A 112,112-nucleotide genomic window follows, 5' to 3' on the forward strand; every position below is an offset into this window, starting at 1 on the left:
CCAGCTTCTGCAGCGCGATGGACAGCTTCTGTTCCTGGCCTTTGCTGGCGGCCTCGATCGCCAGGCCGAACATCGGCTTCGGGAACGCTACCGGCGCCAAATGGATATGGTCCTCATCGTGGCTGTCGTGCAGCACCGCATCGAAGTGCAGGTCCTCGACCTTGGCCACGGCGGCGATGTCGCCGGGGATGGCCTGGTCGACTTCCACATGGTCCTTGCCCTTGAGCTTGAACAGATGGCCGACCTTGAACGGCTTCTTGCCGTCGTCGACGAACAGCTGCGTGTCCTTCTTCAGCGTGCCCTGGTAGACGCGGAAGATGCCCAGCTTGCCGACGAAGGGATCGTTGACGATCTTGAAGACATCGGCGATGACGTGCGCGCGCGGATCCGGCACGGCCTCTATCGGCTGTGGGCCGCTGCCGTTGGATTTCACGAACGGCGGCGGGTTGGCTTCGGCCGGGTTGGGGAACAAGCGTTCGGCCACGTCCAGCAGTTCCTTCACTCCCGCGCCGGTCCGCGCGGAGGCGAAGCACACCGGGACCAGGTGGCCTTCGCGCAGGCACTGCTCGAAGGCATCGTGCAGCTCCTCGCCGGACAGGCCGCCTTCACCCAGGTCCAGGTAGTGCTCCATCACCGTCTCGTTGATTTCGACCACCTGGTCGATGATCTTCTGGTGCCAGTCCGCAACCGCGCCCAGATCGGACTCGCCCGTGGATTGCCAGAAGCAGTCGACCACCGTCTTGCCGCCCTGTGCGGGCAGGTTGAGTGGCAGGACTTCGGACCCGAACTCCTCGCGCAGCGCCGCCAGTACGCCAGCCGCATCGGCACCTTCGTGGTCGATCTTGTTGATGACGATGGCGCGGCACAGGTTGCGTTCGCGCGCGCGTTCCATCAGCCGGCGGGTGCCGTGCGCGATGCCGGTATCGGCATCGACGACGATCAGCGCGGTGTCCACCGCGGAGAACGCCGACAGCGCGGGGCCGCGGAATTCCGGATAGCCCGGGGTGTCGATCAGGTTGACGTGCATGCCGCCGTGGTCGGTGCTGGCGATGGCGGTGTCGATGGAATGGCCGCGGGTCTTCTCGATCGGATCGTGGTCCGAGACGGTGGTGCCGCGTTCGATGGTGCCTGCCACCTGGAGGGCGCCGCCGGCATGCAGCAGGGCTTCGAACAAGGTTGTTTTGCCGGCGCCGGGGTGGCCCGCCAGGGCCACGTTGCGGATCTGTTGTGTGCTGTACGACATGAGGCCGTTCCTCCCGGAGGTTGGGGTCGAAGGGCCGTCATGGCTGTCCGGGCTGAGCGCATCCCGTGAGCGTGGCGCTCGGCGGGCGGTCATGGCGGACGGCCAGCATCGGCATGGGGCCGGGCGGGGTCAAGCCGCACTGCGGTACATGCCGTGAACGCCCGGAGGTGTACCCTGCGCTCCCCTGACCACGATGGAGCACGACCATGGCTTTGAAGCGTTATGCGGATGCGGTGTGGAGCGGCGACCTGCAATCCGGCAAGGGCAGCCTGAGCACGCCGCAGAGCGGCCTGTTCGAGGGACAGAACTACTCTTTCAAGACGCGCTTCGGCGACGAGAAGGGCACCAATCCGGAAGAGCTGCTGGCGGTGGCGCATGCCGGCTGCTTCACCATGGCGCTCTCCGCCGTGCTGGGCAAGGCGGGTTTCACGCCGGACAAGCTGCAGACACGCGCCGAAGCCACGATGGAACCCGGCATGGATCCGGGCCCGACCGTTACCGGGATCAAGCTGACCGTGTCGGCGAGCGTGCCGGGCATCAGCGCCGCGCAGTTCGAGGAGATCGCCCAACAGGCGAAGGCCGGCTGCGTGATCTCGCGCGCGCTGTCGGTGCCGGTGTCGCTGGAGGCGACGCTGCTTTGACGGCAGTCCGGGCCGCGCTGCTGGTGCATGGCGCCGGTGGCGGCGGCTGGGAATGGAATGTGTGGCGCGGCGTGTTCGAGTCGGCGGGTATCGCCGTCGCCGCGCCCGATCTGCAACCGGTGGTCGCGGGACTTGCGGCCACCGGGTTCGACGATTATCTACAGCAGGCGCGCGCTGCGCTGTTGGCGTTGCCGCGGCCGCGCGTCGTGGTCGGAGCGAGCCTGGGCGGCCTACTGGCGCTCCATGTCGCCGATGAAGCGGATGCGGTCGTACTGGTGAATCCGCTGCCGCCCGTGCCGTGGCATTCGGACCTGATCTCCCGCGCTTGGCCGGATATCGTCCCGTGGCATCGTCAAGCGCGCCTCGGCGGTACGCGGCGTGCGCTGCCGGATACCGACGAGGCGACGACCCTGTTCGCCTTCCGCCACTGGCGAGATGAATCCGGTGCGGTGCTGCGTCATGCCTATGGGGGCGTAGCGGCCGCGCGGCCTGCATGTCCGGTGCTGTTCGTGCTGTCGCACGCGGATGACGACGTCATGCCGGCGATTCCGTCGGCGATGGCGGCTGCCTGGGACGCTTGCGTGCTGCAAACGGTTTCTCCGTCCCATGTCGGGCCGCTGCTGGACCGGCACGCGGCCGGGATCGCCTCGCAAGCTGTCGAATGGTTAAACCGCGCGGTTCAGGCCGGTTGAGTTCAGCCCGATTTCACCCGGCCGGGACGAGCATGCGTCCACGCCACTCCGGCGTGGGGGAGTACCCGACATGAAGCGTCTTTCCGCCGCCGTGATGGCCGCAGGCCTGCTGGTCGCCGGTGTTACCTCCGCGCAGACCTCGCGGCAGTACGGCACGTCCGACCGCTACGGCGATGAACCCTATTCCGATTATGCGCGCGTGGTGCGTGTCGACCCCATCATCGATGGCGGTTACCGCGACGCGCGAAGCACGACGTCCCAACGGTGCTACTACCGCGATGCCGACGACGTGTACGCCCGCGACGTCTATGGCAACGACCCGTACGGCAATCGTGGCTACGGCGACGTGTACGACAACGGTGATTACCGCGATGTCTACGGACAGGATCGCTACGGCGAGCGCCGTGTGTCCAACGGCAGCACGGAAACCGGCCGCACCGTGGCCACGGTCATCGGCGGTATCGCGGGTGCGGTATTGGGCAGCAAGGTCGGCGACGGCAGTGGGCGCTACGTTGGCACGGCGGTCGGTTCGATGGTCGGCGGCATGGCCGGAAGGTCCATCTACGAGAACTCCCAACGCAATCGCCAGGTGCAGCGCGGGCAGGTACGCGTCTGCGATCCCGAACCCGTGAACGACAGCCGCTACGGGGGTGACTATTACGGCGACGGCCGCGTGTCCGGCTACGACGTGACCTATGAGTATGGCGGCCGTACCTATCGCACGCGTACCGGCTACCACCCCGGCGACCGCATGCGCGTGCGCGTGGACGTGCGACCCGAGTGATCCCCGCCTTGCGCGGGAGCCCGGGGCGGTAGGCAGGGGATTGCCGCGAAAGGGGCCGCAAGGCCCCTTTTTTGCGGGCGTTGCCGTGGCGCGCGCCACCGCGCATAGTCCCGCGCTGGATCACCACGGGAGTGCGGCATGCGGCGTCTGGCATGGGGAATGGGCGGGTTGTTGGCCTGTGCGTGTGTTGCGCAGGCACAGGTACAGGTGGTGACGGCCGCACGCGTGCATACGTCCGATCCCTCGCGACCGGTCGCGGAAGCGATGGCGTGGGACGCCCAGGGACGCATCCTGGCCGTGGGCGACACGCGCGGGCTGCTTGCGCGCTATCCCGGCGCCAAGCGCATCGACGCCACTGGCAAGACGGTGATCCCCGGCCTGATCGATGCACACGGCCATGTGATGGGGCTGGGGTATGCGCTGATGCGCGCGGACCTGGTCGATGCGCAGGACAAGGCCGAGGTTGTCGCGCGACTGCGTGAGTTCGAGAAGCAGCTGCCGCCGAACGCCTGGCTGCTGGGTGGAGGCTGGGACCAGAACGATTGGCCAGGAAAGACCTTCCCGACCGCCGCGGATCTCGATGCGGCCTTCCCTGACCGCCCGGTCTGGCTCGAGCGCGTGGACGGCCATGCGGGCTGGGCCAACAGTGCGGCGTTGCGTGCGGTCGCGTCGAACGCGACGCGTTCTATGGACGGCGAATGGCAGCCCGAAGGCGGCCGCATCGAGCGTGTCGACGGCAAGGCGAGCGGTGTGTTCGTCGATGCGGCGATGGCGCTGGTCAATGCGGTGGTGCCTGCGCCGGATGCGGCGTATCGCCGGCAGGCGTTGGAGAAAGCCACGCAGGCCGCGGTGCGCAACGGCCTGACCGGCGTGCACGACATGGGCGTGTCCCGTGAGGACCTGGCGCTGATGAGGCAGTTCGCCGACGAGGGACGCCTGCCGCTGCGCATCGATGCCTATGCCGACGGTGATGGTGCTGCGCTGGGTGATCTGTGCGCGACAGGTCCGTACCACCACGCGGGTGGGCGGCTGCAGATGACCGGCGTGAAGCTGTATGCCGATGGTGCGCTAGGCAGCCGCGGCGCCGCGCTGCTGGAAGACTACAGCGACGATCCCGGCAACCGTGGCTTGCTGGTGACGGAACCCGCCGCACTGGAGTCGGCGATGCGCAAGGCACGCGATTGCAAGGTGCAGGTGGCGACGCACGCGATCGGCGACCGTGGCAACCGGCTGGTGCTGGATGCCTACCAGCGCGTCCTGGGCGATGCGGCGAAGACCGATCATCGTTGGCGCATCGAACACGCGCAGGTGATGGCGCCGGAGGAGTTCCCGCGCTTCGCTGCGCTGGGCATCGTTGCTTCGATGCAGCCGACGCATGCCACCTCGGACATGCCGTGGGCGCAGGACCGGTTGGGCCCGGTACGCATCACCGGCGCCTATGCCTGGCAGCGCCTGCAGGAGAGTGGCGTGAAGCTGGCGTTGGGTTCGGATTTTCCGGTGGAATCGGTCGACCCGCGACGCGGCCTGCATGCGGCGGTGACGCGCAAGGATGGCAAGGATCACCCCCGCGGCGGCTGGATGCCCGACCAGCGGCTCAGTGCCGCCGAGGCGCTGCGCGGATTCACTGCGGATGCCGCATGGGCCGGCCACGATGAGAGCGAGGTAGGCCGACTCGCACCAGGTTTGCGCGCCGATTTCGTTATCCTCGACGAGGACCCGCTGGCGATCCCGGGCGAGCAGCTCGACGACCTGCACGTGCGCTCGACATGGGTGGATGGCAAGGCGGTCTACGAGGCGGAGTAGCGGTCGCCTCCTGTAGGAGCGACGTCAGTCGCGACCGCAGCCTTTGATAGTAAGGAGCCCCCGATGTGTGCAGGTGGCTGCACATATCACGCTGTACTTCCGCCTCACGTTTTCCGGTCGCGACTGACGTCGCTCCTACAGTAAAAGCGCATGTCACCAGTCGATCTGGCCGGTGACGATCGTCCGCACATGACCGCCGGACCAGACATCGCCGGCGTCGTCGACGCGCAGTTGCAGGCGCGCGTCATAACCGACTTCGCGCCCCTGGCTGACGATGTAGCGGCCATCGCGACCGGGCAGCGCATCGCGTGACGCTAGCCAGGCCGCCAGCGTCGCGTTGGCGGCGCCGGAGGCCGCATCTTCGAACGCAGCCGGCGCACCGACGAAGGCGCGCACGGCGAGGTCATACGGTTGGCCTGGGGTGCGGGCATAGGCGCAGACGCCCATGCTTTCGGTGGCACGGGCGAGGGAGCCTATGGCGTCCCAGTCCGGCGCGGCGCCGCGCAGCGTGGCTTCGTCGCGCACTTCGGCCAGCCACCAGCGGCGACCGCCATCGACGAGGGCGGGCGGCAGATCGCCGGCCGGGAGGTTCGCGAGCGCCGCGCGCAGGCCTTCATCGTTCGAAGGATCGCCCACCTTCACCACCTGCGCGCGCGGCGTGCGCACGGCGATGGTGCGGGTGGCGCCCTCGTCGTCCACCCGCAATGGCAGTACGCCAACCGCACCTTCCTGCATCAGTACGCCGTCGACGGGTGAGGCAAGGCCGGCATCGAGCACGACATGCGCGGTGCCGACACTGGGGTGGCCGGCGAACGGGACTTCGCGGCGAGGACTGAACATGCGCACGGCATAACTCGCGCCCGGTTGCGTGGGCGCGAACACGAAGGTGGTTTCCGGCAGACGCGTCCAGCGGGCGATGGCCTGCATGGCGTCGTCATCCAGGCCGGCGGCGTCGAGCACGACGGCCAGCGGGTTGCCGGCGCCGGGGCGGTCGGCGAATACGTCCAGCTGGACGTAGCGGCGGAGGGTCATGGGGGTGTTGTCGCGTGGGGGCCGCGCAGCTTACCAAGTCGCCCGGCCGTCGATGATTCCCTGGACGTGACCGCCGATCCAGACCTCACCGTCCGCATCGACCTGCAGGGCGACGCGGCCATCGCGGCCCAGTTCGCGCCCTTGGCTGGCGATATAGCGTCCGTCATGGCCGGGAAGTGCGTCGGCCGCGTCCAGCGCTGCGGCAATGCAGGCGTTGACGCTGCCCGTGACCGGATCTTCCGGGATGTTGTCTGCCGGGCAGAACGCGCGTACGGCGAGATCGTGGTCGGCGCCGGCAGGCGTGCGGCCGAACACGGCCAGACCGACGGCGGCCGTCGCCTGTGTCAATGCGGCAATCGCCGCCAGATCGGGCGCCAGGCCACGCACCGCGGCATCGTCTTCCAGTTCCATCAGCCACCACGACGGCCCGTTGTTCCATAGCGCCGCCTGCAAGCCTGCTGTCGGCAGGGAGGCGAGGACGGCCCGCAAGGCCTGTGGCGGTGGCTCGATCCCGACAGGCCGGGCACGGGGCGCACGCAGCGTAATCATCCGTTGCGGGCCTGTGCCGACCACCCGCACCGGCAACCGTCCTGCGGCGCATTCCTGCACCAGCCTGTCCGTGTCGCTGACCAGTCCGGTCTCCAGCGAGACCCAGGCTGCCCCGACACTGGGGTGGCCGGCGAACGGCAGTTCCTGCCGCGGAGTGAAGATGCGGATGCGGTAGCTGGCGTCCAGCGTGGTCGGCGGCAGGAAATAGACGGTTTCGGACAGGTTGGTCCAGGCGGCGAACGCCTGCATGCGCATGCTGTCCCAATCGGCGGCATCCAGCACCACGCCCAGCGGGTTGCCGGCACCGGGACGGTCGGCGAAGACGTCGACCACCAGATAGCGATAGGAGCTTCGTTGCATGCGGTACGGTCCGGTCGGGCCCGGAAGCTTGGGCTAGAATCGACGGTTCACGCCCGAAGGGTTCGGGCATCCCACCCCATTCTATCCATGCCCTCTGCCACCCCTGCGTCTGATCGTTGGATCGTCCTCAAGTTCGGCGGCACCTCGGTGTCGCGCCGCCACCGCTGGAACACGATCGGTACGCTGGCGAAAAAACGCGCGGACGAGAACGGCGCCCGCATCCTCGTGGTGGTGTCGGCCCTGTCCGGCGTGACCAACGAACTGACGGCCATCGCCGATGGTGCGGCGGACAGTGCGGAACGGGTGGCGAAGTTGGAACAGCGCCACCGCGAGTTCCTCGCCGAACTGGAGCTCGACGCCGACGCGGTGCTGGGCGAACGCCTCGCCGCATTGCGCAACCTGCTGAACGATCCGCGTGCTGCCAGTCGCACGCTCGACTGGCAGGCCGAGGTGCTGGGGCAGGGCGAACTGCTGTCGTCCACGGTGGGTGTCGCCTACCTGCGCGCGCAGGGGCTGGACTTCGGCTGGGTCGACGCGCGCCACTGGCTGCAGGCCAACTTCCTGCCCAACCAGAGCCCGTGGGCGCAGCGGCTGTCGGTGTCGTGCAACACCGCACCCGACCAGGACTGGCGCCGCGCCTTTGCCGGCCAGCCGGCGGCGATGCTGCTGACGCAGGGCTTCATCTCACGTCATGCCGATGGCGGCACCGCCATCCTCGGTCGCGGCGGCTCGGACACCTCGGCGGCGTACTTCGGTGCCCTGCTGGGTGCGCAGCGCGTGGAAATCTGGACGGACGTCCCCGGCATGTTCAGCGCCAATCCGCGCGAGGTGCCGGATGCGCGCCTGCTGACGCGCCTGGACTACTACGAAGCGCAGGAAATCGCGACCACCGGGGCCAAGGTGCTGCATCCGCGCTCGATCAAGCCCTGTCGCGACGCCGGCGTGGCGATGGCGATCCTGGATACCGAGCGTCCGGAGTTGCCGGGCACGACGATCGACGGCAATGCCGTGACCGTGCCCGGCGTGAAGGCGGTCAGCCGCCGCAACGGCATCGTGCTGGTGTCGATGGAAGGCATCGGCATGTGGCAGCAGGTCGGCTTCCTGGCCGATGTGTTCGCGCGCTTCAAGAAGCACGGGTTGTCGGTGGACCTGATCGGTTCGTCGGAGACCAACGTCACCGTGTCGCTGGACCCCAGCGAGAACCTGGTCAACACGGACGTGCTGGCCGCGCTGTCGGCGGACCTGGCGGAAATCTGTCGCGTCAAGGTCATTGCGCCATGCACGGCCATCACCCTGGTCGGCCGCGGCATGCGTTCGCTGCTGCACAAACTGTCCGACGTCTGGGCGATGTTCGGCCGCGAACGCGTGCACCTGATCTCGCAGTCGTCGAACGACCTCAATCTGACCTTCGTCATCGACGAGGCCGACGCCGATGGCATGCTGCCGCTGCTGCACGAAGCCCTGATCGAAAGCGGCGCGATGCCGGCCGACGAGGCCAGCGTGTTCGGGCCCAGCTGGCGCGAGATCAACGGCGCCGTGCGCCAGCGTGGCGTGCGCTGGTGGAGCCTGCCGGCCGCCCGCGAAAAGCTGCTGTCGCTGGCGCAGGGCGATACGCCGCGCTATGCCTACAACCTGGATGTCGTCCGCGCTCGCGCACGTGCGCTCGCCGCGATCGGTGCCGTCGACCGGCGCTTCTTCGCCATCAAGGCCAACTCGCATCCGGCCATCCTGCGCACGCTGGTGGAGGAAGGCTTCGGGCTGGAGTGCGTGTCGCAGGGCGAACTGGAACGCGTATTCGAGATCGCGCCGTCGCTGCCGATGGAGCGCGTGCTGTTCACCCCGAGCTTCGCGCCGCGCGCGGAGTACGCCTTTGCACTGGAGCGCGGCATCAACGTCACGCTCGACAACGTGGAAGCGCTGCAGCAGTGGCCGGAGGTGTTCCGCGGACGCCGGCTGTGGCTGCGCGTGGACCTGGGTCGCGGCGACGGCCACCACGACAAGGTCAAGACGGGCGGCAAGACCTCGAAGTTCGGCCTGCCGTTGGCCAAGCTGGACGAATTCCTGGCGGCGGCGCGTGCGATCGACGCACGCATCACCGGCCTGCACGCCCACCTGGGCAGCGGCGTGGAAAGCGCGCAGCACTGGAACCAGATCGCCGACGAACTCGGTGGGCTGGCCGACCAGATCGGCACCATCGAGACCATCGACATCGGCGGTGGCCTGCCGATTCCCTACGCCGAGGGCGACGAGCCGTTCGACCTGGCGGCGTGGGGCGAAGGCCTCGCCGCGATCAAGGCGGCCTATCCGGCCTACCAACTGGTGATCGAGCCTGGCCGTTATCTGGTCGCGGAGTCGGGCGTGCTACTGGCGCACGTCACGCAAGTCGTCGAGAAGCTCGGCATCCGTCGTGTCGGCAGCGATGCCGGCATGCACACGCTCATCCGTCCGGCGCTGTACGACGCGTGGCACGACGTGGCCAACCTGTCGCGCCTGGACGACACCGAACAGGAGCCGTTCGATGTGGTCGGCCCGATCTGCGAGTCGAGCGACATCTTCGGAAAGCGCCGCAAGCTTGCCTCGGCGACGGCGGAAGGCGATGTGCTGCTGTTCTCCGATGCTGGCGCCTATGGTTACGTGATGGCCAGCCACTACAACCTGCGCGGTCTGCCCGGCGAAGACGTCATCGAAGGCGTCGGCAGCGATGCGGCGGGCTGACGCGATACTTGTTCTTCACCGTATTGCCTGCCAAAGACGGTGGGCCGCTTCTTCCTTGGATCACGCATGACGACGTTCGACAAATCCAGCATCCGTACCTTCCGTTTTGTCCGCTGTTCCTTCGAGGCGGACAGCGGCGTGGCGAGGCTGGTCTACGCCTTCGACGATGGCCCGGAGCTGACCGAGACGGTGACCATCCCGGGCGCGCCGTTCACGCTGGACGCTGCGCGCGCCCAGGCCGTCGAACAGGCGGTGCGGCTGCTGCACCTGATCACCGGCGTCAGCTACTACAAGGCGGCGGTGCCGAACGAGATCCGCATCGACGGCTATGCCATCGATGCGGCGACGGCGGTGCTGATGGAGCAGGTATACGTGCATGGACTTGGCGAGTTCGCCTACCGCAACGGGCTGAGCCTGCACGGTCGTGTCCGCTTCCCGGTCGGCGCCCCGGCGCAACCGGCTGCGCCCGCCGCGGGACTGGGCGAGCATGCGCTGGTCGCCATCGGTGGTGGCAAGGATTCGCTGGTCAGCATCGAGGCGCTGCGTGGCGCCGGCATCGACCAGACGGTGACCTGGATCGGCGGTTCGCAGCTGATCGCCGCCTGCGCGGCGCGTACCGGTCTGCCAACGCTCAACATCGGCCGCGCGCTGGCGCCGGAACTGTTCGAGTACAACCGCCAGGGCGCATGGAACGGGCATATCCCGGTCACCGCGATCAACTCGGCGATCATGGTGCTGGCCGCGCTGCTGCACGGCGTGGACCAGGTGGTGTTCTCCAACGAGCGTTCGGCCAGCTACGGCAGCATGATCCCGGGCACAGGCGAGGTGAACCACCAATGGTCGAAGGGGTGGGCGTTCGAGCAGGCGTTCGGCGAGTTCGTGCAATCGCATGTCGCAGCCGATCTGCACTACTACTCGCTGCTGCGCCCGTTGTCGGAACTGGCGGTAGCGCGGCAGTTTGCACGCACCGACCACTACGACGCGCATTTCTCCAGTTGCAACCGCAACTTCCATCTGCTCGGCGAACGCCCGACCAACCGCTGGTGCGGCGTGTGCCCGAAGTGCCATTTCGTGTTCCTCGCGCTGGCGCCGTTCATGCCAAAGCCGCGCCTGGTCGGCATCTTCGGCCGCAACCTGCTGGATGACGCCAACCAGACGGGCGGTTTCGACGCGCTGCTGGAGTACCAGGACCACAAGCCGTTCGAATGCGTCGGCGAAGGCCAGGAGTCGCGTGCGGCGATGGCGACGCTGGGCGACCGCCCGGAATGGCGCGAGGACACGATCGTCGCGCGCTTCAATCGCGAGATCCGCCCGCAGCTCGATGCCGCAGAACTGGCCGTGGCGCCGCTGCTGGAGATCGGTGGCGAGCATCGCGTCCCCGCTGCGCTGTGGGAGCGCCTGCGTGCGAATTTCTCAGCTTGAGGGCAGGCGGGTCGCGCTGTGGGGCTGGGGCCGTGAAGGCCGCGCCGCGCATCAGGCGATCCGCGGGCGGCTGCCGACGCTGCCGCTGACGCTGTTCTGCAGCGACGCGGAAGCGATCGAGGCAGCCGCACTCGGCGACGTATCCCTGCACATCGAAACGCAGGCGACGGCCGAGCGGCTGTCGACGTTTGATGTCGTCATCAAGTCGCCGGGCATCAGTCCCAATAGCACGGCAGCGCTGTCGGCTGCAGCGTCGGGTACGCGCTTCATCGGCGGTACCAGCCTGTGGTTCGCCGAACAAGCGGACGACGACGGCCTCGTCCCGCATACGTTCTGCGTCACCGGCACCAAGGGGAAGAGCACCACGACGTCGCTGCTGGCGCATCTGCTGCGCGCCTCTGGACGTCGCACCGCGCTGGTCGGCAACATCGGCCTCCCGTTGCTGGAAGTGCTGGATCCTGTGCCTGCACCCGATGCATGGGCCATCGAACTGTCGAGCTACCAGACCGGCGATGTCGCTGCGAGCGGCGCGCGTCCCGACGTGGCCGTCGTGCTGAACCTGTTTCCGGAACACCTGGACTGGCATGGCAGCGAAGCGCGTTACATCGAGGACAAGCTGAAGCTGGTCACCGACGCGCACCCCCGCATTGCGGTGCTGAATGCGGCCGATCCGCGCCTGGCGGCGCTGGACCTGCCGCACAGCGACGTGCGCTGGTTCAATCGCAAAGACGGCTGGCACCTGCGCGAGGACGACCTGTATCGCGGCGATGTCTTCGTCATAGATACGCGACCGCTGCCACTGCCGGGACGCCACAACCGCGGCAACCTGTGCGCCGTACTGACGGCGCTGGAAGCGGCCGGCATCGATGCGCTGCCTTGGGCCGCGCACGCGCACTCCTTCCGTCCGCTGCCCAACCGTCTGCAGACGATGGGCACGCGCGACGGCATCACCTGGGTCAACGACTCGATCAGCACCACCCCGCATGCGACGCTGGCGGCGCTGGAGTGCTTCGACGGCCACCGCATCGCGTTGCTCGTCGGTGGACACGACCGTGGCGTGGACTGGTCCGATTTCGCGAACCACATGCGTGATCGGGCACCGCACGCCATCATCACAATGGGGGCCAACGGTCCCCGCATCCACGACCTGCTGGCACCGTTGGCGGCCGAGGGTGGTTTCATGCTGCTGAGCGCGCAGACGCTGCCGGAGGCCGCCGCCGCCGCTCGTGCGTCGTTGGATGGCGATGGCGTCGTCCTGCTGTCGCCCGGTGCGCCGAGCTTCGGCCAGTATCGCGACTACGTGGCGCGGGGCCGGCATTTCGCCGAGCTGGCCGGTTTCAATCCGGATGACATCACCGCGATTCCGGGTCTGGGCATCGCCTGACAACGGGAGCGGTCGACGCCGCCGCACGCGTTCGGTCTTACACTCGGCAGGTCCCCCACGAGGAACCTGCCATGCGCCATCGCCTGTTGCTGCCCTGCCTGCTGTCCCTGCTGTGGTCGCCGGCGCTGCTCGCGGCGCCCGTCGCCAAGCCGGTCGAATGGAAGATCGGGGGCGACACGTTCTCCGGATATCTCGTCTACGACGACAGCGTGAGTACTCCGCGCCCGGGCTTGGTGATGGTCCCCAACTGGAAGGGCGCGAACGAATCCGCCATCGAGAAGGCGCACCTCGTCGCGGGCGACGACTACGTGGTGCTGGTCGCCGACGTCTACGGCAAGGGCATCCGTCCGAAGACCGACGCCGAGGCCGGTCCGGTCGCGACGGCGATGCGTGTCGATCGCCCGAAGCTGCGCGCGCGCGTTCAGAAGGCGGTCGAGGTGCTGAAGCAGCAGCCGGCCACGCTGGTGGATCGCGCGCGCATCGGCGCATTCGGCTACTGCTTTGGCGGCAGCACGGTGCTGGAACTGGTGCGTGCCGGCGACACGCTCGCTGGCGTGGTCAGCCTGCACGGCGGCCTGGCGACCGACCTGCCGGCGACGGTGCCGGTGAAGACGCCGGTGCTGGTGCTCAACGGTGGCGACGACACTTACGTGTCGGGCGCAGAGATCACCGCGTTCCAGGACGAGATGCGCAAGGCCGGGGCCGACTGGCAGTTCGTCAATTTCAGCGGGGCTGCGCACTGCTTCGCCGAATCCGACGCGCAGAACCCGCCCGGCTGCGTCTACCACGAGCGCTCCGCCAGGCGCGCCTACCGGATGATGGCGGATTTCTTCGAAGAGATCTTCGCGAAGTGACGCGCGACGCGGGTCAGTGCCCGCGTTCCACCGCGTAGCGCGCCAGGCCGCGCAAGGCGGCCAGGGCATCGGATTCGGGCAGGCCGTCGAGGGCCTGTTCGGCCAGCGTGGCGTAGTGGTGCGCACGTTCGCGGCTGTAGTCCAGCCCACCGGTGGCGCGGATCGCGGCCAGCACCTCGGGCATGGCGGCGGCATCGCCTTCCTGCACGATGGTGCGCAGGCGGTCTGCGACAGCCGCATCGGAATGGCGGATGGCGTGGATCAGCGGCAGCGTCGCCTTGCCTTCGGCCAGATCGTCGCCCAGGTTCTTGCCCAGCGCCTCGGCGTCGGCCGTGTAATCGAGCACGTCGTCGGCGATCTGGAAGGCGTAGCCAAGCGCCATACCGTAGTCGTAGAGCTTCTGCGGGACATTGCCGGTCGCGCCCGACGCCATGGCGCCCAGCTGCGTGCCGGCGGCGAACAGGACGGCCGTCTTGCGCTCGATCACGCGCAGGTAGGCGGCTTCATCGGTGTCCGGGTTGTGGACGTGCAGCAACTGCAGCACCTCGCCTTCGGCGATGCGGTTGGTGGTGTCGGCCAGCAGACGCATCACGTCCATACGGTCCAGTTCCACCATCAGCTGGAAGCTGCGCGAATACAGGAAGTCGCCGACCAGCACGCTGGGTGCGTTGCCCCACAGCGCATTGGCCGTGCTGCGGCCGCGGCGCAGGTCGGACTCATCCACCACGTCGTCGTGCAGCAGGGTGGAGGTATGGATGAACTCGATGATCGCCGCCAGCTGGTGATGGTCCGGCGTGGTGGGGCCGCAGGCCTGGCCGGCCAGCACCACCAGCATGGGCCGCAGGCGCTTGCCACCCGCCGAAATGATGTGGTCGGCGATCTGGTTGATCAGCACTACGTCCGATGCCAGCCGCGCCCGGATCAGGGCATCGACGGCGGCCATGTCGGCTTGGGCGAGCGATTGGATGCCGGACAGGGCCAGGGCGGGGCGGGGCGATTCGACGACGGACATAGGACGATGGGCCGGGAAGTCGCGGAATTATAGGCGTCCGCGTGCGGTAATGCCCTATATGAGAGGTGGCGAAAGGCCGATGGCCGGGGTCCGGCGGGTATACTTCACTGGTCTTTGCCCGCGCTCGGTGGGCATCCCTGAACGGATATCGATATGGCCCGCGGCATCAACAAAGTCATCCTGGTCGGCAACCTCGGCAACGACCCCGAAACCCGCTACACGCAGGGCGGCATGGCGATCACGCGGATCAGCCTGGCGACCACCAGCGTGCGCAAGGACAAGGACGGCAACCAGCAGGAACGCACCGAATGGCACCGCGTGGTGTTCTTCGGCAAGCTCGGCGAGATCGCCGGCGAGTACCTGCGCAAGGGCAGCTCGGTGTACGTCGAGGGCTCGATCCGCTACGACAAGTACACCGGCCAGGACGGGCAGGAGAAGTACTCCACCGACATCATCGCCGACGAGATGCAGATGCTCGGTGGCCGCGAAGGCGGCAGCGGCGGGTCCGGTGGTGGCGACCGTCCGGCGCGTGCGCCGCGGCAGGATTACGGCAACCAGGGTGGTGGCGGCGGCCAGCGCCGTTCCGCGCCGGCACCGGCTTCGCAGCCCGCGCCGATGGACGACTTCGCGGATGACGACATCCCGTTCTGATCGCGCCACGCCCGGTCGATGCGACAGCGATAACACTTCGATTTGAATTCAAGGAGCAGTACATGCCGACGTGGCTTGTCACCGGCGGCGCCGGTTTCATTGGAGGGAACTTTGTCCTTCGCGCCGTCGCGCAGGGCGTCAGGGTGATCAACCTGGATGCGCTGACATACGCGGGCAATCTGGATACGCTGGCGTCCATACAAGACAACCCGTTGCACGTGTTCGCGCACGGTGACATCGGTGATCGCGATCTGGTCGCCCGGCTGCTCGTGGAACATCAGCCCGACGCGGTGGTCAACTTCGCGGCGGAAAGCCATGTCGATCGTTCCATCGACGGTCCCGGCGCGTTCATTCAGACCAACGTGGTCGGCACGCTGGGCCTGCTGGAATCGGCGCGCGATTACTGGAAGGCGTTGGAAGGCGAACGGCGAGAGCGCTTCCGCTTCCTGCACGTCTCCACCGACGAGGTCTACGGATCCCTCGGCGACACCGGAAAGTTCACCGAAACGACGCCCTACGCCCCCAATTCGCCGTACTCGGCATCGAAGGCGGCGTCCGACCACCTGGTTCGCGCATTCCACCATACGTACGGATTGCCGGTCCTGACGACGAATTGCTCGAACAATTACGGCCCGTACCATTTTCCCGAGAAGTTGATCCCGCTGATCATCGCACGTGCGCTTGCCGGCGAACCGTTGCCGGTGTACGGGGATGGCAAGAACGTCCGCGATTGGTTGTTCGTCGGCGACCATTGCAGTGCGATCCGCACGGTCCTCGAGAAGGGGCGTGTGGGCGAAACCTACAACGTCGGAGGCAACGCCGAGAAACAGAACATCGAGGTAGTGCACACGGTTTGCGCGCTGCTTGATGCGCGTGCTCCGCGCGAGGACGGTCAGCCGCGCAGCAGCCAGATCACCTTCGTTGCCGACCGGCCCGGACATGATCGCCGTTACGCGATCGACGCATCCAAGCTGCGTGACGAGCTGGGCTGGGAACCGGCGTATACCTTCGAGCAGGGCATCGGCGAGACCGTCGACTGGTACCTGTCCAACCAGGACTGGGTGAAGCGCGTCCTTGATGGCAGTTACCGTCTGGAACGCATCGGTACCGCCGCTTAAGGACGCAGGAAGATCATGAAGACGCGCAAGGGCATCATTCTCGCCGGCGGTTCCGGCACCCGCCTCTATCCGCTGACGCAGGCCATCAGCAAGCAATTGCTGCCGGTCTACGACAAGCCGATGATCTACTACCCGCTCAGCGTGCTGATGTTGGCAGGCATCCGCGAAGTACTGGTGATCAATACGCCCCACGAACAGGCGCTATTCCAGGCGCTGCTTGGCGATGGATCCCAGTGGGGTATGGATATCCAGTATGCCGTGCAGCCCAGCCCGGATGGATTGGCGCAGGCCTACCTGATCGGCCGCGACTTCGTGGCGGGGAAGCCAAGTTGCCTGGTGCTCGGCGACAACATCTTTTACGGGCACGGGTTCACCGACATGCTACGGCAGGCGGATGCACGGGCCGAGGGTGCAACCGTATTCGGATACTGGGTCAACGACCCGGAACGTTATGGCGTGGCGGAGTTCGACGGAGATGGGCGGGTGATCGGTATCGAGGAGAAGCCGATGGCTCCGCGCTCCAACTACGCGGTGACGGGCCTGTATTTCTACGATGGACAGGCGAGCGACTACGCTGCCTCGCTGAAACCTTCGCCGCGTGGAGAACTGGAGATCACCGATCTCAATCGGCTATACCTCGACGCGGGGAACCTGCACCTGCAGCCCTTGGGTCGCGGCCATGCGTGGCTCGATACCGGGACGCATCAATCGCTGCTCGAGGCATCGAACTTCATCGAAACGATCGAAGCTCGACAAGGATTGCGGGTCTGCTGTCCCGAAGAGATCGCTTTCGGCAACGGGTGGATCGATGCGGCCCAGGTGGAGCGGCTGGCGGCTCCGCTGGCCAAGAACGGATATGGGCAGTATCTGCTGTCCCTAGCTGCACGTGGAGTCGTCAAATGAAGATTGTTGAGACCAAGTTGCCCGGCTGCGTGGTCATCGAGCCGGCGGTGTTCGGCGATGAGCGCGGTTTTTTCTTCGAAACCTGGAACGCCGATCGTTTTGGCGAACGCGGATTGCCCACGAAGTTCGTCCAGAGCAACGTGTCGTCGTCGTCCCGCGGCGTGCTGCGTGGCCTGCACTACCAGTGGCCGAACCCACAGGGCAAGCTGGTCAGCGTGCTCGAAGGCGAGGTCTATGACGTGGCGGTCGACATCCGTCGGGGCTCCCCCACGTTCGGTCAGTGGGAGGCCGTGATGCTGAGCGCGGAGAACAAGCGCCAGTTCTGGATCCCGGAAGGCTTCGCGCACGGTTTCGCCGTGGTGTCCGAGCGCGCGGTGTTCAGTTACCTGTGCACCGCCGTGTACGACAAGGCGGCGGATGCCGGCGTGCGCTGGGACGACCCGGCGATCGGCGTCGACTGGCCGATCAGTGGTCCCCAACTGTCGGCGAAGGACGAGGCTGCTCCATTGCTGGCCGACATCGCGCCGGAGCGTCTGCCGACGTTCGCGCCATGACCATCCTGTTGCTGGGCGGGAATGGCCAGGTGGGCCACGAACTGCGGCGCAGCCTGGCTCCCTTGGGAAACATCGTGGCGACCACGCGCTCCGGTGAGCTGCCCGATGGCGGACGCTGCGAGATCGCCGACTTCGATCGCCCGGACACGCTTGCCGACCTGGTGCAGCGGATTGCACCCGTCGCCGTGGTCAATGCGGCTGCCTACACGGCCGTGGACAAGGCCCAAGACGACGAAGCGGCCGCTTTCCGTGCCAATGCGGAGGCGCCGGCGGTGCTGGCGCGCGCCTGTGCGGAGCGTGGTATCCCGTTCGTCCATTACTCGACGGACTACGTGTTCGACGGGCAAGGCACCCACCCTTATCGCGAAGACCAGGCGACGGCGCCGCTGGGCGTCTATGGCGCCAGCAAGCTCGCTGGTGAGCACGCCGTCCGCCAGGCGGGCGACGGGCACCTGATCCTGCGCACGGCCTGGGTCTACGGCGGACGCGGCCATAACTTCCTGCGGACGATGCTGCGGCTCGGTGCCGAACGGGATGAACTGCGCGTCGTCGCGGATCAGCGTGGGACGCCGACGCCGGCCTGCCTGATCGCCGATGTCACCGCGGCGCTGCTGAAGGATGGTGCCGCACCGCGAGGCACCTACCACCTGACGGCCGGCGGCGAGACCAGCTGGCACGGCTTCGCGACGGCCATCCTGGACGGAGCGGCCGAACGCGGGTTGATTGCGCGGGTACCTCGCGTCGAGCCGATCACGACATCCGATTTTCCGACGCGCGCGACAAGGCCGGCTTACTCGCGCCTGGATGTGGCGAAACTGGAAGCCGTACTGGGTCGACCAATGCCGGATTGGCGGGATGGCCTCGCCGTGGTCCTCGATACGCTGGCCAAGGACAGGGCGGCATAACCTCATACCCTTCTCCCATGGCTGGATTGCGTGACCGCCACGTCGCCGCTATCGTCCCGCACCAAGGGAAGCCATCAGGGGAAGGACATGTTGCAGGGGATCAAATGGGGGCTGGCCGCCTGTCTGGCGCTGGCCAGCGGCATCGCGTCGGCGCAGGTGGATGTGAATGCCTTCGTCCGCAAGGATCAGTTCGAAGATATCAAGCTGTCGCCGAACGGCGAGTACCTGGCCGCCACGGTGCCTCTGGAAGACAGCACGGCGCTGGCGATTACCAGCCGTGCAGAAACCAAGATGCTCGCCACGTTCAGCATGGGCAAGAATACCTATGTCGACGATTTCTGGTGGGTGAGTCCGGACCGCGTGGTGATTGCGGTCGCGGAGAAGTTCGGCCAGCTCGATCGCCCCGTTCCCACTGGTGAACTCTACGCGATCAGCGCGAATGGAGGGAAACCGACGATCCTGGTGGGCTACCGCATCGGGACGCAGCAGGTCGGTTCGAACATCCAGCAGAAGAAGTCCGAGCAGGTGTCCGCCGAGCTCATCGATTCGCTGCCCGGCGACGACAAGAACGTGCTGGTGGCGATCTGGCCGTGGGCGGACGAGCCGTACACGCGTGCGGAGCGCATGGATGTATTCACGGGACGTCGCAGTCCTGTCGCGCGCGCGCCCGTGCGGCGTGCGCACTTCACGACGGACAATGCCAGTGCGGTCAGGTTCGCGCTTGGGGCCGGGGGCGACAACGTCAGCAAGCTGTTCCATCGCGCGCGCGATGGCGACGAATGGAAGCTGGTGAACGATGAGGCCGTCACGGGTCGCATCGAGGCGCCCTTGGGATTCGCCGAGGACAACCGCATCGCCTATCTGCAGGTCGAGCAATCGCAGGGCCCGGATACGGTGGTGGCCTACGACACGGTCTCGGGTGAGCGCAAGGAAGTTTTCCGGAATGCCAACGTCGATCCGGGAACGGTGATCTATTCCAATGGCGTGCGTGACGTGCCGTTGGGCGTGTTCCTCGCCGATGGCAAGTGGAGCACTGCGTTCTTCGATTCCAAGGCGCCCGAAGCGCATCTCTACCGGAGTCTGGAAGCAGCTTTCGCCGGGCAGCGGGTACGCATTACTTCCAGCACCGACGACGGCAGACTCGTGCTCGTCAGCGTCAGTTCGGATCGCAACCCGGGTGAGTTCTACATCTTCGACACGCAGGCCAAAAAAGCCGAATTCCTACTGGCGCGCCGGCAGTGGCTCGACTCGGAAAAGATGGCCGACATGCATCCCATCCGCCTGAAGTCGCGTGACGGCGTCGACCTGCACGGCTATCTCACGGTGCCGCGCGGCGTCAGCGGAAAGGCGCCGATGATCGTGGTGCCGCATGGCGGCCCATTCGGCGTACGCGACTACTGGGCTTTCGAGGAGGAGACGCAGATGTTGGCGAGCGCCGGCTACAGCGTCCTGCAGATCAATTTCCGTGGTTCCGGGGGTTACGGCCGTCGCTTCCATCAGGCGGGTGCCCAACAGTGGGGCGGCGCGATGCAGGACGACGTGACCGATGCGACCCGATGGGCCATCTCGGAAGGCCATGCCGATCCTGCGCGGATCTGCATCTACGGAGCCAGCTACGGGGCGTACGCGGCGCTGATGGGCGTTGCAAAGGAGCCGGCGCTCTACAAGTGCTCTGCTGGCTACGTGGGTCTGTACGACCTGCCCATGGTGTTCCAGCGCGGCGATATCCAGGAGACCATGTCGGGCGAGACCTTCCTGCGCGACTGGTACGGCGACAAGGCGAAACTTGCGGCCGTGTCGCCCACGAACCTCGCCGGCCAGATCAAGGTTCCGGTGTTCCTGGCGGCAGGCGGCGAAGACAAGCGCACGCCGATCCAGCACACCGAACTGATGGAGCGCCGTCTCAAGGCGGCGGGTGTGCCGGTCGAAACGCTGTACTACAAGACCGAAGGCCATGGCTTCTACAAGCCGGAGCATCAGAAGGAGTACTACACACGGCTGCTCGCCTTCTTCAATCGGCATCTCGGCGGAGCGACAGCGAAGTAGTCCTGACTCCGTTCCCTGTCAACCAACGGCGCCCTCGGGCGCCGTTGCTTTTCAAACGCTTCGCATCATCCGCTTCAACACCGGAGACACGATCAGCGCGACCGCGCCGCAGCCCAGGCCGATCCACATCATCAGCCAGAACAGATCGGCATAGCCCGCCGCGGCCTGGGCGAGATCCCAGGCCTCGCCCTCGGGAACGTCCAGCGCAGCCAGCTTGCCGAACTGCGCGGCCAGCGTTTCCGAGAACGCGGTGGCAAGCAGCCACATGCCCATCATCAGGCCGACCACGCGCGGTACCGACAGTTCGGTGACCGCGGCCAGGCTGACGGGCGCGAGGCACATCTCACCGATTTCCAGCAGCAGGTAGGCCAGCACCAGCCACCATACGCTCGCCATCACGCCGGTCTCGCCGACCTGCTGCGCGGCCAGCGCGAGCGGTACGAACGACAGGCCACCGAAGACGAGGCCCAGCGCGCCCTTCAGCGGTTTGGACGGGTCGTGTCCGTAGCGGCCCAGCGTGGCCCACAGCCAGGCGAAAACCGGTGCCAGCACCACCAGGAACAGTGCGCCGAGATAGGTCAGCGACCCGGCCGTCTGCGGCAGGACGACGGAATCGCGCAGTACCAGCAGGACCATCAGCGCCGCCGTCGCCAGGAAGATCGCGCGCGGGAGCCGCGGGCTGGCGCGGCGTTCGCCGGTGCGCACGGCGACGACGAACGCGACCGGCATCGCCAGCAGTCCCCACGTCGACCATGGCGCGGTGCCCACGAACAGTCCGAGGTTCGCCAGAAGATCGTCCGACCACACCAGCACGCCCGGCGCATGCACCAGCGACGGAAACAGGTCCTTGGTCAACAGACGGTCGGTGAACATCACCCACGAGCCGTAGGTCTGCTCGTACAGGGTGAAGAACACCAGGCACATGAAGATCATCGCCATCAACGCGAGCATCTGCCGCCGTTGCGGCGCGGTGCACTGCGTAGTGACGAACCAGGTGAACCAGCCGAGCACCAGCAACAGCACGACCAGCATCAGCACCAGGGCGAGCGACAGCTCGCCGCCCAGTGCGAATGCGCCGTTCGCCGCCGCCCACATCAACCACGCCAGGGGCAGCACGCCGAGTCCCGCGCCGAGATAGATCATCCATTCGCGCCTCACGCCCAGCACGGATGCACGCAGTGCTGCCGGCGCAGGCGGTTCGGCATGCCCCTGCAGGTAGCGCTGCCCCCACAGGAACATCGCCAGGCCCAGCAGCATGCCGATGCCGGCGGCGCCGAAGCCGTACTTCCAGCCCAGCGTTTCGCCCAGGTAGCCGCACACCAGCGACGCCAGCAGTGCGCCGAGGTTGATGCCGGCGTAGAACAGGCTGAAACCGCCATCGCGGCGCGGATCGCCGACGGGATACAGGCGGCCGACGATGCCGGTGATGTTGGGCTTCAGGAAGCCCACGCCCATGACGATCAGCGCCAACGACAGGTACATGGTGCGCAGCGCGTCTTCGTCGCGCGTCACCACGCCACCGTCCGATACGGCTGCCACGCCTTCCAATGCCATGCCGGCATGGCCCGCGACCAGCAGCAGGCCGCCGAACACCACTGCCTTGCGCATGCCCAGCCAGCGGTCGGCCAGCAGGCCGCCGATCACGGGGATGCAGTAGACTAGGCCACCGTAGGCACCGATCAGGTCGTAGCCGGCGCCGTCGGCGAACAGGTGGTACTTGGTCAGGTAGAGCAGCAGCAGCGCCTTCATCCCGTAGAAGGAGAAGCGCTCCCACATCTCGGTGAAGAAGCAGACGTAGACGCCCTTGGGATGGCCCAGGAAGTCGTCGCGACCGGTGGCCGCGGGGGCAGGGTGGCTCAAGGAGCGCTCCGGCTTCGGAAAACCCGGCGAGTATAGGCGGCGCACTCGCCGACGCGGCTGGACTTGCCGGACGGCGAACGCTAGCGTGTCCGCCTTCTGCCATTCGGGAACGCGCCATGAGCTCGCCGGGGACTCCGCAACTTACCTTCCGCGCCGTCGTGCTGGCCATCGTGCTCGCCGTGGTGCTGTCCGCCGCCAATGCCTACCTGGGCCTGTTCGCCGGCCTGACCGTGGCCACCGCCATCCCGGCGGCCGTCGTCTCGATGGGCGTGCTGCGCCTGCTGGGTGGCGGCACGATCCTGGAGAACAACATCGTTCAGACCGGTGCCTCCGCCGGTTCGTCGATCGCGGCGGGCGTGATCTTCACCATTCCCGCGCTGATCATTCTGGGCTACTGGCAGGACTTCCAGTATTCGTGGGTGCTGGCCATCGCCGGCCTCGGCGGCCTGCTGGGCGTGCTGTTCTCGGTGCCGCTGCGCCGCTCGATGATCGTTGAAGAGCCGCTGCCGTTCCCCGAAGGCAAGGCTGCGGCCGAAGTGCTGAAGGCCGGCGAGAATCCCGGTCCCGGCCTTAAGATCCTGGCGTTCTCCGCCGCCATCGGCGCGGTGTTGAAGGTCGCCGCGCACAGCGGCATGCGCCTGATCCCTGATACCGCCGCCGGTGCAGGCTTCTTCGGCAAGTACCTCGGCTACCTGGGCACCAACCTGTCGCCGGCGCTGCTGGGCGTGGGCTACATCGTCGGCCTGAACATCGGCATCGTGGTGCTGTCCGGCAGCATTCTGTCGTGGCATATCGCCATTCCGCTGTACCACATGTTCTTCATGGGGACCGATCCGGCGCTGGCGCAGAGCATCGCCGGTGCGGGTGCGGAAGACGTGGCCGGCGCCATCTGGTCCGCCAAGATCCGCTACCTCGGCGTCGGCGCGATGCTGATCGGCGGCGTGTGGACGCTGTTCTCGCTGCGCAAGTCGCTGCTGTCCGGCGTCAAGAGCGGCATCGCCGCCGCGCGTGCCGGTTCGGGCGGCGCGGACGTCGCCGAAACCGACCGCGACCTGCCGATGAAGTGGATGCTGGTGGCGCTCGTCATCTTCGTACTGCCGTTGCTGCTGCTGTACCAAGCGATCGTCGGCATGTGGCATGTCAGCATTCCGATGGCGATCATCATGATCGTCGCCGGCTTCCTGTTCGTGTCGGTGTCGGCGTATCTCGCCGGCCTGGTCGGTTCGTCGAACAACCCGGTGTCGGGCATCACCATCGCGACCATCCTGTTCGCGTCGGTCGTACTGCTGCTGTTGCTGGGCGAAAGCGGCCGCACGGCGGTCGGCGCCGGTGGCGCGCCGCTGGGTGCGGTGGCCGCGATCATGATCGGTGCGGTGGTGTGCTGCGCGGCGGCGGTGGGCGGCGACAACCTGCAGGATCTCAAGGCGGGATACATCGTCGGCGCGACGCCGTGGAAGCAGCAGTTGATGCTGGGCATCGGCGCGTTCTCCTGCGCGCTGATCATGGCGCCGGTGTTGAACATCCTGTCCGAGGCCTACGGCATCGGCGCACCGACGGCCGAGCATCCGAATCCGTTGTCCGCGCCGCAGGCCACGCTGATGGCGTCGGTCGCCAAGGGCCTGTTCGGCGGTGAATTGCCGTGGGGCATCATCGGCATCGGTGCGGTGATCGGCGCCGTCATCATCGCCATCGACGAGGCGCTGAAGGCCAAGGGCAGCAGCTTCCGCGTGCCGGTGCTGGCCGCCGCCATCGGCATCTACCTGCCGCTGGAACTGATGGTGCCGATCTTCCTCGGCGGCCTGTTGGCCTACCTGGTGGAGAAGCGCCACGGCATGGTGGGTACCAAGGACGAGGAAGCACGCGATCGCATCCACCGCCCGGGCACCTTGTTCGCTGCGGGTCTGATCACCGGCGAGGCGCTGATGGGCATCGCCGTCGGCGTCGCCATCTACGCCACCAAGGACCGCGACGTGCTGGTGCTGCCGGAGGCGTTCCAGCAGGGCGAGATCGTCGGTCTGGTGATCCTGGCCATCGTCGGCTGGCTGCTCTACCGCACCGGCGCCAAGTCGAAGGCGCTGGGCGAGGTCGAACCCGGCCCGAAGTGAGATGACACACGGCGCAAAGGCGTGACCTGACGCCTTTGCGCCGCGGCGCGCTTAGCGCCTACCATCGGGGTTTCCCTGTTGCCGGAGCCCCGGATGAAGCTGAAATCCGCCCTGTTGCCCCTCTGCCTGCTGGCGGCGCTGCCGTCGCTGGCCGCCGCCCGCGGCCTGGACGTGCGCGACCTGCAGAAGCTGGACCGCGTCTCGTCGCCCACCCTGTCGCCGGATGGCAGCACCGTGGTGTTCGCCAAGCGTGTCGTCGACGCCGATGTGGTGAAGGCCAGCAGCAGCCTGTGGATCCGCAACCTGCTGACCCGCGATATGGCGCCGCCGAAGCGGCTGACCCCGGAAGGCTGGAGCGTCAACTCGCCGTCGTTCTCGCCGGACGGCAGGACGGTCTACTTCCTCAGCGCCAAATCCGGCACGCAGCAGCTCTATGCGCTGCCGACCACCGGTGGCACGCCGCGCCAGCTGACCGACTTCGCACTGGACGTGGCCAGCTACAAGCTTTCGCCCGATGGCACCCGTGTGCTGTTCAGCACCGACACCTTCGCCGACTGCAAGGCCGACTTCGCCTGTACGAAGAGGAGGCTCGACGACACCGCCGCAAAGAAGAGCACCGGCGTGGTCTACGACGGCCTGTTCGTGCGCCACTGGGATACCTGGGCCGATGGCCGCCGCAGCCGCCTGTTCGTGGCTGCGCTGCCGGCAGCCAAGGCGAAGCCGGTCGCCACCGCGACGTCGCTGACCGACAGCCTGGATGGCGATGCGCCGTCCAAGCCGTTCGGCGGTGCCGACGAGTACACCTGGTCGCCGGATGGCGCCTCGGTCGTGGCCGCGGTCCGCGTGGCCGGCAAGGGCGAAGCGTGGTCGACCAACTTCGACCTGTACAGGATCGCCGCCGATGGCAGCAGCGCACCGGTCAACCTGACCGCGTCGAATCCGGCTTGGGATACCGGCCCGGTATTCAGTGCCGACGGCAAGACGCTGTTCTACCGCGCGATGAAGCGCCCCGGTTTCGAAGCCGACCGCTACGGCCTGATGGCGATGGACCTGGACAACGGGAAAATCCGCGAGATCGCACCCACCTGGGATCGCAGCGCCGACAGCATCGTGCTGTCGGAGGACGGCGAAAGGATCTACACCACCGCGCAGGACACGGGCGAACATCCGCTGTTCTCGGTGGATATCCAGAGCGGCGAGGCACGCAAGATCGTCGGAGACGGTAGCGTGTCGGCGTTCGACGTGGTCGGACGGACGCTGGTGCTGTCGCGTAGTTCATTGAAGTCCGGCGACGTGATCTATGCCACCAGCGACGACGTCGGGGCGACGTTGCGCGCCATCACGCCGAGCGCGGGGGAGACGCTGAAGGACGTATCGTTCGGTGACTTCGAGCAGTTCACCTTCAAGGGCTGGAACAACCAGACCGTGCACGGCTACGTGGTCAAGCCGCACGACTACGTGGAAGGCCAGAAATACCCGGTCGCGTTCCTGATCCATGGCGGTCCGCAGGGCAGCTTCGGCAACGGCTGGAGCTACCGCTGGAATCCGCAGACCTACGCCGGCCAGGGCTATGCGGTGGTGATGATCGATTTCCACGGCTCCACCGGTTACGGCCAGGCCTTCACCGACGCGATCAGCCAGCACTGGGGCGACCGTCCGCTGGAAGACCTGCAGAAGGGCTGGGCGGCCGCGCAGAAGCAGTACGCCTTCCTCGACGGCAACAAGGCCTGCGCGCTGGGCGCCAGCTATGGCGGCTTCATGGTCAACTGGATCGCTGGCAACTGGAACGAGCCGTGGAAGTGCCTGGTCAACCACGACGGCGTGTTCGATACGCGTTCGATGGGTTACGTGACCGAGGAGCTGTGGTTCACCGAATGGGAGAACGGCGGCACGCCGTTCGACGCGCCGAAGAACTACGAGAAGTTCAACCCGGTCAACCACGTCGCCAACTGGCGCGTGCCGATGCTGGTGGTGCAGGGCGAGAAGGACTACCGCGTGCCGGTGGACCAGGGCCTGTCCACGTTCACCGCGCTGCAGCGCAAGGGCATCGAGTCGAAGCTGCTGTACTTCCCCGACGAAAACCACTGGGTGCTGAAGCCGCAGAACAGCATCCTGTGGCACGACACCGTCAACGCCTGGCTGAAGCAGCACATCGGCCGCTGAGGCCTGCACCGAAGGGCCGGTCACGCCGGCCCTTTTCTTTGACTGAAGGAGTACGCCGCCGATGGCGATCGAAGCCACCGAACCGTCCACCGCGCTGATCCAGAACGACATCGTCCTGTTCGGCCTCATCGCCGGCACGCTCGGCCTGATCTTCTGGCTGTCCAGTGGTCCGACGCCGTTCTGGAAGAAGTTCTTCACTTGGGTGCCGGCGCTGCTGTTGTGCTACTTCATCCCTGCGTTCTACAACACGGTCGGCCTGATCGATGGCGCGAACAACAGCCTCTACAACCCGGTCGCGAGTCGCGTCCTGCTTCCGGCCGCCCTGGTGCTGCTCACGCTGTCGGTCGACCTGAAAGGCATCCTGAAGCTCGGTCCCAAACTGCTGTTCGTGTTCTGCGCGGGCACGCTGGGCATCGTGTTGGGCGCCATCGTGTCGTTCCAGTTGATGGAATGGATCCACCCGCAGGCCGTGGCGGGCGATACCTGGAAGGGCATGGCGGCGCTGTCGGGCAGCTGGATCGGCGGTGGCGCCAACATGGTCGCCATCCGCGAGGTGTACGCCGTCGACGCTACCCTGTTCGGCCAGTTCGCCGTCGTCGACGTGGCCGTTGCCAGCGCGTGGATGGCCACGCTGCTGTTCCTGGCCAACCGTGCGCCGCAGATCGATGCGCGCAGTGGCGCCGATACGCGGGCGCTCGACGAAATGAAGGAACGTATCGCGGCGTTCGAGGCGGCGAATGCGCGCATTCCCACCCTGTCCGACCTGATGGTGATCATCGGCCTGGCGTTCGGCATCGTGGGGCTGGCGCACGCCGTCGCCACGCCATTAGCGGCCTGGTTTGGCGCCAACGTGGCGAACGCGGCGCAATTCAGCCTCGACTCGTCCTTTGTCTGGGTGGTCGTGCTGTCCACACTGGCGGGGCTTGGGCTGAGCTTCACGCGCGCGCGCAGGCTGGAAAGCGCGGGCGCCTCCAAACTGGGCACGGTGTTCCTGTACTTCCTGATTGCCTGCATCGGCATGCAGATGGACTTCATGAAGCTTGCCAGTCGCCCCGAACTGCTGGCCATCGGGGTGATCTGGATGCTGGTCCATATCCTGGTGATCTGGGCGGCGGCGAAGCTGGTGAAAGCGCCGCTGTTCTACTTCGCGGTCGGTTCGCAGGGCAACATCGGCGCGGCCGCGTCGGCGCCGGTGGTGGCCGCCGCGTTCCATCCCAGCCTGGCGCCGGTCGGCGTACTGCTGGGAACCGTGGGATACGCCACCGGTACCGTGATCGCTTATGGCCTGGGGCAGGTACTGCGGTTGATGGCTGGCCAGTAAGTCCGTGCGACTCCGTCCGGCGGCGCGCCGCGCGTCGCCGGACGTCCATTCCCGCGGCGAACCTGTGGGAATGCTTTCGTGGCTGACTCCGTTGCCCCTTCCACCGCGCTGATCCAGAACGACATCGTCGTGTTCGGCCTCATTGCCGCCACGCTCGGCGTCGTCTTCTGGACGTCGTCTCGCGAGACCGGGTTCTTCAAGAAGTTCTACACCTATGTGCCGGCGCTGTTGCTGTGCTACTTCATTCCCGGCATCTACAACAGCCTCGACTGGATCGACGGCGGCGCCAGCAAACTGTACAACCCGGTCGCCAGTCGCGTGCTGCTGCCCGCCGCGCTGGTACTGCTGACGTTGACCATCGACCTGAAGGGTGTGCTGAAGCTGGGGCCGAAGCTGCTGGCGATGTATGCCGGGGCCTCGATCAGCATCATGATTGGTGCATGGGTAGCCTTCTGGCTGATGGGCTTCATCCATCCGGAAACCGTGGCCGGCGACACCTGGGGCGGCATGGCGGCACTGGCGGGCAGCTGGATCGGCGGCGGCGCCAACATGCTGGCGATGAAGGAAGTTTTCGCCGTCGACGAAACCACGTTCGGACAGTTCGTCGTCGTCGATGTCAGCGTGGGTTACGTGTGGATGGCCGTGCTGATCTTCCTGGCGAACCGCGCGCAGGCGATCGACGCGCGCACCGGCGCGGACACACGGGCGATCGAGGACCTCAAGGAACGTCTGGCCAACTACCAGAAGCAGCATGAGCGCATCGCGACGCTGCCGGACCTGATGGTGATCCTCGGCATCGCCTTCGGCACGGTGGGCCTGTCGCATGCGATCGCAGGACCGGCGTCGTCGTGGTTCGCACAGAACGTGTCGTGGGCAAAGCAGGTCAGCCTGCACGAGCCCTTCGTCTGGGTCGTCGTGCTGTCGACGTTCGTCGGCCTCGGCCTGAGCTTGACGCGCGCGCGTACGCTCGATGGGGCCGGCGCGTCGAAGATCGGCGCGCTGTTCCTGTACATCCTGATCGCCTGCATCGGCATGCAGATGGACATCGGTTCGCTGGCCGACAAGCCCTGGTTGCTGGCGCTGGGCCTGATCTGGATCCTCGTGCACATCGTGCTGCTGGGGTTACTGGCCAAGCTGCTGCGCGTGCCGTTCTTCTACTTCGCGATGGGTTCGCAGAGCAATATCGGCGGCCCGGCCTCGGCACCGGTGGTGGCGACCGTGTTCCATCCTTCGCTGGCACCGGTGGGCGCGTTGCTCGGCGCGCTGGGTTACGCGACGGGTACCGTTGCGGCGTACATCGTCGGCGTGGTGCTGCGCGGGATGGCAGGGCAGGGCTGACGAAGGAAACCCTGTAGGAGCGACGTGAGTCGCGACCGGAAGCATCAACGTCGCGACTCACGTCGCTCCTACAGAAGATCCAGAATGAAAAAGGGCGAAGCCATCGGCTTCGCCCTTTTTGTTTCTTCCGGATCCCGCTGATCTAGCAGCAGCGGAACCCGCTCTTGCCACCGAACCGGGCCTCCTGCCGCTCGCGGAAGAAGGTCTTGTAGTCCATCGGTTCGCGATCGGGATGCTTCTCCAGGATGTGCCGGACATAGTTGTCGTAGTCCGGCACACCGCAGCAGAGCCGCGCGGTCTGCACCAGCCTCCGCCACACACGTTTGTGCGTGGCGAAGTGCGAGAGCGGGACGAGTGCGGTGCCCATGGCCTTACAGCCAGACCTTCTGCTGCTCTTCGGTCAGCGCCACGTACGGTGTCTCGCGATCGGTGCGTTCGCTGCTGGCACGGGCCTTCAGGATCGCCTTGACCGCGTACAGCAGCACGCTGAACACCACGAACAGGAACAGCACGGTCAGCGCGGTGTTGACGTAGCTGTTGATCACGACCTGGTGCATCTGGCTCATGCTCTTCGCCGCGCCAAGCAGCTGGCCATCGGCGATCGAGGCCTGGTACTTCTTGGCTTGCGCCACGAAGCCCACCGCCGGGTTGCTGTCGAAGATCTTGATCAGGCCCGCATAGGTGGTGCAGATCAGCAGCCACGCGGCCGGCGCCATGGTCACCCAGGCATACCGGTCGCGCTTCATCTTGAACAGCACCACCGTGCACAGCATCAGCGCGATGCCCGCGAGCATCTGGTTGGCGATGCCGAACAGCGGCCACAACGTATTGATGCCGCCCAGCGGATCCACCACGCCCTGGTACAGGAAGTACCCCCACAGCGCGACGCAGCCGGCCGTGCCGACCACGTTGGCGCCCCAGGAATCGGTCTTGCGCAGCACCGGTACGAAGTTGCCCAGCAGGTCCTGCAGCATGAAGCGACCGGCACGGGTACCCGCGTCGACGGCGGTCAGGATGAAGAGCGCCTCGAACAGGATGGCGAAGTGGTACCAGAAGGCCATCATCGCGTCGCCGCTGCCGGGCAGGGCGTCGTGCAGGATGACCGCGATGCCGACCGCCAGCGTCGGGGCACCGCCCGCACGCGAGATGATCGTGGCTTCACCGATCTGCTGGGCCTTCAGTTCAAGCGCCTCGGGTGTGATGACGAAGCCCATCTGGCTGACTGCCGCGGCTGCGCTGTGCACATCCGTGCCGAGGACGGCCGCCGGGCTGTTCATCGCGAAATAGATGCCGGGATCGAGCACCGAGGCCGCGACCAGCGCCATGATGGCGACGAACGATTCCATCAGCATGCCGCCGTAGCCGATGTAACGGGCGTGGGTTTCGTTGGCCAGCAGCTTCGGGCTGGTGCCCGAGCTGATCAGCGCGTGGAAGCCCGACACCGCACCGCAGGCGATGGTGATGAAGAGGAACGGGAACAGGCCGCCCTTCCAGACCGGGCCGTCGCCGGTGCTGGCGAACTCGGTGAACGCCGGCATCTTCAACGTGGTCACTTCCGGGCTGGCGATGAAGATGCCGATGGCCAGGGCCACGATCACGCCGATCTTGAGGAAGGTCGACAGGTAGTCGCGCGGCGCCAGCAGCAGCCACACCGGCAGGACCGCGGCGACGAAGCCGTAGCCGATCAGCATCCAGGTGATCTGCGTACCGGTGAAGGTGAACGCCGGGCCCCAGGTGGGGTGCGCGCCGACCTTGCCGCCGAACCAGATCGCCAGCAGCAGCAGGATGATGCCGACCACCGAGATCTCGCCGATCTTGCCGGGGCGGATGTAGCGCATGTAGATGCCCATGAAGATCGCGATGGGCATCGTGGCGATCACCGTGAACATGCCCCACGGGCTTTCCGCCAGCGCCTTCACCACGATCATCGCCAGTACCGCCAGGATGATGATCATGATCAGGAACGCACCGAACAGCGCGATGGTGCCGGCCACCTGGCCCATTTCCTCGCGGACGAGGTCACCGAGCGAGCGGCCGTTGCGGCGGCTGGAGATGAACAGGACCATGAAGTCCTGCACCGCGCCGGCCAGCACCACGCCGGCGATCAGCCAGAGCATGCCGGGCAGGTAGCCCATCTGCGCGGCCAGCACGGGGCCGACCAGTGGACCGGCGCCGGCGATGGCCGCGAAGTGGTGGCCGAACAGCACGTGCTTGTTGGTGGGCACGTAGTCCAGGCCATCGTTGTTGATGTGCGCAGGCGTGGCCCGCGTCGGGTCCAGCCCGAGCACGTTCTTGGCGATGTACAGGCTGTAGTAGCGGTAGGCGACCAGGTAGATGCAGACCGCCGCCACGACGATCCACAGCGCACTGATCTGCTCGCCTTGGCGCAGAGCGACGACGCCCAGGCAGGCCGCGCCGAGCAGCGCGAGCGCCGCCCAGCCGATCTTGGAAAAACCATTCATTCGGAAACCCTCCAGCAGGTCCCCACAAGGGTCACCCCATGCGGGAAAGCGGTCAATCCGTAATGTCGGATTCAGGCTTCGACTTTGGTCGCAGTCCGCTGGCGTAGGGGCGTCAGAGCCAGCGCGAGCGCTTGAACAGCCGGTAGAGGCCGTAACAGGCCAATGCCACACCGCCGATCAGCAGCGGGTAGGCGAAGCGGCCTTCCAGTTCCGGCATGTGCTTGAAGTTCATGCCATACCAGCTGGTGATGAGGGTCGGCGCGGCGAGCAGGGCGGCCCAGGCGCCGAGCCGCTTGACGATCTCGCCCTGCGCCAGCGTCACCAGCGACAGGTTGACGCTCAGCGCGGTGGTCAGCATCTCGCGCAGGGTGTCGGTGTATTCGTTGACGCGCAGCACGTGGTCCTGCACGTCGCGGAAGTACAACCGCACTTCCTCGGGAATCAGCGTGCTCTGCGAGCGCGTCAGTTGCGCGAGCACGTCCTGCAGCGGCGCGACCGCCAGACGCATCTGGGTCAGCTCGCGCTTCAGCTCGTACAGTTTCACCACCGTCACCCGGCGATAGGTGTCGGCGAAGATGTCCTTCTCCAGCGCATCCAGCGTCTGCTTGAACTGATCGATGATCGGACGGTAGTTGTCGACGATGTAGTCGAGCACCGCATACAGCCCGTACGACGGTCCGAGCGCGAGCAGATCGGGTTCACGCTGCACGCGCTCGCGCACGGGTGCGTACGACAGCGACGCGCCGTGGCGCACCGTCACCAGGTAGCGCGGCCCGAGGAAGGCGTGGGTCTCGCCGAACCTGATGCGGTCGTCGACCACCTGCGCCGTGTGCACGGCCACGAACAGCGAGTTGCCATAAGCCTCGAGCTTGGGACGCTGGTGCGCGTTCTGCGCATCCTCGACCGCGAGGTCGTGCAGGCAGAACTCCTCCTGCAGCTTCTCGAGGATCGCATCGGCCGGCTCGTACAGTCCCACCCAGATGAAGCTGCCGTCGTCGACGGCCAGCACGTCGCTGATCTCGTCCAGGCTGATGTCGCGACGTTTGCCGGCCTTGTCGTAGACCACGCAGTTGATCACGCATTGCGGCAGGACGGGCTTGGTTTCGGCGATGGCGACGTCATTCATGGCGTGAATCGTGCGCCAGAAGACGGTGTCCGACAAGTCGGACGTTGATGCTGATGCTGGTGTGGGAGCGACGTAAGTCGCGATGACGGCCTCAGGACACTGCAGGCCCAAGCTCGCGACTTACGTCGCTCCCACACCCAGGTTCACTTCACTGCGCCACGAACCGGATCGCCTGTCCGCCGCCCGGCGCGAGTTTCAGCGTCAGCGTGTCGCCACGCGTCACGCTGCGCTCCTCGATCACGATGTCCTGCGGCGCCGTCTTCCAGTTAGCCTTGTCGCCGTCGCCGTAGATCTGCGCGGTGTAGCGGCGGCCCTCGTCGAGGAACGACAGCGGCACGCTCAACGTGCGGCCGTCCTCGTCGGTCAGCGAGCCCAGATACCAGTTGTCGCCGCCGCGTTCCTTGCGCGCGATGGTGACGTAGTCGCCCACTTCGCCGTTCAGCACGCGGGTGTCGTCCCAGTCCACCGGCACGTCCTTGATGAACTGGAACGGCGCCGGGTTCTTCTCGTAGTTCTCCAGCAGGTCGGCCGCCATCTGCAGCGGGCTGTAGATCACCACGTACAGCGACAGCTGCTTGGCCCAGGTGGTGGCAATGCCGTCGGTGGAGCGCGTCTTCATGCCGAAGATGCCGGGCGTGTAGTCCATCGGCCCGGCCAGCAGGCGGGTGAACACCAGGTTGGCTTCGTGCTCGGGCGGATTGCCGGGCTGGCCCCAGGCGCTGAACTCCATGCCGCGTGCACCTTCGCGGGTGATCCAGTTCGGATAGGTGCGACGCAGGCCGCTGTCCTTGATCGGTTCGTGCGGATTGACCGAAATATGGCGCTTGGCCGCCTCCGTCACGACCTTCAGGTGGTGGCGGGCCATGTCCTGCCCTTCATGCCACGCGTAGTGGCGCTTGCCATCGGTGCCGGTGACTTTCGCCTGGCTGGCGTCTGCGACGTAGCCGGTCTTCACGGCCGGCACGCCCACGCGCTTGTACAGATCGAACGCGTCGCCCAGCTGCGATTCGTAGTGCGCCGCATTGCCGGAGGTCTCGTGATGGCCGATCAGCACCACGCTCTTCGAGCGTGCGTAGGCACTCAGTGCCTCGAGGTCGAAGTCCGGATACGACTTCGTGAAGCTGAAGTCTTCGCCGTTGCCGAACCAGTCGCCGTCCCAGCCCACGTTCCAGCCTTCGACCAGCACGCCACCGAGGCCGTGCTTGGCGGCGAAGTCGATGTGCTTGCGCACGTTCTCGTTGGTGGCGCCGTGCTTGGGGCCGGACGCCCAGCTCTTCAGCTCCAGGTGCATTTCCCACCACACGCCGACGTACTTCATCGGCTTGACCCACGACACGTCGCCCAGTGCATTCGGTTCGTTGAGGTTGAGCGTCAGGCTGGACATCGCCAGGCCGGCGGCGTCGTCGCTCAGCAGCAGCGTGCGCCAGGGCGTGTCGAACGGCGCCGCACGCACGACCTTGCCTTCACCGATGCCCGGCGTCAGGTCGGCCTTCAGGCGACGGTCTTCGACGCGGGTCAGGTTCATGCCGCTGTAGTCGACCAGTGCGGCTTCGTGGATCGACAGATGCGTACCGTCGTCGAACTTGAACGTGATGGGCGTCTGCGCGTCGCCGACCTGCTGTACCGGCGTGCGGTGGTACAGGTACTCCTCGCGGTTCCACTCGCCGGCCGTGATCCACCACGCCGTCGCATCACGCGCCAGCGAGAACTCGGTCAGTTCCTCGCCGATCTTCACCTGCTCCAGTCCGGCCTGCTTCGGAAAGCGGTAGCGGAAGCCGACGCCGTCGTCGAACACGCGGAACACGACGTCGAAGCTGCGGAACGGCTTTGCCTTTTCCTTTAGCGTGACGGTCAGCTCGTTGTAGTGGTTGCGGATGAAGCGGCGCTCACCCCAAGGCTGCTCCCAGGTCTCGTCGAACGTGCGAGTACGTGGCTGCACGATCTCGAGGTTGCGCTCGAACTTCGGCGCGTCCAGCAGCAGGAAGCCCAGCCGCGATGGCGTGAGGACCGCTTGGCCCTTGCGCGAGACCGCGTAGGCGGGGCGGCCGTCGTTGTCGGTGGACAGGTCCACCACGATGGAACCGTCGGGCGAGGCGACGCGCGGACCGGGACCCGCATGCGCGGATGCCGCGACAGCGAACACAACGAGCGTGGAAAGGAAACGGAGCATGCGACCCTCGCGATAGGCAGAGGGCCGCATCGTGCGTGGCGGAACTCAGGGCGACAAGCGTCGCGGCATGAATACGTATGCAAGCGCCAGATGGATCGGTAGCAGCAGGGCGATCCACGTCTGGTTGTACTGCAGCCGCAACGGCAGCCAGTGCAGGAACCACGCGACCAACGCACCCACCGCGATCGCCGCCAGCAGCCATGCGAACCACGTTGGCGGTGTGCGGCGGCGCAACACGGCAATTGCGCCGGGGATGAGCAGCACGCACAGCGGATTGAGCAGCAGCAGGTTGCGGTTCGCCCACGCCGCCCAGTGGTCGGTGAAGCCCCACAGGTAGACCAGCAGCGCGCCACCGATGAAGCACAACAACCAGAACGGCATTGCCGCGGCGGCGATCGCGCGCGGCCAGCGCCGGCCGGCCAGCGCGACGGCGACGGCCATCAGCACGCCGGCACCCAGCCACGGCAACCAGCGGCGCGGTGTCTCGGCGGGCTCGGCCGCGATGCGATGCGGCAGCAGTTGCATTTCCGACTGCACCAGCGGGCGGCCCGCGGCGTTCTTCGCTTCGCGCAGGCTGTCGGCCAGGCGCATCGGCACGTAGGCCTCTTCCCAGCGCGCCATCGGCTTGTCGGCATTCGGGCCGAGGCCGAGATCGAAGCCCAGCCACATCCACGTCGCCGGCGAGGCGAGCCGGACGGCTTCGCTGCGGAACGTGTTGCCGCGCGAGCGTCCCGCCAACTGCGACTTCAGCCTGCCGCCGAGCGCGGCATCCAGTGCGTCGCGTACCTGGGTCGAACAGTTGGAGGTGAAGTAGTCGTAGCGGTAGCGCGCGTTCTCGGGCTTCGCCCGTTCCGCCAAGGCATCCGCAAGCGCCTGCGCCTGCGCCGGTTCGATGTCCAGCCACTGCAGGGATACGCCGCGGCCGCTGTCGCGGTACTGCATCAGGTCCTGCTCGAACGGCAGCGCGACCAGGTAATACATCATGTGGCCGCGGGCGAAATTGCCGACGAAGTCCGCCTCGCCCGGGTCGAAGAAGCCGAAGTTGTACGAGATCGCATCGCCGCTGGCGGGATCGACCACGACGATCGCGTTGTGACCGAAGCGCTCGAAAAAGACTTCGCCCGGCTCCATCGTTGCCACGCCGATCCGCGGCGCCGCCCAGGCGGCCGATGCCAGCAGCCACAGCACGCCCAGCAAGGCCAGGCGCGCGGCCGCGTTACGCATCGGCCAGCACCCCGACATGGAATGCATGCACGCGGCGCGCATCCGCGCGGGCGACGCGGAACATGAAGCGTCCCAGCGTCAGTTCCTCGCCGGTCTCCGGCAGGTGGCCGATGGCGGCGGTGATCAGGCCACCGACGGTGTCGTACTCGTCGTCGAGGAAGTCGGCGCCGAAGCGCTCGTTGAAATCGGCGATCGGCGTCAGTGCGTCCACGACGAACTGGCCGTCGGCCTGCGCCGCGATCAGCGCGGCACCGTCCTCGGCTTCGTCGTGTTCGTCGTCGATCTCGCCGACGATCTGTTCCAGCACGTCCTCGATGGTGACCAGGCCGGCCACGCCGCCGTATTCGTCCACGACGATCGCCATGTGGTTGCGCGACAGCCGGAATTCCTTCAGTAGCAGGTTGAGTTTTTTCGACTCCGGGATCAGTACCGCCGGCCGCAGCAGTTCGCGCACGCTGCCGGGACCATTGTCGGCGACGACACCCCGCAGCAGGTCCTTGGCCAGCAGGATGCCGAGGATCTCGTCCTTGTTCTCGCCGTGCACCGGGAAGCGGGAGTGGCCCGACTCCACCACGTCCTTCATCAGGTCGAGGAAGCGGGCTTCCACCGGCAGCGAGACCATCTGCGCGCGCGGGACCATGACGTCGCCCACGGTCAGATCGGCAACCGCTATGGCGCCTTCCATCATCTTGAGGGTGTCGCCTGCAATCAGGCCGTCGGACTGCGCGTCGCGCAGGATGGCCACCAGGTCGTCGCGTGTGCTGGGTTCGCCGGAGAACGCCGAACTGAGGCGGTCCAGCCAGGTGCGCCGTTTCTCCGACGGTTTGTCGGAGCCTTCCGGCGCGAGGGTACTGTCGTCTTCTGACATCTCGGGGGAGTGGTCGCCCGCAGGGGCGTGGCGGCCAGTCTAACCCGGTTGGGCGGCCTGCGCAGGCGGCAGCGCCTCGCCATCCCCGGACGCTTCCTCGTCTTCCGGCAGGTCCAGGCTGTAGCTGCAGCCCGCCAGCGTCTTGCCGGGATGCGAGGACACGTTGCTGACGTTGAGTACGGCCGAGTCGATCAGCACCTTGCCGGCGGCTGGATCGCGGACTTCCTCGCTGCGTACTTCCTTGCCGAACATGGCCTTGGCCGGCGTGTCGACGGCGGTTTCCAGTTCGAGCTGCTTCGCCAGCGGGCGCGGATCGGGCAGGTCGAGCACGGCGACGACGCCGCCGCCGGAGAAGGCGATGTGGTCCGTGTCGTGCCCGAAGACCCGGACCGGGGCGAGCAGGCGGTACTCGCTCATGAACATGTTCGCCTGCGGCAGCGGCTGCCAGCCCAGCGCGACCGCCTTCAGCGGATCTTCCAGCAGCGGCGCGATCGCCGCGAGCTGGCCCAGGTCGCCGCGGCATTCGATCAGCGCGGCGAGATCGGGGCGCGCATCCTGTGCGGCGGCGGACAGCGGGAGGCACAGCGCCAGCACAGGCGCGAAACAGACGGCACGCAGCATGCGATCAGTCTTCCGCGTAGGGGTCGGCGATGCCGAGCTCGGCCAGGATCTCGCGTTCCAGCTGTTCCATGCAGTCGGCTTCCTTGTCGTCCTCGTGGTCCCAGCCGAGAAGGTGCAGCGTGCCGTGCACGGTCATGTGCGCGTAGTGCGCGGCCAGCGGCTTCTTCTGTTCCTTCGCTTCGCGCGCGACCACCGGTGCGCAGATCACCAGGTCGCCGAGCAGCGGCATCTTCACGCCCTTCGGCAGCTTGACGCCCTCGGCCATCTCGGCCGGGAAGCTCAGCACGTTGGTCGCGTAGTCGCGGCCGCGGTAGTGGCGGTTGAGCGCGCGGCCTTCCTTGCTGTCCACGATGCGGATGGCGAGGTCGGCTTCGCGGATACGGCCCTTCAGCGCGGCGGCCACCCACTTGCGGAAACTCACGGCGGAAGGAATGCCGGTGCGCGGCAGCGCGTAACTGACGGCGACTTCGAGGCGGACGGGGCCTTGGGTCATGGCAGGCGTGATCGACGTGGAGGAGGTCAGGCGGGGTCCGTTTCCGGATCCTTGCCGTCGCGTGCATCGTAAGCCCGCACGATCTTCGCCACCAGCGGATGGCGGACGACGTCGCGGCTGGTGAAGAAGTTGAATGAGATGCCGTCCACGCCGCGCAGCACCTCCAGGGCGTCCTTCAGGCCGGATTTCTGGTGCTTGGGCAGGTCGATCTGGGTCAGGTCGCCGGTGACCACGGCGGTGCTGCCGTAGCCGATGCGCGTGAGGAACATCTTCATCTGTTCGATGGTGGTGTTCTGCGCCTCATCGAGGATGACGAAGGCATCGTTGAGCGTGCGGCCGCGCATGTAGGCCAGCGGCGCGATCTCGATGACGTTCTTCTCCAGCAGCTTGACCACCTTCTCCACGCCGAGCATCTCGTACAGCGCGTCGTACAGCGGGCGCAGGTAGGGATCGACCTTCTGCGACAGGTCGCCGGGCAGGAAGCCCAGCTTCTCGCCGGCCTCCACCGCAGGGCGCACCAGGATCAGGCGCTGCACGCGCGACTCGTTCAGCGCCTCGACCGCGCTCGCCACGGCCAGGAAGGTCTTGCCGGTGCCGGCCGGGCCGATACCGAAGTTGATGTCGTGGGTGGCGATGGCATGCAGGTACTTGGCCTGGTTGGCGCCGCGGCCGCGCACGGTGCCGCGCTTGACCTTGATGGCCACGTCCTGCGGCTGGTAGTCCGCGTCGGCGATGCGGTCGACGTTGGCGGTGTTCAGGCGCATGTGGATGGCTTCGCTGTCGAAGGTCTCGCTGGCGGTCTCCTCGTACAGCGCATGCAACAGCTTCTCCGCGGCGGCGGCGGACTTCTCGGGTCCGGTGATGCGGAAGATGGCGCCGCGGTTGGCGATCTCCACGCCCAGGCGCAGTTCGATCTGGCGCAGGTGCGCATCGAACGGGCCGGCTAGATTGGCGAGGCGTTCGACGTTCTCGGGCTGCAGGGTGAATTCGTGTTGGCTGGTAACGGTCATGGGGGAGGGCGGGTGTCTCGTGGCGTAGGGTCAGTGGCGCGTCTGTTCGTCCGCGTCGTCCACCGGCCATTGATGGAAGACATACACCTCGTCGTCGACGAGGGCCTGGTCGAAGTGTTCCTCCTCGGGCGCGTCGTGGCGCTCGATCTGCAGCGGTTCGTCCTCCACCGCGATCACTTCCCAGCCCTGCTCGCGGACGAATTCGACCGCGCGGCGCATCGGGTCCGGGACAAAGCCCGGACGCAGGTAGCAGGTGACGAACGCCCCGCCGGCCTCGACGAAATCGGGGCTGTCGGGCAGGGGACGGGCTTCTAGGGTGAACACCCACAGGCGCGGGCTATCCGGGGAAATGGCGGCGATTCCTGGCGAACACAAGGCGGGCGGGCAGCGTAACCCGGCGCCGTGGCAGGGGCCATGGCGCGCCGTCCGTCGGATCGGGCTTGAAATTTAATTAATTGATAAATTAAATAATGGACATGACAACGACCAAGACGCCGCCGGTGGCAGCGCCGGCCAAGAATTCCGCCACGCCTCCCCGCAAGCGCGCCCGTGGGCGCCGCCCGACCGCTGAATCCGCCGACCTGCGTGCCACGCTGCTGGACGCCGCCCTGGCCTGCTTCGTCAGGAAAGGCATCGCCGCGAGCTCGCTGCGCGATATCGCCAGCGAAGCCCACGTGACGCCGGCGCTGGTGCACTACTACTTCGGCGACAAGGCGCAGTTGCAGCAGGCGGTCGTGGCCGAACGGCTGCTGCCGGTGATCGGCCAGATGCGCGCACCTCTGATGCAGGCCGGCGACGCCGATGTCGCGGCGCTGGTCGCCGGGTTCGTGCACGGCATCGCCGGCGTGGTCGAGCAGCATCCCTGGCTGCCGACGCTGTGGGTGCGCGAGATCCTCTGTGAGGGCGGTGCGCTGCGCGACATGATGATCGGCCAGGTCGGCCCGCTGCTGCCGAAGATGATGGCCGGCCGCTTCGCCGCCGCGCAGCAGGTCGGGCAACTCAATCCCGACCTGGATCCGCGCCTGCTGATGGTGTCGCTGATCGGGTTGACCATGTTCCCGATGGCGAGCGCACCGATCTGGCGACAGCTGTTCGGCGCCGACGATATCGATTTCGACGACCTGCGCCGGCACACGCTGGTGCTGCTGGACCGTGGACTGGAGCTGGACCATGCGAAATGAACTGACGGGCGCAGCCTTCGCCGCTGCGCTGCTCGTGCTGGCCGGCTGCAAGGCCGAGGCGCCGCTCGCGCTGGGCACGCTGGAATGGGACCGGGTGACGCTGCCGTCGCCGGTCGCGGAGAAGATCGTGCGCATCGACGTGCGCGAGGGCCAGCAGGTCGCCGAAGGCGCCCCGCTACTGCAACTCGAGCTGACGCGCACGCAGTCGCAGCTGGCCGCGGCGCAGGCGCAGGCGGCGCAAAGCCGCGAGGCGCTGGCGGAACTGCGCGCGGGTCCACGCAGCGAGGATGTCGCGCAGGCGCGCGCCAGCCTGGCCGCCGCGCAGGCGCAGGCGCGCGATGCCGATGCCTACTATGCCCGCCTGCAACCGCTTGGGCGGCAGCAGCTTGTCGCCGCGTCCGAGGTGGACCGCGCACGCGCAGCATCGCAAAGCGCGCAGGCGCAGGTACGCCTGGCGCAGGCCGCACTGCTGGAACTGGAGCGCGGTACGCGCATCGAGCAGGTCGCGCAAGGCGCGGCCGCCGTCGCCTCCGCCGAAGCCCAGGCCAGCGTGCAGGCGGTGACGCTGGACAAGCTCAACGTGGTCGCGCCGCGTGCGGGCCGCGTCGACAGCCTGCCGTACAGGCTGGGCGACCAGGCGCCGGTCGGTGCGCCGCTGGCGGTGATGCTGGTCGGCGAGGCGCCCTACGCCCGCGTCTACCTGCCGCAGGCGCTGCGCAACCGGCTCAAGGTCGGCGACACGGTGCAGGTGCGTCTGGATGGCCAGGAGAAGACCCATGCCGGTCGCGTGCGGATGATCCGCAGTGAACCCAGCTTCACGCCGTACTTCGCACTGACCGGACAGGACGCAGCGCGGCTGAGCTATCTCGCGGAAATCAGCCTGGGCAAGGAGGCGGCCGACCTGCCGGTCGGTGCGCCATTGCAGGTGGTGTCCGATGGCGACGAATGACGGTGACCTCGCGATCCGCGTCCGCGGCCTGACCAAGCGATTCGGCGCGCTGGCGGCGGTGAACGACGTCGACCTCGACGTGCCGCGACGCAACGTCTACGGCTTCCTGGGCCCGAACGGTTCCGGCAAGTCGACCACCATCCGCATGCTGTGTGGCCTGCTGACGCCGACGGCGGGCGAGATCGACGTGCTCGGTCTGCGGATCCCCGAGCAGGCCGAGCGGCTGCGCACGCGCATCGGCTACATGACGCAGAAGTTCTCGCTGTTCGAGGACCTGACGGTGCGCGAGAACCTGGAGTTCCTCGCCGCCGTGCAGGACATCCCACGCGCGCACGCGAAACGGCGCATCGACGAGCTGGTCGAGCAGTACCACTTCCAGGACCGTCAGAAACAGCTGGCCGGCACGATGAGCGGCGGCCAGAAGCAGCGGTTGGCGCTGGCGGGCGCGGTGATCCACGAACCGGAGCTGCTGTTCCTCGACGAGCCTACCAGTGCGGTCGATCCGGAGTCGCGCCGCGACTTCTGGGAAAAGCTGTTCGAGCTGGCCGACGCCGGCACCACGCTGCTGGTGTCCACCCACTACATGGACGAAGCCGAGCGCTGCCACCGCATCGCCATCCTCGATCGCGGCGTGCTGGTCGCGGACGGCACGCCGGATGCGCTGACCAGCGAACTCGCAGGCCGCACGCTGGTGGTCACCGCCGCGCAGCCGCGACAGGCGCAGAAGGTGCTGGTCGACCTGCCCGGCGTGCTCAGCGTGGCGCAGGTCGGCAACGTGCTGCGCGTGCTGCTGGCGGAGAATGGCGATGCCGCCGACCGGATCGCCCAGGGCTTGCGCAAGGCCGGGATAGAGGCGGACGTGGCGGCGTCGCAGGCCAACCTCGAGGACGTCTTCGTGTCCGCGACGCGCGGCCAGCCCGCGCGTGAGGAGGCCGCATGAACCTGCGCCGCCTGATGGCCGTGATGGTCAAGGAGGTCCGGCAGATGCGTCGCGACCGCATCACGCTGGCGATGATCGTCGGCATCCCGGTGATGCAGCTGCTGCTGTTCGGTTACGCGATCAACACCAACCTGCGGGATTTGTCGGCCGGCATCGCCAACCAGGCGCGCACCTCCGCGTCGCGCGCGCTGGTGATGGACATCGTCGCCACCGGCGTGGTCACGCCTGTGCAGGACGCCGCCACGCCGCAGGCGCTGGTCGAAGCCATGCGGCGGGGCGAGATCAGCATCGGCATCGTCATCCCGCCGGACTACGATCGCCGCCGGGCCGAAGGCCGCGAAGCGGTGCAGATCTTCGTGGATGGCAGCGACAACGCGGTGCAGAGCGCCGCCGCACAGCTGGCGCAGATGCCGCTGGATGGCAGCAGCAGTCCGCTGACGGCACGGACCATCAGCGTGGTCGGCTTCTACAATCCGCAGCGGCGCTCGGCGGTGAACATCGTGCCGGGGTTGATCGGCGTGATCCTGACCATGACCATGGTGTTGTTCACCGGCGTGGCCATCGTGCGCGAGCGCGAACGCGGCAACATGGAACTGCTGATCGCCACGCCGGTCAGCAGCGCCGAGCTGATGATCGGCAAGGTGCTGCCCTACGTGGCGATCGGCCTGGTGCAGACCACGGTGGTGCTGGCGCTGGGCACGTGGCTGTTCGACGTACCGCTCGGTGGCAGCCTGCTGCACGTCTACCTCGCGGCCTGCCTGCTGATCGTCGCCAACCTGACCCTGGGCCTGCTGATCTCGACCGGCGCGCAATCGCAGTTCCAGGCCATGCAGATGACGTTCTTCATCTTCCTGCCGTCGATCCTGCTGTCGGGTTTCATGTTCCCGTTCCCCGGCATGCCGAAGGTCGTGCAGTGGATCGCCGAGGTGCTGCCGCTGACGCACTTCCTGCGCCTGATCCGCGGCATCATGCTGCGCGGCGCCAGCCTGTGGGAACTCTGGCCCGACGTGCTCGCGCTGCTGGCCTTCACCACGTTGCTGATGACGGCGGCGATCCTGCGCTTCCGCAAGCGGCTGGACTGAGGGCCGCAGCCCCCAGCCCCGCCTTGGCTCAGCGGGTGCAGCCCGGGCCGCTGCGCCCCATGGTGGGTTCGAACGCGAGGCCGACGCGCGTGTCCTCGGTTTCGCGATAGACCAGCGCGCTGCACATGTTGCCTTCCGTTTCGAAGTCCTGGTAATAGCGTGCGTCCTGGTCCGGCAGCAGGCTCACGCCCGCGGAACAGAAGTAGTTCATGTAGCCGTCGCTGCTGGAGAAGTTCGCGCCGACCGTGATGCGCTGTCCTGCCGGAATGCGGGCGCGGCCATCTTTTTCCCGGGGCAGGATCTGCGCCGGGCCGTCCGCACAGATCCAGGTGGTGGCGCCGGGCGGCACGCGCAGCGAGGCCGAAGGCGTTCCCGCCGGCATACGGTAGATGCTCATGCACGCCGTGCAGGACAGCACGAGGACGACGGGAAGCAGGAAGCGGGTCAGTCGCATCACGAGGCACCTCCCTGCTTGGGAGCGGGCTTCACGACCGGCTCCAGCCGGGAGATCACATCGGCAGCGGAAAGGGCGTCCGGCTCTTCGCCGGGAACGACCAGGATGTAGGCATAGGTGGCGGGCTTTCCGCCGAGCGCATTGACCTTGCGCTCGCTGCTGCGGCGGTCGTCGATGGCGTCGGGCAGGCTGGTGTAGAAGATGAAGTGGCTGCCGCCCTCGCGCTGGGCGACCTCGGCGCAGCGGAACAGCAGGTAGGTGGCGACCTTGTCGGGCGTGATGTAGCCGTTGCCGGAGAAGCCGACCTTGATAAGGCGGCCCGGGCCCGGCTGGTCCCAGTAGCCGCCCGTCAATCCGAGGATGGGATTGCTGGCGCTGTGATAGCCCGTTGCGCACGCGGACAGCAGCATCGCCATCGTCGCGGCGCCCAGAAAGTGGCGTTTCATCGTTGGTTTCCCCTGAGTGATCGAGCGCATGCCGCGTCGCGGCCGGATGCCTCCCCAGGCATCCGCGCTGGGCCGGAGTATGGCGGGCGCGCGAGGGGCGACTCAAGGGGGTGGGTGCGACGCTCTGGTAGCCTTGGGCGGGAACGGGAAACGGCACGGGGTAGGGGATGGACGAGGTGGCGATCGGCATGGCGGTGGACGCCATGTACGCGATGATTTCCGGCCCGGCTGGTCCCCGCGACTGGTCGACGCAGGAGGCGGTCTTCCATCCGGACTGCCGGCAGATCCGCACCGGCGTGGACGCCGAAGGCAAACCGTGGCGCTTGTCGTTCACGCTGGCGGAGTACCGCACGAATGCGGATGAGCTGCTGGCGAAGATGGATTTCTTCGAGGTCGAGACCGCGCGCGAAATGCGCGTGTTCGGCAACATCGCCCACGTCTGGAGTGCCTACGAGGCACGCACCGCGCCCGACGATGCCGTGCCGGAGCGGCGCGGCATCAACAGCATCCAGCTCTACAAGGGCGAAGACGGCTGGAAGATCATCCACATGATCTGGGACAACGAGCGCGACGGCGTGCCGCTGCCCGCCGTCGGCTAGTCCGCTTCAGTCCGTGCCGGCGACGCGGCCGCGCAGCGAGTTGCTCAGCGCCTCGGTGATCACCACGTCGACGAACTGGCCGATCAGTCGCGGATGGGCCGGGAAGTTCACCGAACGCATGTTCTCGGTCTTGCCGGTCAGCTCGTTCGGGTTCTTCTTCGACGGACCTTCCACCAGCACCGACTGCACGGTGCCGACCATGCGCTGCGAGATGCCGGCGGCATAGGCGTTGATGTGCTGCTGCAGACGCTCCAGGCGCGCATGCTTCACGGCGTCCGGCGTGTCGTCTTCCAGGTCGGCGGCGGGCGTGCCGGGACGGCGCGAGTAGATGAAGCTGAAGCTCTGGTCGAAACCGACATCCTCGAGCAGCTTCATCGTCTTCTCGAAATCGGCGTCGGTTTCGCCGGGGAAGCCGACGATGAAGTCCGAGCTGATCGAGATGTCCGGCCGCACCGCGCGCAGCTTGCGGATCTTCTGCTTGAACTCCAGCGCGGTGTAGCCGCGCTTCATCGCCGACAGCACGCGGTCGCTGCCCGCCTGCACCGGCAGGTGCAGGAAGTTGGCCAGCTGCGGCACGTCGCGGTAGGCGTCCACCAGCGAGTCGCTGAATTCCAGCGGATGCGAGGTGGTGAAGCGGATGCGGCCGACGCCGTCGATTTCGGCGATGGTGCGGATCAGCAGGCCCAGGTCGGCGACTTCGCCGTCACCGTATGGGCCACGATAGGCGTTGACGTTCTGGCCGAGCAGGTTGATCTCGCGCACGCCCTGGGCGGCCAACTGCGCGACTTCCACCAGCACGTCCTCGAACGGGCGGCTGACCTCGGTGCCGCGGGTGTAGGGCACCACGCAGAACGAGCAGTACTTGGAGCAGCCTTCCATGATCGATACGAACGCCGACGGGCCTTCGGCGCGGGGCTCGGGCAGGCGGTCGAACTTCTCGATCTCGGGGAAGCTGATGTCGACCTGCGGCCTGTTCTGTTCGCGGCGGGCACGGATCAGCTCCGGCAGGCGATGCAGGGTCTGCGGGCCGAACACCAGGTCCACATAGGGCGCGCGCTTCACGATGGCTTCGCCCTCCTGGGAAGCCACGCAGCCGCCGACGCCGATGATGACGTCGCGCCCCCCGTTCTTCAGCGCCTTCCAGCGACCGAGCTGGCTGAACACCTTCTCCTGCGCCTTCTCGCGGATGGAGCAGGTGTTGACCAGCACCACGTCGGCTTCTTCGGGGTTGTCGGTCAGCTCCAGGCCATCGGAGGCGGCGAGCACGTCGGCCATCTTGGCCGAGTCGTACTCGTTCATCTGGCACCCGTGGGTCTTGATGTAGAGCTTCCCGCGGACCTGGTCGGGCGTGCGGGGACGGCCGATGGGCAGGGGGACGAGGGCGGGATCGGTCACGGCGGAGCCGGCCGTGGTCGGCAGTTCGGGGGCTTGCGTCCCGGTCATGGCGCTTAATCCAGTCGGGTGGGCGGGCAGGGCCGCGTAGTCTACGCGGCCAGCGGACGGCCGGTCACCGGCCCGGATGGCGTTGATAGGGGTTATTGGACCCGGCAAGGGTCGCCGTGCGCCGATGTGTCGAACTCAGACCGGCTGCACAGATTGGAGGAAACCTTTGTTGGACAAGGACTTGGCAATCACCCGGGAATTCGGGACACTGCGCGGCATGAGGGGGACTCTGACGCTTCTGGCCGTGCTGGCCGCGTTGACCGCACTGCCGGCCAGCGCGGGCACGCTGTACAAGTGCACCGGCAACGACGGTGTGCCGAACTACGTCAGCAAGCGCGTCAGCGGCGCCAGTTGCGAAGTCGTGAGCCGCTATACGCCCGACCGCAGCCGCCCGGCGCAGGTCGCATCCGTCTCCCGTCCCGCCGAGGCCACGCCGGCCATCGGCGCCGCCACCGCGCCCGCCCTGTCCGATTCGGCCGGCGCCATCGTTCCGGCCGCCGTGCCGGCGACGCCGCCGGCCGCGACCGGCCCGCGCCGCGTGGTCAGCGGACAGGTGTACTCCTACATCAAGGATGGCGTGCGCCACTACACGAGTGCCCGCCCGCAGGGCGGCACCCAGGTGGCGAGCCTGCGCACCATCAAGTACAGCTACATCGAAACCTGCTTCGCCTGCGGCAATCCGGGCGTCGACTTCGGCCGGCTGCGCCTGAACACCTCCGCCTACGCGGCCGAGATCGCCGCCGCCTCGCGCGAGTTCGGTGTGGAGGAATCCATCCTGCGCGCGATCATGCACGCCGAGTCCTCGTACAACCCGATGGCGCTGTCGCACGCGGGTGCGCAGGGTCTGATGCAGCTCATGCCGGCGACGGCGCGCCGCTTCGGCGTGACCGACTCCTACAACGCCGGCCAGAACATCCGCGGCGGCGCGCAGTACCTGTCCTGGCTGCTGAAGCGCTTCAACGGCAACCTGACGCTGGCCGCCGCCGGCTACAACGCCGGCGAAGGCGCGGTGGACCGCCACGGCGGCGTCCCGCCGTACAAGGAAACCCAGCGCTACGTCGAGCGCGTCGCCGTCCTGGCCGACCGTTACCGGCACGCCGTCGCCGCGCGTTGAGCCGCGGCGGACGCCTTCGGGCGCATACAAGTCCTTGATTCCATGGCAGCCGTTGTCGGCCCATTAAGCCATCCGTTACACTTCGACGTCTTTTGCGGTCGCCCCGGGGTAATGGGGGCGGCCTTGGCAGCCTTTTTAGCTACCTGATTGTTTTGCGGAGTGCCGGATGGCCATCGATGGGGTCAATGGGCCTGTGAATACGGGCCGACGCCGGTTCCTGACTGCAACCACCGCGGTGGTGGGTGCAGTGGGTGCCGGTATTGCAGCAGTACCTTTTATCAAGTCGTGGAATCCGAGCGCACGGGCCAAGCTGGCCGGTGCTCCGGTGACCGCCGACCTCACCGGCCTGCAGGAAGGTCAGCGCCTGATCCTGGAATGGCGCGGCCAGCCCATCTGGATCGTCAAGCGCTCCAAGGCGATCCTGGATGCGCTGCCGACGCTGGACAGCCACCTGCGCGATCCGCAGTCGGCCAACAAGGACCAGCAGCCGTCCTACATCACCGGTGAACTCCGTTCGGTCAAGCCCGAAATATCGGTGCTGGTCGGCCTGTGCACCCACCTGGGCTGCTCGCCGGAAATGGCCGCCGAGATCAAGCCCCAGCCGTACGATCCGGACTGGAAGGGCGGCTACTTCTGCCCCTGCCACAAGTCGCGCTTCGACATGGCCGGCCGGGTGTTCCAGAACGTGCCCGCGCCGACCAACCTGGTGGTGCCGCCGCACTTCTACCAGGACGACAACACCATCGTGATCGGCCTCGATCCGCAAGGGGGCGCGTAAGCCATGGCGAACATCATCACCCGCACCGCCGATGGCGTGGTCGACTGGTTCAATGCGCGCGCGCCGGGCTTCATGCCCGTGTACCGCAAGCACATGAGCGAGTACTACGCGCCCAAGAACTTCAACATCTGGTACATCTTCGGCGTGCTGTCGATCGTGGTTCTGGTCAACCAGATCCTGACCGGCATCTTCCTGACGATGCACTTCAAGCCGAGCGCGGCGGAAGCCTTCGCCTCGGTCGAATACATCATGCGCGACGTGGAGTGGGGCTGGCTGATCCGCTACATGCACAGCACGGGTGCCTCGCTGTTCTTCATCGTCGTCTACATCCACATGTTCCGCGGCCTGATGTACGGCTCGTACCAGAAGCCGCGCGAGCTGGTGTGGATCCTCGGCATGCTGATCTACCTGGTGCTGATGGCCGAGGCCTTCCTGGGCTACGTGCTGCCGTGGGGCCAGATGTCGTTCTGGGGCGCCAAGGTCATCATCTCGCTGTTCGGTGCCATCCCGGTGATCGGCAACGGCCTGACCGAGTGGATCATGGGCGACTACCTGCCCAGCGACGCCACCCTCAACCGCTTCTTCGCCCTGCACGTGATCGCGCTGCCGCTGGTGCTGTTGCTGCTGGTGGTGCTGCACATCTTCGCGCTGCATGAAGTGGGTTCGAACAACCCGGATGGTGTCGAGATCAAGAAGGGTCCGAAGGGCAACCGCTGGTCGCCCACCGCCCCGGCGGACGGCGTGCCGTTCCATCCGTACTACACGGTCAAGGACGGTTTCTACGTCGGCTGCTTCCTGATCTTCGCGGCGTTCATCGTGTTCTTCGCGCCGGCCATGGGTGGCTGGTTCCTGGAGCACGACAACTTCACCGAAGCCAACAAGCTGGTCACGCCGGAGCACATCAAGCCGGTGTGGTACTACACGCCCTACTACGCGATGCTGCGCGTGGTGCCCAACAAGCTGGGCGGCGTGCTGGTGATGTTCGGCGCCATCGCGATCCTGTTCCTGGTGCCGTGGCTGGATCGCGCCAAGGTGAAGTCGTATCGCTATCGCGGCGTGCTGTCCAAGGTGTTGCTGGGCGTGTTCGCGATCTGCTTCGTCTGGCTGGGCAAGATCGGCGCCGGTCCGGGTACGGATCCGGTGGAAACGATCGTCGGCCGCTTCCTGACTGCGTTCTACTTCCTGTTCTTCCTGACCATGCCGATCTGGACCAAGATCGACAAGACCAAGCCAGTGCCCGAGCGGGTGACGACGCATGACTAAGACTTTCGCCTCTCGCCTAGCTGTCTTCGCCAGCGGGTTGCTGATTTCGTTCTCCGTGTTCGCCGCCGGCGGCGGCGCCACCCTGCAGGCCGGCAACGACCTCGGCGACCGCGCGTCGCTGCAGCGTGGCGCGCAGCTGTACATGAACTACTGCGCCGGCTGCCATTCGCTGAAGTACATGCGCTACTCGCGCATGGCCGAGGACCTGGGCCTGACCGAAGACAAGGTGATGAAGAACCTCAACTTCACCGGCGCCAAGTTCGGCGAACAGATCCAGGTCTCGATGCCGCACGACCCGGCCACCAAGTGGTTCGGCAAGATGCCGCCCGACCTGAGCGTCATCTCGCGCGTGCGTGGCAGCGACTGGATCTACACCTACCTCAAGTCGTTCTACCTCGACGAGTCGCGTCCGCTGGGCTGGAACAACAAGTTGTTCCCCAACGCGTCCATGCCCAACCCCTTGTGGGAGCTGCAGGGCATGCAGCACGCCGAGTACGGTCAGCCCGACGCGGCCACCGGCGAGCGGCACGTGGAAAGCCTCAAGGTCACGCAGGCCGGCCGACAGGATGCACGGGCGTTCGACCAGACCGCGCGCGACATCACCAACTTCCTGGAGTATGTCGGCGAGCCGGCTGCCCTGAAGCGCCAGAGCATCGGCGTGTGGGTGATCCTGTTCCTGTCGGCGCTGACGTTCCTGGCCTACCTGCTGAAGCAGGAGTACTGGAAGGACGTCCACTAGGCGGCGTCGCGCGTCCGACGCCGCGGTGCAGGCCAAGCGCCTGCACCGGCAAGAAAAGCCGGGCAGGGGGTTGCTTGGCTTTTTCGGGCGGGGATTGCACACTCAGGGACCGTGGCGACCGTCGGCAAGGGGCTGGCGGCGTCAGTGCGATCGGCGGATTCCGATCGTCGGAGAGCCGTGAATGGCTGCGAGTCCACGTATGCGCAATACACTGACGTTGTTTTCCTCCACCGATGACGTGCTCTGCCACCGCGTGCGGCTGGTACTCGCCGCGAAGGGCGTGAGCTACGACCTGGTGCCGGTGGATCCGCAGAATCCGCCCGAAGACCTCATCGATCTGAATCCCTACCATTCCGTGCCCACCCTGGTGGAGCGCGACCTGGTGCTGTACGCCGCGTCGGTGGTCAGCGAATACCTCGACGAACGCTATCCGCATCCGCCGCTCATGCCGGTCGACCCGCTTTCTCGCGCGCGCCTTCGCTTGGCCATGCTGCGCATCGAGCACGACTGGGTGCCGCAGGTGCAGGCCATCCAGCTGGGCAACAAGCAGCAGGCCGAAGCCGGCCGCAAGCGCCTGAAGGAACTGCTGACCGCCTCGGTGCCGCTGTTCAAGGCCAGCAAGTTCTTCCTCAATCCCGAGATGAGCCTGGCCGACTGCGCGATGGCCCCGATCATCTGGCGCCTGCCGTCGCTCGACGTACCGCTGCCGAAGGACGGCAAGGCGATCGAGGACTACGGCAACCGCATCTTCCGCCACCCCGGCTTCTTGCGCAGCCTGACGGACGCGGAGAAGAAGCTGCGCGAGATTCCGGCCTGACCGACCGCCGTGCAAGACCAGGCCAGACGCGATCCCGCATCGTGATTGGCCGCCGAGAAGTGAAATGACCGACGCCTCTTCCCGCATGACCAGCCATCGTCCGTACCTGCTGCGGGCGCTGAACGAGTGGATCGCCGACAACGGGATGACACCGCACCTGCTGGTCGACGCGACGATGGCGGGCGTGCAGGTGCCCGCGAGCGCGGTGAAGGAAGGCAAGGTGGTGCTGAACATCGCCGAGCGCGCGGTCGTGCGGCTGATGATCGACAACGACGCGGTCAGCTTCACGGCGCGGTTCGGCGGCGTCAGCCATGCGGTCCATGTGCCGATCAGCGCGGTGCTGGCGATCTATTCGCGCGAGACCGGGCAGGGCATGGCGCTGCCGGACGACGTCCCGCACGACACCGACGCCGCCGGCGATGACGACGATGTCGTCACGTCGCAGGACGCACCGCCCGACGACGATACGCCGCCCTCCGGCGGTGGAGGCAAGCGCCCCCCGTTCCTGCGCGTGGTGAAGTAGACGAGGTACACGGCGTATCCGGTCGACCGGGCCGCCGACCGCGACGGCTCAGTGCCGATCGATCGGCGTCACCGACGGGGCGACCGGCCCCACGAACGACACCAGCTGGCCTTTACGCAGCACCAGTCGACCGACATGGCGATCGATGCCGTCGTACGAATACTCGAAGCGGAAGCTGCGCTCGAAACCCAGCCAGCCGTCCTCGCCGCGGCACAGCCGTACTCCGTTGGCGTGCACGCTCTGGTCCAGCCAGATGACGCCCGCGGCCTTGCACGCATTGCGGCCCAGCAGGCCGGCACGTTCGGCGGCCGCGCGTGCGGCGTTCCAGTAGGCGAACGCGGCACCGCCGGCGATCAGCCACAGCAAGGCGCTCAAGGGCGACATGCGAACCTCACGGCGCGGGGCCCAGCTTCATCGACAGGTCGATGGCGCGGACATGCTTGGTCAGGCCGCCGATCGACACGAAGTCCACGCCGTCTTCCGCGATGCCGCGCAGCGTCGTCAGGTCCACGCTGCCGGAGACCTCGAGCGGGATGCGACCGTCGTACGGTGCCGCCTTGGCGCGACGCACGGCCTCGCGCCGGGCATCGGCATCGAAGTCGTCGATCAGGATGCGCTCGCAGCCTTCCGCCAGCGCCTCGTCGAGTTGCGCGAGGGTTTCCACTTCCACGATGAGGGGCAGCGAGGGCTGCGCGCTGCGGGCGGCATGGATGGCCGCCGCCAGCGAGCCCGCGGCCCGCACGTGGTTTTCCTTCAGCATCACGGTGTCGTACAGGCCGATGCGGTGGTTCTGTCCGCCGCCGCAACGGACCGCGTACTTCTGCGCAAGACGCAGGCCCGGCAGGGTCTTGCGCGTATCCAGGATCGTGCAGCCGGTGCCGCGCACGGCATCGACATACTGGGCGGTGACGGTGGCGGTGCCGGACAGGGTCTGAAGGAAGTTCAGCGACGAACGCTCTGCAGTGACCAGCGCACGTGTCCGCCCCGCCAGCGTGGCCAGCACGGTGCCGGCGGGCACACGATCGCCGTCCTGCACACGCCAGTCGATCCGCACGTCGGGATCGAGCGCACGATGGCAGGCATCGAACCAGGGGCGACCGGCAACGACGGCGCTCTCCTTGCACAGCAGATAGGCGATGTCAGCCTTATCCGGCAGCAGGGCGGCGGTGACGTCGCCGCTGCCGACATCCTCCGCCAGTGCGCGCGCGACATCCGAGGCCACGACGTCCGCCGGCGGTGGTGTCGGGCGCTGGCTCATCGCGCGGGGAAGTCGGTGACCTGTGCGGTGGCGATCGCCTCCTCCGCGAGCAGCACGGGGATGCCGTCCTCGACGCGGTAGACGGTCTTGCGGTCGTGCGTGACCAGCGCCTCGCGCAGTGCGTCGGTCTGCGCGGTGTCGTCGGCGCGCTTGACCTGCCCGTCGCCGATGGCGCGGTTAAGTGCTTCCAGTCCGCGCGCATCGAGTACGGCCAGCGGCTGGCGGGTGGTGGGGCAGCAGAGGAGGTCGAGCAGTTTGCGGTCCATGTGGGGGACTCGATCAGCGGTTCGGTCAGGAGGGTAGAATACGTCTTTGCGACCGAGGACGGCCATGACCGCCAGCGTTTCCAGCCCCGTCGTGGGCATCGTGATGGGTTCCCGCTCCGACTGGGAGACCATGCAGCATGCCGCGCAGAAGCTGGATGCGCTGGGCGTTCCCTACGAAGTGAAAGTCGTCTCCGCGCATCGCACGCCGGACGTGCTGTTCTCGTACGCGGAAGCAGCGGCGTCGCGCGGACTGCGCGCCATCATCGCCGGCGCTGGCGGTGCCGCGCACCTGCCCGGCATGCTCGCGGCGAAGACGGCGGTGCCGGTGCTGGGCGTGCCGGTGCAGTCGAAGGCGCTCAATGGCATGGATTCGTTGCTGTCCATCGTGCAGATGCCGGCCGGCATCCCGGTGGCGACGTTCGCCATCGGCAATGCGGGCGCGGCCAATGCCGGCCTGTTCGCGGCGGCGTTGCTGGCACCGGAGCATCCGGCGATCGGCACCGCGCTCGACGCCTTCCGCACGCGCCAGACCGATGATGTGATGGCGCACGACGATCCGCGCCAGCCGCTATGACCACGGTCGGCATCCTTGGCGGCGGGCAGTTGGCCCGCATGCTCGCGCTCTCGGGTGCGCCGCTCGGCCTGCGCTTCCTCGTGATGGATACCGCGCCGGATGCCTGCGCCGGGCAATTCGCGCCGTTGCTGGTGGGCGACTACCGCGATGAAGCCGCACTGGCCGAGTTCGCCTCCAAGGTGGATGTGGCCACGTTCGATTTCGAGAACGTGCCGGCGGAAAGCGCGGAGTGGCTTGCCGGTCGTGTGCCGGTGTTTCCCAATCCGCGTGCGTTGGCCGTCGCGCAGGATCGTCTGGTCGAGAAAACGTTGTTTCAGCAGCTCGGCATCCCGGTTGGTGCGTTCGCCGATGTCGGCAGTCCCGACGTGCTGCGTTCGGAAGTCGAGCGACTCGGCGGCGCGTGCATCCTCAAGACGCGGCGCCTGGGCTACGACGGCAAGGGCCAGTTCCGCATCAAGTCGCCGGCCGACGTCGATGCCGCCTGGGAGGCGTTGGGTGCGCAGGCGGCCACCGTCGGACTGATCGTCGAGGCCTTCATCCCGTTCGAGCGGGAGCTGTCGGTGGTCGCGGTACGCGGCCGCGATGGCGAATTCCGCACCTGGCCGCTGACCGAGAACTGGCATGTCGACGGCGTGCTGTCGGCGAGCCTGGCACCCGCGCGCGTCGATGCGGCACTGGCGGATGCTGCCTGCGCGCATGCGCGGCGCTTGGCCGAGTCGCTGGATTACGTGGGTGTATTCGCACTTGAGCTGTTCTACCGCGACGGTGCGTTGCTCGCCAACGAGATGGCGCCGCGCGTGCACAACTCCGGCCATTGGACGATCGAAGGCGCGGAGACCTCGCAGTTCCAGAACCACCTGCGCGCGGTGCTCGGGCTGCCGCTGGGCGATACGCGCGTGCTGGGCCAGGCCTGCATGCTCAACTGGATCGGCGAAATGCCGGATGCGCGCGCCGTGCTGCAGGAAGCCGGCGGCCATTGGCACGACTATGGCAAGGAATCGCGCGCGGGCCGCAAGGTGGGTCATGCCACGCTGCGTGCGGACGATGCCTCGTCGCTGGCCCAGGCGCTGGCGCGCGTGGGGGCGGTGCTCGGACGCGAGGCCCAGGTGGCGCCCGTCGTGGCGAGGTTGTCCACCTAGGGCGTTCCGCTGAAGATGCAAAAGAAAACGGCCGGGTTTCCCCGGCCGTTTTCATGTGCAGCGTTGGCCCGTGCTCAGCGCAGGTTGCCGGCCACGAAGTCCCAGTTCACCAGTGCCCAGAACGATTCCACGTACTTGGGACGGGCGTTGCGGTAGTCGATGTAGTAGGCGTGCTCCCACACGTCGATGGTCAGCAGTGGCTTGTCCTCGCCGGTCAGCGGGGTGGCGGCGTTGGAGGTGCTGGCCAGCGCCAGCGAGCCGTCCGGACGCTGCACCAGCCAGCCCCAGCCGGAGCCGAAGGTGCCGATCGCGGTCTTGGTGAACTCTTCCTTGAACTTGGCGAAGTCGCCGAAGGCCTTGTTGATCAGCTCGGCCAGCTTGCCGGTCGGCTCGCCGCCGCCATTGGGCTTCAGGCCGTTCCAGTAGAAGGTGTGGTTCCAGACCTGGGCCGCGTTGTTGAACATGCCGCCCTGCGACTTGCGCACGATCTCTTCCAGCGACGCGTCGGCGAACTCGGTGCCCTCGATCAGCTTGTTGAGGTTGTCGACGTAGGTCTTGTGGTGCTTGCTGTAGTGGAAGTCGATGGTCTCGCCGGAGATATGCGGTTCCAGCGCGGTGCGGTCGTAGGGCAGGGGGGGCAGTTCGATGGCCATGGCTTGGTTCCTTACGCTAGGCGGGTCAAGAGGACGTGCCCAGCATCGGCGGGCGATGCAAAGGCTTACACTATGCGAGCCGCAGGTACGCCCTGCGGAACGGACCGAAAGTGTACCCGACGGTGGTTGCCAAACCGTCAACGAAGGAGAAATCAGCATGCCGGTGATGGAACGCATCCAGGCCGAAGTGGATGGCCACCCGATCGTCCTTTTCATGAAGGGCACGCCGCAGTTCCCGATGTGCGGTTTCTCCAGCCGAGCCGTGCACGCGCTGCGCGAAGCGGGCGCCGAACAGCTCCATGTGATCAACGTGCTCGAAGAACCCGAGATCCGTGCCAACCTGCCGCGCTTCTCCAACTGGCCGACGTTTCCGCAGCTCTTCATCAATGGCGAGCTGATCGGTGGCTGCGACATCACCCTGGAACTGCACGAGTCGGGCGAGCTGCAGCGCATCGTGACCGAGGCTTACACGCCGTGAGTCTGCTCGGACTGCCGACGCGCACGCCGCGCGCGCTGGACCAGCGCGTCGTGCTGGTCAGCGGTGCGCACGGCGGCCTGGGCAGTGCGGCCGCGGTCGCATGTGCGGAAGCGGGGGCGACGGTGGTGCTGCTGGGGCGCAAGGTGCCGAAATTGAATCGCGTGTACGACGCGGTGGCGCAGGTCGGGGCAGAGCCTTTGCTGTATCCGCTCGACCTGGAGGGCGCGACGCCCGACGACTACGCCGAACTGGCCGATCGGATCCATGGCGAACTCGGCCGTCTCGACGGCGTCCTGCATTGCGCGGCCGAGTTCAAGGGGCTGACGCCCCTCGAGCACACCGACCCGGCGGCCTTTGCGCGCGTCGTGCACGTCAACCTCACTGCACCGTGGTGGCTGTCGCAGGCCTGCCTGCCGCTGCTGAAGCAATCGGATGACGCGGCGCTGGTCTTCAGCGTCGATGACCTGGCGCGCGTCGGGCAGGCATATTGGGGGGCTTACGGCGTCGCCCAGCACGGATTGACCTCCATGGTGGGCATGCTGCACGCCGAACTGGCCACCAGCACGGTCCGTGTGTCCGCGTTGCAGCCCGGGCCGATGCGTACCGGATTGCGCTCGCGCGCCTATGCCGACGACACCGATGCGCAGGCGCGCGACGCCGGCGACTATGCGGGCGCCTGTGTCACCCTGCTGTCATCTGCAGGCGCCGAGTACAGGGGGCAGATATGGAAGGTGCGGGCATGACCGTCCTCTCGGCGGCCCTGCTGCTGTTCCTGATCCTGGACCCGCTGGGCAACATCCCGGTGTTCCTCAGCGTGCTCAAGCCGCTGCCGCCGCGCCGGCAGCGCATCGTGGTGGTACGTGAGCTGCTGATCGCCCTGGTCGTGCTGATGCTGTTCCTGTGGGGCGGCAAGTACGCCCTGGAGTTGATGCACCTGCGCCAGGAATCGGTCGCGATCGCCGGCGGCATCGTGCTGTTCCTGATTGGCGTGAGGATGATCTTTCCGCGGCCGGAGGGCCTGATGGGCGAGCTTCCCGGCGGGGAGCCCTTCATCGTGCCCTTGGCCATTCCGCTGGTGGCCGGTCCGTCCGGCATGGCGGCCGTCATGCTGATGGGCAGCAATGACCCGTCCCGGCTCGGCGACTGGAGCCTGGCCCTGTTGCTGGCCTGGGGGGCGACGGCGGTGATCCTGTTCTCCGCGACCGTCCTCTACAAATGGCTGGGGCGGCGCGTGCTGACCGCGATCGAGCGGCTAATGGGCATGCTTCTGGTCGCCATTTCCGTGCAAATGGTGCTGGACGGCATCGGTACGTACCTGAAGCTCACGCCCCCCAACATCTGACGGAGCCAGGCCGGCTGCCAGATGGCCGGATCGTCGAACGAGCCCGGCACGACCGCGCCCCGTCGACCGTGCTGCACTGCGGAAACTTTGTCATGCCGCGGTCACAAAATGGTCCTATCGTGTTAACCTGTTATTAACCTCCGCGGACGCCGCGTGGGCCATGGGAACCCCTAGCACGCCCTTCCGAAACGACCTTCACGGTCGCTTCCGCGCACGTCTCGTCAGCCAGCTTCGCCACATCACTCCCGTACCTGAGGTTTATCCGATGAACCAAACCCGTCGTCTTCGCCTGTCCAAGCTCAGCCTTGGCCTCGTCGTCGCGCTTGCCGCCGCTCCTGCCTTCGCGCAGAGCACGTCGGCCGGTGTGGGCGGCCTGGTCACCGACAATGGCGGCCAGCCCGTCGCCGGCGCCGAGGTGACCATCACCCACGTCGAATCCGGCACGGTCAGTCGCGCCACCACCGACGAGAGTGGTCGTTACAACGCGCGCGGCCTGCGCGTCGGCGGTCCCTACCAGGTGACGATCACCAAGTCCGGTTCGGGCACCAAGACCGAAGACAACGTGTTCCTGACGCTGAACCAGGTGAACACCATCAATGCCGCGCTGACCGGCGACCTCACCACGCTGGAAACCGTCACCGCGGTCGGCTTCTCCGGTGGTTCGGAAGTCTTCAGCGCGACCAAGATGGGTTCGGGCACCAGCGTCGATCGCGTGACGATCGAGGCCCTGCCGTCGGTAAACGGCAACATCCAGGATTACATGCGCCTCGACCCGCGCGTGACCTTCAGCGACCGTGCCTCGGGCAGCATCACCGCCGGCGGCATGAACCCGCGCTTCAACAAGATCACCATCGACGGCGTGTCGGCCAGCGACACCTTCGGTCTGGAAGGCAACAACATGCCGACCCAGCGCCAGCCGGTTTCGATGGAAGCCATCGAAGCCATCGACGTCAACCTGTCGAACTACGACGTGACGATGTCCGGCGCCGCCGGCGCCAACGTCAACGCCGTCACCAAGTCGGGCACCAACGAGTTCCACGGTTCGGTCTACGGCACGTACCGTGACGGCGACTGGTTCGGCGACTACCCGGGTCGCGTGGCCGGCAGCACGGCGCTCAACGTCACCGGCATGCCGTTCGACGAGTACGACGACGAGTCCACCTGGGGCGTCACCCTGGGCGGCCCGATCATCAAGGACAAGCTGTTCTTCTTCGCCAACTACGAGAAGTTCAAGCAGACCAACATCGGCCCGGCCGGTAAGAGCCAGGGCACCAACCCGCTGGCGGCCGGCAACGCTGACTTCACTGCCGCCGACCTGTCGGAAGTGCAGCGCATCGCACGCGACGTGTGGGGCTTCGATGCCGGCGGCCTGTCGGGCGGCGGCGACACCGAGCTGGAAGAGTACGCGCTGAAGCTGGACTGGAACATCAGCGACGCCCATCGCGCCAGCCTGCGTTACAGCAAGCTCGAACAGAACCGCGTGCGTCCGGAAGCCTCCACCGCCAGCATCCTGGCGCTGAGCTCCAACTGGTTCAACCACGCCAAGACCGTGGAAAGCTACGTCGGCCAGCTGTTCAGCGACTGGTCCGACACGTTCTCGACCGAGTTCAAGGTGTCCTACCGCGACTACTCGGCGATCCGCATCAGCCCGACCACCGCGCCGACCATCCAGGTCTATTTCGATGACGGCATCGTCGGCAACGGCAACGACAACCCGATCGGCAGCACCAGCAACAGCTTCTCCGGTCTGGACGCGATCCGTCTGGGTACCGAGCGCAGCTCGCCGGGCAATGCGCTGCTGACCGAAACGTGGAACTACTTCGGCGCCGCCACCTGGACCGTCGGCGACCACGACTTCAAGTTCGGTGCGGAATACAGCGAAAGCGAGATCTACAACTTCTTCCTGCAGGATTCGTGGGGCAACTACAGCTTCTACGTCCCGCGGGTGAATGGCGCGTCCGATTTCGGCAACCTGCTGCGTGGCCAGTACTTCGACTACGACCTGCAGACCAACCCGACCAATCCCGATGCGATCGCCGCACGCTACAAGAACAAGAGCCTCGGCCTGTTCGTCCAGGACACCTGGTACGTCACGCCGAACCTGACGCTGACTCTCGGCGTGCGCGCCGACAAGCCGAGCGCCAGCCCGAACCCGCCGTTCAACGAGTGCTTCGCCGCGGCGCCGGGCACGGTCAACGCCGCGTGCGGCACGGGCTACACCGGCGGCTTCGGCATCGCCAACAACAACACCTACAACGGCGACTTCATCATCCAGCCGCGCTTCGGCTTCAACTACACCTTCGACACCGAGCGTTCCATGCAGCTGCGTGGCGGCGTGGGCCTGTTCCAGGGTGACGCGCCGAACGTGTGGGTGGGCAATGCCTACAGCAGCACGGGCATGAACTACGTTTCGTACCAGAACCTGAGCGCGTGGCAGACCGTTCCGTTCAGCGCCGACGGCCTGAACCAGAACGTGCCGACCACGCCGGGTGCCGGCGTGCGCAACGTCAACGCCATCAGCAGCGACTTCGAGCTGCCGTCGGTGTGGAAGGCCAACCTGGCGATCGACGTCGAAACCCCGTGGAACGGCATCGTGGCCTCGGCCGAGCTGCTGCTGACGGACGTCAAGAACGGCCTGTTCTACCGCAGCCTCAACGTCGGCCCGGGCTACGTCGGTCCGGACGGCCGCGTGCTGTACTGGAACCCGAACAGCCCGCGTCCGTTCGGCAACACCACGTCAACCGGCGGCATCCAAGGCAACGGCGCGCGTTTCGGCCGCAACACCTACTTCGGTGACGTCTTCCTGCTGGAAAACACCAACAAGGGCAAGGGCCAGCAGCTGACGGTCTCGTTGACCAAGCCGTTCTCGACCGAGAGCGACTGGTCCTGGACCCTGGGCTACACCCGCACCAATGCCGAGGAAGTGTCCGCGCTGACCAGCTCCACCGCCGGTTCGGGTTACGGTTCGCAGCTGGGCGTCAACATCAACGAGCCGACCAGCTCCACCGCGCGCTACGAGATCAAGGACCGCTTCAGCGGTTCGCTGAACTGGACGCACAAGTTCTTCGGTGACTACGCGACCCAGGTCGGCCTGGTCTATGAAGGCCGCAGCGGTCGTCCGTTCAGCTACATCTTCAGCGGCGACGCCAACGGCGACAACCGTACCTTCAACGACCTGTTCTACGTGCCCAATGGTCCGGGCGACGTCCTGTTCGGCAGCCTGAACGCGACCGGCCAGTTCACCGCCAATGCGGCGATGGAGCAGGCGTTCTGGACGTGGCTGGAGCAGCAGGACGGCCTGAGCCGCTACCGCGGTACCTACGCCCCCGAAAACGGCTTCACGTCGGGCTGGGTCAACACCTTCGACATCCGTATCAGCCAGGAGCTGCCGGGCTTCATGAAGGGCCACAAGTCCAAGGTGTGGCTGGACATCCAGAACGTCGGCAACCTGATCAACAAGGATTGGGGCCACGTGCTCGACTACGGCTTCAACGCCAACAACGCCGTGGCGACGCTGCAGGGCATCTACGACGGCAAGTACGTGTACGGCTACCGCTCGGGCACCGAGTTCGGCCAGTCCACCGCGTACGGCATGCCGACCAACGCCGACAGCCAGACCAACGGCATCTCGCAGTGGTCGGTCCAGGTGGGTCTGAAGTACGAGTTCTGATCCGCTCCACAGCGGAACGCGACACGAACGGCCGGGGCAACCCGGCCGTTTCTTTTTGGGCGGACTCCTCACGCCCGCGGGACTGCGCTACAGTCCCGCTCCTTGCGAACGAATGACAGGAATTCCCATGAACCAAACGGCATCGAGGGCGTTGCCGGTGCAGGACGCGCGGATCTATCCGCGTGGTGGCCTGGACGTACTTTCCCGCGCCGAAGTAGCGCGCCTGCGCGACGCGTCCAGCGGCGGCATGCATGAGCTGCTGCGCCGCTGCGCGCTGGCCGTGCTGACCAGCGGCAGCGCGTCCGACGATCCGCGCGCGGCGCGCGATCTCTACCCCGACTTCGACATCCAGGTCCTGCAGCAGGACCGCGGCGTGCGCATCGACCTGATCAACGCGCCGGCGATGGCCTTCGTGGATGGCGAGATCATCCGCGGCGTGGCCGAGTTGCTGTTCGCGGTGGTGCGCGACCTGGCGTACACCGCCATCGAACTCGGTCCCGAGTACGCGGCCGATCTGGAATCCTCGGCCGGCATCACCAATGCGGTGTTCGGCCTGCTGCGCAATGCGCGCATCCTGAAACCCAGTGATCCCAATCTGGTTGTCTGCTGGGGCGGCCACTCGATCTCGCGCGACGAGTACCTCTACACCAAGCAGGTCGGCTATGAGCTGGGCCTGCGCGGCCTGGACATCTGCACGGGCTGCGGACCGGGCGCGATGAAGGGGCCGATGAAGGGCGCGACCATCGCGCACGCCAAGCAGCGCCGCGCCAAGACGCGCTACATCGGCGTGACCGAGCCGGGCATCATCGCGGCCGAGTCGCCGAACCCGATCGTCAATCATCTGGTCATCATGCCGGACATCGAGAAGCGCCTGGAGGCCTTCGTCCGCATCGGCCACGGCATCCTGGTGTTCCCCGGCGGCGTCGGCACGGCGGAAGAGATCCTCTACCTGCTCGGCATCCTGCTGCACCCGGACAACGCGCACCTGCCGTTCCCGCTGATCCTGACCGGTCCGACCATCGCCGCGCCGTACTTCGAACAGATCGACCGTTTCATCCGGTTGACGCTGGGCGATGCAGCGGCCGAGCGCTACGAGATCATCATCGGCGACCCCGTCACGGTGGCGAAGAGGATGGTCGCCGGCATCCGCAAGGTGCGCGAGTACCGCATCGAGCACAAGGATTCGTTCTTCTTCAACTGGGCCGTCCAGATTCCCGAGGACTACCAGCAGCCCTTCGTGCCGTCGCATGAGGCAATGGCGGCCTTGCAGCTGCGCCCGGGACGTGCCGTACATGATCTTGCCGCAGACCTGCGCCGCGCGTTTTCCGGCATCGTCGCCGGCAACGTCAAGGAAGACGGCATGCGCCGCATCGAGGAGTTTGGTCCGTTCGAGATCCACGGTGACGCGGCGATGATGCAGGCGCTGGACGCGCTGCTGCGCGCGTTCGTCGAGCAGCGGCGCATGAAGATCGCGGGCGAATACAAGCCCTGCTATCGCGTGGTGACCTGACGCGCCGCGCTATCCCGCGACGTCCAGTGGCAGGCGGATGGTGGCGGTGTAGAGACCGTCGGCGACCCGCGTGTCCACGCGCCCGCGGCCTTGGGTCGAGGCATGGATGCGTGCACGCACCGAACTGAGACCGACCTGGTGGCCGGCGGCCGCACGGGACGACGCCGGTGGCAGCGAATTGGAGACGGCGACCTGGAGGAAGCCGTCGATCGTGCTGATGCGGATGCTCACGTCCCCGCCTGTCGTCGATGGCTCGATGCCATGCCGGATGGCGTTCTCCGCCAGCGGCTGGATGGAGAGCGTCGGCACCTGCAGTGCGGGCAGTTCGTCAGGGATGTCCCAGGTCAGCCGCAGCCGGTCCCCCAGGCGCAGCTGTTCGATCTCCAGGTAGCGGCGCGCCAGCGAAATATCCTCCGACAGCCTGAGGGACTCGCGTTGCGACAGCGCCGCCCGGAACAGGTCCGACAGGTCGAGCAGCAACTGCTCGGCGAGGTCCGGCTTCGCATGCAGCAGCGAAATGCCGGTGTTGAGCGTGTTGAACAGGAAGTGCGGCTGGATGCGGGCCTGGAGGGCCTGCAGCTTGGCGTGCTCGGCGCTCACGGCCAGCTGTTTGGCGCGCCAGTAGTTCTGGTAGGTCAGCAGTGTCAACAGCCCGACGACCAGCGCGATAGCCAGTGCTCGCAGTACGAAGGACCACTTGCCGTCTGCCAGGTCACCCGGCGTCGCGAACAGACTCCAGGCGGCCAGGGTCACCAGCAGGGTCATGCACAGCAGGATCCCGAGGCAGATCCAAGCCACCGTGGGTGACCGGAGTCGGGCCAAGGGTTGGCGCAGCAGGAAGGTGGTGCACAGCGTGCTGAGGCAGATCCATTGAATGCCGAGCGAAGTCAAGCCGAACTGGATCAGCCGTCCGCCGGATGCGTGGGATGACAGCGCAATGATCAATGCCAGCGCCTCGCCGGCAAGAAGCACCGCGATCAAGGCGACGGGGCGGAACAGGGCGTCGAGCGGGCTGTGGCCGGGCGTATTCACGTGCTGAATTCCGGGCGAGTGGACCTTGGGCGGGCAGTCCATGATGGGTCTTACCACCCAGTCTGTGGAATAGCCCGCTTATCGGGAACAGGTGGCGCGCGCGGCGGGCGCTGAAATAGGTTACCCCTGCCCAATACCCGGGGAAGGGTCATGTCGCGATGTGGTCGGAAATCCAGAGGGCGTCACGCCGCCCGCGGGGTTACCTTGGTCGAACTTGTGGTGACCCTCGCGGTCGCCGCGATGCTGGCGGCCATCGCCATGCCGAGCTTCTCCAGCCTGGTGCGCGGAAACAGGTTGAAATCCTCTGCGAACGAAATGGTCGCGATGCTGCAGACAGCCAAGGTCGCGGCGGTCAGTCGTCGGGCACGTGTTTCGGTCTGTCCCAGCGCCGATGGGGCCAGCTGTGCCGCCACCGCCGGTAATCGCTGGATCGCCCTGATGGTGAAGGATGGTGTCAGTACGGTGCTGCGCGACAGCACGCTGCACGAATCCGTGGTGGTCAAATCCAGCGCAAACCTTTCGGCCGGCAATCACAGGCTCGTGTTCGTGCCCAGCGGTTTCTCTTCGGTGGGTGCCAATGCCAGTGGCACGATCGGCCTGTGCGTGGCGAATCTGTCCGGCAACAATGGCATCGATGTGACGACAAACGTCAGCCGGGTCAGCACGCGGCGGCGAGCGGCGACGGCGGCCTGTACCGGACCCGTGGACAACTGAGGTCATCATGAAACGAGTTCCTTCTTTCGTGGCGCGCCGTTCCCAGCAGGGTGTCGGACTGGTTGAAGTCATGGTCGCGGTTCTGGTGCTGGCGGTCGGCCTTCTGGGCATCGCCGCCATGCAGGCCGTCACACTGAAAAATACGATGGGGTCCGCAAGTCGCTCTCAGGCCGCGATCCAGATCTACTCGATGATGGACATCATTCGGGCCGATCGCGCGAATCTTGGCACCTACAACACCAACATCTACACGGCGGGCGATGGCTCCGGGGATCCGGGAACCATGGCGGGATGGCTGGATGGGTTGAGTGTCAACGTGGCCCCCGACGCGATGGGCAGGGTTGTCTGCAATGCGGACACTATGGTCTGCAGCGTTGGCGTCCAGTGGACCGATGCCAACACCACGGGAGCCAGCGACGAGCCCGTCAACATAAACATCACGAGCCAACTATGACGCATTCGCCAAGACAGGTCGTGGCGGCACAGCGCGGCTTCACATTGATAGAACTGATGGTCGCGTTACTGCTCGGCCTGCTGGTGGTGGCCGCGGCCGGCAGCCTGTTCCTGTCGAACAGCCGTGTGTATGGAGCCAGCGAGTCCATCGGGCGGATCCAGGAGAACCAGCGCAGTGCCTTCGAAATACTGGCGCGGGACATACGCGAGGCCGGGATCAATCCGTGCCTGCGAATCGATGGCGTCAATACGGATATTTTCGGGGTCCAGTTGGCCGCGCCGGACGCCGTGTTCTGGTCGCGATTTGTGAATGGCATCTTCGGGGTTGACGGAACGGGAGCCAACGGCTCCGACGAGATCACCTTGTATGCGGCCAATGGCACCACTTACAGCGTGAGTGAACATAAGCGATCGGGTGATGCCATATCCGTGGGGATCGCCACCTCCGGGATCGCCAACGGTCAGCTTCTGATGATCTGCAACACCGACCATGCGGTCGTGTTTTCGGCAACGGGCGTCACCTCTTCCGGCACCACCATTGGCCACACCGGTACGGCGAACTGCGGTGCGAACTTTACCCGCCCGGGGTCAGGGTCCACGAACTGTACGGCCATGAATGCCAATCCGCGCTACTGCTTCTGGCTGGGGGCGGGCGTGGCGAAAACAGCGGCAGACACGACTGCCTGCCCAGGCGGCATCGGCTCATCGCCCGCATACGTTGTCGCACCGGTCGGAGCAGTGTGGACGGTAGCGGACAACGGGCGAGGCGGCAGCTCGCTCTATCGCACGCTGAACGGTGCACGCAGCGAAATCGCGGAGGGTGTGACCGCGCTGGGGCTGACCTACAAGGTCGGCACCGCAGCGAACTACGTTAACGCGGCGGGTGTCGCCGCGGCAGGTGGGTGGTCCCAGGTCACGGCGGTGCGTGCGCGGATGACCTTCCAGGCGGAACAGGGGGCGCTGAGTCGTGCCGACGTCAGGGGCGTCGACGATGCCGTGCTGACGCGTACGTTGGACGATTACATCGTGCTCAGAAATCATCAGGACATCCAATGATGAATGCACCCATCAGCTACTCTCGCGGCGCCCAGTCAGGCGCGGCATTACCGTTCGTCCTGTTGCTGCTGTTGATCGTGACCATCCTCGGCGTCGCCTCGATGCGGGGCGCCATCATGCAGGAGCGCATGGCATCCAATACCGCCGCGCGAGGCATGGCATTTCAGGTGGCAGAGGCCGGTCTTCGCCAGGCGGAGATCATCGTCCGTGACGGTACCGTCACTTTCCCCGCATCGGGTTGCAGCGCGGGGCGGTGCGCCATGATGGCGGCGCCAGCCACACCAGCCTGGATGGCGACCGGTTTCTGGACCACGGGAGCCGGTTTCCAGACTGGTACCGCAGTCACTGTAGGTTCGGTATCAGTCAGCCCAAGGTTCGTCATCGAAAACTTCGGGCAGGTCACAACAGCTTCATCTGGCGCGGGCGTCGGCATCGACATGGGCAAGCCGCCGCCGTCGGCGGGTGCCACGCAGAGCGTTTTCCGCATCACGTCCTACGCTTCGACGCCCAATGGCGCCGAGGTGGTTCTCCAGTCGTTGTACCGGCGCTGAGGGAGCGCATCATGAAGACGAAGCATATTGTTGCGCCTCGCAAACCCGCATGGACACAGAACCTGGGGGTTGCGGCGGTCACAGCGCTGGTTACGCTGATGGGGCTGCCGGCGCATGCCGTGACCACGTCTTTCCCGGACCATCCATTGCTGACGGGTGGCAACGCCATTCCGCCGAATCTTCTCCTGATCCTGGATGATTCCGGGTCGATGGAATCGGCGGTGATGCTGGCGAACGGTAGAAACAGAGAAACGACCGAACTCAACGACGACGTTTCGGATCGTTCCTATGTCACCAATACGCTCTATTACGATCCGAGAAACACATACCTGCCCTGGCGTACGTCCAGTACCGATCTGAGTGCTCGGCTTGCCTCAGCGAACTTCAGGTCAGCGGCCAGTAGCTACACCAGTCCGACGGCCAGTACAGTGGACCTCCGGAGCGCAACGAACGAGAACGGCGTTCCAGAGTCGTACTTCTATGTCCCCAGAGTGGCCAACCCGGGCACGACGGCGAGCAACTACGACAAGTATCGGATTGGCACTTCAAGTTCGTCCACGAGCTGGAACAGTGGCGCTGTCCAGAAGTTGACGGCTTCAACCCTGCTCGGCCCCGCGACCATTTCATCGATTACGAGAAACAACTGGTCCACGTGTTTCGTCGTGAATACGAATGGCGCTGATAGCGTTACGATCCAGACGTCAGGCGGATCGGGCGATGGCGATCTGTCCGTCTATACGAGGCGGTCCGATTGCACCAGCACTGTCAGCACCAGCGCTGGCGGCACTAACAGTGAGAGCATCACGATCGACTCGCCGCAAGCGACGATCAGCTTCAGGATTTATGCGTACTCCGAAGTAAGGAATATCAGCTATACGGTCACCTCTGTTGGCTGGCCGGATATGACGCCCAGTGGAAACACCAGTGCCTTGCAGCAAGCGGAATTGCAGAACTTCGCCAACTGGTACCAGTACCACCGTACGCGCAACAAGATGGCCAAGGCCGGTGCTTCGGAAGCATTCGGGCGACTGGGCAAGAATTACCGCGTGGGCTACGACACCATCTGGAACAGGGGCGGCGGTACGGCCAACACAGGTGGTAGCGCGCCCGCGCTTCCTATTCCGTATGCCACGGGAGGGGGACTGTTCGAAGGCACCAATCGCACCACGTTCTACAGTCGGCTTCAGAATACCGGCGCAAGCGGCAGTACACCGCTGAAAGGGGCGCTGCAGCGTTCGGCACGCTATTTCATGACCGACGACCCCTGGAAAACGGACTCTTCGGGCGCGATGATGACCTGCCGGCAGAACTACGCCATCCTGACGACGGACGGCTACTGGAACAGCGATTCCGGCTATAACAATGTCGGGAATGCGGATGCGTCCACCAGTCGCGATGTCGATGGCAATCCACCGCAGTATCCGGACAGATATTCCGATACCGTAGCCGACGTTGCCTACAGGTACTGGAGTACGGACTTGCGTGCCGATATGGCCAACAATGTCCTAACCAGCACGTCAGATCCGGCGGACTGGCAGCACATGGTCACCTTCGGCGTGTCCATCGGTCTGCAAGGCACACTGAATCCGGAGAATCCGCCGCCATCACCCTGGAACGTTGACCCGATCAACAACAGCGGCGCGCAGCGTATCGATGACCTGTGGCATGCATCGCTCAATGGTCGCGGCAAGTTTGTGGTTGCGAGCAACAGCGACAAGTTCGCCGAGGCACTGACAGGCGCGTTGGCTGCCATCGATTCGCGCAGTGCTTCCGGTTCCAATATCGCGTCCAGCTCGACCAAGACCGACACCACTACGTTGACCTTCGTGGCCGGTTTCACTTCGGGCACGTGGGTGGGCGACCTGATCGCCAGTCCGTTCAACGCCGCGCTGACGGGCGTTTCCACCACGCCAGACTGGGTCCTGTCGCAGACATTTGCGACGGGCCGTGCCAACGCCAACTTCCAGAACCGTACCGTGCTGACCATGAAGAGTGGCGCGGCATCGCTGTTCAACAGCGCCATGACGGGTGCTGGCGATCTGGCGGCGCGCACCGGTCAGGCGGATGCCGCCACGGCCGACGAGAACATCACGTATATCCGAGGCGGCCAAAGCAAGGAAGTCGGCCAGGTCGGTGGAACGCTGCGCAGGCGCGCCTATCCGATTGGCGACATCGTGAATTCTTCGCCGGCGTATGTGGAAGATACCAAGACGGTTTACATCGGGGCCAACGACGGCATGCTGCATGCCATCAATGCTAACAGCGCCGATACCGCCAACCGCGGACAAGTGCTGTTTTCCTATCTGCCGAAGGGCATCGACTACACCGCGTTGGCCAGCCTCAGCGCCACGGCTTACGAGCATCGTCATTTCGTCGATGGGCAGATCGATGTGACCAGCCGGGCCATGCAGGGGAGCAACAAGAACATCCTGGTCGGGGCGCTGGGGCGTGGTGGCCGCGGTGTGTTCGCGCTGGACGTGACCACGCCGACCGCTATGGGGACGAGCAACGTCCTCTGGGATCAGACGGTCAGTCGGGCAACGGCCAACGATACGACCGAACCCAATATGGGGTTCGTGCTCGGGCGTGTGCTGATCCGGAATGGCAACGGCGGCAAGACCTACGCCTTCGTTCCCAACGGTATCGACAGCCCGAACGGTTCGGCGACGCTGTTCGTCTACGAGTTGAACGCCAATGGCGGCATCGCCAGCACCACCCGGCTCGTGGCCGACAATTCCGGCGGCAATGGCTTGATGTCGCTGGGCATGGCGGACCTGAATGGAGACGGCAAGGTGGACACGGTCTACGGCGGCGACCTGAAGGGTAATGTCTGGCGCTGGGACTTCAGCGCGGCCACGCTGCCTACCAGTGCGGTGAAGCTGTTCCAGGCCATGGACGCGGCGAACAAGCCGCAGCCGATCACCGGCGGTCTGGCGGTGGGGCGCAGCAAGGCGGGAGAGATCTTCGTCGGTTTCGGTACCGGTCGCTTCCTGTCGAGCAACGACATGCCCGGGGTCGCCACGCAGACGGCGCAAACTCTCTACGGCCTGAAGGACAGTGGCAGCACGATTGCCGGCCGGGCCAATCTGCAGGCGCGTACCATTCCCTATTCGGGAACGACGGCATCGGGGGCCGCAGCACGTGGTTTCGAGAATTACTCGGTGCTGCAGTCTGGCAAGCAGGGTTGGTACATCGATCTGACGGCACCGGAGCGCGTGATCTCGTCGCCTACGGTCTACGGGACGGCGATGTATGTGTCTTCGGTCATCCCTCCGACCGGCAGTGATTGCAACAGCTCGGCAGGTAGTGGTTTCCTGAATGCCCTCAATCTGTTCACCGGTACCAGTCCCGAGGTGGGGGGGTACTTCAGCAACAACGGGCGGATCGGCGATGGTGTTGTGGGCTCGGTCGGTATCAGTGGCGGCATGCCCACGGAAGCGAACGTGACCAGCAGTCTGGCGACGGTCGGCACTGGCGCTTTCAGCTCGGAAAATGGTGGTGCGGGCAATACCGAAAGCCAGGGAATCGAGCCGCCCGCAGGTGGTCGTGCTGCCCGCGTCAGTTGGCGTGAGGTGATGGCGCAATGACAAGCACGGAGCGTGTGATGCAACGGAAGAACAGAGGATTCACCCTGATCGAGCTGATGGTCGTGGTGGCCATCCTGGCGATCATCGCGTCCATCGCCTATCCCAGCTATATCGATTTCGTCGTGAAATCGAGGCGATCCGCGGGGGCTGCGTGCCTGATGGAGTTGTCGCAGTTCATGGAGCGCTACGCGTCCACCAACATGGGCTATGCCGGGGCTGCATTGCCGAATGCGGCATGCACGACGGAGCTGGCCAGCCACTACGTGTTCGCTTTCTCTGCGGGCCCGGATGCGACGTCCTATACGCTGGCCGCCACCCCGCAGGGACAGCAGTCGAGCCGGGATGGTGAGTGTGGTGTCCTGAGTACGAACCAGCGGGGCACGAAGTCCGTTTCCGGATCCTATTCGGGGACGCCCGCGAAGTGCTTCTGAGAGCTTCGCTCCCGCGCTGAATCTATCGGCGAAGCACTACAACGACAAAGGCCGCGATCACTCGCGGCCTTTGTCGTTCTTGAATCTGGCGCCCGAAGTTGGACTCGAACCAACGACCCCCTGATTAACAGTCAAGTGCTCTAACCGGCTGAGCTATTCGGGCGGGGCGCGTATTGTAGCCAGCGATTCGGGCTGGGACAAGCCTCGGGAGGCAGAGGGTGCGCCATGAGGAGCCTGGCCCCCGTAGGTCTGGAATCAACACGGCGTCGTCAGGTTGCCGCGCATGGCGCGTGCGCGGCCTGTATTGTTCAGTATGACGCTGTTGGCCACGCGCCCGTTGTAGCAGATCCGGATGGTCAGGTTGGCGCCGTAGCTCATGCCGGTAGGCTGGTAGCGGACATGTCGGCGTCCCTCGGTGGAGACCACGCGGATGCTCGGGGTGTCGGGCACGGTCTCGTTCCGGTAGATGTCGTTGCCATCGTCTGGATCGCGGTTCCCGTCCGGATCGCGAAAGGACAGCCAATGGCCTCCCCAGTCGGTGTCCTGCCTGCAGGTGCCGCCGCCATCGCTCGGACATACCACGACCGGCACATTGTGGCTGATGGCGGTCATCCGGGCCGAAGCCAAGTGGGACATCAGCAGATTCGTCACCGCCTTGGCCTGTTGACGGGATCGGAACTCTCGCATCGACGGCAGGCTGATGGCGACCATCAGCGCCAGGACGGACAGGGTGACTGAAAGCTCCACCAGCGTGAAACCATGCGCGGGTGCAGCGGGGCGTGCAGGACTTCCTCGACGGGAAGACGAAGGCATCCATGCAATCGACGACTCCTTGAATTGAACGGGACGTGAGCAGGTTCGGCCGGAGGCTGCGACGCAACCATCAGGTCAGGCCTTGTCCGCGTGTAGGAGTTTGCCTGTCCGGCGCTCACATCCGCGGGGATATACTGGAATGTCGATGACCAATCCCCCTGCGATGACTGACCGTTTCCAGCTCGTTTCCCCCTATTCCCCGGCCGGCGACCAGCCGCAGGCGATCCGGAAGCTCACCGAGAATTTCGAGGCGGGTCTGGCGAAGCAGACGCTGCTGGGCGTGACGGGCTCGGGCAAGACCTACACCATCGCCAACGTGGTGCAGCAGGTGCAGAAGCCGACCCTGATCATGGCGCCGAACAAGACGCTGGCGGCGCAGCTGTATGGCGAGTTCAAGGCGTTCTTCCCGCACAACGCGGTGGAGTACTTCGTCAGCTATTACGACTACTACCAGCCCGAGGCCTACGTGCCGTCGAGCGATACCTTCATCGAGAAGGACAGCTCGATCAACGAACACATCGAGCAGATGCGGCTGGCGGCGACCAAGACGCTGCTTTCGCGCCCGGATGCGCTGGTGGTGGCCACCGTATCCGCCATCTACGGCCTGGGTGCGCCCGAAGACTATCTGTCGCTGCGGCTGATCCTGTCGCTGGGCGAACGGATCGATCAGCGCGAGCTCATCCGCCACCTGACCCAGCTGCAGTACACCCGCAACGAGTACGAACTGCAGCGCGGCACGTTCCGCGTGCGCGGCGAGATCATCGATGTGCACCCGGCGGAAAGCGATGCCGAGGCCGTGCGCATCGAGCTGTTCGATGGCGAGGTCGAGGGACTCAGCCTGTTCGATCCGCTCACCGGCGAATCACTGCGCAAGTTGCAGCGCTACACCGTCTATCCCAAGACCCACTACGCCACGACCCGCGAACGGGTGCTGGCGGCGATCGACACCATCAAGGTCGAGCTGAAGGAGCGGCTGGAACAGCTCTATTCGCAGAACAAGCTGGTCGAGGCGCAGCGGCTTGCGCAGCGGACCCAGTTCGACGTGGAGATGATGGCGGAAGTCGGCTTCTGCTCCGGCATCGAGAACTACTCGCGCCATCTGACCGGCAAGGCGCCGGGCGAGCCGCCGCCGACGTTGTTCGACTACCTGCCGGCGGACGCCTTGCTGGTCATCGACGAGTCGCACGTGACCATTCCGCAGATCGGCGCCATGTACAAGGGTGATCGCTCGCGCAAGGAAACGCTGGTGGAGTTCGGCTTCCGCCTTCCCTCGGCGCTGGACAACCGGCCGCTGCGTTTCGAGGAGTGGGAGGTCCGTTCTCCCCGCAGCATCTATGTCTCGGCGACGCCAGGTCCGTACGAGTTGCGCGAATCCAACGGCGAGATCGTCGAGCTGGTGGTGCGTCCCACCGGCCTGATCGATCCGGAGGTGGAGATTCGCCCCGTCGGTACCCAGGTCGATGACTTGCTGTCGCAGATCAACGAGCGCGTGGCGTGGGGCGATCGCGTGCTGGTCACCACGCTGACCAAGCGCATGGCCGAGAACCTGACCGAGTACCTGGGCGAACACGGCATCAAGGTCCGTTACCTGCACTCGGACGTGGACACCGTCGAGCGCGTGGAGATCATCCGCGACCTCCGGCTGGGCAAGTTCGACGTGCTGGTCGGCATCAACCTGCTGCGCGAGGGTCTGGACATGCCGGAGGTGTCGCTGGTGGCGATCCTCGACGCCGACAAGGAGGGATTCCTGCGCTCCACCGGTTCGCTGATCCAGACCATCGGCCGCGCCGCGCGCAACCTGCGCGGCAAGGCGATCCTGTACGCCGACAAGATCACCCGCTCGATGCAGGCGGCGATGGACGAGACCTCCCGCCGGCGCGAGAAGCAGGTGGAGTACAACCTCAAACACGGCATCACGCCGAAATCCGTGGCCCGTCCTATCGTGGACATCCTGGAGGGCGCCCGCAGCGAGGCGGCCAACGAGGGCAAGTCCGGGCGAGGCAAGTCGCGCCGGGTGGCCGAGGAGCCTGCCGAGTACGGGGTGATGGATCCGGCCCAGGCGGTGGCCCGCATCAAGGCGCTGGAGCAGCAGATGTACCAGCACGCGCGCGACCTGGAATTCGAGGATGCGGCGCGCCTGCGCGACCAGATCCAGCGACTGAAGGAAGCCAGCCTGGGCGGTTGATCGACCTGATCGCATGACCCGGTTGTCGACGACCCCGCTTCCGGGCTAGAATTCGCGCCCCTGCAAAGGGCAGACCGGGCGGTTAGCTCAGCGGTAGAGCACTACCTTGACATGGTAGGGGTCACAGGTTCGAACCCTGTACCGCCCACCACGCTTCCACAGCGTGGATTCCGGACTTCTGGGGCCAGCCCGATGCGCCATCTTCATCACGAGGTGGCCCGCGGCAACGCCGGCCGAGCGTGCGACATGAGCACTACCATCGCCTGAACCCGGTAATGCCCGAGGCACTGCATCCCGTAGGCGCCCTCGTGGCGCTTTTTTCATGTCCGTTTCCCTGCCAGGCCGCCCCGAGCGCCGGCGCCCCTCCAGATCGAGTCCGCACCCGATGATCACCATCACGCTCCCCGACGGCAGCCGCCGCGAGTTCGAGAACCCCGTTTCCGTCATGCAGGTGGCGCAGTCCATCGGTGCCGGCCTGGCCAAGGCCACCGTCGCCGGTGCGGTCGACGGCGTGCTGGTCGATGCCAGCGACGTCATCGACCACGACGCTGCGCTGCGCATCATCACGCCGAAGGACGAGGAGGGCGTCGAGATCATCCGCCACTCCTGCGCCCACCTGGTCGGCCACGCGGTGAAGCAGCTGTATCCGGACGTGAAGATGGTCATCGGCCCGGTCATCGCCGAGGGCTTCTACTACGACATCTACAGCGAGCGCCCGTTCACGCCGGAGGACTTGGCGGCGGTCGAGCAGCGCATGCAGGAACTGATCGCGCAGGACTACGACGTCATCAAGAAGATGACGCCACGCGCCGAGGTCGTGGAGGTGTTCAAGTCCCGTGGCGAGGACTACAAGCTGCGCCTGATCGACGACATGGGTCCGGACGTCACGGCGATGGGCCTGTATTACCACCAGGAATACGTCGACATGTGCCGCGGCCCGCACGTGCCCAACACGCGCTTCCTGAAGGCGTTCAAATTGACGCGCATCTCCGGTGCCTACTGGCGCGGTGACGCCAAGAACGAACAGCTGCAGCGCATCTACGGCACGGCTTGGGCCGACAAGAAGCAGCTGGAGGCCTACATCCAGCGCATCGAGGAAGCCGAGAAGCGCGACCACCGCAAGATCGGCAAGCAGCAGGAACTGTTCCACCTGCAGGAAGAGGCGCCGGGCCTGGTGTTCTGGCACCCGAAGGGCTGGGCCATCTGGCAGGTGGTCGAGCAGTACATGCGCAAGGTCTACCGCGACAGCGGCTACCAGGAAGTGCGCTGCCCGCAGATCCTCGACGTGGCCCTGTGGAAGAAGTCCGGCCACTGGGACAACTACAAGGAAAACATGTTCTTCAGCGAGTCGGAGAACCGCACCTACGCGGTCAAGCCGATGAACTGTCCGGGCCATGTGCAGGTCTTCAACCAGGGCCTGCACAGCTATCGCGACCTGCCGATCCGCTACGGAGAGTTCGGCGCCTGCCACCGCAACGAGCCGTCTGGCGCGCTGCACGGCATCCTGCGCGTGCGCGGCTTCACCCAGGACGATGGCCACATCTTCTGCACGGAAGACCAGATCGAGGCCGAGGTGACGGCGTTCCACCAGCAGGCGCTGAAGGTCTACTCGGACTTCGGCTTCGAGGACATCCAGATCAAGATCGCCCTGCGCCCCGAATCGCGCCTGGGCGACGACGCCACCTGGGACAAGGCCGAGGCCGCCCTGCGCGCCGCGCTGCGCAGCTGCGGGGTGGAGTGGCAGGAGCTGCCGGGCGAGGGCGCGTTCTACGGCCCGAAGATCGAGTACCACCTGAAGGACGCCATCGGCCGGACCTGGCAGCTGGGCACGATGCAGGTCGACTTCATGATGCCGGGCCGCCTGGGCGCCGAGTACGTGGACGAGAACAGCCAGCGCCAGCATCCGGTCATGCTGCACCGGGCCATCGTGGGCTCGATGGAGCGCTTCATCGGCATCCTGATCGAGCACCACGCTGGTGCATTCCCGTCCTGGCTGGCCCCCCAGCAGGCGGTGGTGATGAATATCACCGACGCCCAGGCCGATTATGTGGCCGAAGTCCGGAAAACCCTTGCAAATCAAGGCTTCCGGGTGGTGGCCGATTTGCGGAACGAGAAGATCGGCTATAAGATTCGCGAGCACACGCTGCAGCGGGTGCCTTACCTGCTGGTGGTCGGCGACCGCGAGAAGGAAAATGGCGCCATCGCCGTGCGTACGCGTTCCGGTGAAGACCTGGGCAGCATGTCCGTTGCCGCTTTCGCCGAACGTTTGCGTAACGAGCACGCCGCGCAATAATTGGTTCCGGCCCCTCGCGGTCCGGCACACCCCTCCCTGGAGACTGCAACATCAGCATCCCTGACAACAAGCAAAACCGTAAGAACCACGAAATCCGCGTGCCGCGGGTACGCGTGATCGGTTCCGATGGCGAGATGATCGGCGTGCTTTCGCGCGACGAAGCCCTGGCCAAGGCGGAAGACGAAGGCCTGGATCTGGTCGAGATCCAGCCCAACGCCGAGCCGCCCGTCTGCAAGATCATGGACTTCGGCAAGTTCAAGTTCGAAATGCAGAAGAAGGCCAACGAGGCCAAGAAGAAGCAGAAGCAGGTCGAGATCAAGGAACTCAAGTTCCGCCCCGTCACCGACGAGGGCGACTACCAGATCAAGATGCGCAACATCCGCCGCTTCCTTGAAGAGGGCGACAAGGTCAAGGTCAACATCCGCTTCCGTGGCCGCGAAATGAGCCACCAGGAGCTGGGTCGCGAGATGGCCGCGCGCATCGAGGCCGAGCTGGGCGACGAGATCGTCATCGAGTCCCGGCCGCGCCTGGAAGGTCGCCAGATGGTCATGATGATCGCGCCGAAGAAGAAGTGATCCCGCCGCCTCCGGGCGCAGGATCGACGGAAGGCGCCGCAAGGCGCCTTTCCCGTTTCCGGCCCCAGTCCGGGGCTAAGTGGCCGGATTTGCAAGAAAAAACGGCAGCGGGCATAATACGCGGCCCGGTACGCCGGGAGGCTGTTCGCAGCCGATGGACCCGTCGCAGGTTCCGCTCTGGAATCAACGACTTACAAGCCGATATGGGCATGGATGGAAAGTGTGGCCCTCGTGGTCGCCGCCCGGATCAGTGACATAAACCCGTCAAGGACATAGCAATGCCCAAGATCAAGACCCACCGGGCGGCGGCGAAGCGTTTTCGCAAGACCGCATCCGGCAAGTTCAAGGCTGGCCACGCCAACCGTAGCCACATCCTCACCAAGAAAGCGACCAAGCGTAAGCGCGGCCTGCGTGCGACGAATATCATTCGCGCCGAGGACAGCGGCCGTTTGAACCGCATGCTTCCCTACCTCTGAGGACTGAGACATGGCACGAGTTAAGCGTGGCGTGACGGCGCGTCGCCGTCACAAGAAAGTCCTTCACCTCGCCAAGGGCTACTACAACGCCCGTCGCAAGGTATTCCGCGTCGCCAAGCAGGCGGTGATCAAGGCGGGTCAGTACGCCTACATCGGCCGCAAGCAGAAGAAGCGCAACTTCCGTTCGCTGTGGATCACGCGTATCAACGCGGCCGCCCGTCTGAACGGTCTGAGCTACAGCCGTTTCATGAACGGCCTGCTGAAGGCTGGCATCACCCTGGACCGCAAGGTGCTGGCGGACATCGCCGTGCACGATGCGACCGGTTTTGCGGCCCTGGCTGAAAAGGCGAAGGGCGCACTCGCGGCGTAAGCCGCGTCTCCACCGTAAAGCACTCCGGCAGTCCATCGCCGGGAACACGTGGGGAAGGGCGCGAGTCCTTCCCCATTGTTTTTTGTGGTTTCTGTTTTTGTGCCACAGGCTGGCACCCTCTCATGGACCTCCAATGAGCGAAATCGAATCCCTGTCCACGCAGGCGCTGGCCGACATCGCCGCCGCGCAGACGCCCGACGTGGTGGAGCAGTTGCGCGTCGCGCTGCTCGGCAAGAGCGGCAGCGTGACGTCGCAGCTGAAGCAGTTGGGTGCGCTGCCCGCCGATCAGCGCAAGACCGCCGGCGAAGCGATCAACCGCGCCCGTGACGTCATTGGCGAAGCACTGTCGGCCCGCAAAATCGTGCTGGAAGATGCCGCACTCGACGCGCGCCTGGCCGGCGAAACGATCGACGTGACGCTGCCGGGCCGCAACAGCGCCCGTGGCGGCCTGCATCCGATCAGCCGCACGCTGGAGCGCATCGCCGACATCTTCGGTCGCCTGGGCTATGAACTGGCGGACGGTCCGGAGATCGAGGACGACCAGCACAACTTCGAGGCGCTGAATTTCCCGCCGCACCATCCGGCGCGCGCCATGCACGACACGTTCTACTTCGGCGACGGCCGCCTGCTGCGCACGCATACCTCCGGCGTGCAGGTCCGCTACATGGACAGCCATACGCCGCCGCTGCGCATGATCGCGGCAGGCAAGGTCTACCGCAGCGACAGCGACCAGACTCACTCACCGATGTTCCATCAGGTCGAGGGCCTGCTGGTGGACGAGCATTCGACCTTCGCCGACCTCAAGGGCACGCTGGCCGAGTTCGTGCGTGCGTTCTTCGAGCGCGATTTCGAGATGCGTTTCCGTCCCAGCTACTTCCCGTTCGTCGAACCCGGCGCCGAAGTCGACATCGCCTGGCAGCAGCCCGATGGCAGCACGCGCTGGCTGGAAGTACTCGGCTGCGGCATGGTGCATCCGAACGTGCTGCGCAACTGCGGCATCGATCCGGAGCGCTATACCGGCTTCGCCTTCGGTCTCGGCGTCGAGCGCTTCGCGATGCTGCGCTACGGCGTCAACGACCTGCGTGCGTTCTTCGAGAACGACGTGCGGTTCCTGAAGCAGTTCGCCTAAGGCGGGCTCACGCGCGCCGCCGCTCCGGCATCTCGACATCTGATACATGGCAACGGCGGGCCCGGGCCCGCCCTACGGATCACGAACCATGAAGTTTTCTGAAAACTGGCTGCGCAGCCACGTCCCCACCCAGGCCACTCGCGACGAGCTGTCCGCGACGCTGACCGCGATCGGCCTGGAGGTCGAAGAGGTCACTGGGCTGGGCGATGGCCTGGCGAACGTGGTTGTGGCGCGCATCGTCGAATGCGCCAAGCATCCCGAAGCCGACCGCCTGCAGGTCTGTCAGGTCGATGCAGGGCAGGACGGCCTGCTGCAGATCGTCTGCGGCGCACCGAATGCGCGCCCCGGCCTGCTGGCCCCGCTGGCGATGGTCGGCGCGAATGTCGGCGGCATCGCCATCAAGGCGGCCAAGCTGCGTGGCGTGGAGTCCAACGGCATGCTGTGTTCGGCGAAGGAGCTGGGCATCGACGCCGACGCGTCGGGTCTGCTCGAACTGCCGGTCAACGCACCGGTCGGCTCGCCCATTGCCGATTACCTGCAGCTGCCCGATGCCAGCATCGAGATCAAGCTGACGCCGAACCGTGCGGATTGCTTCAGCGTGCGGGGCATCGCCTACGACGTCGCGGCCTCGCTGGGCAGCGAAGTGAAGCCGTTCGACACCACGCCGGTGCCGGCGCAGAGCCCGTCCGTCCTGAGCGTGGAGCTCGAGGCTGGTGCGCGCGTGCCGCGCTTCGCCGGCCGCGTGATCGAAGGTGTCGATGCCACCGCGCCCTCGCCGGTGTGGATGGTCGAGCGCCTGCGCCGCAGCGGCGTGCGCCCGATCAGCTTCCTGGTCGACGTCACCCAGTACGTGATGCTCGAGCTGGGGCAGCCCATGCATGCCTTCGACAAGGACACGCTGGAAGGCGGCATCGTGGTGCGTCCGGCTCGCAAGGATGAGACGGTCGCGCTGCTGGATGGCCGCACGGTGACGCTCGATGAAGATTTCCTGGTCGTCTCCGATGGCCGCGGTGGCCGCGCTGCGCGCGCCGTGGCGCTGGGCGGGATCATGGGCGGGCTCGACACGCGCGTCACCGATACGACGCGCAACGTGTTCCTGGAAGCCGCGCACTGGATTCCCTCGGCGATCATCGGCCGCAGCCGCAAGCTGGGTCTGCACACCGACGCCGGCCATCGCTTCGAGCGTGGCGTCGATCCGGAGCTGCCGCGCATTGCGGTGGAGTACGCGACGCGCCTGATCCTCGAAGTCGCCGGTGGCGTCCCCGGTCCGATGACCGAAGCGGTAATGCCCGAGCATCTGCCTAGGCCGACGGCGATCCTGCTGCGCCGGGCACGCGTTGCACGCGTGCTGGGCGTCGAGATTCCGGATGCCGAGATCGAACGCATCCTGCGTGGACTGGGCCTGCAGGCCGCAGCGGTTGCGGAGGGCTGGAGCGTGGTCGCGCCGAGCCGCCGCTTCGACATCGCCATCGAGGAGGACCTGATCGAGGAACTGGCACGCATCCACGGCTACGACCGTGTGCCCACCACTTTGCCGGGCGGTGCGACCCGCATCGCGGCGCCGAGCGAAACGCGCGTCGAGGACGGCGTGGTGCGCCGGCAGCTGGCCGCGCGGGACTACTTCGAGACGGTGAACTTCGCCTTCGTCGACGCGCAATGGCTCACGCACTGGAATGCCGCCGAGGGCGCGGTGCCGCTGGCGAATCCACTCAGCGCCGAACTGGCGATCATGCGCACGCAGCTGCTGCCCGGCGTGGTGGCGGCGCTGCAGCGCAATGCGGCGCGCCAGGCCGGTCGCGTACGCCTGTTCGAGATCGGCAACGTGTTCCATGCAGCCGCACAGTCCGGCGACGCGCCCATCGAGTCGCTGCGCATCGCCGCCGCGATCACCGGCGACGCCGCGGCCGAGCAGTGGGGCTTGCCGGCGCGAAAGGCCGACTTCCACGATCTCAAGGGTGATCTGGAGAGTGTGGCTGCCTTGGCGGGCGCCATCCTCGAGTACCGCCCGTCGCAGGCACCCCATGGCCACCCTGGCCGCTCGGCCGACGTCTACCGCGACGGCGTCCGCCTCGGCTGGATCGGGCAGTTGCATCCGCGCCTGCAGCGCCTGTTGGACCTGGATGCCGACGTGGCCGCCTTCGAGTTGGATCTGGCGCCGCTGTCCACGCGCGCGCTGCCGCGCGCGGCAGAGCTTTCCCGCTATCCGTCCGTCCGCCGGGACCTCGCGTTCGTCGTGGCGGAAGAAGCGTCCTGGGCCGCCCTGGCGGCGACGGTCAGGCGCGCCGCCGGCCCGCTGCTGCGCGACGTGCAACTGTTCGACCGCTACGTGGGGCAGGGGGTCGAATCCGGTCAAAAGAGTCTCGCTATGGGCTTGATTTTGCAGGACAACTCACGCACTCTCACTGAAGGCGACGTGGCGCAGGTAGTGGCGGCCGTCGTGGCCGCGATCGACGAAACGCACGGCGCGAAGATCCGCGGATGAACGGTATGAAGGCAGTGGCTGGGCCGGCGACGGCAGCAATGGGGACGCAGTAATCCATGGCATTGACGAAGGCGGAGATGGCCGAACGTCTGTTCGACGAGGTCGGCCTGAACAAGCGCGAGGCGAAGGAATTCGTCGACGCGTACTTCGACGTGCTGCGCGAGGCCCTGGAACAGGGTCGGCAGGTGAAGCTGTCGGGGTTCGGCAATTTCGACCTGCGCCGCAAGAACCAGCGCCCCGGCCGCAATCCGAAGACCGGTGAAGAGATCCCGATCTCGGCACGGACGGTGGTGACCTTCCGGCCGGGCCAGAAACTCAAGGAGCGGGTGGAAACGTATGCTGGATCCGGGCAGTAACCGCGAGCTTCCGCCGATTCCGGCCAAGCGCTACTTCACCATCGGTGAGGTGAGCGAGCTGTGCGACGTGAAGCCGCACGTGCTGCGGTACTGGGAGACGGAGTTCCCCAGCCTGGAACCGGCCAAGCGTCGCGGCAACCGCCGCTACTACCAGCGCCATGACGTGCTGATGGTGCGCCAGATCCGCGGCCTGCTGTACGAACAGGGCTACACCATCGGTGGTGCGCGTCTGCGCCTGGAAGGCGAGGGCGCCAAGCAGGAGTCCGCATTGAGCGCACAAATCGTGCGCCAGGTGCGGATGGAGCTGGAAGAAATCCTGCAGTTGCTGCGCCGTTGATGCCCGCTGGCGCTCCTGCTGGGAGTCGCCGCAGAATTCCGGCTATAATGCGCGGCCCGTCGCAAGGCGGGCCGATCCGCGAGATTCGGGGCGTAGCGCAGCCTGGTAGCGCATCTGCCTGGGGGGCAGAGGGTCGTCGGTTCAAATCCGGCCGTCCCGACCAATCGCGGTTCAACATCAAGCCTGCGCCGATGCGTGGGCTTTTTTGTGCCCGTCGTTCGCCGCGGGCGAGGACGGTTCCCGACCACCGACCGCAGGACCGTTCATGGCTTCGATGACCGACGCGTTGATCCGTGACCTGCAGCTGACGCCGCACCCGGAAGGCGGTTACTTCCGTCGCGTCTACGAGTCGGCCAAGCGCACCGAGGTCAATGGCATCGAGCGTCCCGCGCTGACGGCGATCAAGTTCCTGCTGCCGGAAGGCGTGGTGACCCGCTGGCATCGTGTCGACGCGACCGAGGTCTGGGACTGGCATGACGGCAGTGCGATGGAACTGTCGATGTTCGATCCCGACCAGCGCACGCTGACGCGCGTGCAACTGGACACGTCCGCGCGCGGCGGGCAGTCGAACCAGGTGGTCCCGGCGGGCATCTGGCAGAGTGCGCGTTCGCTCGGCACCTACACGCTGGTCGACTGCTCGGTCTCCCCGGGTTTCAGCTGGCAGGGGTTCGAACTCATGCAAAGCAGCAGCGACGTGGCACGCACCTTGCGCGAAGCCGGCGGCAAGGTCGCCTGAACCAATCCCCCACGACTGCGCCGTAAGGCGTGCGTGCACGTGCGTCGCACGGGCACACTCTGGCGATTCTTCCGCGGGGAGTTGCCGGAATGCGCCTGTCGTTCTACGGGATGGTGTGGCTGTCGTTGTGGGTCTGGTCGGGTGCCGCAGGCGCGCAGGAAGTTTCCGGAAGCGAGTCGGCGCCATCACCGACGGCAGACGGCGTGATCGACATGGAGGCGGTGGTTGTTGCCGGTGTCCAGCCCGGTCCCGGACTGTGGAAAGTGCGGAATGGCGACCATCTGCTCTACATCCTGGGTACGCAGTCGCCGCTGCCGAAGAACATCACCTGGCGTTCGGATGAAGTCGATCAGGTGCTGCAGCTTGCCGACGAAGTCCTCGCTTCGCCCGGCATCACAGTTGACGCGGACGTCGGCTTTTTTCGCGGACTGACCCTACTGCCGTCGGCCTTAAAGGCCTCCAAAAACCCGGATGGCCAGAAGCTGCAGGATGTCCTGCCAGCCGATCTCTACGCCCGCTGGAGCGTGCTCAAGCAGCGGTATGCGCGGCGCGGCGGTGGCATAGAGAAGAAGCGCCCCGTGATCGCGGCCTACCAGCTCTACACCGAAGCGCTGTCGGATTCTGGTCTACGCGAAGGCGGTGTCATCGATCCCGTCATCGACTCCGTGCTCAAACAGCGCAAGATGAAGCGCACGCCTACCTTGCTGAAACTCAAGCTGGAGGATCCGCGCGAAGCATTGACGGATTTCCGCAAAGAGACGCTGAAGCCCGAAGACCTGGTCTGCTTCAGCAGAACCCTTGATGTCATCGAGCGCGACCTTCCGCAGGTGGCCGCGCGCGCCAACGCTTGGGCCGTTGGCGACTGGTCGTCATTGCGATCAGGTGCGCGCCAGGACTGGCAGCAGGCCTGTGCGACGGCGTGGTTCAACACCGAAACGGCGCGCAAGCGCGGAATTTCTGGCGTCGAAGCGCGCATGCAGGCGCGTTGGATGGAGGTCGTCGAGGGCGCGCTGCAGAAAAACCGGATCACGTTCGCCACGCTGCCGGTGTGGCAACTGGTCAAGCCGGATGGCTACCTGGCGGCACTGCAGGCCAAGGGCTACGAGGTCGAAGCGCCGGAGTGATCCGGCGCCATGGCGTGGTGGTCAGCCAGCGGCCGTCAGCGGCGGTTGCGTTGCCGCCAAGGCGGGCCAGCGCTTGAGCACGCTGGCACGGATACCGGCGGCGTCGATGCCGGCTTCGGCCAGCAGGTCTTCGCGGCTGGCATGGTGCTGGAACTCGTCTGGCAGGCCCAGGTGCAGCACCGGGAGCGATACACCCTCGGCATTGAGCAGTTCGGCGACGCCGGAGCCGGCACCGCCCATCACCACATTGTCCTCGACAGTGACGAACCCCTGGTGGGTCTTCGCCAAGTCGAGCACCAAGTCGCGGTCGAGCGGCTTCACGAAGCGCATGTTCACGACGGTCAGGCCGAGCTCGCGGCCCGCCTGTTCGGCCGCCGCAACGGTCGAACCGAATGCGAGCAGCGCGACACGGTCGCCACGCACGCGCAGGTCAGCCTTGCCGATCGGCAGCGTGTCGAGGGAGGACTGCAGCGCCACACCCGGACCGGTGCCGCGCGGGTAACGCACCGCGGCCGGACCGTCGAAGTGGTAGCCGGTGCTCAGCATCTGGCGGCACTCGTTCTCGTCCGCCGGCGCCATCACCACCATGTGCGGCACGCAGCGCAGGTAGCTCAGGTCCAGGTTGCCGGCGTGCGTGGCGCCATCCGGGCCGACCACGCCGCCACGGTCGATGGCGAACAGCACGTCGAGTTTCTGGATGGCGACGTCGTGCACCAGCTGGTCGTAGCCGCGCTGCAGGAAGGTCGAATAGATCGCGACCACCGGCTTGCCGCCCTCGCAGGCCATGCCCGCGGCCAGCGTCACCGCATGCTGCTCCGCGATGGCCACGTCGAAGTAGCGCTCCGGGTACTCCTTGCTGAAGCGCACGAGGCCAGAGCCTTCGCGCATCGCCGGCGTGATGCCGAGCAACTTGGGTTCGGCGGCGGCCATGTCGCACAGCCAGTCGCTGAAGATGTCGGTGTAGGTCGGTTTCTTCGCGCCGCCCTTGCTGACCAGGCCCTTTTCCGGGTCGAACGGTCCGACGGCGTGGTAGCCGATCTGGTCGCCTTCGGCCAGTTCGTAGCCCTTGCCCTTGGTGGTCAGGATATGGAGCAGCTGCGGGCCCTTGAGCGTCTTCAGCGTCTTCAGTGCGCCCACCAGCGCCTCGACGTCGTGCCCGTCGATCGGGCCGGTGTAGTGGAAGCCCATCTGTTCGAACAGCGTGGACGGCACGAACATGCCCTTCCAGTGTTCTTCCCAGCGGCGCATGAAGCGGGCCGGCGGTTTCTTCTTGTCGCCCAGCAGCTTCTTGCCGCCTTCGCGCAAGGCATTGAGCGTGCGGCTGCTGCTGAGGCGGCCCAGCATCTTGGTCAGACCGCCGACGTTCTCGGAGATCGACATCTGGTTGTCGTTGAGGATCACCAGCAGGTTCGGTTCCGGCTCCATGCCGCCGGCATGGTTCAGCGCTTCGAACGCCATGCCTGCGGTCATCGCACCGTCGCCGATCACCGCGACGACCTTGCGGTCGTCGCCTTGCTGCTGCAACGCGATCGCCATGCCGAGCGCGGCGGAGATCGACGTGGACGAATGACCGACGCCGAACGTGTCGTACTCGCTTTCCTCGCGCTTCGGGAACGGCGCCACGCCGTCCTTCTGCTTGACCGTGTGGATCGTGTCGCGGCGACCCGTCAGGATCTTGTGCGGGTAAGTCTGGTGTCCGACGTCCCACACCAGCCGGTCCCGCGGTGTATCGAAGAGGTAGTGCAGGGCGACCGTCAGCTCGATCACCCCCAGGCCTGCACCGAAATGGCCGCCGCTCCTGCCGACAGACTCGATCAGGTAGCCCCGCAGTTCCTCGGCGATGGCAGGCAGTTCGGATTCGTCGAACTGGCGCAGGTCGGCCGGGACGTGGATGCGGGAAAGGCGGGGATAGCGGTCGGGGGCGATCATCGGCTGCAGGCTTGTTCTGAACGGGTATTGTCCCCCCCCGATGTGAAGTGGGGCAAGCAAACACGTGAAGCCGGTGTGGGCCTGGTCCGGGCGGTTCAGGAAGGCTTCTTGCCGCGTGGCAACGCTCAGGCGGACAACTTGGATTTCCTGGGCAACTGGGCTTTCAGGAAGGCCATCTGGTCGGCCAGGATGTTGCGGTTGGACAGGATCAGGTGCTCGATCCAGCTCGGCCGGTAGGGCACGGCGAGCAGCGGCATGTGCGCCTGCTGCGGGGTCCGGTTGCTCTTGCGCGAGTTGCAGTGGAAGCAGGCTGTCACCACGTTCTCCCAGATGTCCTTGCCGCCCTTGGACAGGGGCAATACGTGGTCGCGGGTCAGGTGCGGCCGGGAGTACTCATGCCCGCAGTACAGGCACAGGTGGGCGTCGCGGGCGAACAGCGCGGTATTGGTGAGCGTCGGCGTGGGCGAGAGGGCGTGCGCACGTGCGTGGCCGCGCGATGCCACGATGGGATGCAGTTCGATCAGGCTCTGTTCGCCGGTCAGACGGGAGACGCCGCCATGCACGTGCAGGCAGGGATCGCCCAGCGTCCATGCCACCGCGCCGCGCGCGTACAGGCAGGTCGCTTCCTGCCAGTTGATCCAGTCGAGCACGCGCCCATGCGCATCCAGCGACAGCAGTCGCAAGGCGGCGGGATGGGGACGGGGAGACGACGGCGACGGGACCGGCGAGAAACGGGAACCGGTCTGGACCAGGTGAAGCTGAGCGCTGTCTGCTTCCATGGAGAAGCAGGTTATACCCAAATGTTGACGAAATGTGTATACGGCGCGGCTTTTCTTCGGAGGAGCGCGGCATCCGCGCTCCTCCGGCTTCGGGTCACTCGCCGAAGCGCGCGTCGTCCATCGCCATCAGCGTGTCCGCGCCCGACTCGATGGCCGCGGCATGCGCCAGCGTGCGCGGCAGAATGCGGGCGAAGTAGAAACGCGCGGTTTCGCGCTTTGCCTGCTTGAAGGCATCGCCGTGCGCCGATGCATCGGCGGCGGCCACACTGCGGGCCCACCAGTACGCCAGCACCACGTAGCCCGAGTAGAACAGGTAGTCGGTGCTGGCCGCGCCGATTTCCTCGGGATTCGTCGCTGCGCGCTGCAGGATGTTCTTGGTCAGCCCCGCCCACTCGGCGGCCTTTTGTTGCAGCGGATCGACGAACTCGGTCAGCGACGCGTCGTCCCTGTGTTGCTGAACGAAGGCGTGCACGTCGGCGAGGAACAGCTTCAGGCCTGCGGCCTGTGTGGCCGCGGTCTTGCGCCCCATCAGGTCCAGTGCCTGGATGCCGGTGGTGCCTTCGTACAGCGTGGTGATGCGGGCATCGCGCGCCAGTTGCTCCATGCCGTGTTCGTGGATGTAGCCGTGGCCACCGAAGCACTGCAGCGCGTGGTAGGTGTTTTCGATGCCCCATTCGGTCTGGCAGGCCTTCGAAATCGGTGTCAGGAAGCTCACCAGCGTGTCGGCGCGCTCGCGTTCGGCCGGGTCTTCCGCATGGTTGGCGACGTCGATCAGCGTGCCGGCATGCAGGGCGAGCAGGCGGCTGCCTTCGACCAGCGACTTCACGGTCAGCAGCATGCGACGCACGTCGGGGTGCACGAGGATCGGATCGGCCGGCTTGTCGGGGAACTTGGCGCCGCTCAACGAACGCGTCTGCAGGCGGTCTCGCGCATAGCGCAGCGCATTCTGGTAGGCGCGTTCGCTCAGGCCGATGCCCTGCAAACCCACGCCGAGGCGTGCGGTGTTCATCATGGTGAACATGGCCTGCAGGCCCTTGTGCGGCTGGCCGACCAGATAGCCCTGAGCGCCATCGAAATTCATCACGCAGGTGACGGAGGCCTTGATGCCCATCTTGTGTTCGATGGAGCCGCAGGTCACGGCGTTGCGTTCACCGACCGTGCCATCCTGCGCCACCTTGAATTTCGGCGTGACGAACAGCGAGATGCCTTTCGCGCCCGGCGGCGCGTCCGGCAGCTTGGCCAGTACCAGGTGCACGATGTTGTCGGTCAGGTCGTGCTCGCCCGCGGTGATGAAGATCTTGGTGCCGGTGATCGCATAGCTGCCATTGGGGTTCGGCTCGGCCTTGGTCTTCAGCAGGCCCAGGTCGGTGCCACAGTGGGGTTCGGTCAGGCACATCGTGCCGGTCCAGCGGCCTTCGACCAGGGGCTTGAGGAACACCTCCTGCTGCCACGCCTCGCCGTGGTGCTTCAGCGCCTCCACTGCGCCGTGCGACAGCAGCGGGAAGTTGCCCCACGCGAGGTTGCTGGCGTTGACCAGTTCGTTGAGCGGCACGCCCATCGTGTGCGGCAGGCCCTGGCCGCCGATTTCGGGCGATGCGGTCAGACCGGTCCAGCCGCCCTCGACGAACTGCGCGTACGCCGCCTTGAATCCCGGTGGCGTGGTGACCTCGCCGGTGGTCTTGTCGAGCTGGCTGCCGATCTCGTCGCCCACGCTGTTCAGCGGCGCGAGGACGGTTTCCGCGAAGCGCGCGGCTTCATCCAGCACGGCATCGAGGATGTCGCGGGTGGCCTCGGTGTAGCCGAGCCGCTGGAACAGCGGCTCCACGCCGAGTACGTCGTACAGGGCGAAGCGGAGGTCGGTCAGGGGGGCTTTGTAGGACGCGGGCATGCGGGGTCTCGGAATCGCGGATGAGGGAATGGGCTGCGCTCAGCGCAGCACGCCGTCCAGGCCGGGGACGGGATTGAGGGTGCTGCGGGTATCGACGTCGAAGTTGCGCTGCTTGGCTTCTTCCGGTGTCGCGGCAGCGCTGCCCTTCAGCGTATACGGCAGGGTGCGACGGCCGGCGAGCGCGTCCGCCACCACGATGCGGCCGGCGCTGCTGGGCACGAAGGAGACGGTGACGACGTCCGCGGATTCAGGACCCACCGACAGACCGGGCGTGGCACGCAGCTTGCCGGCATCCTGGTCGCCGACCTGCACATCGACGTCCACCGTATCGAAACGCATCGGGATGCTGCTGTAGTTCTGCAGGCGCAAGTCCACGGCCCACTGGCCATCGGCCTTCACCGTCAGTTGCTGCACGCTGACCGCCGGGTCGGAGACACGACGGACCACGCCATCGCCGCAGCCGGCCAGCAGGGCGGTTGCCGCCAGAAGTGCCAGCAGGGAAGTACGTCGCATCATGCCGCGGCTCCATGAGGGGGTGCGGCAGGATACTACGGCGTATGGCGGCTGGAATGACAGTCCGGCCGCCGCAGGCGGATCAGTCGTGCTGCGCTGCGGCAGGCTTCCATACGAAGGTGGCGACGCTGCGCGCCGGCAGCGTGTAGTCGAACGCCTTGCCGCCCTGCACGGCGCTGAAGCGACGCGGCTGCTTCGCGGAATTGGCGACCAGCAGCACCAGCGAACCATCATCGGCATTGCGGAACGCCACGTTGTCGAGGTCGTCGCCGGTTTCGCTGGACGCGATCCGGTGGGCGCCTTGTCGTACGAACCGGCTGGCGTGCGCCAGCGCGTAGTACTCGTCGGTGCGGGTAATGGCGCCGGTGCGCGAGTCGATGGTCACCACGCCGCGGCACGTGTCGCAGCCGCCGGCGTAGGGGCCGTTGTTCTCGTCCAGCGCCAGGTTCCAGAACAACGCGCCGCGCGCCCAGTGGCGCGCACTGCGAATGATGATGTTCTTCATCTGCAGCGGCAGGCCGCCGCTGCGTACCGGTTCCCAGTCGCCGCCGGAGCACTCGGTCATGTAAGCGTCCTTGTCGGGAAACGCGTCGTGCACCGGTGATTGCGCCGCCACCTCGCCGCCGTAGCAATGCCATGCCACCGCCGCGACATGCGGATTGGCTTTCGCATCGCCCAGCACTCCCAGCGGTTCCTGTGGCTTGTCCCAGTTGTGGTCCCAGTCGAAGATCAGCGGGCCGCTGCCTCGTATGGCGATCATCGGCCCCAGGTGGTCGCCGATCAGTCGCGCGCGCGCCGGCGCGTTGAGCCGCATGCCGGGGTAGTCCTTCGGTTCGTAGTCCGGTTCGTTCTGTACGGTGAGCGCGAAGATCGGAATGCCTTCCGCTGCGTAGGCATCGACATACTTCAGCAGGTAGCGCGAGAACGCGTCGTAGTACTGCGGCAGCAACGTGCCCTGGATCAGGCTGTTGGTGTCTTTCATCCAGCCGGGAGCGCTCCAGGGCGAGGCCATGATCTTCAGCTGCGGATTGACTGCCAGCATCGCCCGGGCGACGGGAATCACGTCGCCGCGGTTCTCGTCGATGCTGAAGTGCTTCAGTTCGGGGTCCGGCGTGCCGTCGGGTGTATCGGCGAGACTGTAGTGATGGCGGGAGAAATCCGACGCACCGATCGTGAGGCGCGAGAAGCTCAGCCCCAGTCCGCCGTCATCGCGGCCGAACAGTTCCCTCAGCAGGGCGTCGCGCTGTTGTGCGTCCAGCTTGTGCTGGATCAGCCAGGCCGAAGAATCGGTCAGCGATGCGCCGAAGCCGACGATCTCCTGGAACTGCCGGGTTCCGTCGATGGCGATGCGCGACTTCCCGGCGCCGTCATCCGCGGTGAAGCGTGCGGGCGCAGCGGGCGCCAATGCGGTCGAGTGATCCGCGGTGGTGATCCATACGGCGACGTCTTGTGCATCTGCAGCGAAGGGTGCCACCAGCATGCATGCCGAAAGCAGCAGGGCGGGGCGGAGTCGTCGAATCAGGTGGCGCGTCATGCCGGAATCCTCTCGCAGAGAGCTCGCGAATCCCTCCCGGAATCCACGCAAAGCGGGTGCTGCAACGCAGCGAAATTTTTCGGACGAATGTCCTCGCGACAAGCAAATTCAATCGTGCGCGTGCAGCCATGTCACGGTTGTTATGAATTTGTTGACACTGCATTGAAGCTTCTATATGACAGCGCTGTCAACAGCGGTCTGAGAGGGGCCAAATGAAGTACTCGAACCACATCGCGCGCATGCGTCCGTCCGTGCGCCGTCTCGCACTGCGCAAGCAGCATCTCGCTGCCGCATGCTGCCTGGCGCTGGCACTCCCGTTCGCTGCGAGCGCGCAGCAGGCAGCCGACCAGACCGTCGAGACGCTGGATGCCGTCAAGGTCACCGGCATCCGCGCGGCCATCGCGACGGCGGTGGAAACCAAGAACGAATCCACCTCGATCGTCGAGGCAATCTCCGCCGAGGACATTGGCAAGTTGCCGGACATCAGCATCGCGGATTCGATTTCGCGTCTGCCGGGCCTGACCATGCAGCGCGTCGACGGACGCGCGCAGGTCATCCACATCCGTGGCATGTCCGAGCAGTTCGGCGGGACGCTGCTCAATGGCCGGGAGCAGGTCAGCACGGGTGGCAGCCGTGGCGTCGAGCTCGACCAGTACCCGGCCGAGCTGATCAACGCGGTCACCGTGTACAAGACGCCGGATGCGACGCTGGTCGGGCAAGGCCTGTCGGGCACGATCGACATGCAGTCGATCCGTCCGTTGGATTTCGACGGACGCCGCGTGACCTTCAGCGGGCAGGGCGAATACAACTCGCTGGGCAAGCTGATCGACGGCAGCAGCGACAAAGGCTATCGCGCCAGCGCGTCATATGTGGACCAGTTCGCCGACGATACGATCGGCTTCGCCATCGGCGTGGCGCGCATGGATTCGCCTTTCCAGGAGCAGCAGGAAAAGGCCTGGTGGTGGGGTAATCCGGACACCTGGGGTGCGCCGCAGCCTGGCAAGCCGGTCGATGCCGTTGCGCGCCAGGCGGGAGAGGCGTCGCTGAAGTCGCGCGACATCACTCGGGACGGCGTCATGGCGGTACTCGAGTTCAAGCCGAGCGACCAGTTCCACAGCATTCTGGACGTGTACTACTCGAAGTTCGACCAGAATGAAGCTGAAAACAGCATCATGTGGAACAACGACCCGTGGTACAGCCACCCGACGCTGGGCCAAGTGACGTATACGAACGTCGGTACGACCCTGGTGGGCGGTGTTCCGGTGGTCACGAGCGGAACGCTCAATGGCGTCGGTGCGCTGAACATGCTCAACGAAGTCAATCAGCGCGAAGACAAGCTGTTCTCGGCTGGCTGGCTCAACACGTTCCGCTGGGACGATATCTACACGCTGAAGACCGATCTGAGCTACTCGCGAGCCGAGAGCGAGCGGACCATGCTTGAACTGCAGTCCGCATTCGCGACCCCGCGCAACATCGACTTCAACCTGCAGACGGGCAAGGGGTTCAACCACTTCACGATCCCCGGCCTCACCGATCCCACCCAGGTGTACCTGGGTATGGACGCGATGGGATGGGGACGCGACGGGCGCACCGATCGCGCATGGACCGAGGACACCCTCAAGTCCGGTCGTCTCGAACTGAACCGGCTGGTCGAGTCCTCCGATTTCCTGCGCAGCTACGACGTTGGCGTCAATGTCACCCGCCGCAACAAGGATCGCGAGTACATCGCCCACTACGTGGATCTGAAGAATGGTCGCGCACCGGTGCGTATGGACACGGTGCCCCATGGCTTCGCGTCGATGGACTTCATCGGCCTTGGCAACGTGATCAATTTCAATGCACGTGATCTGCTGGGCCGGTACTACGACCTGCGCTATGAAGCCAGCGAGAACGACCTGATGAAGAACTATGGTGTCGAAGAAGACATCAAGACGTTCTACGCCAAGGCCAACATCGACATGGACCTGACCGATGAAGTGCGCCTGCGCGGCAACGTCGGTGTGCAGTACATCCGCTCCGAGCAGAGTTCGACCGGTCCGACCGTCGCGCGTGACGCGGTCACGAACGACTGGGTCATCGCCGGCGGCCAGACCATCGGCACCTCGTATGGCGACATCCTGCCGAGCATGAACCTGTCGGCGGACTTCGGCGATGGCCTGCTGTTGCGCTTCGCGGCAGCGAAGACCCTGATGCGCGGCCCCATCGAGCAGATGGGGGCCTACACCACGGCCGGCGTCGACGTGACCACGCGCGAGTGGAGTGGCGGTGGCGGCAATCCGAAGCTGGAGCCCTATCGGGCGACGGCGTACGACATCTCGCTGGAGAAGTACTTCGGTCCGACGACCTATGCGGCGTTGGCGGTCTTCTACAAGAACCTCGAGACCTACATCTATACGCAGAACGTCCGCTGGGACTTCACCGGATATGACGATCTCGGTATCACCCCGATCTCGAACTGGGGCAACTTCAGCACCCCAATGAACGGAAGCGGCGGCTACATGCGCGGCGCGGAAATCAGTGGCGCGCTGGGCGGTGACATGATCCATTCCTCGCTCGACGGCTTCGGCCTGCTGTTCAATGCGTCGTATACCGAGTCGTCGATCGACCCCGATGGTCCGGGTGGTTCCGATACCGACACCCTGCCGGGCCTGTCGAAGATCGTTGCCAATGCCACGGTGTACTACGAGAAGCATGGCTTCTCTGCGCGCATCAGCCAGCGTTACCGTGATGAGTACCGCGGTGAGTATGCCTCGCTTTTCGGCGACCGGATCTATCAGAACACCATGCCGGAACGCACGATGGACATGCAGATGGGATACGACTTCGGTGAGGGCAGCAGACTTTCGGGGCTGTCCATCCTCCTTCAGGTCAACAACGTGACCAACGAGCCGTATCGCACGGAGACGACGGCGGGCGGCATCGACCAGATGATCTTCCTGCCCTCCGAGTACAAGGAATACGGTCGCCAGTACCTGCTCGGCTTCCGCTACAAGCTGTGACTGACGCACTTCATCGATAACCGCAGTACCTGACGGGATGCGGGGCCTGGCCCCGCGTCCCGTCAGACTTTCCGTAAAGGCGCGGATCCTGTCGGGGATGTTGTGCGCGCCGCCATTCTGGGAGAAACGAGTGAATCCGATCCGAGTGACCCTGCTGGGGGCCAGTCTTTTGGCATGCCTGTCGTGTACGGCGCAGAAGGACCCCGAACAGAAACCCGTCGGCGCGGCCGCGAACGATGCCGCAGAACTGAAGGACTGGCCTGCGCTGAAAAGCAGCTTCGCCAAGGATCCTGCCGTCGAGGCACGCGTGGCCGAGATCCTCGCGAGCATGACGCTGGAGCAGAAGGTCGGCCAGATGGTGCAGCCGGAGATCAAGGCGATCACGCCGGCCGACGTGCGCAAGTACTACATCGGTTCCGTCCTCAACGGCGGTGGTTCGTGGCCGGCGATGAACAAGCACGCCAAGGTCGAAGACTGGGTCAAGCTGGCGGATGCCTACTACGACGCCTCGCTGTCGACCGATGCCAAGATCCCCGTGCCCGTGATCTGGGGCACCGACGCCGTCCATGGCCATAGCAACGTCTATGGCGCGACGATCTTCCCGCACAATATCGGCCTGGGCGCCGCGCACGACGTCGAGTTGATCGAACGCATCGCCGAAGCCACCGGACAATCCACGCGCGCGACGGGCGTGACGTGGACGTTTGCGCCGACGGTCGCTGTCGCGCAGGACGCACGCTGGGGCCGCACCTACGAAAGCTATTCCTCGCAGCCCGCGCTGATCCGCGAGTACGCGGCCGCCTACGTCAAAGGCATGCAGGGGCTGCTGGACAAGGATGGCAACGTCGTCGCTACCGCCAAGCACTTCATCGGCGACGGTGCCACCGACGGCGGCAAGGACCAGGGCCTCGCCGCCATCACCCAGGCGCAGATGATCAACGTCCACGGCCAGGGGTACTACGGCGCCATCGAAGCCGGTGTGCAGACCGTCATGGCGTCCTTCAACAGCTGGAACGACGTCGCCGCCGGCAAGGACTACGGCAAGATGCACGGCACACGCGATCTGCTGACCGTCGCGCTGAAGGAGAAGATGGGCTTCGACGGCTTCGTCGTCTCCGACTGGAATGGCATCGGCCAGGTCGCAGGCTGCAAGGACGACAGCTGCCCGCAGGCGATCAATGCCGGCATCGACATGGTGATGGTGCCGGATGCGTGGAAGTCCTTCATCACCAACACGATCGCCCAAGTGAAGTCGGGTGAAATCCCGCAGGCGCGCATCGACGATGCCGTCACCCGCATCCTGCGCGTCAAGCTGCGCGCAGGCCTGTGGGAACACAAGCCGTCGGCAAGCCAGCATGCCGGCAAGCTCGAGTCGCTTGTGCATCGCGATCTCGCGCGGCGTGCTGCACGCGAATCGCTGGTGTTGCTGAAGAACGACGGCGGTGCATTGCCGCTGAAGAAGAACCAGCGCGTGCTGCTGATGGGTAAAAGCGCCGACAGCATCTCCAACCAGACCGGTGGCTGGTCGCTGACCTGGCAGGGCACCGACAACACGAATGCCGATTTCCCCAATGCCGACAGCCTGGCCGCCGGCCTGCGCGAACAGCTCGGCGAGGCGAACGTGCTGCTGCGCGAGAGCGCGGAGGGTGTGGACCCGGCCAGCTACGACGTCATCGTGGCTGCCATCGGCGAAACGCCGTATGCAGAAACCAACGGCGACATCGTGCCGTCCGATACGATGGCGCACAGCCGTCGGCATCCGGAAGACTTGGCGACGCTGAAAGCGGCCGCCGCCACCGGCAAGCCGGTCGTCACTGTGTTACTGTCCGGCCGCGCGCTGTACGCGAACGACCTGATCAACCTGTCCAACAGCTTCGTCGCCGCCTGGCTCCCGGGCACGGAAGGCAAGGGCGTCACCGACGTCCTGGTGGCCGGTGCCGATGGCAAGCCGGCCCATGACTTCCGCGGAAAGCTGACGTTCCCGTGGCCGGCGGTGGCCTGCCCGAAGGCGGACAGCAAACCACTGTTCGCCCTGGATGCCGGGCTGCGCTACGGCGACAGCAGCAACGTCGGCAAGCTGGAGGTAGACAGCGCGACGAGCTGCGGCGAAGCCACCGCGCTGGGCATCTTCAAGCAGTCGGACATCGCGCCCTTTACCCTGCAGATGGAAGCGGCAGGCGCAACCCAGGCCGTCGGCAACGACATGAACGCGACGCAGCGCTGGCCGCAGGCCAAGCCGGCATTGCAGGTCGCCACCGTGCAGGTCAACACGCAGCAGGACGCCAAGGAAGTCACCTGGCTGGCACCGGCGCGCGTCTTCGCCCGCAATCCTTCGAAGAACAATCTGGCCGCGATGGCCACGGCACGCGGTGTGGTGCAGTTCGACGTGGTGGTGAAGCAGGCTCCGGCCAAGCCGGTCCGGTTCACGCTGGGCTGCGGCGCCAACTGCGGGGCCAGCCTGGACCTGACCTCCACCTTCTCCGGCGATGCCGTCGGCAGGAAGCAGACGGTCAAGATCCCGCTGGCCTGCTTCGGCAAGCTCGGTGCCGACCTGACCGGCGTGGATACGCCCTTCAGTGTCGCTGCCGATGCACCGTTCGCGGCGGCCTTCACCGACATCCAGGTGGTGGCCGGTGCGGCGGACGCCGACGACGTGGTGACGTGCGCGCAGTAAGTGTGTTGGAACAGTGCCTCGCGATACCTCCGCGGGGCGCTGACGCAGTGCAAGTTGCAATCGTGCGGCCGCTCCGTAGGCTGGCCGTTCCGTCCGGATTCCATACCAGCAGGCATACCAATCCATGACCACCCAAACCACCCGATGGTCGCAGTTCAGCGTGCTGATCACCGTGTTCTTCTTCTGGGGTTTCGTTGCGGCCAGCAACGGCATCCTGATCCCGGTGTTCAAGAAGGCGTTCGACCTGACGCAGGCGCAGAGCATGTACGTCGCGCTGGCGTTCTACGTGGCCTATACGGTCGGTTCGCTGATCTATGTCGCCATCTCGAAGGCGATGGGCCAGGACGTACTCAACAAGATCGGCTACAAGAACGGCATCTGCGTGGGCCTGGTGATCTCCGCGCTGGGAGCGTTGCTGTTCTACCCGGCCGCCAATACCGGTTCGTTCAACCTGATGCTGTCGGGACTGTTCATCGTCGGCCTGGGCTTCTCGCTGCAGCAGATCGCGGCCAACCCGCTGGCCATCGTCATGGGTGATCCCAAGACCGGCGCGCAGCGGCTGACGATGGCCGGCGGCATCAACAACTTCGGCACCACCATCGGTCCGCTGCTGGTCAGCGTGGCGATCTTCGGCAGCGTCACCTCGGGCAACACCGAAGCGAGCATCGAAAGCGTCAAGACGCCCTACCTGGTGCTGGGGGCCGCCTTCATCCTGGTGGCGATCTTCCTGAAGTTCTCCTCGGTGCCCAACCACATCGATCTGGAGAAGCTGTCGGAGACCGAGGCCGAGGACAGCAGCAAGCTGATCCACAAGAAGTCGGCGCTGTCCTATCCGCAGCTGGTGCTGGGCATGATCGCGATCTTCCTGTACGTGGGCGTCGAGGTCTCGACCATCGACAACCTGCCGGCCTACCTGGAACTTCCGGTGGAGAAGGGCGGACTGGGCATCGAGACCGCGTTGATCGCGCCGTTCGTGTCGCTGTACTGGGCCAGCCTGATGATCGGCCGCTGGAGCGGCGCTGCCGGCGCATTCGATGTCGGCGCAGGCGCCAAGAAGATGCTGATGCTGATCCTCCCGTACCTGGCGTTCGGCGTGTTCCTCGCCGTGAACGCCATCACCGGCCACGACCCCTCGCAGTTCTTCGGCTACGCGGCCGTCATCGTGCTGATGATCCTGGCCACGCTGGCCAGCAGGGGCAATCCGGCACGCATGCTGCTGTACTTCGCCATCTGCGGCATCGCCGCGCAGCTGATCGGCATGTTCACTACAGGCATGACCAGTGTCATTGCCTTCATCAGCGTGGGCCTGTTCTGCAGCACCATGTGGCCGTGCATCTTCGCGCTGGCGATCACTGGCCTGGGCAACAAGACCAACCAGGGCAGCAGCCTGCTGATCATGATGATCATGGGCGGCGGCATCGTCAGCTGGGCGCAGGGTGCTCTGGCCGACAAGGTCGGCATCCACTACAGCTTCATCGTCGGCGTGCTGTGCTTCGCCTACCTGGCGTTCTACGCGATCGCCGCTACGCGCACGCTGCGCAAGCAGGGTATCGATCTGGACAAGCTCGCCGCCGGCAACGGCCACTGAGTGCGGTGCGCGCCGGAGAGAGGCCGGCGCGCATCCCCCAAGCCATCGGGTCACTCTCCGGCCCGGTGGCTTTTCTTTTTTCGCAACAGACGACGCTCAGGCCGACGCCAGCGCTAGTCCGGGCGCCTCGTCGTACACGCGCGGACGATGCTGGTCCACGTATCGGCACAGCAATCCGGCACGCTGGCGCGCCCACTGCGTGGCCCAGCCGATGGCGCGCTCTTCGCACCGCACCGCCATCTCGAACGGCGCGATGTCGCCCATGTCCACCAGTACGCGCAACACCAGTCCGGCGTTGAGGGGGCGTATCTCGGCGATGACCGTGTCGTCCACGCAGAGATCGTGGCCGGCCTCGGTGCGGAGCCAGGTGAATCGGTCGGGGAGTACATGCGATGCCGTCTTCATGACGATGTTCACTCGGCGATTCCGTGGCAGGAGAGGGGTGTGTGTAGAACTTGGGGCAGGCCGCGTGCAGGCGACGTCAAGGCGCGCCGTCGGGAACGCCGTGACGGCACCGCGTTCAGCGCGTGGTAAATGGGGTCGTGGCGGCGTGACGGATGGGACATGGCCTATTGCGCGGGTGGCGCAAGACTGCGGCTTCGCCGCCCCGGAGTTTCTTCATGGTCCGCCTGATCTCATGCCTGCTGTTGTGCGCCGTCGCCTCCGCCACCCAAGCACAGCAGGTGCCGACGCGCGAACACTTCGCCAATCCCGGGCACGAGGCGGCGTACCACGACTGGCACTACACGCCGGTGGTGAAAGTAGGGGACATGGTCATCGTGTCCGGCATACCCGCCGCCGGGGACGGGACCTACGAGGAGAAGGTCAGGCGCATGTTCGTGGTGTTGGGCAAGCAACTCGCCGAAGCGGGCGCGACCTACGCTGACGTCGTGGAGCTGACCACGTTCCATACCGGCCCCACCGATCCAGCGAGCTTCCAGGCCGAGTTCGCACGCTTCGCACCCATCCATCACGAGTTCTTCCCGTCGCATTACCCCGCGTGGAGCGCTGTCGGCACCAGTGCATTGCTCGCGCCAGGTGCGGTAGTGGAAATGCGGGCGGTGGCGATGATCGGATCTGGGCGTGCACCGAAGGCCGACATTCCGAAGCCTCAACCGCGCGCGGCGACGCCTTGATCGTGCGTCAGGCGTGGCCGGCGCCGTCCGTGTCGCGCTTGGCCAGCATCGTCTCGATCAGGTCGAGGATCTCCGCCAGCGGAATGCCGTAGGAACCTGCCTTCCCGGCGTCGAAAGCTTGCTTCCACTGGTTGTAGCCGTCCAGGTACGCGGGATCGGGCGTGCCTTGGCCGACGTGTTCGGCATCGCTGCGCTCCAGCACCTGGCCGATGATCGGCAGGTGGGCGAAGGTGGTGATGACGCCGTCGCGCAGGCCGGGATGGCGGATGCGCGCATGCGTCACGCTGACATGCAGGATCTCGCCACCCAGCGGATGCGGGTCGATGCGATTGATCGTCAGCGTCGGGGTCTCGGCGGCATGGCGGCCGCGGCAGCGCCACTGCTGACCGACGGCGTAAGGGGGCGTGGCGGGTGTCATGGCGGCACGGGTGGACGGGGCGAGGTTCTGCAGGATAGGCAGCGCGTACCGGCTTGTCCGCGACGCCGGGCCCTGTCGGCGCAAACCGCCCGATCCGGCAAAGCGCGAGTGCCCTCTTTGCCGCGCTGCTGGGTGGGGTGGGAATGCCCTCGATTCCGCGCGCGGTGGTTCGACGGTGGGCCGGTGACTGTGGTGATCGAGGGCATCGGAATGCCACTGCCCATATCTGCCGTTGTCCGGATCGTTCTGCGCGTCACGATATCCCGTATCGACACCTCCGCTGCGCACCCTGCGTGCCCCCAGCGCACCCTTTACGCTCCCCGAGTCCAAGCTCATGCCCCTCGATTCGAATTCCCGCTTCATTGCCGGAGTGTGCGGCGTTGCCGTCCTCCTGCTGGTCGCCTGGCTGCACGGGAATGCGCAGGGCATCGATCACCGCATCCCAAGCTGCGACCCGAGCGGGGTGCCGCAAGACCAGGCGCGCGAGTGCGCAAGCTGCCCGCATGAGGAGACATCGCGGATCATCGGTGATGCGCCATCGTTGCCGATACGCTTCGTCACCCCCGCACCACGTTCCTAACCCTCCGGGCAGCGTCCCGCAGCCTGTTCGGCCTTGGCTGCATCGAGTGCGGCGTTGGCGGCCGCGGACTCCGTCGCCATGTCCGACAGCTTCTGCTGGTTCTTCTCCGTGGGTGATTCCACGATACGTTGACGGAGTTCCTCGTAATCCTTGTCGATCCTGTCGACAGCCTTCTGTTTGGACGCGACGCTGGCGCACGTCGGTGCATCGCCTCCGCGGGCAAGGCCACCGCCGCCGCAGGCGGACAGCATCAGGAAGGAAAGCAGGATGAGCGGTCGCATGGGGGATCCTCGGAAGAGCATGCGACCAGCGTAGTCAGGCAAGGCGGAGGGCTGCGTGAAGCGATGGGCCGACAAGAGCGATCCGGCGGAGGTACCGGCGCCGGCCATGCGGGAAAATACCCCTAGAAGCGTGCGCCGGCCGGCAGATAGCGCCATTGCCCGACGGGCATCTTCGACAGCGGGATGCGGCCCACCCGCAGGCGCCGGATGGACACCACGTCGAGGCCTCCCTCGCGGCAGCGGTGGTGCAGCTCGCCGGGTTGCACATCCTTGATCGCGAACCGCAGGCGCACTTCGTTCTGCCAGCTCACCTTGCACGGCGCCAATCCGCGGCCCTGGTAGCTGGATGCGTGGCCGATGCGGCCGAGCGTGTAGGGACCGGCATCGCCGCGGACCTCGACCACGAACTCCTGCTCGAGCTGCGCGTAGTCTTCGGTCAGCCGGCGCCAAATGCGGCCATCCTGGCTGAGCACCATGAGGCCGCTGGCCTCGGTATCCAGCGGCACCAGCGGAGTCAGGCGATGGAGATGCCGCTTCAACGGGCGAACGCCGCTGTCGTCATCCACCGCATGGGTGGCTGGAACGGCCAGAGAGGCCACGTCCTTCCAGGCCACACCTGCCGGTTTGTGGATCAACAACGTGGCGGGCTCGCTCGCGTTGAGCTCGGCGGCGGGATCGATCTCCACGCGCTCGTCGGTGATCGGATGTTGCGGTGCCTCGACCGTCTCACCGTTTACGGTGACCCAGCCGCCTTCGATGTACTGCTCGGCTTCCGAACGCGAGCAGCCGGTCAGTTCGGCAACCCGCTTGGCGAGACGGATGGGGTCGGGCATGGGGGACACCGGAGTTCCTGGCGGACACGAAAAAGGCCTGCATCGCTGCAGGCCTTTCGAAAGCAATATGGTGGCCCGGGGCGGATTCGAACCACCGACACGCGGATTTTCAATCCGCTGCTCTACCAACTGAGCTACCAGGCCAGGATTTCCCGCAGTACGGCCGAGCCGGTGCGAAGGCGACGAATGATACGGATCGGGGCGGGGGATGGCAAGCCGTACCGTCGGCTGAATGCGGGCGCCAGCGGGTGGCACCCGCCGTCCACCACGGGCGCATCATCGGGCTCCGGAGAGAGCCCCGCATCGCATGCCCGAGGAGGCTACGCATGAAACCCCTTCTTCCTTTCGCCCTGGCGGCGGCGACCGTGTTGTCCGGCTGTGCCACCGACGGCAAGCAGACCGATGCCGAAAAGCTGGCCTTCTACCGCGGCCACGCCGGCGAACCGGTCAAGGACTTCCAGTACTTCGGCCGCCTCAACGGCTGGACCCCCCTCGGCGATGGCGCCCTGGCCGTCTGGACCAAGCCCAGCGAGGGCTATCTGTTGGAACTCACCGGTCCCTGCCAGGACCTGGATTACGCCATGGCCATCCACATCACCCAGTTCGGCAGCCGCGTGTCTGCGCGATTCGACGACGTAGTGCCGCTGGGTGCGGGCACCGCCAGCATCAAGATCCCCTGCCGAATCGAGACCATCCGCCCGCTGGACGTGAAGGCCCTGCGCGCCAGCGAGAAGGAACTGCGCGAAGCCGCCGCCGTGGAGCGGCAGGCGAAGCGCTGAGGCATCGGCCGCCGGCTACGGCGTGGGCACGTAGCCCGCCGGCTTGTCGGCACCGCCGCCGAACAGGAACTTCTCCAGTTCCGTTTCCAGGAAGGCGCGGTGCTTGGGATCGCGCGGCGACAGCCGGTTCTCGTTGATCAGCATGGTCTGGTGCGCCAGCCAGGCCGCCCACGCCGGCTTGCCGATGTTCGCGTAGATGCGCTTGCCCAGTTCGCCGGGATAGGGGACGAAATCGAGTCCCTCCGTTTCGCGTTGTTCGTACTGGCAGAAGACGGTGCGCGACATCGGTCAATTCCCTAGCAGTTTGCGGATCGGCGCCGGCAGGCCCAGCGTGGCGAGGTCGCCGCGCGCCACCCAGCGCAGGTCGTCATTGTCGCGCACCGCGTCGCGCAGGGCGACCTTGCGCAGCCGCAACGGCTGCAGGTGCAGGCGGTAATGGCTGAAGGTATGCACGACGAGGGGTAGTTCTTCGGCGTTGTCGTAGGCGCCCTTCATCTCGCTTGCGAACCAGTCGCGCATGCCGGCATCGGTGTCTGCCTGAGGCAGCGTCCATAGCGATGCCCAGATGCCGGTCTCCGGTCGCCGCTGCAGCAGGATCTCGCCGGCGGCGTTCTCCAGCCATAGCGCCACGGCCTCGCGTTCGGGCAGGACCTTCGACGGCTTCGACGTCGGCAGCGAACCGGTGAGACCGTCGCGTCGAGCCACGCAATCGTCCTGCACGGGACACACAACGCACGCCGGCTTGGCGCGCGTGCACAGCGTGGCCCCGAAATCCATCTGCGCCTGGGTGTAGTCGGCCAGCCGGCCCTCAGGCACGTCGCGCAGGTGCTGTTCCGCCAGCGCCCACAGTTGTTTCTCCACGGCCGGCAACCCCGGCCAGCCGGCGACGCCGTGGAAGCGCGTCAGCACGCGCTTGACGTTGCCGTCGAGGATAGGGAACCGGTCGTTCCATGCCTGCGACAGGATGGCGCCGGCCGTGCTGCGGCCGATGCCGGGCAGCGCGTGCAGTGCATCGAAATCGCGCGGCAGGTCGCCACGATGGTCCGCGACGCACGCTTTCGCGGCGGCGTGCAGGTTGCGGGCACGGGCGTAGTAGCCCAGGCCGGCCCAGTGCGCCATCACGTGGTCGGTGGTGGCGGCGGCGAGGTCAGGCAGGGTGGGAAAGCGTTCGACGAACCGCAGGAAGTACGGGATGACCGTGGCGACCTGGGTCTGCTGCAGCATGATTTCCGACAGCCACACGCGATACGGCGTGCGCGGATGTTGCCACGGCAGGTCGTGGCGGCCATGGCCGTCGAACCAGGTGAGCAGGCGTTGGGCGAAGGAGGTGCCGCTCACGTGCGGCGACCTGTGGGAGCGACGTCAGTCGCGATCGACCACCGCGATGGCGTCATCGCGACTGACGTCGCTCCCACAACGGCAGAGGCTCCGATGTCAGCCGCCACCCAGTGCTTCCGGCAGCAGCGCGTCGACGAAGGATTCGGCATCGAACACGCGCAGGTCTTCCACGCGCTCGCCGATGCCGGCGTAGCGGATCGGGATGCCGAACTCGCGTGCCAGGGCGAACACCACGCCGCCCTTGGCCGTGCCGTCCAGCTTGGTGACCACCAGGCCGGTGACGCCGACCGCGGCGTGGAACTGGCGCAGCTGCGAGAGCGCGTTCTGGCCGGTGGTGCCGTCGATGACCATCAGCACCTCGTGCGGCGCGTCCGCATCGATCTTGCCGAGCACGCGGCGGATCTTGCCCAGCTCGTTCATCAGGCCGGTCTGTGTGTGCAGGCGGCCGGCGGTGTCGGCGATCAGCACGTCGAAGCCGCGCGACTTGGCCGACTGCAGCGCGTCGAACGCGACCGAGGCGGCATCGGCGTCCTGACCCTGCGCGACCACGGGCACGCCGTTGCGTTCGCCCCAGGTCTGCAGCTGCGCGACGGCGGCGGCGCGGAAGGTGTCGCCGGCGGCCAGCATCAGGCTGTGGCCGTCCTGCTTGAAGCGGCGCGCCAGCTTGCCGATGGTGGTGGTCTTGCCGACGCCGTTGACGCCGACGGTCAGCACGACGAAGGGCTTGCGGCTGGCGTCGATCACCAGCGGCTTCGCCACCGGCGTGATCAGTGCGATCAGGTCGGCGCGCAGCGCCTTCAGCAGCGCCTGCGCATCGGCGAACTCGCGTTCCTTCATCCGCTTGCGAAGGTCTTCGATGATGGCGGTGGTCGCCGGCACGCCGACGTCAGCCGTCAGCAGCGCGGTTTCGATCTCGTCCAGCAGGTCGTCGTCCAGGCGCGGGTTGCGCGTGAACAGGCCGGCCAGGCCCAGCGCGGCGCTGGTGCGGCGCAGGCGGTCGCGCCAGCCGGACTTGCCGGCCGGCGCCGCCGGGGCGTCGTCGGTTTCAGGCTCGCTCTCCACCGCCTGCGGAGGGGAGGGCTGGGGTGAGGGGGCGGGCGCGGTACCGATCGTCGCGACAGCGGCACTTTCCGCGCCCTCCGCCTGCGACACCTGCTCATCCGCGGGCGCGGCAGCAGGGAAGGCGGCGTCCGCCGGCAACGGCTCGCTGGGCGCGCGCGGGAAGGCGGCGGCGAGTTCCTCGGTGCTGGGGCGGGTCTGGGCGGCGTCCGGGCCGTCCTGGGGCTTCTTGCGGCGGAAAAAACCGATCATTGCAGGGGGTATCTCGAAGAGGGCGACATGCTACCACCCGGCTGTTGGACGCCCGGGCACAGGACTCAAGTGGGGCCGGTCGCGGCCGATATCGAGGGCGGAAAACCCGGAATCCCTGCATGAACGCCATCACCGGTATCGCCACCTCGGGCCTGCGCGCCGCCTCGACCGGCCTGCAGGCCGCGGCGCACAACCTCGCCAACCTGACCACGCCCGATGCCGCGCGGCAGACGGTCGCGCTGTCGGCCGAGACCGGTGGCGTGTCCGCGCGCGTGGTGGACGCGCCGGCCGATCCGGTGGCCCCGCTCGAGGACGTTGCGGCGATGCTGACCTACAAGGCCATGGCCGGTGCCAACGTGTTCGTGCTGAAGGTGGCCGACCAGACGCTGGGCAGCCTGCTGGATATCAGGGCCTGAAGTCCTTCTCCCTGCGCAAGCGGGGAGAAGGGAACGGCGGCAGGCTTCGATTACGCCGACAACTCCAACAACAGCGCATTGAGCCGCTTCACGTAACCGGCCGGGTCCTTGAGGCTTTCGCCGGCAGCAAGCGCAGCCTGGTCGAACAGCACGCGGGTGAGGTTGTTGAAGCGGTTCGCGTCGCTCTCGGCATCGAGTTTGGCGATCAGCGGGTGGTCCGGATTGAACTCGAACACCGGCTTGCTCTCCGGCACCTGCTGGCCGCTGGCTTCCAGCAGCTGGCGCATCTGCAGGCCCAGGTCGCCCTGGCCGATGGCGAGGATGGCCGGCGAGTCGGTCAGGCGATGCGAGACGCGCACATCGGCCACGTCCAGGCCCAGCACGGTCTTGATGCGGGCGGTCAGGGCTTCCTTGGCTTTGGCGGACTCTTCCTGCGCCTTCTTGTCGTCCTCGCTGTCCAGCGCGCCCAGGTCCAGGTCGCCGCGGGCGACGTCGACGAAGGACTTGCCGTCGAACTCGGTCAGGTAACCCATCAGCCATTCGTCGATGCGGTCGGTGAGCAGCAGCACCTCGATGCCCTTCTTGCGGAAGATCTCCAGGTGCGGGCTGTCCTTGATCTGCGCATGCGAATCGCCGGTCAGGAAGTAGAGCTTGTCCTGGCCTTCCGGCAGGCGGCTCACGTAGTCGGCCAGCGACACACTGGGCGCACCGGAGGCGTCGTGCGTGGAGGCGAAGCGGAGCAGGCCGGCGATCTTCTCGCGGTTGGCGTAGTCCTCGGCGGGGCCTTCCTTCAACACCTGGCCGAAGTTGGTCCAGAACGCTTTGTAGTCCTCGGGCTTGTCCTTGGCCAGTTTCTCCAGCATGTCGAGCGCGCGCTTGGTCAGCGCCGAGCGCATCGAGTCGACCACGGGGCCGGACTGCAGGATCTCGCGCGAAACGTTGAGCGAGAGGTCGGACGAATCGACCACGCCGCGCAGGAAGCGCAGGTACAGCGGCAGGAACTGTTCGGCCTGGTCCATGATGAAGACGCGCTGCACGTACAGCTTCAGGCCCTTGGCGCCGTCGCGGTGGTACAGGTCGAACGGCGCGCGCGCCGGGACGTACAGCAGCGAGGTGTATTCCAGCTTGCCTTCGACCTTGTTGTGGCTCCACGCCGCCGGGTCGGTGAAGTCGTGCGCGATGTGCTTGTAGAACTCGGTGTATTCCTCGTCCTTGATCTCGGACTTGGCGCGCGTCCACAGCGCGCTGGCCTTGTTGACGGCTTCCCATTCCACGGAAGCGGGCGCGTCTTCGCCCTGATGCTCCTTCGGCATCTCGATCGGCAGGCCGACATGGTCGGAATACTTCTTGATGATGCCGCGCAGCTTCCAGCCGTCGGCGAAACCTTCTTCGCCGTCCTTCAGGTGAAGCACGATGCGTGTGCCTCGTTCGGGCTTGTCGACGGTGGCGACCTCGAAATCGCCTTCGCCCGCGCTGGACCAGTGCACGCCTTCGCTGGCGGGCAGGCCGGCGCGACGGCTGAACACATCCACGCGGTCGGCCACGATGAAGGCGCTGTAGAAGCCCACGCCGAACTGGCCGATCAGGCTGGCGTCCTTCTTCTGGTCGCCGGACATCGCGCGCAGGAACTCGCCGGTGCCGGACTTGGCGATGGTGCCGAGGTGAGCGACGGCTTCGTCGCGGCTCATGCCGATGCCGTTGTCGTCGATGGTCACCGTGCGCGCGGCGGCGTCGAAGCCGATACGGATGCGCAGGGTGGGGTCTTCGGCCAGCAGGCCGGGTTCCTTCAGGGCCTCGAAGCGCAGCTTGTCGGCGGCATCGGCGGCGTTGGAGACCAGCTCGCGCAGGAAGATCTCCTTGTTCGAATACAGCGAGTGGATCATCAGCTGCAGCAGCTGCTTCACTTCGGCCTGGAAGCCCAGCGTTTCTTTGCGGGTCTCAACGGTCATCGCGGTCGTGCTCCATGGAATCGAATGCGGGGCCGGCGGTCGCGGCCAATGCACACGGTGTATGGGTCCAGTGTGGGTTTCACAACCCGCGCGGTCCCGCGGGAGAGGCGGGGCCGTATCATGCGGGGCCTTCCGCCGCCGTCCCGACGATGTCCCGAAGCCCCAGCCGTCCTACGCCAGCCACCGCTTCCGCCCAACGCGGAGCCGGCCAGGTGCGCATCATCGGCGGACGTTGGCGCGGCACGAAGCTGGCGGTGCCGGACCGTCCCGGCCTGCGGCCCAGCAGCGACCGCGTGCGCGAAACCCTGTTCAACTGGCTGATGCCCGTACTGCCGGGCGCGCGGGTGCTGGACCTGTTCGCGGGCACCGGCGTGCTCGGCTTGGAGGCGCTGTCGCGCGGCGCGGCGCAGGCCGTCCTGGTGGAGCGCGATCCCGGTCTGGCCGTGGCACTGCGCGAGGCGGCGGCCAAGTTGTCCGCGCCGGCCGAGGTGCATGCCGCAGATGCGCTGGCATGGCTGAGTGGGCGCCACGACACCTTCGACCTGGTGTTCCTGGATCCGCCGTTCGCCGACGGCCTGTGGTCGCGCGCACTGGATGGGCTGGCACCGCGACTGGCGCCGGGCGCCTGGATCTACGTGGAATCGCCAACGGACATCGCGCCGGCGGTGCCGCCAGGCTGGGCGCTGCACCGCGAGGGCCGGACCCGGGACGTGCGCTATGCCCTGTACCGGACCCCGGCCGCGCAGCCCACTGTTACACTGCGCCCCGACGACCCGCCGGCGACGACTGAATGACTGTGGCGCGCACCCGGACGGCCGTGTACCCCGGCACGTTCGACCCCATCACCAATGGCCATATCGACCTGATCGACCGGGCCGCGCCTCTGTTCGAGCGCGTGATCATCGGCGTGGCCGAGAGCCCGGGCAAAGGGCCGGCCCTGCCGCTGGCCCAGCGCGTCGCGCTGGCCCGCGATGCGGTGGCCAAGCACCCGCACGTGGAAGTGCAGGGCTTCGACGGCCTGCTCGCGCACTTCGTCAAGGACGTCGGCGGTGGTGTGCTGCTGCGCGGCCTGCGCGCCGTGTCCGACTTCGAATACGAGTTCCAGCTGGCCAGCATGAACCGCCACCTGATCCCCGAGGTCGAGACGCTGTTCCTCACCCCGGCCGAGCAGTACGGCTTCATTTCCTCGTCGCTGGTGCGCGAGATCGCCCGACTGGGCGGTGACGTGTCCGGCTTCGTGCCGCCGGCCGTGACCGCGGCGCTGAAGGCGCAGTGGCAGAAAGACAAGCAGGGCGCCTGAGCGCCACGATTCCGACAACCGCTTTACCAAGAGGGGGATTACCCATGAAGAAGTTCGCAAGCCGCATCATGCTCACCGCCTGCCTCGTGCTGCCGTTCGCGGCGTGCAAGAAGCAGGAAGAAGCCCCGGCCGAGCCGGCCGACGTCGCGCTGGTCGCGCCCGCCACGACCGAAGACGGCCCGTGGAAGGAGTACCTGAGCAAGGTGGTCGACGCCAACATGGGCACGATCACCAACACGCCTTACGTGTACTACCTGCCGGCCGAGACGGATCCGGAGTTCGAAGCCAAGTATGGCCGTCAGCTCGAGCAGGCCAAGGGCGCGGTGGCGCGCGGCGTTAGCGCCGGCAACCTGATCGCGTTCGGTTCGCCGAACAGCACCAAGATCGCCGACCTGGCCGTGGCCGCGTTCGAGGGCGTCGAGACCGACGCGTTCAAGGGCGTGCGCGTGCTGTTCATCGGCAAGGCCGAGGACAGCGAGCGGGTGAAGGCCGCCGTGGCCCCGAGCAACGCCGAATACCTGTTCGTCGAAGCCAAGTGACCTGCCGGCGCGTGGCCGTCGAATGGCGGCCACGCCTCTGCCGGAAGGTCATCCCCGCACAAGCGGGGATCCAGTGACGCCAAGCGGTCACTGAGTCCCGTTTCGACGGGAGTAACGGAAGTCATGTCCCTCAAGATCAACGAACTCTGCGTCAACTGCGATGTCTGCGAGCCGGCCTGTCCCAACCAGGCCATCTCGATGGGCGAGACGATCTATGTGATCGATCCGGCGCGCTGCACCGAATGCGTCGGCCATCATGACGAAGCGCAATGTGTCGTCGTGTGCCCGGTGGAGTGCATCGACCCCGATCCGGCGTATCCTGAGACCCACGAAGCGCTGCTGGCGAAAATGCTGAGGCTGCAGGCCGGCTGATCGCCCTGTTCCGCACGTGCTTCGTCCCGGTGTCCGTTCCAGGAGAAGTCGTGATCCATCGCCGTCTGTTCGCCCTGTTGTTCGTCGTCGCGTTCGCGCCTTCCGCGCTGGCTGCCGACGCAGTCCGCAACACCCCCCCGTCGCATCCGCCGGGCACCGCCATCGCCAGCGCGCATGCGCTCGCCACGCAGGCGGGCCAGGATGTCATCGCGCAGGGCGGCAACGCGTTCGACGCGGCCATCGCGGTGTCGTCGACGCTCTCGGTGGTGGAGCCCATCAGCTCCGGCCTCGGTGGTGGCGGCTTCTTCCTGCTGCACGACGGCAAGACCGGCAAGGACGTCTTCATCGATGCGCGCGAGACTGCGCCGGCGGCCGCGACGCCCGACAAGTACCTGCTGCCGAACGGCGACTTCAACCGCGACCGCGCCGAGAACGGCCCGTGGGCCGCCGGCATTCCCGGACTTCCCGCCGCCTTCGTCCACCTGGCGGAGAAGTACGGCAGGCTGCCGCTGAAGACCTCGCTGGCGCCGGCGATCCGCACGGCGCGCGAAGGGTTCCCGGTCTACGCGCGCATGGCGCGCGGCTACCAGGCGCGTCGCGAGGTGATGGAGCGTTACAAGGGCACGCGTGCGGTGTTCCTGGCCAACGGCCAGCCGATCAAGGAAGGCGATGTTTTCAGGCAGCCCGACCTGGCGCGCACGCTGGAGCGCCTGGCTGCACAGGGAGTCGACGGCTTCTACAAGGGTGAAACCGCGAAACTGCTGCTGGCCGGCGTGAAGGCCGAGGGCGGGCAATGGACCGCGAAGGAACTGGCTGGCTACACCGTGCGCGAGCGCGAGCCGCTGACGTTCAAGTACAACGACTGGCAGGTGACGACCGCGCCGCCGCCGTCGTCCGGCGGTGTGGCGCTGACGCAGATGCTGCAGATCCTCGACGCCTACGACCTGTCCAAGCTGGACGAGGCGCAGCGTACGCACCTGATCGTGGAATCGATGCGGCGTGCGTTCCGCGACCGCACGTTCTATCTCGGCGATCCCGACTTCGTCGAGATTCCGATGAAGACGCTGACCAGCCCGTATTACGCGGCGGGCCTGCGCGCAACGATCAATCCGCAGAAGGCGACGCCCAGCGACCAGCTGTCGGGCCAGCAGACGCCACTGGAAGACGAGGAAACCACGCACTTCTCGATCATCGATGCGGAAGGCAACCGTGTCGCCGGGACGCAGACGGTCAACCTGCTGTACGGCTCGGGCCTGGTGCCGCCGGGCACCGGCGTGCTGCTGAACAACGAGATGGACGATTTCGCGCTGAAGCCGGGCACGCCCAATGCCTTCGGCGTGATGGGCTACGACGCCAACGCGCCGAAGCCGGGCAAGCGCATGCTCAGCTCGATGACGCCGACCTTCATGGAGTCGTCGGACAAGGTCGCCGTGCTCGGCACCCCCGGCGGCAGCCGCATCATCACCATGGTGCTGCTGGGCGTGTTGGGCTACGACGCCGGCCTGGATCCGCAGGCGGTCGCCGCGCTGCCGCGCTTCCACCACCAGTGGATGCCGGACCTGATCGAGATGGAAACCGACGCGCTGAGTCCGGCCACGCAACAGACGCTCGAGGGCATGGGCCACAAATTCAAGGTCATGGGCAACACCGCACAGGGCGGCCGCGGCTCCAGCCATGTGTGGGGCAACCTGCAGACGGTGGAGTGGGACAAGACCACCAACACCCTGTATGGCGGCAGCGACCCGCGCAATTCGGTGGGCGCGGCCAAGGTGGTCGAATCCACGGCGAAGCCCTGAGATCCCGCCTGTGGGAGCGACGTCAGTCGCGAAAGGCCTTCAGGGCCGTTCATCGCGACTGACGTCGCTCCCACAGGAAAAAACGGGGCGTAGAATCGCGCCATGAAACTCTGGTCGCTGCTGGGCAATTCCCAGAAACTCGATGGAGGCGCGATGTTCGGCAACGCGCCGCGCGCCATGTGGGAGCGGTGGTCGCCGCCGGATGCGGAGAACCGCATCGAGCTGGCCTGCCGCGCGCTGCTGGCGCAACCGCTGAACGGCAAGACCGTGCTGTTCGAGACCGGCATCGGCGCGTTCTTCGATCCCAGGATGCGCGCGCGCTTCGGCGTGCAGGAAGCGCGCCACGTGCTGCTGGACTCGCTGCAGGCGGCCGGTTTCTCGCACGAGGACATCGACGTGGTGGTGCTCAGCCATCTGCACTTCGACCACGCTGGCGGGTTGCTGGCGCCGTGGCAGGAGGGCCAGGCGCCGGAGTTGCTGTTCCCCAACGCGACCTTCGTCGTCGGCGCCGATCACTGGCAGCGTGCGTTGAAACCGCATCCGCGCGATCGCGCAAGTTTCATTCCCGAACTGCAGCCGCTGCTGGAAGCCAGTGGACGGCTGGAACTCGTCTCGGGCGAGTACTCGCGCGCACTCGGAGAGTCCGTGTGTTTCAGCTTCAGCGATGGCCACACGCCTGGCCTGATGCTGGCGGAGATCGTCGGCCCGGAGGCCGTCGACGGGAAGGCGCACGGCGGCGTGGTGTTCTGCGCCGACCTCATCCCGGGCCGCTCCTGGGTGCATGTGCCCATCACCATGGGCTACGACCGCAACGCGGAACTGCTGATCGACGAGAAGCGCGCCTTCCTGGAAGACAAGCTGGCCCGCAACGTCCACCTGTTCTTCACCCACGACCCGGGTTGCGCACTGGCGCAGGTGACGCGCGACGAGAAGGGCAAGTTCGGCGTCGCTCATGAAGTGGCGGAACTGCAGGCGCGCCCGCTGGCGGCCTGAAGTGACTTCCGGCACCCGGATCCGGTGACGACCGGCTCCTGTCGTCCCGGCTGCCGGACGGCAGACTGGTCCCGTCTTCCACACAGGGGTCCGGCATGAACAAGCGCTTCTTCCTCCGCGGTGCCTTCGCGCTCGCTCTGTCGTCGCTGGCGATGGCGCAGGGCGTCCTCGCTGCGCCCACGGCCACGGTGCCGCTGCAGGTGTCGCCGGAGCGCGCGACCACGATGGCGGTGTGGGAACCGGCGCAGGTTCGCGGCGTGGTGCTGTTCTCCAGCGGGCATGGTTCCTGGCCGGAGCGCTACGACGGCGTGCTGACGGCGTGGCGCGATGCCGGCTTCGCGGTGGTCGCGCCGCTGCACGTGGACTCGGTGAAGTATCCCGAGCGCGAAAAGTTCTCGATGCAGCAGGGCTTCGGTGAACGCCTGGCCGACATGAAGGCGGCGAGCGGCTATGTCGCGTCGCGTTGGCCTGGCGTGCCGGTGGCCGCAGGCGGACACAGCTACGGCACGCTGATCTCGCTGGCATTGGGTGGCGCGATGGCGGACATGGCGCCGCTGCGTGATCCGTCGGTCATCGCGGTGATCGGTTACTCGTCGCCAGGCAGGATTCCCGGGCTGGTGACGCCGACCACCTATGCCTCGGTGGCCGTGCCGGTGCTGATCGTCACCGGCGACCAGGATCTGGTGCCGGGCTTCGTCAGCGATGCGAAGGACCATCTGTATCCGGTGGAAACCGCGCCGGCCGGGGGCAAGGTCGCCCTGGTGCTCACCGGTGGAGGCCACAACCTGATCGGCAGCGACACGGACGTGTCCTATGTCCG

General features: G+C 66.3%; 104 protein-coding genes and 4 tRNA genes (2 of these 108 cut by a window edge). 69 read left to right on the forward strand and 39 right to left on the reverse strand.

The features are described 5' to 3' along the window. Positions 1-1,243 carry the 5' portion of an elongation factor G gene (gene fusA, locus ACSQ1W_RS02665; RefSeq protein ID WP_436041555.1) on the reverse strand. Its footprint begins 803 nt before the window's first position, so 1,243 of the gene's 2,046 nt are visible here — the first part of the coding sequence; its start codon is at positions 1,241-1,243; the stop codon falls past the left edge of the window. A gap of 206 nt (positions 1,244-1,449) precedes the next feature. On the opposite strand from fusA, the gene ACSQ1W_RS02670 reads away from it, so the two are divergent. The 4 genes from ACSQ1W_RS02670 to ACSQ1W_RS02685 all read left to right on the forward strand — a co-directional run bounded on the left by ACSQ1W_RS02670 (position 1,450) and on the right by ACSQ1W_RS02685 (position 5,163). Then, positions 1,450-1,884 carry an OsmC family protein gene (locus ACSQ1W_RS02670; protein WP_192270073.1) on the forward strand — a complete coding sequence of 145 codons (435 nt, stop codon included), beginning with the start codon at positions 1,450-1,452 and terminating at the stop codon, positions 1,882-1,884. Next, positions 1,881-2,576, forward strand: a complete 696-nt coding sequence (locus ACSQ1W_RS02675; protein ID WP_436041556.1) for an alpha/beta hydrolase — start codon at positions 1,881-1,883, stop codon at positions 2,574-2,576. The genes ACSQ1W_RS02670 and ACSQ1W_RS02675 overlap by 4 nt, the downstream gene beginning before the upstream one ends. A 70-nt stretch (positions 2,577-2,646) precedes the next feature. Further along, a complete protein-coding gene (locus ACSQ1W_RS02680; protein WP_436041557.1) occupies positions 2,647-3,360 on the forward strand; it encodes a glycine zipper 2TM domain-containing protein in 714 nt (237 codons plus the stop codon). 138 nt (positions 3,361-3,498) lie between these two features. Beyond that, positions 3,499-5,163, forward strand: coding sequence for an amidohydrolase (locus ACSQ1W_RS02685; protein ID WP_436041558.1), 1,665 nt, complete (start codon positions 3,499-3,501; stop codon positions 5,161-5,163). A gap of 153 nt (positions 5,164-5,316) precedes the next feature. Here the strand turns inward: ACSQ1W_RS02685 and ACSQ1W_RS02690 are convergent, their stop codons facing one another. Both ACSQ1W_RS02690 and ACSQ1W_RS02695 read right to left on the reverse strand, forming a co-directional pair. Next, positions 5,317-6,195 carry a PhzF family phenazine biosynthesis protein gene (locus ACSQ1W_RS02690; protein WP_436041559.1) on the reverse strand — a complete coding sequence of 293 codons (879 nt, stop codon included), beginning with the start codon at positions 6,193-6,195 and terminating at the stop codon, positions 5,317-5,319. Between the two features lie 30 nt (positions 6,196-6,225). Then, positions 6,226-7,104: a PhzF family phenazine biosynthesis protein gene (locus tag ACSQ1W_RS02695; RefSeq protein ID WP_436041560.1), complete on the reverse strand. Its 879-nt coding sequence runs from the start codon at positions 7,102-7,104 to the stop codon at positions 6,226-6,228. Between the two features lie 87 nt (positions 7,105-7,191). Here ACSQ1W_RS02695 and ACSQ1W_RS02700 point away from each other — a divergent pair, with 87 nt between their 5' ends. The 4 genes from ACSQ1W_RS02700 (at position 7,192) to ACSQ1W_RS02715 (ending at position 13,479) form a co-directional block, all read left to right on the forward strand. Then, on the forward strand, positions 7,192-9,819 hold the full coding sequence (locus ACSQ1W_RS02700; protein WP_436041561.1) for a bifunctional aspartate kinase/diaminopimelate decarboxylase: 2,628 nt from the start codon (positions 7,192-7,194) through the stop codon (positions 9,817-9,819). Between the two features lie 66 nt (positions 9,820-9,885). Further along, positions 9,886-11,241 (forward strand): UDP-N-acetyl-alpha-D-muramoyl-L-alanyl-L-glutamate epimerase, encoded by a 1,356-nt coding sequence (murL, locus tag ACSQ1W_RS02705; RefSeq protein ID WP_436041562.1) that lies wholly within the window; start codon positions 9,886-9,888, stop codon positions 11,239-11,241. After that, positions 11,222-12,625, forward strand: a complete 1,404-nt coding sequence (murD, locus tag ACSQ1W_RS02710; RefSeq protein ID WP_436041563.1) for a UDP-N-acetylmuramoyl-L-alanine--D-glutamate ligase — start codon at positions 11,222-11,224, stop codon at positions 12,623-12,625. Before murL ends, murD begins: the two co-directional genes overlap by 20 nt. A gap of 71 nt (positions 12,626-12,696) precedes the next feature. Further along, positions 12,697-13,479, forward strand: a complete 783-nt coding sequence (locus ACSQ1W_RS02715; RefSeq protein WP_436041564.1) for a dienelactone hydrolase family protein — start codon at positions 12,697-12,699, stop codon at positions 13,477-13,479. Between the two features lie 13 nt (positions 13,480-13,492). Here ACSQ1W_RS02715 and ACSQ1W_RS02720 read toward each other — a convergent pair whose 3' ends face one another. Continuing rightward, positions 13,493-14,491: a polyprenyl synthetase family protein gene (locus ACSQ1W_RS02720; RefSeq protein ID WP_436041565.1), complete on the reverse strand. Its 999-nt coding sequence runs from the start codon at positions 14,489-14,491 to the stop codon at positions 13,493-13,495. Positions 14,492-14,644: 153 nt separating this feature from the next. On the opposite strand from ACSQ1W_RS02720, the gene ACSQ1W_RS02725 reads away from it, so the two are divergent. From ACSQ1W_RS02725 to ACSQ1W_RS02750, 6 genes are all read left to right on the forward strand, one after another. Further along, positions 14,645-15,142, forward strand: a complete 498-nt coding sequence (locus ACSQ1W_RS02725) for a single-stranded DNA-binding protein (RefSeq protein ID WP_192270049.1) — start codon at positions 14,645-14,647, stop codon at positions 15,140-15,142. Between the two features lie 62 nt (positions 15,143-15,204). Continuing rightward, positions 15,205-16,260, forward strand: coding sequence for a dTDP-glucose 4,6-dehydratase (gene rfbB, locus ACSQ1W_RS02730; RefSeq protein ID WP_436041566.1), 1,056 nt, complete (start codon positions 15,205-15,207; stop codon positions 16,258-16,260). Positions 16,261-16,275: 15 nt separating this feature from the next. Next, positions 16,276-17,163, forward strand: a complete 888-nt coding sequence (gene rfbA / locus ACSQ1W_RS02735) for a glucose-1-phosphate thymidylyltransferase RfbA (protein WP_436041567.1) — start codon at positions 16,276-16,278, stop codon at positions 17,161-17,163. Continuing rightward, positions 17,160-17,717: a dTDP-4-dehydrorhamnose 3,5-epimerase gene (gene rfbC / locus ACSQ1W_RS02740; protein WP_436041568.1), complete on the forward strand. Its 558-nt coding sequence runs from the start codon at positions 17,160-17,162 to the stop codon at positions 17,715-17,717. The genes rfbA and rfbC overlap by 4 nt, the downstream gene beginning before the upstream one ends. Continuing rightward, entirely contained in the window at positions 17,714-18,622 is a 909-nt protein-coding gene (gene rfbD / locus ACSQ1W_RS02745; protein ID WP_436041569.1) for a dTDP-4-dehydrorhamnose reductase, read from the forward strand. The genes rfbC and rfbD overlap by 4 nt, the downstream gene beginning before the upstream one ends. Positions 18,623-18,709: 87 nt before the next feature. Next, positions 18,710-20,668, forward strand: coding sequence for an alpha/beta hydrolase family protein (locus ACSQ1W_RS02750; RefSeq protein WP_436041570.1), 1,959 nt, complete (start codon positions 18,710-18,712; stop codon positions 20,666-20,668). A gap of 51 nt (positions 20,669-20,719) precedes the next feature. Here ACSQ1W_RS02750 and ACSQ1W_RS02755 read toward each other — a convergent pair whose 3' ends face one another. Then, a complete protein-coding gene (locus ACSQ1W_RS02755) occupies positions 20,720-22,528 on the reverse strand; it encodes a peptide MFS transporter (protein ID WP_436041571.1) in 1,809 nt (602 codons plus the stop codon). A gap of 116 nt (positions 22,529-22,644) precedes the next feature. On the opposite strand from ACSQ1W_RS02755, the gene ACSQ1W_RS02760 reads away from it, so the two are divergent. From ACSQ1W_RS02760 to ACSQ1W_RS02775, 4 genes are all read left to right on the forward strand, one after another. Continuing rightward, complete coding sequence (locus ACSQ1W_RS02760) at positions 22,645-24,633, forward strand: OPT family oligopeptide transporter (protein ID WP_436041572.1); 1,989 nt, start codon at positions 22,645-22,647, stop codon at positions 24,631-24,633. Positions 24,634-24,726: 93 nt separating this feature from the next. Next, positions 24,727-26,796, forward strand: a complete 2,070-nt coding sequence (locus ACSQ1W_RS02765) for a prolyl oligopeptidase family serine peptidase (protein ID WP_436041573.1) — start codon at positions 24,727-24,729, stop codon at positions 26,794-26,796. A 61-nt stretch (positions 26,797-26,857) separates the two neighbouring features. Then, positions 26,858-28,117 (forward strand): DUF819 family protein, encoded by a 1,260-nt coding sequence (locus ACSQ1W_RS02770; RefSeq protein WP_436041574.1) that lies wholly within the window; start codon positions 26,858-26,860, stop codon positions 28,115-28,117. A gap of 78 nt (positions 28,118-28,195) precedes the next feature. Beyond that, positions 28,196-29,455 carry a DUF819 family protein gene (locus ACSQ1W_RS02775; RefSeq protein WP_436041575.1) on the forward strand — a complete coding sequence of 420 codons (1,260 nt, stop codon included), beginning with the start codon at positions 28,196-28,198 and terminating at the stop codon, positions 29,453-29,455. A gap of 142 nt (positions 29,456-29,597) precedes the next feature. Here the strand turns inward: ACSQ1W_RS02775 and ACSQ1W_RS02780 are convergent, their stop codons facing one another. From ACSQ1W_RS02780 to ACSQ1W_RS02825, 10 genes are all read right to left on the reverse strand, one after another. Then, positions 29,598-29,822 carry a YbdD/YjiX family protein gene (locus ACSQ1W_RS02780; RefSeq protein WP_192270026.1) on the reverse strand — a complete coding sequence of 75 codons (225 nt, stop codon included), beginning with the start codon at positions 29,820-29,822 and terminating at the stop codon, positions 29,598-29,600. Positions 29,823-29,826: 4 nt separating this feature from the next. Continuing rightward, on the reverse strand, positions 29,827-31,917 hold the full coding sequence (locus tag ACSQ1W_RS02785) for a carbon starvation CstA family protein (RefSeq protein WP_192270024.1): 2,091 nt from the start codon (positions 31,915-31,917) through the stop codon (positions 29,827-29,829). Between the two features lie 112 nt (positions 31,918-32,029). After that, on the reverse strand, positions 32,030-33,043 hold the full coding sequence (corA, locus tag ACSQ1W_RS02790) for a magnesium/cobalt transporter CorA (protein WP_436041576.1): 1,014 nt from the start codon (positions 33,041-33,043) through the stop codon (positions 32,030-32,032). Between the two features lie 148 nt (positions 33,044-33,191). Beyond that, complete coding sequence (locus ACSQ1W_RS02795; protein ID WP_436041577.1) at positions 33,192-35,213, reverse strand: glycoside hydrolase family 97 protein; 2,022 nt, start codon at positions 35,211-35,213, stop codon at positions 33,192-33,194. Positions 35,214-35,258: 45 nt separating this feature from the next. Next, positions 35,259-36,437: a lipoprotein N-acyltransferase Lnb domain-containing protein gene (locus ACSQ1W_RS02800; protein WP_192270018.1), complete on the reverse strand. Its 1,179-nt coding sequence runs from the start codon at positions 36,435-36,437 to the stop codon at positions 35,259-35,261. Then, positions 36,430-37,305, reverse strand: coding sequence for an HlyC/CorC family transporter (locus ACSQ1W_RS02805; protein ID WP_192270016.1), 876 nt, complete (start codon positions 37,303-37,305; stop codon positions 36,430-36,432). Before ACSQ1W_RS02805 ends, ACSQ1W_RS02800 begins: the two co-directional genes overlap by 8 nt. 39 nt (positions 37,306-37,344) lie before the next feature. After that, complete coding sequence (locus tag ACSQ1W_RS02810; protein ID WP_436041578.1) at positions 37,345-37,926, reverse strand: hypothetical protein; 582 nt, start codon at positions 37,924-37,926, stop codon at positions 37,345-37,347. 4 nt (positions 37,927-37,930) lie between these two features. Continuing rightward, positions 37,931-38,419 (reverse strand): rRNA maturation RNase YbeY, encoded by a 489-nt coding sequence (gene ybeY / locus ACSQ1W_RS02815; RefSeq protein ID WP_192270012.1) that lies wholly within the window; start codon positions 38,417-38,419, stop codon positions 37,931-37,933. Between the two features lie 26 nt (positions 38,420-38,445). Then, positions 38,446-39,429 (reverse strand): PhoH family protein, encoded by a 984-nt coding sequence (locus tag ACSQ1W_RS02820; RefSeq protein WP_436041579.1) that lies wholly within the window; start codon positions 39,427-39,429, stop codon positions 38,446-38,448. Positions 39,430-39,459: 30 nt separating this feature from the next. After that, positions 39,460-39,753 (reverse strand): hypothetical protein, encoded by a 294-nt coding sequence (locus tag ACSQ1W_RS02825; protein WP_062351259.1) that lies wholly within the window; start codon positions 39,751-39,753, stop codon positions 39,460-39,462. 152 nt (positions 39,754-39,905) lie between these two features. On the opposite strand from ACSQ1W_RS02825, the gene ACSQ1W_RS02830 reads away from it, so the two are divergent. The 4 genes from ACSQ1W_RS02830 to ACSQ1W_RS02845 are packed head-to-tail and all read left to right on the forward strand — an operon-like array spanning position 39,906 to position 43,581. Next, positions 39,906-40,610, forward strand: coding sequence for a TetR/AcrR family transcriptional regulator (locus ACSQ1W_RS02830; protein WP_436041580.1), 705 nt, complete (start codon positions 39,906-39,908; stop codon positions 40,608-40,610). After that, positions 40,600-41,559, forward strand: a complete 960-nt coding sequence (locus ACSQ1W_RS02835; protein WP_436041581.1) for an HlyD family secretion protein — start codon at positions 40,600-40,602, stop codon at positions 41,557-41,559. Before ACSQ1W_RS02830 ends, ACSQ1W_RS02835 begins: the two co-directional genes overlap by 11 nt. Positions 41,560-41,572: 13 nt before the next feature. Next, on the forward strand, positions 41,573-42,499 hold the full coding sequence (locus tag ACSQ1W_RS02840; protein WP_436046080.1) for an ABC transporter ATP-binding protein: 927 nt from the start codon (positions 41,573-41,575) through the stop codon (positions 42,497-42,499). Continuing rightward, entirely contained in the window at positions 42,496-43,581 is a 1,086-nt protein-coding gene (locus ACSQ1W_RS02845) for an ABC transporter permease (RefSeq protein WP_436041582.1), read from the forward strand. Before ACSQ1W_RS02840 ends, ACSQ1W_RS02845 begins: the two co-directional genes overlap by 4 nt. 28 nt (positions 43,582-43,609) lie before the next feature. Here the strand turns inward: ACSQ1W_RS02845 and ACSQ1W_RS02850 are convergent, their stop codons facing one another. Together ACSQ1W_RS02850 and ACSQ1W_RS02855 are read right to left on the reverse strand one after the other, a co-directional pair. Continuing rightward, positions 43,610-44,035, reverse strand: coding sequence for a hypothetical protein (locus ACSQ1W_RS02850; protein WP_436041583.1), 426 nt, complete (start codon positions 44,033-44,035; stop codon positions 43,610-43,612). Then, complete coding sequence (locus ACSQ1W_RS02855) at positions 44,035-44,481, reverse strand: CC0125/CC1285 family lipoprotein (RefSeq protein WP_436041584.1); 447 nt, start codon at positions 44,479-44,481, stop codon at positions 44,035-44,037. The genes ACSQ1W_RS02850 and ACSQ1W_RS02855 overlap by 1 nt, the downstream gene beginning before the upstream one ends. A 167-nt stretch (positions 44,482-44,648) precedes the next feature. Between ACSQ1W_RS02855 and ACSQ1W_RS02860 the strand changes: the two genes are divergently transcribed. Next, entirely contained in the window at positions 44,649-45,080 is a 432-nt protein-coding gene (locus ACSQ1W_RS02860; protein WP_436041585.1) for a hypothetical protein, read from the forward strand. A gap of 6 nt (positions 45,081-45,086) precedes the next feature. Here the strand turns inward: ACSQ1W_RS02860 and miaB are convergent, their stop codons facing one another. Then, positions 45,087-46,523, reverse strand: coding sequence for a tRNA (N6-isopentenyl adenosine(37)-C2)-methylthiotransferase MiaB (miaB, locus tag ACSQ1W_RS02865; RefSeq protein ID WP_436041586.1), 1,437 nt, complete (start codon positions 46,521-46,523; stop codon positions 45,087-45,089). Positions 46,524-46,740: 217 nt separating this feature from the next. Between miaB and ACSQ1W_RS02870 the strand changes: the two genes are divergently transcribed. The 6 genes from ACSQ1W_RS02870 (at position 46,741) to ACSQ1W_RS02895 (ending at position 51,757) form a co-directional block, all read left to right on the forward strand. Next, on the forward strand, positions 46,741-47,637 hold the full coding sequence (locus ACSQ1W_RS02870; protein ID WP_436041587.1) for a lytic transglycosylase domain-containing protein: 897 nt from the start codon (positions 46,741-46,743) through the stop codon (positions 47,635-47,637). A 166-nt stretch (positions 47,638-47,803) separates the two neighbouring features. Next, positions 47,804-48,415: a ubiquinol-cytochrome c reductase iron-sulfur subunit gene (petA, locus tag ACSQ1W_RS02875; RefSeq protein ID WP_192269993.1), complete on the forward strand. Its 612-nt coding sequence runs from the start codon at positions 47,804-47,806 to the stop codon at positions 48,413-48,415. Between the two features lie 3 nt (positions 48,416-48,418). Further along, the gene (locus ACSQ1W_RS02880; RefSeq protein WP_192269991.1) at positions 48,419-49,678 is read left to right on the forward strand and encodes a cytochrome b; all 1,260 of its coding nucleotides are present in this window, start codon (positions 48,419-48,421) and stop codon (positions 49,676-49,678) included. After that, positions 49,671-50,417 carry a cytochrome c1 gene (locus tag ACSQ1W_RS02885; RefSeq protein ID WP_436041588.1) on the forward strand — a complete coding sequence of 249 codons (747 nt, stop codon included), beginning with the start codon at positions 49,671-49,673 and terminating at the stop codon, positions 50,415-50,417. The genes ACSQ1W_RS02880 and ACSQ1W_RS02885 overlap by 8 nt, the downstream gene beginning before the upstream one ends. Before the next feature lie 181 nt (positions 50,418-50,598). Then, on the forward strand, positions 50,599-51,234 hold the full coding sequence (locus ACSQ1W_RS02890; RefSeq protein ID WP_192269987.1) for a glutathione S-transferase N-terminal domain-containing protein: 636 nt from the start codon (positions 50,599-50,601) through the stop codon (positions 51,232-51,234). Between the two features lie 64 nt (positions 51,235-51,298). Further along, positions 51,299-51,757: a ClpXP protease specificity-enhancing factor gene (locus ACSQ1W_RS02895; protein ID WP_192269985.1), complete on the forward strand. Its 459-nt coding sequence runs from the start codon at positions 51,299-51,301 to the stop codon at positions 51,755-51,757. 48 nt (positions 51,758-51,805) lie between these two features. Here the strand turns inward: ACSQ1W_RS02895 and ACSQ1W_RS02900 are convergent, their stop codons facing one another. Genes ACSQ1W_RS02900 through ACSQ1W_RS02910 form a run of 3 tightly spaced genes read right to left on the reverse strand, consistent with a single transcriptional unit; the run spans position 51,806 to position 53,281 of the window. Then, positions 51,806-52,141, reverse strand: a complete 336-nt coding sequence (locus tag ACSQ1W_RS02900; RefSeq protein WP_192269983.1) for a DUF3301 domain-containing protein — start codon at positions 52,139-52,141, stop codon at positions 51,806-51,808. Positions 52,142-52,148: 7 nt separating this feature from the next. Continuing rightward, a complete protein-coding gene (gene nadC / locus ACSQ1W_RS02905; RefSeq protein WP_436041589.1) occupies positions 52,149-53,015 on the reverse strand; it encodes a carboxylating nicotinate-nucleotide diphosphorylase in 867 nt (288 codons plus the stop codon). Further along, a complete protein-coding gene (locus ACSQ1W_RS02910) occupies positions 53,012-53,281 on the reverse strand; it encodes a Trm112 family protein (protein ID WP_192269979.1) in 270 nt (89 codons plus the stop codon). Before ACSQ1W_RS02910 ends, nadC begins: the two co-directional genes overlap by 4 nt. A gap of 64 nt (positions 53,282-53,345) precedes the next feature. Here ACSQ1W_RS02910 and purE point away from each other — a divergent pair, with 64 nt between their 5' ends. Both purE and ACSQ1W_RS02920 read left to right on the forward strand, forming a co-directional pair. Then, a complete protein-coding gene (gene purE / locus ACSQ1W_RS02915; RefSeq protein ID WP_192269977.1) occupies positions 53,346-53,855 on the forward strand; it encodes a 5-(carboxyamino)imidazole ribonucleotide mutase in 510 nt (169 codons plus the stop codon). Beyond that, complete coding sequence (locus ACSQ1W_RS02920) at positions 53,852-54,994, forward strand: 5-(carboxyamino)imidazole ribonucleotide synthase (protein ID WP_436041590.1); 1,143 nt, start codon at positions 53,852-53,854, stop codon at positions 54,992-54,994. Before purE ends, ACSQ1W_RS02920 begins: the two co-directional genes overlap by 4 nt. 74 nt (positions 54,995-55,068) lie before the next feature. Here ACSQ1W_RS02920 and ACSQ1W_RS02925 read toward each other — a convergent pair whose 3' ends face one another. Then, positions 55,069-55,647: a superoxide dismutase gene (locus tag ACSQ1W_RS02925; RefSeq protein WP_436041591.1), complete on the reverse strand. Its 579-nt coding sequence runs from the start codon at positions 55,645-55,647 to the stop codon at positions 55,069-55,071. 157 nt (positions 55,648-55,804) lie between these two features. Here ACSQ1W_RS02925 and grxD point away from each other — a divergent pair, with 157 nt between their 5' ends. The 5 genes from grxD to ppnN all read left to right on the forward strand — a co-directional run bounded on the left by grxD (position 55,805) and on the right by ppnN (position 62,647). After that, positions 55,805-56,125, forward strand: a complete 321-nt coding sequence (gene grxD, locus ACSQ1W_RS02930; RefSeq protein WP_192269971.1) for a Grx4 family monothiol glutaredoxin — start codon at positions 55,805-55,807, stop codon at positions 56,123-56,125. Further along, the gene (locus ACSQ1W_RS02935; protein WP_436041592.1) at positions 56,122-56,868 is read left to right on the forward strand and encodes an SDR family NAD(P)-dependent oxidoreductase; all 747 of its coding nucleotides are present in this window, start codon (positions 56,122-56,124) and stop codon (positions 56,866-56,868) included. Before grxD ends, ACSQ1W_RS02935 begins: the two co-directional genes overlap by 4 nt. Continuing rightward, positions 56,865-57,467 (forward strand): YhgN family NAAT transporter, encoded by a 603-nt coding sequence (locus ACSQ1W_RS02940; protein ID WP_436041593.1) that lies wholly within the window; start codon positions 56,865-56,867, stop codon positions 57,465-57,467. The genes ACSQ1W_RS02935 and ACSQ1W_RS02940 overlap by 4 nt, the downstream gene beginning before the upstream one ends. A 265-nt stretch (positions 57,468-57,732) precedes the next feature. Further along, on the forward strand, positions 57,733-61,137 hold the full coding sequence (locus tag ACSQ1W_RS02945) for a TonB-dependent receptor (protein WP_436041594.1): 3,405 nt from the start codon (positions 57,733-57,735) through the stop codon (positions 61,135-61,137). A gap of 127 nt (positions 61,138-61,264) precedes the next feature. Then, positions 61,265-62,647, forward strand: coding sequence for a nucleotide 5'-monophosphate nucleosidase PpnN (ppnN, locus tag ACSQ1W_RS02950; protein WP_436041595.1), 1,383 nt, complete (start codon positions 61,265-61,267; stop codon positions 62,645-62,647). A gap of 9 nt (positions 62,648-62,656) precedes the next feature. Here the strand turns inward: ppnN and ACSQ1W_RS02955 are convergent, their stop codons facing one another. Beyond that, positions 62,657-63,679 (reverse strand): sensor histidine kinase, encoded by a 1,023-nt coding sequence (locus ACSQ1W_RS02955; RefSeq protein ID WP_436041596.1) that lies wholly within the window; start codon positions 63,677-63,679, stop codon positions 62,657-62,659. A 150-nt stretch (positions 63,680-63,829) separates the two neighbouring features. On the opposite strand from ACSQ1W_RS02955, the gene ACSQ1W_RS02960 reads away from it, so the two are divergent. From ACSQ1W_RS02960 to ACSQ1W_RS02985, 6 genes are read left to right on the forward strand one after another with little or no spacing between them, the layout of a single operon-like run. Further along, positions 63,830-64,393 carry a GspH/FimT family pseudopilin gene (locus ACSQ1W_RS02960; RefSeq protein WP_436041597.1) on the forward strand — a complete coding sequence of 188 codons (564 nt, stop codon included), beginning with the start codon at positions 63,830-63,832 and terminating at the stop codon, positions 64,391-64,393. A gap of 7 nt (positions 64,394-64,400) precedes the next feature. Then, complete coding sequence (gene pilV / locus ACSQ1W_RS02965; RefSeq protein WP_436041598.1) at positions 64,401-64,847, forward strand: type IV pilus modification protein PilV; 447 nt, start codon at positions 64,401-64,403, stop codon at positions 64,845-64,847. After that, on the forward strand, positions 64,844-65,902 hold the full coding sequence (locus tag ACSQ1W_RS02970) for a PilW family protein (protein WP_436041599.1): 1,059 nt from the start codon (positions 64,844-64,846) through the stop codon (positions 65,900-65,902). Before pilV ends, ACSQ1W_RS02970 begins: the two co-directional genes overlap by 4 nt. Further along, positions 65,902-66,453, forward strand: coding sequence for a pilus assembly PilX family protein (locus tag ACSQ1W_RS02975; protein ID WP_436041600.1), 552 nt, complete (start codon positions 65,902-65,904; stop codon positions 66,451-66,453). Before ACSQ1W_RS02970 ends, ACSQ1W_RS02975 begins: the two co-directional genes overlap by 1 nt. A gap of 11 nt (positions 66,454-66,464) precedes the next feature. After that, complete coding sequence (locus tag ACSQ1W_RS02980) at positions 66,465-70,040, forward strand: pilus assembly protein (RefSeq protein WP_436041601.1); 3,576 nt, start codon at positions 66,465-66,467, stop codon at positions 70,038-70,040. Between the two features lie 17 nt (positions 70,041-70,057). Further along, positions 70,058-70,471, forward strand: a complete 414-nt coding sequence (locus ACSQ1W_RS02985; protein ID WP_436041602.1) for a type IV pilin protein — start codon at positions 70,058-70,060, stop codon at positions 70,469-70,471. An 86-nt stretch (positions 70,472-70,557) separates the two neighbouring features. On the opposite strand, the gene ACSQ1W_RS02990 is transcribed toward ACSQ1W_RS02985, so the two are convergent. Together ACSQ1W_RS02990 and ACSQ1W_RS02995 are read right to left on the reverse strand one after the other, a co-directional pair. Further along, positions 70,558-70,634: transfer RNA gene (locus ACSQ1W_RS02990), tRNA-Asn, on the reverse strand. A 92-nt stretch (positions 70,635-70,726) separates the two neighbouring features. Beyond that, positions 70,727-71,284, reverse strand: coding sequence for a GspH/FimT family pseudopilin (locus ACSQ1W_RS02995; RefSeq protein WP_436041603.1), 558 nt, complete (start codon positions 71,282-71,284; stop codon positions 70,727-70,729). A 163-nt stretch (positions 71,285-71,447) separates the two neighbouring features. Here ACSQ1W_RS02995 and uvrB point away from each other — a divergent pair, with 163 nt between their 5' ends. The 13 genes from uvrB (at position 71,448) to ACSQ1W_RS03060 (ending at position 83,347) form a co-directional block, all read left to right on the forward strand. Next, complete coding sequence (gene uvrB, locus ACSQ1W_RS03000) at positions 71,448-73,469, forward strand: excinuclease ABC subunit UvrB (RefSeq protein ID WP_436041604.1); 2,022 nt, start codon at positions 71,448-71,450, stop codon at positions 73,467-73,469. A 76-nt stretch (positions 73,470-73,545) separates the two neighbouring features. Continuing rightward, positions 73,546-73,620 (forward strand) — tRNA-Val (locus tag ACSQ1W_RS03005). 234 nt (positions 73,621-73,854) lie between these two features. Further along, positions 73,855-75,762 carry a threonine--tRNA ligase gene (gene thrS, locus ACSQ1W_RS03010; RefSeq protein WP_436041605.1) on the forward strand — a complete coding sequence of 636 codons (1,908 nt, stop codon included), beginning with the start codon at positions 73,855-73,857 and terminating at the stop codon, positions 75,760-75,762. 50 nt (positions 75,763-75,812) lie between these two features. After that, complete coding sequence (gene infC / locus ACSQ1W_RS03015) at positions 75,813-76,337, forward strand: translation initiation factor IF-3 (protein ID WP_343227287.1); 525 nt, start codon at positions 75,813-75,815, stop codon at positions 76,335-76,337. A 278-nt stretch (positions 76,338-76,615) separates the two neighbouring features. Beyond that, positions 76,616-76,813, forward strand: a complete 198-nt coding sequence (rpmI, locus tag ACSQ1W_RS03020; protein ID WP_014160066.1) for a 50S ribosomal protein L35 — start codon at positions 76,616-76,618, stop codon at positions 76,811-76,813. Positions 76,814-76,823: 10 nt separating this feature from the next. Then, the gene (gene rplT, locus ACSQ1W_RS03025) at positions 76,824-77,183 is read left to right on the forward strand and encodes a 50S ribosomal protein L20 (protein WP_056878215.1); all 360 of its coding nucleotides are present in this window, start codon (positions 76,824-76,826) and stop codon (positions 77,181-77,183) included. 133 nt (positions 77,184-77,316) lie between these two features. Beyond that, positions 77,317-78,312 carry a phenylalanine--tRNA ligase subunit alpha gene (gene pheS, locus ACSQ1W_RS03030; RefSeq protein ID WP_436041606.1) on the forward strand — a complete coding sequence of 332 codons (996 nt, stop codon included), beginning with the start codon at positions 77,317-77,319 and terminating at the stop codon, positions 78,310-78,312. An 88-nt stretch (positions 78,313-78,400) separates the two neighbouring features. Next, the gene (gene pheT, locus ACSQ1W_RS03035; protein WP_436041607.1) at positions 78,401-80,794 is read left to right on the forward strand and encodes a phenylalanine--tRNA ligase subunit beta; all 2,394 of its coding nucleotides are present in this window, start codon (positions 78,401-78,403) and stop codon (positions 80,792-80,794) included. Positions 80,795-80,850: 56 nt separating this feature from the next. After that, on the forward strand, positions 80,851-81,150 hold the full coding sequence (locus tag ACSQ1W_RS03040; protein WP_055936063.1) for an integration host factor subunit alpha: 300 nt from the start codon (positions 80,851-80,853) through the stop codon (positions 81,148-81,150). After that, positions 81,131-81,487, forward strand: a complete 357-nt coding sequence (locus ACSQ1W_RS03045) for a MerR family transcriptional regulator (protein WP_192269922.1) — start codon at positions 81,131-81,133, stop codon at positions 81,485-81,487. The genes ACSQ1W_RS03040 and ACSQ1W_RS03045 overlap by 20 nt, the downstream gene beginning before the upstream one ends. 86 nt (positions 81,488-81,573) lie before the next feature. Further along, positions 81,574-81,650: transfer RNA gene (locus ACSQ1W_RS03050), tRNA-Pro, on the forward strand. Between the two features lie 102 nt (positions 81,651-81,752). Next, positions 81,753-82,223, forward strand: a complete 471-nt coding sequence (locus ACSQ1W_RS03055) for a cupin domain-containing protein (RefSeq protein WP_192269919.1) — start codon at positions 81,753-81,755, stop codon at positions 82,221-82,223. Between the two features lie 89 nt (positions 82,224-82,312). Further along, positions 82,313-83,347 (forward strand): TraB/GumN family protein, encoded by a 1,035-nt coding sequence (locus tag ACSQ1W_RS03060; protein ID WP_436041608.1) that lies wholly within the window; start codon positions 82,313-82,315, stop codon positions 83,345-83,347. 21 nt (positions 83,348-83,368) lie between these two features. On the opposite strand, the gene dxs is transcribed toward ACSQ1W_RS03060, so the two are convergent. From dxs to ACSQ1W_RS03085, 5 genes are all read right to left on the reverse strand, one after another. Next, the gene (gene dxs, locus ACSQ1W_RS03065; protein WP_436041609.1) at positions 83,369-85,276 is read right to left on the reverse strand and encodes a 1-deoxy-D-xylulose-5-phosphate synthase; all 1,908 of its coding nucleotides are present in this window, start codon (positions 85,274-85,276) and stop codon (positions 83,369-83,371) included. A 125-nt stretch (positions 85,277-85,401) separates the two neighbouring features. After that, complete coding sequence (locus tag ACSQ1W_RS03070) at positions 85,402-86,055, reverse strand: HNH endonuclease (protein WP_436041610.1); 654 nt, start codon at positions 86,053-86,055, stop codon at positions 85,402-85,404. 94 nt (positions 86,056-86,149) lie between these two features. Continuing rightward, on the reverse strand, positions 86,150-87,943 hold the full coding sequence (locus ACSQ1W_RS03075; RefSeq protein WP_436041611.1) for an acyl-CoA dehydrogenase C-terminal domain-containing protein: 1,794 nt from the start codon (positions 87,941-87,943) through the stop codon (positions 86,150-86,152). Between the two features lie 39 nt (positions 87,944-87,982). Continuing rightward, on the reverse strand, positions 87,983-88,456 hold the full coding sequence (locus ACSQ1W_RS03080) for an LEA type 2 family protein (protein ID WP_436046083.1): 474 nt from the start codon (positions 88,454-88,456) through the stop codon (positions 87,983-87,985). 82 nt (positions 88,457-88,538) lie between these two features. Next, on the reverse strand, positions 88,539-89,990 hold the full coding sequence (locus ACSQ1W_RS03085) for a glycoside hydrolase family 30 protein (protein ID WP_436041612.1): 1,452 nt from the start codon (positions 89,988-89,990) through the stop codon (positions 88,539-88,541). Positions 89,991-90,202: 212 nt separating this feature from the next. Between ACSQ1W_RS03085 and ACSQ1W_RS03090 the strand changes: the two genes are divergently transcribed. The 3 genes from ACSQ1W_RS03090 (at position 90,203) to ACSQ1W_RS03100 (ending at position 97,251) form a co-directional block, all read left to right on the forward strand. Continuing rightward, entirely contained in the window at positions 90,203-92,989 is a 2,787-nt protein-coding gene (locus ACSQ1W_RS03090) for a TonB-dependent receptor (RefSeq protein WP_436041613.1), read from the forward strand. 130 nt (positions 92,990-93,119) lie between these two features. Further along, the gene (locus tag ACSQ1W_RS03095) at positions 93,120-95,663 is read left to right on the forward strand and encodes a glycoside hydrolase family 3 N-terminal domain-containing protein (protein ID WP_436041614.1); all 2,544 of its coding nucleotides are present in this window, start codon (positions 93,120-93,122) and stop codon (positions 95,661-95,663) included. Between the two features lie 124 nt (positions 95,664-95,787). Continuing rightward, positions 95,788-97,251: an MFS transporter gene (locus ACSQ1W_RS03100; protein ID WP_192269895.1), complete on the forward strand. Its 1,464-nt coding sequence runs from the start codon at positions 95,788-95,790 to the stop codon at positions 97,249-97,251. A 96-nt stretch (positions 97,252-97,347) separates the two neighbouring features. Here ACSQ1W_RS03100 and ACSQ1W_RS03105 read toward each other — a convergent pair whose 3' ends face one another. Beyond that, complete coding sequence (locus tag ACSQ1W_RS03105) at positions 97,348-97,656, reverse strand: hypothetical protein (RefSeq protein WP_436041615.1); 309 nt, start codon at positions 97,654-97,656, stop codon at positions 97,348-97,350. Between the two features lie 215 nt (positions 97,657-97,871). Between ACSQ1W_RS03105 and ACSQ1W_RS03110 the strand changes: the two genes are divergently transcribed. Beyond that, entirely contained in the window at positions 97,872-98,387 is a 516-nt protein-coding gene (locus ACSQ1W_RS03110) for a Rid family hydrolase (protein ID WP_192269888.1), read from the forward strand. Positions 98,388-98,394: 7 nt separating this feature from the next. On the opposite strand, the gene ACSQ1W_RS03115 is transcribed toward ACSQ1W_RS03110, so the two are convergent. Beyond that, positions 98,395-98,805, reverse strand: a complete 411-nt coding sequence (locus ACSQ1W_RS03115; protein WP_436041616.1) for a hypothetical protein — start codon at positions 98,803-98,805, stop codon at positions 98,395-98,397. Positions 98,806-99,139: 334 nt separating this feature from the next. On the opposite strand from ACSQ1W_RS03115, the gene ACSQ1W_RS03120 reads away from it, so the two are divergent. After that, positions 99,140-99,385 (forward strand): hypothetical protein, encoded by a 246-nt coding sequence (locus tag ACSQ1W_RS03120; protein ID WP_192269883.1) that lies wholly within the window; start codon positions 99,140-99,142, stop codon positions 99,383-99,385. Here the strand turns inward: ACSQ1W_RS03120 and ACSQ1W_RS03125 are convergent. From ACSQ1W_RS03125 to ACSQ1W_RS03135, 3 genes are all read right to left on the reverse strand, one after another. After that, positions 99,382-99,666, reverse strand: a complete 285-nt coding sequence (locus ACSQ1W_RS03125) for a hypothetical protein (RefSeq protein WP_192269880.1) — start codon at positions 99,664-99,666, stop codon at positions 99,382-99,384. The two genes, ACSQ1W_RS03120 and ACSQ1W_RS03125, sit on opposite strands and share 4 nt — an antisense overlap. A gap of 122 nt (positions 99,667-99,788) precedes the next feature. Beyond that, positions 99,789-100,499, reverse strand: coding sequence for an rRNA pseudouridine synthase (locus ACSQ1W_RS03130; RefSeq protein WP_436041617.1), 711 nt, complete (start codon positions 100,497-100,499; stop codon positions 99,789-99,791). Positions 100,500-100,567: 68 nt separating this feature from the next. Further along, positions 100,568-100,643 (reverse strand) — tRNA-Phe (locus tag ACSQ1W_RS03135). A gap of 182 nt (positions 100,644-100,825) precedes the next feature. Between ACSQ1W_RS03135 and ACSQ1W_RS03140 the strand changes: the two genes are divergently transcribed. Next, positions 100,826-101,278 (forward strand): DUF6491 family protein, encoded by a 453-nt coding sequence (locus ACSQ1W_RS03140; protein ID WP_436041618.1) that lies wholly within the window; start codon positions 100,826-100,828, stop codon positions 101,276-101,278. A gap of 15 nt (positions 101,279-101,293) precedes the next feature. Here ACSQ1W_RS03140 and ACSQ1W_RS03145 read toward each other — a convergent pair whose 3' ends face one another. The 3 genes from ACSQ1W_RS03145 to ftsY all read right to left on the reverse strand — a co-directional run bounded on the left by ACSQ1W_RS03145 (position 101,294) and on the right by ftsY (position 103,927). After that, the gene (locus ACSQ1W_RS03145) at positions 101,294-101,563 is read right to left on the reverse strand and encodes an oxidative damage protection protein (protein WP_436041619.1); all 270 of its coding nucleotides are present in this window, start codon (positions 101,561-101,563) and stop codon (positions 101,294-101,296) included. A gap of 3 nt (positions 101,564-101,566) precedes the next feature. Beyond that, positions 101,567-102,616 carry an A/G-specific adenine glycosylase gene (mutY, locus tag ACSQ1W_RS03150; RefSeq protein WP_436041620.1) on the reverse strand — a complete coding sequence of 350 codons (1,050 nt, stop codon included), beginning with the start codon at positions 102,614-102,616 and terminating at the stop codon, positions 101,567-101,569. 96 nt (positions 102,617-102,712) lie between these two features. After that, positions 102,713-103,927 (reverse strand): signal recognition particle-docking protein FtsY, encoded by a 1,215-nt coding sequence (ftsY, locus tag ACSQ1W_RS03155; RefSeq protein ID WP_436041621.1) that lies wholly within the window; start codon positions 103,925-103,927, stop codon positions 102,713-102,715. A gap of 119 nt (positions 103,928-104,046) precedes the next feature. Between ftsY and ACSQ1W_RS03160 the strand changes: the two genes are divergently transcribed. After that, on the forward strand, positions 104,047-104,343 hold the full coding sequence (locus tag ACSQ1W_RS03160) for a hypothetical protein (protein ID WP_436041622.1): 297 nt from the start codon (positions 104,047-104,049) through the stop codon (positions 104,341-104,343). Positions 104,344-104,393: 50 nt separating this feature from the next. Here ACSQ1W_RS03160 and htpG read toward each other — a convergent pair whose 3' ends face one another. Beyond that, positions 104,394-106,292, reverse strand: coding sequence for a molecular chaperone HtpG (htpG, locus tag ACSQ1W_RS03165; protein ID WP_436041623.1), 1,899 nt, complete (start codon positions 106,290-106,292; stop codon positions 104,394-104,396). 149 nt (positions 106,293-106,441) lie between these two features. On the opposite strand from htpG, the gene rsmD reads away from it, so the two are divergent. The 7 genes from rsmD to ACSQ1W_RS03200 form a co-directional block, all read left to right on the forward strand. Beyond that, complete coding sequence (rsmD, locus tag ACSQ1W_RS03170; RefSeq protein WP_436041624.1) at positions 106,442-107,086, forward strand: 16S rRNA (guanine(966)-N(2))-methyltransferase RsmD; 645 nt, start codon at positions 106,442-106,444, stop codon at positions 107,084-107,086. Next, positions 107,083-107,592 (forward strand): pantetheine-phosphate adenylyltransferase, encoded by a 510-nt coding sequence (gene coaD / locus ACSQ1W_RS03175; RefSeq protein ID WP_192269859.1) that lies wholly within the window; start codon positions 107,083-107,085, stop codon positions 107,590-107,592. Before rsmD ends, coaD begins: the two co-directional genes overlap by 4 nt. 44 nt (positions 107,593-107,636) lie before the next feature. After that, the gene (locus ACSQ1W_RS03180) at positions 107,637-108,131 is read left to right on the forward strand and encodes a hypothetical protein (protein ID WP_192269856.1); all 495 of its coding nucleotides are present in this window, start codon (positions 107,637-107,639) and stop codon (positions 108,129-108,131) included. Positions 108,132-108,254: 123 nt separating this feature from the next. Then, the gene (locus ACSQ1W_RS03185) at positions 108,255-108,503 is read left to right on the forward strand and encodes a YfhL family 4Fe-4S dicluster ferredoxin (protein ID WP_062350838.1); all 249 of its coding nucleotides are present in this window, start codon (positions 108,255-108,257) and stop codon (positions 108,501-108,503) included. 50 nt (positions 108,504-108,553) lie between these two features. Next, entirely contained in the window at positions 108,554-110,299 is a 1,746-nt protein-coding gene (ggt, locus tag ACSQ1W_RS03190; RefSeq protein WP_436041625.1) for a gamma-glutamyltransferase, read from the forward strand. A 102-nt stretch (positions 110,300-110,401) separates the two neighbouring features. After that, entirely contained in the window at positions 110,402-111,292 is an 891-nt protein-coding gene (locus ACSQ1W_RS03195; protein ID WP_436041626.1) for an MBL fold metallo-hydrolase, read from the forward strand. A gap of 95 nt (positions 111,293-111,387) precedes the next feature. Continuing rightward, positions 111,388-112,112: the 5' portion of an alpha/beta hydrolase family protein gene (locus ACSQ1W_RS03200; protein ID WP_436041627.1), read on the forward strand. The gene runs 112 nt beyond the window's last position; the window shows 725 of its 837 coding nt (coding positions 1-725); the start codon lies at positions 111,388-111,390; its stop codon lies off the right edge, out of view.

The sequence above is a fragment of the Pseudoxanthomonas sp. LjRoot143 genome, assembly GCF_964252945.1.
GTDB lineage: Bacteria > Pseudomonadota > Gammaproteobacteria > Xanthomonadales > Xanthomonadaceae > Pseudoxanthomonas_A.

What these genes read in the sequence shown, in the direction of transcription:
- ACSQ1W_RS03185 (WP_062350838.1), top strand. Translation starts at nt 108,255, where the DNA reads ATGTCCCTCAAGATCAACGAACTCTGCGTCAACTGCGATGTCTGCGAG.
- murL (WP_436041562.1), top strand. Translation starts at nt 9,886, where the DNA reads ATGACGACGTTCGACAAATCCAGCATCCGTACCTTCCGTTTTGTCCGC.
- ACSQ1W_RS02975 (WP_436041600.1), top strand. Translation starts at nt 65,902, where the DNA reads ATGAATGCACCCATCAGCTACTCTCGCGGCGCCCAGTCAGGCGCGGCA.
- nadC (WP_436041589.1), bottom strand. Translation starts at nt 53,015, where the DNA reads ATGAGCCAGCGCCCGACACCACCGCCGGCGGACGTCGTGGCCTCGGAT.
- ACSQ1W_RS02810 (WP_436041578.1), bottom strand. Translation starts at nt 37,926, where the DNA reads ATGCTGCGTGCCGTCTGTTTCGCGCCTGTGCTGGCGCTGTGCCTCCCG.
- ACSQ1W_RS03085 (WP_436041612.1), bottom strand. Translation starts at nt 89,990, where the DNA reads ATGACGCGCCACCTGATTCGACGACTCCGCCCCGCCCTGCTGCTTTCG.
- ACSQ1W_RS03125 (WP_192269880.1), bottom strand. Translation starts at nt 99,666, where the DNA reads ATGCGACCGCTCATCCTGCTTTCCTTCCTGATGCTGTCCGCCTGCGGC.
- petA (WP_192269993.1), top strand. Translation starts at nt 47,804, where the DNA reads ATGGCCATCGATGGGGTCAATGGGCCTGTGAATACGGGCCGACGCCGG.
- ACSQ1W_RS03105 (WP_436041615.1), bottom strand. Translation starts at nt 97,656, where the DNA reads ATGAAGACGGCATCGCATGTACTCCCCGACCGATTCACCTGGCTCCGC.
- ACSQ1W_RS02890 (WP_192269987.1), top strand. Translation starts at nt 50,599, where the DNA reads ATGGCTGCGAGTCCACGTATGCGCAATACACTGACGTTGTTTTCCTCC.
- ACSQ1W_RS02720 (WP_436041565.1), bottom strand. Translation starts at nt 14,491, where the DNA reads ATGTCCGTCGTCGAATCGCCCCGCCCCGCCCTGGCCCTGTCCGGCATC.
- ACSQ1W_RS02845 (WP_436041582.1), top strand. Translation starts at nt 42,496, where the DNA reads ATGAACCTGCGCCGCCTGATGGCCGTGATGGTCAAGGAGGTCCGGCAG.
- rfbA (WP_436041567.1), top strand. Translation starts at nt 16,276, where the DNA reads ATGAAGACGCGCAAGGGCATCATTCTCGCCGGCGGTTCCGGCACCCGC.
- ACSQ1W_RS03070 (WP_436041610.1), bottom strand. Translation starts at nt 86,055, where the DNA reads ATGGAAGCAGACAGCGCTCAGCTTCACCTGGTCCAGACCGGTTCCCGT.
- thrS (WP_436041605.1), top strand. Translation starts at nt 73,855, where the DNA reads ATGATCACCATCACGCTCCCCGACGGCAGCCGCCGCGAGTTCGAGAAC.
- uvrB (WP_436041604.1), top strand. Translation starts at nt 71,448, where the DNA reads ATGACTGACCGTTTCCAGCTCGTTTCCCCCTATTCCCCGGCCGGCGAC.
- ACSQ1W_RS02900 (WP_192269983.1), bottom strand. Translation starts at nt 52,141, where the DNA reads ATGTCGCCCTTGAGCGCCTTGCTGTGGCTGATCGCCGGCGGTGCCGCG.
- miaB (WP_436041586.1), bottom strand. Translation starts at nt 46,523, where the DNA reads ATGACCGGGACGCAAGCCCCCGAACTGCCGACCACGGCCGGCTCCGCC.
- ACSQ1W_RS03130 (WP_436041617.1), bottom strand. Translation starts at nt 100,499, where the DNA reads ATGCCCGACCCCATCCGTCTCGCCAAGCGGGTTGCCGAACTGACCGGC.
- ACSQ1W_RS02860 (WP_436041585.1), top strand. Translation starts at nt 44,649, where the DNA reads ATGGACGAGGTGGCGATCGGCATGGCGGTGGACGCCATGTACGCGATG.
- pheS (WP_436041606.1), top strand. Translation starts at nt 77,317, where the DNA reads ATGAGCGAAATCGAATCCCTGTCCACGCAGGCGCTGGCCGACATCGCC.
- ACSQ1W_RS02980 (WP_436041601.1), top strand. Translation starts at nt 66,465, where the DNA reads ATGAAGACGAAGCATATTGTTGCGCCTCGCAAACCCGCATGGACACAG.
- ACSQ1W_RS03060 (WP_436041608.1), top strand. Translation starts at nt 82,313, where the DNA reads ATGCGCCTGTCGTTCTACGGGATGGTGTGGCTGTCGTTGTGGGTCTGG.
- ACSQ1W_RS03145 (WP_436041619.1), bottom strand. Translation starts at nt 101,563, where the DNA reads ATGTCGCGCACCGTCTTCTGCCAGTACGAACAACGCGAAACGGAGGGA.
- ACSQ1W_RS03140 (WP_436041618.1), top strand. Translation starts at nt 100,826, where the DNA reads ATGAAACCCCTTCTTCCTTTCGCCCTGGCGGCGGCGACCGTGTTGTCC.
- ACSQ1W_RS03075 (WP_436041611.1), bottom strand. Translation starts at nt 87,943, where the DNA reads ATGCCCGCGTCCTACAAAGCCCCCCTGACCGACCTCCGCTTCGCCCTG.
- ACSQ1W_RS03100 (WP_192269895.1), top strand. Translation starts at nt 95,788, where the DNA reads ATGACCACCCAAACCACCCGATGGTCGCAGTTCAGCGTGCTGATCACC.
- ACSQ1W_RS02780 (WP_192270026.1), bottom strand. Translation starts at nt 29,822, where the DNA reads ATGGGCACCGCACTCGTCCCGCTCTCGCACTTCGCCACGCACAAACGT.
- ppnN (WP_436041595.1), top strand. Translation starts at nt 61,265, where the DNA reads ATGAACCAAACGGCATCGAGGGCGTTGCCGGTGCAGGACGCGCGGATC.
- ACSQ1W_RS02880 (WP_192269991.1), top strand. Translation starts at nt 48,419, where the DNA reads ATGGCGAACATCATCACCCGCACCGCCGATGGCGTGGTCGACTGGTTC.
- rfbB (WP_436041566.1), top strand. Translation starts at nt 15,205, where the DNA reads ATGCCGACGTGGCTTGTCACCGGCGGCGCCGGTTTCATTGGAGGGAAC.
- ACSQ1W_RS02760 (WP_436041572.1), top strand. Translation starts at nt 22,645, where the DNA reads ATGAGCTCGCCGGGGACTCCGCAACTTACCTTCCGCGCCGTCGTGCTG.
- ACSQ1W_RS03120 (WP_192269883.1), top strand. Translation starts at nt 99,140, where the DNA reads ATGCCCCTCGATTCGAATTCCCGCTTCATTGCCGGAGTGTGCGGCGTT.
- ACSQ1W_RS02700 (WP_436041561.1), top strand. Translation starts at nt 7,192, where the DNA reads ATGCCCTCTGCCACCCCTGCGTCTGATCGTTGGATCGTCCTCAAGTTC.
- ACSQ1W_RS03040 (WP_055936063.1), top strand. Translation starts at nt 80,851, where the DNA reads ATGGCATTGACGAAGGCGGAGATGGCCGAACGTCTGTTCGACGAGGTC.
- ACSQ1W_RS03115 (WP_436041616.1), bottom strand. Translation starts at nt 98,805, where the DNA reads ATGACACCCGCCACGCCCCCTTACGCCGTCGGTCAGCAGTGGCGCTGC.
- ACSQ1W_RS02960 (WP_436041597.1), top strand. Translation starts at nt 63,830, where the DNA reads ATGTCGCGATGTGGTCGGAAATCCAGAGGGCGTCACGCCGCCCGCGGG.
- ACSQ1W_RS02715 (WP_436041564.1), top strand. Translation starts at nt 12,697, where the DNA reads ATGCGCCATCGCCTGTTGCTGCCCTGCCTGCTGTCCCTGCTGTGGTCG.
- ACSQ1W_RS02750 (WP_436041570.1), top strand. Translation starts at nt 18,710, where the DNA reads ATGTTGCAGGGGATCAAATGGGGGCTGGCCGCCTGTCTGGCGCTGGCC.
- ACSQ1W_RS02830 (WP_436041580.1), top strand. Translation starts at nt 39,906, where the DNA reads ATGACAACGACCAAGACGCCGCCGGTGGCAGCGCCGGCCAAGAATTCC.
- corA (WP_436041576.1), bottom strand. Translation starts at nt 33,043, where the DNA reads ATGAATGACGTCGCCATCGCCGAAACCAAGCCCGTCCTGCCGCAATGC.
- ACSQ1W_RS02800 (WP_192270018.1), bottom strand. Translation starts at nt 36,437, where the DNA reads ATGCGTAACGCGGCCGCGCGCCTGGCCTTGCTGGGCGTGCTGTGGCTG.
- htpG (WP_436041623.1), bottom strand. Translation starts at nt 106,292, where the DNA reads ATGACCGTTGAGACCCGCAAAGAAACGCTGGGCTTCCAGGCCGAAGTG.
- ACSQ1W_RS02765 (WP_436041573.1), top strand. Translation starts at nt 24,727, where the DNA reads ATGAAGCTGAAATCCGCCCTGTTGCCCCTCTGCCTGCTGGCGGCGCTG.
- ACSQ1W_RS02820 (WP_436041579.1), bottom strand. Translation starts at nt 39,429, where the DNA reads ATGACCGTTACCAGCCAACACGAATTCACCCTGCAGCCCGAGAACGTC.
- ACSQ1W_RS02680 (WP_436041557.1), top strand. Translation starts at nt 2,647, where the DNA reads ATGAAGCGTCTTTCCGCCGCCGTGATGGCCGCAGGCCTGCTGGTCGCC.
- ACSQ1W_RS03045 (WP_192269922.1), top strand. Translation starts at nt 81,131, where the DNA reads ATGCTGGATCCGGGCAGTAACCGCGAGCTTCCGCCGATTCCGGCCAAG.
- ACSQ1W_RS02920 (WP_436041590.1), top strand. Translation starts at nt 53,852, where the DNA reads ATGACCACGGTCGGCATCCTTGGCGGCGGGCAGTTGGCCCGCATGCTC.
- rsmD (WP_436041624.1), top strand. Translation starts at nt 106,442, where the DNA reads ATGTCCCGAAGCCCCAGCCGTCCTACGCCAGCCACCGCTTCCGCCCAA.
- ACSQ1W_RS02895 (WP_192269985.1), top strand. Translation starts at nt 51,299, where the DNA reads ATGACCGACGCCTCTTCCCGCATGACCAGCCATCGTCCGTACCTGCTG.
- ACSQ1W_RS03080 (WP_436046083.1), bottom strand. Translation starts at nt 88,456, where the DNA reads ATGCGACGTACTTCCCTGCTGGCACTTCTGGCGGCAACCGCCCTGCTG.
- ftsY (WP_436041621.1), bottom strand. Translation starts at nt 103,927, where the DNA reads ATGATCGGTTTTTTCCGCCGCAAGAAGCCCCAGGACGGCCCGGACGCC.
- ACSQ1W_RS02690 (WP_436041559.1), bottom strand. Translation starts at nt 6,195, where the DNA reads ATGACCCTCCGCCGCTACGTCCAGCTGGACGTATTCGCCGACCGCCCC.
- ACSQ1W_RS03110 (WP_192269888.1), top strand. Translation starts at nt 97,872, where the DNA reads ATGGTCCGCCTGATCTCATGCCTGCTGTTGTGCGCCGTCGCCTCCGCC.
- ACSQ1W_RS02685 (WP_436041558.1), top strand. Translation starts at nt 3,499, where the DNA reads ATGCGGCGTCTGGCATGGGGAATGGGCGGGTTGTTGGCCTGTGCGTGT.
- ACSQ1W_RS03195 (WP_436041626.1), top strand. Translation starts at nt 110,402, where the DNA reads ATGAAACTCTGGTCGCTGCTGGGCAATTCCCAGAAACTCGATGGAGGC.
- ACSQ1W_RS02925 (WP_436041591.1), bottom strand. Translation starts at nt 55,647, where the DNA reads ATGGCCATCGAACTGCCCCCCCTGCCCTACGACCGCACCGCGCTGGAA.
- ACSQ1W_RS02670 (WP_192270073.1), top strand. Translation starts at nt 1,450, where the DNA reads ATGGCTTTGAAGCGTTATGCGGATGCGGTGTGGAGCGGCGACCTGCAA.
- purE (WP_192269977.1), top strand. Translation starts at nt 53,346, where the DNA reads ATGACCGCCAGCGTTTCCAGCCCCGTCGTGGGCATCGTGATGGGTTCC.
- ACSQ1W_RS03180 (WP_192269856.1), top strand. Translation starts at nt 107,637, where the DNA reads ATGAAGAAGTTCGCAAGCCGCATCATGCTCACCGCCTGCCTCGTGCTG.
- ACSQ1W_RS02835 (WP_436041581.1), top strand. Translation starts at nt 40,600, where the DNA reads ATGCGAAATGAACTGACGGGCGCAGCCTTCGCCGCTGCGCTGCTCGTG.
- ACSQ1W_RS02850 (WP_436041583.1), bottom strand. Translation starts at nt 44,035, where the DNA reads ATGCGACTGACCCGCTTCCTGCTTCCCGTCGTCCTCGTGCTGTCCTGC.
- ybeY (WP_192270012.1), bottom strand. Translation starts at nt 38,419, where the DNA reads ATGACCCAAGGCCCCGTCCGCCTCGAAGTCGCCGTCAGTTACGCGCTG.
- ACSQ1W_RS02910 (WP_192269979.1), bottom strand. Translation starts at nt 53,281, where the DNA reads ATGGACCGCAAACTGCTCGACCTCCTCTGCTGCCCCACCACCCGCCAG.
- ACSQ1W_RS02785 (WP_192270024.1), bottom strand. Translation starts at nt 31,917, where the DNA reads ATGAATGGTTTTTCCAAGATCGGCTGGGCGGCGCTCGCGCTGCTCGGC.
- ACSQ1W_RS02945 (WP_436041594.1), top strand. Translation starts at nt 57,733, where the DNA reads ATGAACCAAACCCGTCGTCTTCGCCTGTCCAAGCTCAGCCTTGGCCTC.
- ACSQ1W_RS02725 (WP_192270049.1), top strand. Translation starts at nt 14,645, where the DNA reads ATGGCCCGCGGCATCAACAAAGTCATCCTGGTCGGCAACCTCGGCAAC.
- ACSQ1W_RS02995 (WP_436041603.1), bottom strand. Translation starts at nt 71,284, where the DNA reads ATGCCTTCGTCTTCCCGTCGAGGAAGTCCTGCACGCCCCGCTGCACCC.
- ACSQ1W_RS02870 (WP_436041587.1), top strand. Translation starts at nt 46,741, where the DNA reads ATGAGGGGGACTCTGACGCTTCTGGCCGTGCTGGCCGCGTTGACCGCA.
- ACSQ1W_RS02885 (WP_436041588.1), top strand. Translation starts at nt 49,671, where the DNA reads ATGACTAAGACTTTCGCCTCTCGCCTAGCTGTCTTCGCCAGCGGGTTG.
- pilV (WP_436041598.1), top strand. Translation starts at nt 64,401, where the DNA reads ATGAAACGAGTTCCTTCTTTCGTGGCGCGCCGTTCCCAGCAGGGTGTC.
- rpmI (WP_014160066.1), top strand. Translation starts at nt 76,616, where the DNA reads ATGCCCAAGATCAAGACCCACCGGGCGGCGGCGAAGCGTTTTCGCAAG.
- ACSQ1W_RS03090 (WP_436041613.1), top strand. Translation starts at nt 90,203, where the DNA reads ATGAAGTACTCGAACCACATCGCGCGCATGCGTCCGTCCGTGCGCCGT.
- grxD (WP_192269971.1), top strand. Translation starts at nt 55,805, where the DNA reads ATGCCGGTGATGGAACGCATCCAGGCCGAAGTGGATGGCCACCCGATC.
- ACSQ1W_RS02770 (WP_436041574.1), top strand. Translation starts at nt 26,858, where the DNA reads ATGGCGATCGAAGCCACCGAACCGTCCACCGCGCTGATCCAGAACGAC.
- ACSQ1W_RS02795 (WP_436041577.1), bottom strand. Translation starts at nt 35,213, where the DNA reads ATGCTCCGTTTCCTTTCCACGCTCGTTGTGTTCGCTGTCGCGGCATCC.
- ACSQ1W_RS03055 (WP_192269919.1), top strand. Translation starts at nt 81,753, where the DNA reads ATGGCTTCGATGACCGACGCGTTGATCCGTGACCTGCAGCTGACGCCG.
- ACSQ1W_RS03160 (WP_436041622.1), top strand. Translation starts at nt 104,047, where the DNA reads ATGAACGCCATCACCGGTATCGCCACCTCGGGCCTGCGCGCCGCCTCG.
- rfbC (WP_436041568.1), top strand. Translation starts at nt 17,160, where the DNA reads ATGAAGATTGTTGAGACCAAGTTGCCCGGCTGCGTGGTCATCGAGCCG.
- ACSQ1W_RS02805 (WP_192270016.1), bottom strand. Translation starts at nt 37,305, where the DNA reads ATGTCAGAAGACGACAGTACCCTCGCGCCGGAAGGCTCCGACAAACCG.
- ACSQ1W_RS02970 (WP_436041599.1), top strand. Translation starts at nt 64,844, where the DNA reads ATGACGCATTCGCCAAGACAGGTCGTGGCGGCACAGCGCGGCTTCACA.
- pheT (WP_436041607.1), top strand. Translation starts at nt 78,401, where the DNA reads ATGAAGTTTTCTGAAAACTGGCTGCGCAGCCACGTCCCCACCCAGGCC.
- rplT (WP_056878215.1), top strand. Translation starts at nt 76,824, where the DNA reads ATGGCACGAGTTAAGCGTGGCGTGACGGCGCGTCGCCGTCACAAGAAA.
- ACSQ1W_RS02940 (WP_436041593.1), top strand. Translation starts at nt 56,865, where the DNA reads ATGACCGTCCTCTCGGCGGCCCTGCTGCTGTTCCTGATCCTGGACCCG.
- ACSQ1W_RS02985 (WP_436041602.1), top strand. Translation starts at nt 70,058, where the DNA reads ATGCAACGGAAGAACAGAGGATTCACCCTGATCGAGCTGATGGTCGTG.
- dxs (WP_436041609.1), bottom strand. Translation starts at nt 85,276, where the DNA reads ATGATCGCCCCCGACCGCTATCCCCGCCTTTCCCGCATCCACGTCCCG.
- rfbD (WP_436041569.1), top strand. Translation starts at nt 17,714, where the DNA reads ATGACCATCCTGTTGCTGGGCGGGAATGGCCAGGTGGGCCACGAACTG.
- ACSQ1W_RS02695 (WP_436041560.1), bottom strand. Translation starts at nt 7,104, where the DNA reads ATGCAACGAAGCTCCTATCGCTATCTGGTGGTCGACGTCTTCGCCGAC.
- coaD (WP_192269859.1), top strand. Translation starts at nt 107,083, where the DNA reads ATGACTGTGGCGCGCACCCGGACGGCCGTGTACCCCGGCACGTTCGAC.
- ACSQ1W_RS02855 (WP_436041584.1), bottom strand. Translation starts at nt 44,481, where the DNA reads ATGAAACGCCACTTTCTGGGCGCCGCGACGATGGCGATGCTGCTGTCC.